111 protein-coding genes, 3 tRNA genes, 1 other RNA gene and 2 other annotated features (1 of these 117 running past the window's edge) are annotated in these 115,343 nt (G+C 37.5%); of the genes, 36 read left to right on the top strand and 79 right to left on the bottom strand.

Annotation, left to right across the window (positions count from 1 at the left end):
• Positions 1-391: 391 nt before the first annotated feature.
• The 14 genes from lysS to spoIIE form a co-directional block, all read right to left on the bottom strand.
• Positions 392-1,873 carry a lysine--tRNA ligase gene (gene lysS, locus D8M04_RS16415; protein ID WP_121524501.1) on the bottom strand — a complete coding sequence of 494 codons (1,482 nt, stop codon included), beginning with the start codon at positions 1,871-1,873 and terminating at the stop codon, positions 392-394.
• 469 nt (positions 1,874-2,342) lie between these two features.
• The gene (gene folK / locus D8M04_RS16420; RefSeq protein ID WP_121524502.1) at positions 2,343-2,858 is read right to left on the bottom strand and encodes a 2-amino-4-hydroxy-6-hydroxymethyldihydropteridine diphosphokinase; all 516 of its coding nucleotides are present in this window, start codon (positions 2,856-2,858) and stop codon (positions 2,343-2,345) included.
• Positions 2,855-3,220 (bottom strand): dihydroneopterin aldolase, encoded by a 366-nt coding sequence (gene folB / locus D8M04_RS16425; protein WP_121524503.1) that lies wholly within the window; start codon positions 3,218-3,220, stop codon positions 2,855-2,857. Before folB ends, folK begins: the two co-directional genes overlap by 4 nt.
• A complete protein-coding gene (gene folP, locus D8M04_RS16430) occupies positions 3,213-4,046 on the bottom strand; it encodes a dihydropteroate synthase (RefSeq protein ID WP_121524504.1) in 834 nt (277 codons plus the stop codon). The genes folB and folP overlap by 8 nt, the downstream gene beginning before the upstream one ends.
• Positions 4,047-4,168: 122 nt before the next feature.
• Positions 4,169-5,092: a cysteine synthase A gene (gene cysK, locus D8M04_RS16435; RefSeq protein WP_121524505.1), complete on the bottom strand. Its 924-nt coding sequence runs from the start codon at positions 5,090-5,092 to the stop codon at positions 4,169-4,171.
• Positions 5,093-5,200: 108 nt separating this feature from the next.
• A complete protein-coding gene (locus tag D8M04_RS16440) occupies positions 5,201-6,100 on the bottom strand; it encodes a peptidylprolyl isomerase (RefSeq protein WP_121524506.1) in 900 nt (299 codons plus the stop codon).
• A 16-nt stretch (positions 6,101-6,116) separates the two neighbouring features.
• Entirely contained in the window at positions 6,117-6,989 is an 873-nt protein-coding gene (gene hslO, locus D8M04_RS16445; RefSeq protein ID WP_121524507.1) for an Hsp33 family molecular chaperone HslO, read from the bottom strand.
• A complete protein-coding gene (locus D8M04_RS16450; RefSeq protein ID WP_121524508.1) occupies positions 6,986-7,777 on the bottom strand; it encodes a type III pantothenate kinase in 792 nt (263 codons plus the stop codon). Before D8M04_RS16450 ends, hslO begins: the two co-directional genes overlap by 4 nt.
• 612 nt (positions 7,778-8,389) lie before the next feature.
• Positions 8,390-10,390, bottom strand: coding sequence for an ATP-dependent zinc metalloprotease FtsH (gene ftsH, locus D8M04_RS16455; RefSeq protein ID WP_121524509.1), 2,001 nt, complete (start codon positions 10,388-10,390; stop codon positions 8,390-8,392).
• A 168-nt stretch (positions 10,391-10,558) separates the two neighbouring features.
• Positions 10,559-11,116, bottom strand: a complete 558-nt coding sequence (hpt, locus tag D8M04_RS16460) for a hypoxanthine phosphoribosyltransferase (protein ID WP_425464031.1) — start codon at positions 11,114-11,116, stop codon at positions 10,559-10,561.
• A gap of 14 nt (positions 11,117-11,130) precedes the next feature.
• The gene (gene tilS, locus D8M04_RS16465) at positions 11,131-12,528 is read right to left on the bottom strand and encodes a tRNA lysidine(34) synthetase TilS (protein ID WP_121524510.1); all 1,398 of its coding nucleotides are present in this window, start codon (positions 12,526-12,528) and stop codon (positions 11,131-11,133) included.
• Positions 12,529-12,616: 88 nt separating this feature from the next.
• The gene (locus D8M04_RS16470; RefSeq protein ID WP_121524511.1) at positions 12,617-13,552 is read right to left on the bottom strand and encodes a protein kinase domain-containing protein; all 936 of its coding nucleotides are present in this window, start codon (positions 13,550-13,552) and stop codon (positions 12,617-12,619) included.
• Positions 13,524-14,255 (bottom strand): vWA domain-containing protein, encoded by a 732-nt coding sequence (locus D8M04_RS16475; RefSeq protein ID WP_121524512.1) that lies wholly within the window; start codon positions 14,253-14,255, stop codon positions 13,524-13,526. The genes D8M04_RS16470 and D8M04_RS16475 overlap by 29 nt, the downstream gene beginning before the upstream one ends.
• 200 nt (positions 14,256-14,455) lie before the next feature.
• Complete coding sequence (spoIIE, locus tag D8M04_RS16480; protein ID WP_425464035.1) at positions 14,456-16,903, bottom strand: stage II sporulation protein E; 2,448 nt, start codon at positions 16,901-16,903, stop codon at positions 14,456-14,458.
• Between the two features lie 342 nt (positions 16,904-17,245).
• On the opposite strand from spoIIE, the gene D8M04_RS16485 reads away from it, so the two are divergent.
• Positions 17,246-17,319 (top strand) — tRNA-Met (locus D8M04_RS16485).
• A 528-nt stretch (positions 17,320-17,847) separates the two neighbouring features.
• On the opposite strand, the gene D8M04_RS16490 is transcribed toward D8M04_RS16485, so the two are convergent.
• The 43 genes from D8M04_RS16490 to tadA all read right to left on the bottom strand — a co-directional run bounded on the left by D8M04_RS16490 (position 17,848) and on the right by tadA (position 57,186).
• Complete coding sequence (locus D8M04_RS16490; RefSeq protein ID WP_121524514.1) at positions 17,848-18,252, bottom strand: S1 domain-containing RNA-binding protein; 405 nt, start codon at positions 18,250-18,252, stop codon at positions 17,848-17,850.
• Between the two features lie 69 nt (positions 18,253-18,321).
• Positions 18,322-18,702, bottom strand: a complete 381-nt coding sequence (locus D8M04_RS16495; protein WP_121524515.1) for an FtsB family cell division protein — start codon at positions 18,700-18,702, stop codon at positions 18,322-18,324.
• Positions 18,703-18,707: 5 nt separating this feature from the next.
• Positions 18,708-19,307 (bottom strand): spore cortex biosynthesis protein YabQ, encoded by a 600-nt coding sequence (gene yabQ / locus D8M04_RS16500; protein WP_121524516.1) that lies wholly within the window; start codon positions 19,305-19,307, stop codon positions 18,708-18,710.
• Positions 19,304-19,606, bottom strand: a complete 303-nt coding sequence (yabP, locus tag D8M04_RS16505; RefSeq protein ID WP_121524517.1) for a sporulation protein YabP — start codon at positions 19,604-19,606, stop codon at positions 19,304-19,306. The genes yabQ and yabP overlap by 4 nt, the downstream gene beginning before the upstream one ends.
• Positions 19,607-20,055: 449 nt before the next feature.
• Positions 20,056-20,310, bottom strand: coding sequence for an RNA-binding S4 domain-containing protein (locus tag D8M04_RS16510; protein WP_121524518.1), 255 nt, complete (start codon positions 20,308-20,310; stop codon positions 20,056-20,058).
• 6 nt (positions 20,311-20,316) lie between these two features.
• Positions 20,317-21,765, bottom strand: coding sequence for a bifunctional methyltransferase/pyrophosphohydrolase YabN (gene yabN, locus D8M04_RS16515; protein ID WP_121524519.1), 1,449 nt, complete (start codon positions 21,763-21,765; stop codon positions 20,317-20,319).
• Positions 21,758-23,353: a putative polysaccharide biosynthesis protein gene (locus D8M04_RS16520; protein WP_121524520.1), complete on the bottom strand. Its 1,596-nt coding sequence runs from the start codon at positions 23,351-23,353 to the stop codon at positions 21,758-21,760. Before D8M04_RS16520 ends, yabN begins: the two co-directional genes overlap by 8 nt.
• A 136-nt stretch (positions 23,354-23,489) precedes the next feature.
• Complete coding sequence (spoVT, locus tag D8M04_RS16525) at positions 23,490-24,026, bottom strand: stage V sporulation protein T (RefSeq protein WP_121524521.1); 537 nt, start codon at positions 24,024-24,026, stop codon at positions 23,490-23,492.
• A 134-nt stretch (positions 24,027-24,160) separates the two neighbouring features.
• Complete coding sequence (mfd, locus tag D8M04_RS16530; RefSeq protein ID WP_121524522.1) at positions 24,161-27,685, bottom strand: transcription-repair coupling factor; 3,525 nt, start codon at positions 27,683-27,685, stop codon at positions 24,161-24,163.
• Positions 27,686-27,914: 229 nt separating this feature from the next.
• Positions 27,915-28,145 carry an anti-sigma-F factor Fin gene (fin, locus tag D8M04_RS16535; RefSeq protein ID WP_121524523.1) on the bottom strand — a complete coding sequence of 77 codons (231 nt, stop codon included), beginning with the start codon at positions 28,143-28,145 and terminating at the stop codon, positions 27,915-27,917.
• Positions 28,146-28,256: 111 nt separating this feature from the next.
• Positions 28,257-28,820 (bottom strand): aminoacyl-tRNA hydrolase, encoded by a 564-nt coding sequence (gene pth / locus D8M04_RS16540; protein WP_121524655.1) that lies wholly within the window; start codon positions 28,818-28,820, stop codon positions 28,257-28,259.
• Between the two features lie 290 nt (positions 28,821-29,110).
• A complete protein-coding gene (locus D8M04_RS16545; RefSeq protein WP_121524524.1) occupies positions 29,111-29,722 on the bottom strand; it encodes a 50S ribosomal protein L25/general stress protein Ctc in 612 nt (203 codons plus the stop codon).
• 105 nt (positions 29,723-29,827) lie between these two features.
• Positions 29,828-30,781 carry a ribose-phosphate diphosphokinase gene (locus D8M04_RS16550; RefSeq protein ID WP_121524525.1) on the bottom strand — a complete coding sequence of 318 codons (954 nt, stop codon included), beginning with the start codon at positions 30,779-30,781 and terminating at the stop codon, positions 29,828-29,830.
• 22 nt (positions 30,782-30,803) lie between these two features.
• Complete coding sequence (gene glmU / locus D8M04_RS16555; protein WP_121524526.1) at positions 30,804-32,177, bottom strand: bifunctional UDP-N-acetylglucosamine diphosphorylase/glucosamine-1-phosphate N-acetyltransferase GlmU; 1,374 nt, start codon at positions 32,175-32,177, stop codon at positions 30,804-30,806.
• Between the two features lie 382 nt (positions 32,178-32,559).
• Entirely contained in the window at positions 32,560-32,850 is a 291-nt protein-coding gene (spoVG, locus tag D8M04_RS16560; RefSeq protein WP_026680175.1) for a septation regulator SpoVG, read from the bottom strand.
• Positions 32,851-33,020: 170 nt separating this feature from the next.
• The gene (purR, locus tag D8M04_RS16565) at positions 33,021-33,848 is read right to left on the bottom strand and encodes a pur operon repressor (protein WP_121524527.1); all 828 of its coding nucleotides are present in this window, start codon (positions 33,846-33,848) and stop codon (positions 33,021-33,023) included.
• Between the two features lie 67 nt (positions 33,849-33,915).
• Positions 33,916-34,767 (bottom strand): 4-(cytidine 5'-diphospho)-2-C-methyl-D-erythritol kinase, encoded by an 852-nt coding sequence (ispE, locus tag D8M04_RS16570; RefSeq protein ID WP_121524528.1) that lies wholly within the window; start codon positions 34,765-34,767, stop codon positions 33,916-33,918.
• A gap of 426 nt (positions 34,768-35,193) precedes the next feature.
• On the bottom strand, positions 35,194-35,373 hold the full coding sequence (locus tag D8M04_RS16575) for a small, acid-soluble spore protein, alpha/beta type (protein ID WP_121524529.1): 180 nt from the start codon (positions 35,371-35,373) through the stop codon (positions 35,194-35,196).
• Between the two features lie 201 nt (positions 35,374-35,574).
• Positions 35,575-35,832 carry a biofilm formation stimulator Veg gene (gene veg / locus D8M04_RS16580; RefSeq protein WP_121524530.1) on the bottom strand — a complete coding sequence of 86 codons (258 nt, stop codon included), beginning with the start codon at positions 35,830-35,832 and terminating at the stop codon, positions 35,575-35,577.
• Between the two features lie 359 nt (positions 35,833-36,191).
• Entirely contained in the window at positions 36,192-37,058 is an 867-nt protein-coding gene (yabG, locus tag D8M04_RS16585; protein ID WP_121524531.1) for a sporulation peptidase YabG, read from the bottom strand.
• Between the two features lie 342 nt (positions 37,059-37,400).
• Complete coding sequence (rsmA, locus tag D8M04_RS16590; RefSeq protein WP_121524532.1) at positions 37,401-38,276, bottom strand: 16S rRNA (adenine(1518)-N(6)/adenine(1519)-N(6))-dimethyltransferase RsmA; 876 nt, start codon at positions 38,274-38,276, stop codon at positions 37,401-37,403.
• Positions 38,269-38,835, bottom strand: coding sequence for a ribonuclease M5 (gene rnmV / locus D8M04_RS16595; RefSeq protein ID WP_121524533.1), 567 nt, complete (start codon positions 38,833-38,835; stop codon positions 38,269-38,271). Before rnmV ends, rsmA begins: the two co-directional genes overlap by 8 nt.
• Before the next feature lie 141 nt (positions 38,836-38,976).
• The gene (locus D8M04_RS16600; RefSeq protein WP_121524534.1) at positions 38,977-40,182 is read right to left on the bottom strand and encodes a resuscitation-promoting factor; all 1,206 of its coding nucleotides are present in this window, start codon (positions 40,180-40,182) and stop codon (positions 38,977-38,979) included.
• Between the two features lie 251 nt (positions 40,183-40,433).
• Positions 40,434-41,201, bottom strand: coding sequence for a TatD family hydrolase (locus D8M04_RS16605; protein ID WP_121524535.1), 768 nt, complete (start codon positions 41,199-41,201; stop codon positions 40,434-40,436).
• Between the two features lie 516 nt (positions 41,202-41,717).
• Entirely contained in the window at positions 41,718-43,736 is a 2,019-nt protein-coding gene (metG, locus tag D8M04_RS16610) for a methionine--tRNA ligase (RefSeq protein ID WP_121524536.1), read from the bottom strand.
• Between the two features lie 367 nt (positions 43,737-44,103).
• Positions 44,104-44,976, bottom strand: a complete 873-nt coding sequence (gene rsmI / locus D8M04_RS16615) for a 16S rRNA (cytidine(1402)-2'-O)-methyltransferase (protein ID WP_121524537.1) — start codon at positions 44,974-44,976, stop codon at positions 44,104-44,106.
• Entirely contained in the window at positions 44,954-45,247 is a 294-nt protein-coding gene (locus tag D8M04_RS16620; protein WP_121524538.1) for a GIY-YIG nuclease family protein, read from the bottom strand. The genes rsmI and D8M04_RS16620 overlap by 23 nt, the downstream gene beginning before the upstream one ends.
• The gene (locus tag D8M04_RS16625; RefSeq protein WP_121524539.1) at positions 45,240-45,980 is read right to left on the bottom strand and encodes a tRNA1(Val) (adenine(37)-N6)-methyltransferase; all 741 of its coding nucleotides are present in this window, start codon (positions 45,978-45,980) and stop codon (positions 45,240-45,242) included. Before D8M04_RS16625 ends, D8M04_RS16620 begins: the two co-directional genes overlap by 8 nt.
• A gap of 162 nt (positions 45,981-46,142) precedes the next feature.
• Entirely contained in the window at positions 46,143-46,493 is a 351-nt protein-coding gene (gene yabA / locus D8M04_RS16630) for a DNA replication initiation control protein YabA (RefSeq protein ID WP_121524540.1), read from the bottom strand.
• Between the two features lie 6 nt (positions 46,494-46,499).
• Complete coding sequence (locus D8M04_RS16635; RefSeq protein ID WP_121524541.1) at positions 46,500-47,336, bottom strand: PSP1 domain-containing protein; 837 nt, start codon at positions 47,334-47,336, stop codon at positions 46,500-46,502.
• 7 nt (positions 47,337-47,343) lie between these two features.
• Positions 47,344-48,333, bottom strand: a complete 990-nt coding sequence (holB, locus tag D8M04_RS16640; protein WP_121524542.1) for a DNA polymerase III subunit delta' — start codon at positions 48,331-48,333, stop codon at positions 47,344-47,346.
• 62 nt (positions 48,334-48,395) lie between these two features.
• Entirely contained in the window at positions 48,396-48,827 is a 432-nt protein-coding gene (locus D8M04_RS16645; protein WP_121524543.1) for a YaaR family protein, read from the bottom strand.
• Between the two features lie 32 nt (positions 48,828-48,859).
• Complete coding sequence (locus tag D8M04_RS16650) at positions 48,860-49,189, bottom strand: cyclic-di-AMP receptor (RefSeq protein WP_121524544.1); 330 nt, start codon at positions 49,187-49,189, stop codon at positions 48,860-48,862.
• Between the two features lie 47 nt (positions 49,190-49,236).
• Positions 49,237-49,866, bottom strand: coding sequence for a dTMP kinase (gene tmk / locus D8M04_RS16655; protein ID WP_121524545.1), 630 nt, complete (start codon positions 49,864-49,866; stop codon positions 49,237-49,239).
• Positions 49,863-51,308: an aminotransferase class I/II-fold pyridoxal phosphate-dependent enzyme gene (locus D8M04_RS16660; protein ID WP_121524546.1), complete on the bottom strand. Its 1,446-nt coding sequence runs from the start codon at positions 51,306-51,308 to the stop codon at positions 49,863-49,865. The genes tmk and D8M04_RS16660 overlap by 4 nt, the downstream gene beginning before the upstream one ends.
• Positions 51,309-51,422: 114 nt before the next feature.
• Positions 51,423-51,614 (bottom strand): sigma factor G inhibitor Gin, encoded by a 192-nt coding sequence (locus tag D8M04_RS16665; RefSeq protein ID WP_121524547.1) that lies wholly within the window; start codon positions 51,612-51,614, stop codon positions 51,423-51,425.
• Between the two features lie 647 nt (positions 51,615-52,261).
• On the bottom strand, positions 52,262-52,525 hold the full coding sequence (locus D8M04_RS16670; protein ID WP_121524548.1) for a pro-sigmaK processing inhibitor BofA family protein: 264 nt from the start codon (positions 52,523-52,525) through the stop codon (positions 52,262-52,264).
• 118 nt (positions 52,526-52,643) lie between these two features.
• Positions 52,644-52,859 (bottom strand): YaaL family protein, encoded by a 216-nt coding sequence (locus tag D8M04_RS16675; protein ID WP_121524549.1) that lies wholly within the window; start codon positions 52,857-52,859, stop codon positions 52,644-52,646.
• Positions 52,860-52,873: 14 nt separating this feature from the next.
• Positions 52,874-53,470, bottom strand: a complete 597-nt coding sequence (recR, locus tag D8M04_RS16680; RefSeq protein WP_121524550.1) for a recombination mediator RecR — start codon at positions 53,468-53,470, stop codon at positions 52,874-52,876.
• Positions 53,471-53,615: 145 nt separating this feature from the next.
• Positions 53,616-53,930: a YbaB/EbfC family nucleoid-associated protein gene (locus tag D8M04_RS16685; protein WP_121524551.1), complete on the bottom strand. Its 315-nt coding sequence runs from the start codon at positions 53,928-53,930 to the stop codon at positions 53,616-53,618.
• A gap of 70 nt (positions 53,931-54,000) precedes the next feature.
• Complete coding sequence (gene dnaX, locus D8M04_RS16690; protein WP_121524552.1) at positions 54,001-55,692, bottom strand: DNA polymerase III subunit gamma/tau; 1,692 nt, start codon at positions 55,690-55,692, stop codon at positions 54,001-54,003.
• Between the two features lie 715 nt (positions 55,693-56,407).
• Positions 56,408-56,671: signal recognition particle sRNA large type (ffs, locus tag D8M04_RS16695), an RNA gene on the bottom strand.
• A 50-nt stretch (positions 56,672-56,721) separates the two neighbouring features.
• Entirely contained in the window at positions 56,722-57,186 is a 465-nt protein-coding gene (gene tadA / locus D8M04_RS16700) for a tRNA adenosine(34) deaminase TadA (RefSeq protein WP_425464032.1), read from the bottom strand.
• Between the two features lie 133 nt (positions 57,187-57,319).
• On the opposite strand from tadA, the gene D8M04_RS16705 reads away from it, so the two are divergent.
• Complete coding sequence (locus tag D8M04_RS16705; protein ID WP_121524553.1) at positions 57,320-57,847, top strand: cysteine hydrolase family protein; 528 nt, start codon at positions 57,320-57,322, stop codon at positions 57,845-57,847.
• A gap of 97 nt (positions 57,848-57,944) precedes the next feature.
• Positions 57,945-59,237, top strand: a complete 1,293-nt coding sequence (locus tag D8M04_RS16710; RefSeq protein WP_121524554.1) for a glycoside hydrolase family 18 protein — start codon at positions 57,945-57,947, stop codon at positions 59,235-59,237.
• 87 nt (positions 59,238-59,324) lie between these two features.
• Here the strand turns inward: D8M04_RS16710 and D8M04_RS16715 are convergent, their stop codons facing one another.
• From D8M04_RS16715 to D8M04_RS16735, 5 genes are all read right to left on the bottom strand, one after another.
• Complete coding sequence (locus tag D8M04_RS16715) at positions 59,325-59,843, bottom strand: type 1 glutamine amidotransferase domain-containing protein (protein ID WP_121524555.1); 519 nt, start codon at positions 59,841-59,843, stop codon at positions 59,325-59,327.
• 166 nt (positions 59,844-60,009) lie between these two features.
• Positions 60,010-60,519 (bottom strand): hypothetical protein, encoded by a 510-nt coding sequence (locus D8M04_RS16720; RefSeq protein ID WP_121524556.1) that lies wholly within the window; start codon positions 60,517-60,519, stop codon positions 60,010-60,012.
• An 85-nt stretch (positions 60,520-60,604) separates the two neighbouring features.
• On the bottom strand, positions 60,605-62,320 hold the full coding sequence (gene acsA / locus D8M04_RS16725) for an acetate--CoA ligase (protein ID WP_121524557.1): 1,716 nt from the start codon (positions 62,318-62,320) through the stop codon (positions 60,605-60,607).
• A 169-nt stretch (positions 62,321-62,489) separates the two neighbouring features.
• Positions 62,490-63,710 carry a dicarboxylate/amino acid:cation symporter gene (locus tag D8M04_RS16730; RefSeq protein ID WP_121524558.1) on the bottom strand — a complete coding sequence of 407 codons (1,221 nt, stop codon included), beginning with the start codon at positions 63,708-63,710 and terminating at the stop codon, positions 62,490-62,492.
• Positions 63,711-63,809: 99 nt separating this feature from the next.
• Positions 63,810-63,885: transfer RNA gene (locus D8M04_RS16735), tRNA-Arg, on the bottom strand.
• 196 nt (positions 63,886-64,081) lie between these two features.
• On the opposite strand from D8M04_RS16735, the gene D8M04_RS16740 reads away from it, so the two are divergent.
• Positions 64,082-64,720, top strand: a complete 639-nt coding sequence (locus D8M04_RS16740) for a deoxynucleoside kinase (RefSeq protein ID WP_121524559.1) — start codon at positions 64,082-64,084, stop codon at positions 64,718-64,720.
• A 23-nt stretch (positions 64,721-64,743) separates the two neighbouring features.
• Positions 64,744-65,427 carry a deoxynucleoside kinase gene (locus D8M04_RS16745; RefSeq protein ID WP_121524560.1) on the top strand — a complete coding sequence of 228 codons (684 nt, stop codon included), beginning with the start codon at positions 64,744-64,746 and terminating at the stop codon, positions 65,425-65,427.
• Positions 65,428-66,003: 576 nt separating this feature from the next.
• On the opposite strand, the gene proC is transcribed toward D8M04_RS16745, so the two are convergent.
• Complete coding sequence (gene proC, locus D8M04_RS16750; RefSeq protein ID WP_121524561.1) at positions 66,004-66,813, bottom strand: pyrroline-5-carboxylate reductase; 810 nt, start codon at positions 66,811-66,813, stop codon at positions 66,004-66,006.
• 55 nt (positions 66,814-66,868) lie between these two features.
• Positions 66,869-67,083: a binding site (T-box leader), on the bottom strand.
• A gap of 140 nt (positions 67,084-67,223) precedes the next feature.
• Between proC and D8M04_RS20610 the strand changes: the two genes are divergently transcribed.
• Positions 67,224-67,355 (top strand): hypothetical protein, encoded by a 132-nt coding sequence (locus tag D8M04_RS20610; protein WP_281277139.1) that lies wholly within the window; start codon positions 67,224-67,226, stop codon positions 67,353-67,355.
• A 46-nt stretch (positions 67,356-67,401) separates the two neighbouring features.
• Here D8M04_RS20610 and D8M04_RS16755 read toward each other — a convergent pair.
• The 4 genes from D8M04_RS16755 to guaB form a co-directional block, all read right to left on the bottom strand.
• Positions 67,402-67,494: transfer RNA gene (locus D8M04_RS16755), tRNA-Ser, on the bottom strand.
• Between the two features lie 147 nt (positions 67,495-67,641).
• Positions 67,642-68,916, bottom strand: a complete 1,275-nt coding sequence (serS, locus tag D8M04_RS16760) for a serine--tRNA ligase (RefSeq protein ID WP_121524562.1) — start codon at positions 68,914-68,916, stop codon at positions 67,642-67,644.
• Between the two features lie 115 nt (positions 68,917-69,031).
• Positions 69,032-69,262: a binding site (T-box leader), on the bottom strand.
• Between the two features lie 51 nt (positions 69,263-69,313).
• The gene (locus tag D8M04_RS16765) at positions 69,314-70,645 is read right to left on the bottom strand and encodes a serine hydrolase (RefSeq protein ID WP_425464033.1); all 1,332 of its coding nucleotides are present in this window, start codon (positions 70,643-70,645) and stop codon (positions 69,314-69,316) included.
• A 142-nt stretch (positions 70,646-70,787) separates the two neighbouring features.
• On the bottom strand, positions 70,788-72,260 hold the full coding sequence (gene guaB / locus D8M04_RS16770) for an IMP dehydrogenase (RefSeq protein ID WP_121524563.1): 1,473 nt from the start codon (positions 72,258-72,260) through the stop codon (positions 70,788-70,790).
• A 178-nt stretch (positions 72,261-72,438) separates the two neighbouring features.
• On the opposite strand from guaB, the gene D8M04_RS16775 reads away from it, so the two are divergent.
• The gene (locus D8M04_RS16775; protein WP_121524564.1) at positions 72,439-73,404 is read left to right on the top strand and encodes a YaaC family protein; all 966 of its coding nucleotides are present in this window, start codon (positions 72,439-72,441) and stop codon (positions 73,402-73,404) included.
• A gap of 82 nt (positions 73,405-73,486) precedes the next feature.
• Here the strand turns inward: D8M04_RS16775 and D8M04_RS16780 are convergent, their stop codons facing one another.
• From D8M04_RS16780 to dnaA, 8 genes are all read right to left on the bottom strand, one after another.
• Positions 73,487-74,584: an HD-GYP domain-containing protein gene (locus D8M04_RS16780; RefSeq protein WP_121524565.1), complete on the bottom strand. Its 1,098-nt coding sequence runs from the start codon at positions 74,582-74,584 to the stop codon at positions 73,487-73,489.
• Positions 74,585-74,718: 134 nt separating this feature from the next.
• Entirely contained in the window at positions 74,719-77,217 is a 2,499-nt protein-coding gene (gyrA, locus tag D8M04_RS16785) for a DNA gyrase subunit A (protein WP_121524566.1), read from the bottom strand.
• Positions 77,218-77,387: 170 nt separating this feature from the next.
• Positions 77,388-79,313: a DNA topoisomerase (ATP-hydrolyzing) subunit B gene (gene gyrB, locus D8M04_RS16790; protein ID WP_121524567.1), complete on the bottom strand. Its 1,926-nt coding sequence runs from the start codon at positions 79,311-79,313 to the stop codon at positions 77,388-77,390.
• A gap of 138 nt (positions 79,314-79,451) precedes the next feature.
• A complete protein-coding gene (gene remB, locus D8M04_RS16795; protein ID WP_121524568.1) occupies positions 79,452-79,733 on the bottom strand; it encodes an extracellular matrix regulator RemB in 282 nt (93 codons plus the stop codon).
• A 26-nt stretch (positions 79,734-79,759) separates the two neighbouring features.
• The gene (gene recF, locus D8M04_RS16800) at positions 79,760-80,872 is read right to left on the bottom strand and encodes a DNA replication/repair protein RecF (RefSeq protein WP_121524569.1); all 1,113 of its coding nucleotides are present in this window, start codon (positions 80,870-80,872) and stop codon (positions 79,760-79,762) included.
• A gap of 6 nt (positions 80,873-80,878) precedes the next feature.
• Positions 80,879-81,100, bottom strand: coding sequence for a S4 domain-containing protein YaaA (gene yaaA, locus D8M04_RS16805; RefSeq protein WP_121524570.1), 222 nt, complete (start codon positions 81,098-81,100; stop codon positions 80,879-80,881).
• Positions 81,101-81,404: 304 nt separating this feature from the next.
• Entirely contained in the window at positions 81,405-82,541 is a 1,137-nt protein-coding gene (dnaN, locus tag D8M04_RS16810) for a DNA polymerase III subunit beta (RefSeq protein WP_121524571.1), read from the bottom strand.
• A 185-nt stretch (positions 82,542-82,726) separates the two neighbouring features.
• Positions 82,727-84,070: a chromosomal replication initiator protein DnaA gene (gene dnaA / locus D8M04_RS16815; protein WP_121524572.1), complete on the bottom strand. Its 1,344-nt coding sequence runs from the start codon at positions 84,068-84,070 to the stop codon at positions 82,727-82,729.
• A gap of 1,220 nt (positions 84,071-85,290) precedes the next feature.
• Here dnaA and rpmH point away from each other — a divergent pair.
• The 15 genes from rpmH to D8M04_RS16890 all read left to right on the top strand — a co-directional run bounded on the left by rpmH (position 85,291) and on the right by D8M04_RS16890 (position 97,319).
• Positions 85,291-85,425, top strand: a complete 135-nt coding sequence (gene rpmH / locus D8M04_RS16820) for a 50S ribosomal protein L34 (RefSeq protein WP_121524573.1) — start codon at positions 85,291-85,293, stop codon at positions 85,423-85,425.
• A 106-nt stretch (positions 85,426-85,531) separates the two neighbouring features.
• Complete coding sequence (gene rnpA / locus D8M04_RS16825) at positions 85,532-85,882, top strand: ribonuclease P protein component (protein ID WP_121524574.1); 351 nt, start codon at positions 85,532-85,534, stop codon at positions 85,880-85,882.
• A 94-nt stretch (positions 85,883-85,976) separates the two neighbouring features.
• Positions 85,977-86,738: a membrane protein insertase YidC gene (gene yidC, locus D8M04_RS16830; protein WP_425464036.1), complete on the top strand. Its 762-nt coding sequence runs from the start codon at positions 85,977-85,979 to the stop codon at positions 86,736-86,738.
• A complete protein-coding gene (jag, locus tag D8M04_RS16835) occupies positions 86,735-87,349 on the top strand; it encodes an RNA-binding cell elongation regulator Jag/EloR (RefSeq protein ID WP_121524576.1) in 615 nt (204 codons plus the stop codon). Before yidC ends, jag begins: the two co-directional genes overlap by 4 nt.
• A 171-nt stretch (positions 87,350-87,520) precedes the next feature.
• Positions 87,521-87,793 carry a hypothetical protein gene (locus D8M04_RS16840; protein ID WP_121524577.1) on the top strand — a complete coding sequence of 91 codons (273 nt, stop codon included), beginning with the start codon at positions 87,521-87,523 and terminating at the stop codon, positions 87,791-87,793.
• Positions 87,794-87,795: 2 nt separating this feature from the next.
• The gene (locus D8M04_RS16845) at positions 87,796-88,008 is read left to right on the top strand and encodes a YozQ family protein (protein WP_121524578.1); all 213 of its coding nucleotides are present in this window, start codon (positions 87,796-87,798) and stop codon (positions 88,006-88,008) included.
• Positions 87,995-88,246 (top strand): alpha/beta-type small acid-soluble spore protein, encoded by a 252-nt coding sequence (locus D8M04_RS16850; RefSeq protein WP_121524579.1) that lies wholly within the window; start codon positions 87,995-87,997, stop codon positions 88,244-88,246. The genes D8M04_RS16845 and D8M04_RS16850 overlap by 14 nt, the downstream gene beginning before the upstream one ends.
• Before the next feature lie 268 nt (positions 88,247-88,514).
• The gene (mnmE, locus tag D8M04_RS16855) at positions 88,515-89,891 is read left to right on the top strand and encodes a tRNA uridine-5-carboxymethylaminomethyl(34) synthesis GTPase MnmE (protein WP_121524658.1); all 1,377 of its coding nucleotides are present in this window, start codon (positions 88,515-88,517) and stop codon (positions 89,889-89,891) included.
• Between the two features lie 112 nt (positions 89,892-90,003).
• Entirely contained in the window at positions 90,004-91,890 is a 1,887-nt protein-coding gene (mnmG, locus tag D8M04_RS16860) for a tRNA uridine-5-carboxymethylaminomethyl(34) synthesis enzyme MnmG (protein ID WP_121524580.1), read from the top strand.
• 24 nt (positions 91,891-91,914) lie between these two features.
• Entirely contained in the window at positions 91,915-92,631 is a 717-nt protein-coding gene (gene rsmG, locus D8M04_RS16865) for a 16S rRNA (guanine(527)-N(7))-methyltransferase RsmG (RefSeq protein WP_121524581.1), read from the top strand.
• Positions 92,632-93,070: 439 nt separating this feature from the next.
• The gene (gene noc, locus D8M04_RS16870) at positions 93,071-93,928 is read left to right on the top strand and encodes a nucleoid occlusion protein (protein WP_121524582.1); all 858 of its coding nucleotides are present in this window, start codon (positions 93,071-93,073) and stop codon (positions 93,926-93,928) included.
• A gap of 157 nt (positions 93,929-94,085) precedes the next feature.
• Positions 94,086-94,859, top strand: a complete 774-nt coding sequence (locus D8M04_RS16875; protein WP_121524583.1) for a ParA family protein — start codon at positions 94,086-94,088, stop codon at positions 94,857-94,859.
• Positions 94,840-95,676, top strand: coding sequence for a ParB/RepB/Spo0J family partition protein (locus tag D8M04_RS16880; protein ID WP_121524584.1), 837 nt, complete (start codon positions 94,840-94,842; stop codon positions 95,674-95,676). The genes D8M04_RS16875 and D8M04_RS16880 overlap by 20 nt, the downstream gene beginning before the upstream one ends.
• Before the next feature lie 254 nt (positions 95,677-95,930).
• Positions 95,931-96,635, top strand: a complete 705-nt coding sequence (locus D8M04_RS16885) for a DUF554 domain-containing protein (RefSeq protein WP_121524585.1) — start codon at positions 95,931-95,933, stop codon at positions 96,633-96,635.
• Between the two features lie 51 nt (positions 96,636-96,686).
• Positions 96,687-97,319, top strand: a complete 633-nt coding sequence (locus D8M04_RS16890) for a transporter (RefSeq protein ID WP_121524586.1) — start codon at positions 96,687-96,689, stop codon at positions 97,317-97,319.
• Between the two features lie 85 nt (positions 97,320-97,404).
• Here D8M04_RS16890 and yyaC read toward each other — a convergent pair whose 3' ends face one another.
• Positions 97,405-98,022, bottom strand: coding sequence for a spore protease YyaC (gene yyaC, locus D8M04_RS16895; RefSeq protein WP_121524587.1), 618 nt, complete (start codon positions 98,020-98,022; stop codon positions 97,405-97,407).
• A gap of 87 nt (positions 98,023-98,109) precedes the next feature.
• Here yyaC and D8M04_RS16900 point away from each other — a divergent pair, with 87 nt between their 5' ends.
• From D8M04_RS16900 to rpsR, 6 genes are all read left to right on the top strand, one after another.
• Entirely contained in the window at positions 98,110-99,126 is a 1,017-nt protein-coding gene (locus tag D8M04_RS16900) for a YkvI family membrane protein (protein ID WP_121524588.1), read from the top strand.
• A gap of 109 nt (positions 99,127-99,235) precedes the next feature.
• Entirely contained in the window at positions 99,236-99,433 is a 198-nt protein-coding gene (locus D8M04_RS16905) for a DUF951 domain-containing protein (RefSeq protein ID WP_187695462.1), read from the top strand.
• 224 nt (positions 99,434-99,657) lie between these two features.
• The gene (gene ychF, locus D8M04_RS16910) at positions 99,658-100,758 is read left to right on the top strand and encodes a redox-regulated ATPase YchF (RefSeq protein WP_121524590.1); all 1,101 of its coding nucleotides are present in this window, start codon (positions 99,658-99,660) and stop codon (positions 100,756-100,758) included.
• A 171-nt stretch (positions 100,759-100,929) separates the two neighbouring features.
• The gene (gene rpsF / locus D8M04_RS16915; protein WP_121524591.1) at positions 100,930-101,220 is read left to right on the top strand and encodes a 30S ribosomal protein S6; all 291 of its coding nucleotides are present in this window, start codon (positions 100,930-100,932) and stop codon (positions 101,218-101,220) included.
• A gap of 15 nt (positions 101,221-101,235) precedes the next feature.
• Entirely contained in the window at positions 101,236-101,727 is a 492-nt protein-coding gene (gene ssb / locus D8M04_RS16920; protein ID WP_121524592.1) for a single-stranded DNA-binding protein, read from the top strand.
• Positions 101,728-101,753: 26 nt separating this feature from the next.
• Positions 101,754-101,984 (top strand): 30S ribosomal protein S18, encoded by a 231-nt coding sequence (gene rpsR, locus D8M04_RS16925; protein WP_121524593.1) that lies wholly within the window; start codon positions 101,754-101,756, stop codon positions 101,982-101,984.
• A gap of 581 nt (positions 101,985-102,565) precedes the next feature.
• On the opposite strand, the gene D8M04_RS16930 is transcribed toward rpsR, so the two are convergent.
• A complete protein-coding gene (locus D8M04_RS16930; protein WP_121524594.1) occupies positions 102,566-103,054 on the bottom strand; it encodes a DUF1189 family protein in 489 nt (162 codons plus the stop codon).
• A gap of 258 nt (positions 103,055-103,312) precedes the next feature.
• Here D8M04_RS16930 and D8M04_RS16935 point away from each other — a divergent pair, with 258 nt between their 5' ends.
• From D8M04_RS16935 to dnaB, 4 genes are all read left to right on the top strand, one after another.
• Positions 103,313-104,257: a YybS family protein gene (locus D8M04_RS16935; protein ID WP_121524595.1), complete on the top strand. Its 945-nt coding sequence runs from the start codon at positions 103,313-103,315 to the stop codon at positions 104,255-104,257.
• Between the two features lie 57 nt (positions 104,258-104,314).
• Positions 104,315-106,282, top strand: a complete 1,968-nt coding sequence (locus D8M04_RS16940) for a DHH family phosphoesterase (protein ID WP_121524596.1) — start codon at positions 104,315-104,317, stop codon at positions 106,280-106,282.
• The gene (gene rplI, locus D8M04_RS16945; RefSeq protein ID WP_121524597.1) at positions 106,283-106,729 is read left to right on the top strand and encodes a 50S ribosomal protein L9; all 447 of its coding nucleotides are present in this window, start codon (positions 106,283-106,285) and stop codon (positions 106,727-106,729) included.
• A gap of 667 nt (positions 106,730-107,396) precedes the next feature.
• A complete protein-coding gene (dnaB, locus tag D8M04_RS16950; RefSeq protein WP_121524598.1) occupies positions 107,397-108,767 on the top strand; it encodes a replicative DNA helicase in 1,371 nt (456 codons plus the stop codon).
• 611 nt (positions 108,768-109,378) lie between these two features.
• Here dnaB and D8M04_RS16955 read toward each other — a convergent pair.
• Positions 109,379-109,852, bottom strand: a complete 474-nt coding sequence (locus D8M04_RS16955; protein ID WP_121524599.1) for an RDD family protein — start codon at positions 109,850-109,852, stop codon at positions 109,379-109,381.
• 12 nt (positions 109,853-109,864) lie between these two features.
• The gene (gene sppA / locus D8M04_RS16960) at positions 109,865-110,857 is read right to left on the bottom strand and encodes a signal peptide peptidase SppA (RefSeq protein ID WP_121524600.1); all 993 of its coding nucleotides are present in this window, start codon (positions 110,855-110,857) and stop codon (positions 109,865-109,867) included.
• 371 nt (positions 110,858-111,228) lie between these two features.
• On the opposite strand from sppA, the gene yycF reads away from it, so the two are divergent.
• The 4 genes in view from yycF to D8M04_RS16980 are tightly spaced (at most 6 nt apart) and all read left to right on the top strand, a layout consistent with a single transcriptional unit that may run on beyond the window.
• Positions 111,229-111,930 carry a response regulator YycF gene (gene yycF / locus D8M04_RS16965; RefSeq protein WP_121524601.1) on the top strand — a complete coding sequence of 234 codons (702 nt, stop codon included), beginning with the start codon at positions 111,229-111,231 and terminating at the stop codon, positions 111,928-111,930.
• 6 nt (positions 111,931-111,936) lie between these two features.
• Positions 111,937-113,781: a cell wall metabolism sensor histidine kinase WalK gene (walK, locus tag D8M04_RS16970; protein WP_121524602.1), complete on the top strand. Its 1,845-nt coding sequence runs from the start codon at positions 111,937-111,939 to the stop codon at positions 113,779-113,781.
• Positions 113,778-115,124, top strand: a complete 1,347-nt coding sequence (locus D8M04_RS16975; RefSeq protein ID WP_121524603.1) for a YycH family regulatory protein — start codon at positions 113,778-113,780, stop codon at positions 115,122-115,124. Before walK ends, D8M04_RS16975 begins: the two co-directional genes overlap by 4 nt.
• 3 nt (positions 115,125-115,127) lie before the next feature.
• Positions 115,128-115,343, top strand: partial view of a two-component system regulatory protein YycI gene (locus tag D8M04_RS16980; RefSeq protein WP_121524604.1) — the beginning only. It continues 711 nt past the right edge of the window; 216 of the gene's 927 nt are visible here — the first part of the coding sequence; it begins with the start codon at positions 115,128-115,130; its stop codon lies off the right edge, out of view.

Below are 115,343 nucleotides of genomic sequence, written 5' to 3' on the forward strand. Positions count from 1 at the left end.
CCAATCAATTCTATGTCTTAGCTTTTAGAAGTGTTACCTTCTATTTAAAAGAAAAAACGAGTTTTCTTTTTGTCCTAACATACTGGTTGTTTTGTTCAGTTTTCAAAGAGCAAATTTTGTTTTGGCTGTTTCGCAACAGCGACTTTATTAATATAACATATCGCTAATAGTGAGTCAACCTTTTTTATAAATCTTTTTTTTGAGCTTTTCTCACTGCTGCTCCGTCAGAAGCAACGTTAATAAATTTACCACGTTAAGTATGTAAAATCAAGTAGATTTTTGTGGAAATAAATGTAAATACAAATGATTTAGCACACTATTATATAGAATACCTCAACTTAGGAGAATATACATAAAGAAAACCTCAATAGAAAGTCTATTGAGGTTTTTCTCATTTACTTCGCATTTGCGGAAATAACAATACATCTCGGATAGAAGGTGAATTAGTTAATAACATAACCAAACGATCAATTCCAATTCCTAGTCCTCCTGTTGGCGGCATACCATATTCCAGTGCCTCTAGGAAGTCTTCATCTAACAGATGTGCTTCATCATTTCCTTCTGCTCTTTCTTTCATTTGTGCTTCGAATCGCTCTCTTTGGTCGATTGGATCATTTAATTCACTAAATGCATTTGCATGTTCACGTCCAACAATAAATAATTCAAAACGGTCCGTAAATCTTTCATCTTCACTATTCTTCTTAGCAAGTGGTGAGATCTCCACTGGATGGCCATAAATGAATGTAGGTTGAATTAAAGTTTCCTCTACTTTTTGTTCAAAAAATTCGTTTACAACATGGCCATATGTCATGTTCTCTTTAATCGCTACGTTATGTTCCTTAGCAAGACTGCGTGCTTCTTCATCTGTCATCGATTTCCAAAAATCTACACCTGTTTGCTCTTTGACAGCATCAACCATATGAGTTCTCTTCCATTTAGGTTCCAGATTAATTTCATAATCGCCATAAGTAATAGAAGTTGTTCCTAATACTTCTTTGGCAATATGTGCAACCATATTTTCCGTCAGTTCCATAATATCGTTAAAATCGGCATACGCCTCATATAACTCAATCATAGTGAACTCTGGATTATGTCTGGTGGATACTCCTTCATTACGAAATACTCGCCCTATTTCATAGACCTTCTCTAACCCACCAACAATTAGCCTTTTTAGATGCAATTCAATTGCAATACGCATATAAAGTGGAATATCTAGTGCATTATGATGTGTAACAAAAGGTCTCGCCGAAGCTCCACCAGGAATACTATGCATCATTGGCGTTTCCACTTCCAAATAACCATTTTCATTTAAATACTTACGCATGGATTGAATAATCTTACTCCGTTGGATAAACGTTTGCTTGCTTTCCATATTGGTTATTAAATCTAAATAACGTTGGCGATAGCGTTGTTCAACATCCTTTAAGCCATGATATTTCTCTGGCAGAGGGCGCAAGGATTTGGTTAACAACGTGAATTCTTCTACTTTTATAGATAATTCACCCATATTCGTACGGAAAATATCACCAGTTACCCCCACGATATCTCCTAGGTCAATAGTTTTAAAGATATCGTATGCTTCTTCACCAATTGTATCTTTACGGACATAGATTTGAATTTGGCCGCTCTGGTCCTGAATGTGAGCAAAGCCAGCTTTCCCTTTCCCACGCTTTGTCATAATCCGTCCAGCAATAGTTGCTTTCTCATTCTTATCATCTAATTCTTCTTTCGAAAGAGCATCATATTGGTCAAATATCTCTTGTGCCAAATGAGTACGTTCGAATTTCCCACCAAACGGGGAAATACCAGTTTCTAGGTATCCATTTAATTTTTCACGTCTTACAAGCATTTGCTCATTCATTTCTTCAGACATTTATAGCCCTCCAGTCGTTTATCCTCAATTATCGGCCGCCATGCTTATACACTATATAGTAACAACCATTAACCACACGATTCAAGTTGCGCATACCTACCTATGTTTATATAGAAGTAAGTATACTCGAAAAAATAATGAATTTCACGCATATAGCATAATAGCATTCCGAAAATCCCAATTGCTGATCCTCTGTCAGCCTGTTATTTATTTACCCTTAAAATTTTAGGGTGAAAAAGCCCATATTATGTAGTAGTGTTCATAAAAATTTGCCAGAAATATACTAGCAGATTTATCTCATCAAACTTATAGCATACAGCTTATATTTTCATCACATGTATATAGTATATCCAATAGCTGCTTTCTAACAAACCCATTGGATGATTTAAATACCAGTCTATTCATTGGCTTACTGGTCTTACAACTTAAACGATGCCGTCTGCAGGTCGAAAAACATAGAGCAGTGAGTTCATCCCTCTTCCTGTCCGTTTGGCATCCATCTCCTAACTCCCTTTATGTCAGACTCCAGTAGTTCACTTCGCAATTCACTGACTGTCTTGTTCCATTTAGGCACCATTATATCTGGAGAGATTTCATATAAGGGAATGACCACAAACGCTCTTTCATGCATTCTTGGATGCGGAAGTATTAATCTTTCTACTGAACTATTTTCTTGGTTATAAATCAAAATGTCAAGGTCTATTGTTCTTGGGCCAAAACGAATATTCCTTTCTCTTCCTAATTGGTATTCAATGCGTTGACAGAAATCCAACAAGCTTATGGATGAAAGGGAAGTCTCGATCTCAATAACAATATTCAAAAAGTCAGCTTGATCTAAATAGCCCACCGGTTCTGTTTCATAGATAGATGATTTCTTAATAATAGTAATATCTTTATGACTTTCCAGTATCTCCATAGCCTTTTCAAGGTATTGGTACCTTGGCTCGATGTTTGTTCCTAACGAAAGAAAAGCGTAGCTCCTCATACGGTTTTCTCCCGGTAAATTTCGACCGCTACCGATTTATAATGGCCAACGATAGGAGGATTCGGCTTAGTAACACGTACTAAACAAGCCTCTAACTGATCGAAAGATTCTAGGAGCGTGTCGGCAATAGAATGCGCTACAGCTTCAATAAGTTTCTTTATATCTCCCTCTACAATGCTTCTCACCTTTTCATATACCTCTCCATAATGAATTGAATCGTTCATATCATCTGTCTTACCTGCCTTTTCTAAATCAACATACAATTCCAAGTCGACGTTAAATCGCTGTCCAAGTTTATTTTCCTCAGGCAATAACCCATGGAATCCGTAAAATTCTAATTCATTCAAAATGATTTTATCCAATTGCAGCTCCTCCTTTTCCTAGCATGGTGTCAGTCATTACAGCCAGTTGTTTATGAAGCGCAACATTATGGACACGTACCATGTGTGCCCCCTTCACAATACCAAGGCAGGTAGTTGCACCTGTACCAATATCTCTTTCTTTCGGTTCCTTAATTTGCAGCACACTTCCAATAAACCTTTTTCTTGATGTTGCAAGCAGAAATGGATAACCCATGTTAACAAATTCTTCTAAACGATTCATTACCATCATGTTCTCCTCAGCTGATTTGGCAAATCCTACTCCTGGGTCCAGAATAATATGCTCTTTCGGCACCCCAGCGCGTATTGCAATCTCAATACTTTCCTCTAGATCCTGTTTCATATCATTAATCAATGAGTGATAATCTGTACTTTCTCGATTGTGCATCAAAATAATTGGCACGTTTAATTCTGCTGCAACACTCGCGATACCAGGGTCCTTCTTGGCACCCCAAATATCATTAATAATATCAGCTCCAGCTTCAACAGCTGCCTTTGCAGTATCTGCTTTAAAGGTATCTATGGAGATAGGGATATCAATATGTTCTTTTAATGCTTTAATAACGGGAACGACACGCTGGATTTCTTCCTCTGCCGATACGGGAATATGTCCAGGCCGTGTTGACTCCCCACCAATATCAATAACATCAGCACCTTCAGCTACCATGCGCTTTGCTTGTATGATGGCATTATCAAGTGTCGTATAACTCCCACCATCTGAAAAAGAATCTGGAGTTACGTTTAATATCCCCATAATATGTGTACGTTCATTTAAATCAAGCGTTTTTGTCCGTGTTTTAAGTAACATGATTTACAAACCTTCTTCCTGTCTCATTTCTATTATTATCCTATCATAAAGCAATCCTTCATTCAGGATATTTTTTCATAAAAAAAGGACTAGCTATTAACGCTAATCCTTTAAAAATCTAATTAATCTTCAAACTGATAAAGTGGAGTAGATAAGTATCTTTCACCGTTGTCTGGGAATATCGCTAATACCTTTTTACCTTTACCTAATTGTTTCGCTACTTTCTTAGCAGCCGCTATTGCTGCACCAGCAGATACCCCACCAAGAATACCATTTGTTCTAGCCACTTCACGAGATGCTTCATATGCTTCTTCGTTCTCAATTTTAATAACTTCTTCGTAGATGTCTGTATCCAAGATTTTCGGCACAAAACCAGCACCTATTCCTTGAATTTTGTGCGGGCCTGGTTGCCCTCCAGATAATACTGGGGAGTTTGATGGTTCTACAGCATAGATTTTAATACCGTCAAAATGTTCTTTTAGTACTTGACCTGCACCTGTAATTGTCCCACCAGTTCCAATACCAGATACAAACGCATCTAAACCATCATCCATTTGCTTCACAATTTCAGCTCCAGTTGTGCGTGCGTGTACTTCTGGATTCGCTTCATTATTAAATTGCTGCGGCATAAAATAACCATGTTCTTTTTGTAATTCTTCCGCTTTTTTAATCGCGCCCTTCATTGCTTCAGCACCAGGAGTCAAAACAAGCTCTGCACCGTATGCACGCAATAAGTTTCGACGCTCTAAACTCATCGTGTCCGGCATAACAAAAATTGCTTTATACCCCTTAGCAGCGGCAACCATTGCAAGACCAATACCAGTGTTTCCACTTGTTGGTTCAATGATCGTATCCCCTTCTTTTAATGAACCTTCCTTTTCCGCAGCTTCTACCATCGCTAATGCAATACGGTCTTTTACTGAACTTCCCGGATTGAAGAACTCCAATTTCACGTAAATATCAGCACTATTTTCGTCCGCAATATGATTAAGTTTTACAATTGGTGTTTCCCCAATTAATCCTGTGATTGAATTCGCTACTCTCATCATTATCCCCCTTTTTAAAATTCCAACCATTCTTATATGATTAATTTATATTTTTTTTAGGTTTTTGTCAACTATAAGTTAAGCTTTTATTCTGTACATTACCTATTTCTATTCTTCAAAAATCCAATCTATTTCCAACTCTCCCCATAATCGTGAAGCGGATAGTGATTCATCTGTTTTTTGCATTGCCAGTTCACTTTTAATATATGGTTTCAATTCGTCATAGGTAAAAGTGATGGAGGGAAGCTTTCGATGTAAATAAATAATAGCAATTCCAGTATCGGCTCTAAATGGCTCACTATAGGTACCCTCTTCCATATCATGAGCTACCTCTTCATAGCCATTAGGGAAAAACTGACTGTTTGTGTGAAGAAAACCGATATAACCACCATTATTTTCAGATTCTTCATCCATTGTATATTCCTCCGCTAATAAAGGAAAAGACGCTCCCTGTTTTAATTCTCCTATCACTTTCTCTGCAGTTTGCATATCTGGTACTAAAATATGCGATAGTTGCATTGCGGCAGTGAAATTGTATTGGTTCCCATGAAGGTCATAGAAGTTCTTAATCTCCTCCTCGGGAATCTGAGTATCCATTGTTAAAAGCTGTTCTAACTGATAACGATAAATGATATCTCTTCTCCAACCATCTTTAAGAAGTGCATATTCCTCCTTAGAAGTTATCCCCTGCATTGTTGCTAGCAAAGAAATTTCTCGGCTTATGACCTTCTCATCCACTTCAATTTTGTTTTCCTCTGCTAATTTTTCTACTACTTCTCTATCTATCATCGTTTTCAGCTGATCCTTGCCATACGTATTAGTTAGAGAATTTATCCAAGCTTCGGATGTTATAGTCTCTCCGTCTACAGTAGCAACCGTATCTCTCGCACTTAATTTCTGGTTGTCCTCATCTAGGGTAACCATTTCCCCTCTGCTAAAAATAAGAACAGATGCAATGTTAGTAATAAGCAGAACTATAATCACAGCTAGCAATAATTTCTTAGACATTACCAGATACTTCCCTTCACTGCTGTTTCAAGTCTTCTAGTTCTTCTCTTGTAAAGGTGTATGTCTCATTGCAGAAATGACAACTCGCTTCCGCACCATTATCTTCTTCAATCATATTCTGAATTTCTTCTTTTCCTAATCCAATAATAGCATTCGCAATTCGCTCTTTTGAACACTTACAACGGAATTCAATAGGCATTTTCTCATGGATTTTTACTTCTTCCCCTACAAATAATCGCTGTAAAATTTGCTCTGGAGTATTTCCTTCTTGAATTAATTTTGATATTGCAGGTAATTCATTGATTTGATTTTCCAGCTTTGTGATAATCTCTTCATCTGCACCAGGCATTACTTGGACAATAAAACCTCCGGCAGCCAAAATCGTATGATCAGGATTCACCAGCACTCCTGCACCAACTGCGGATGGAATCTGTTCCGATGTAACAAAATAATACGTAAAGTCCTCACTTATTTCCCCAGAAATAATTGGAACCTCACCAGTGAAATAATCTCTTAAACCTAAATCTTTGATAACACTTACCTTGCCTTGGCGTCCAACTGCACGAGCCACATCTAACTTTCCTTTTTCATTTAAATCAAAATCAACATGGGGATTGATGACATAGCCTCTAACATGGCCCTTAGCATTACCGTCCGTCACAATTGCACCAATTGGACCATCACCTTCTACTTTAACAGTAATAGAATCATTTCCCTTAAGCATAGCTCCCATCATAGTGGTGATGGTTAAAGTACGCCCTAACGCAGCAGAAGCAGTTGCCCATGTATCTTGACGTCTTCTAGCTTCTTCCACCAATTCTGTAGAGGTTGCAGCATAAGCACGAATCATTCCATTATATGTAGTAGCTTTAATTAAGTAGTCTTTCATGAAGTCATCTCCTTATTATTTCTTACAGATTTTTCGTATATAGAGTAAAGTCCTTTTAATGTTAAGTATGGATCAACCACATCTATCGTTTGTGAATCACCTGCAATAAGTTTAGCTAAGCCACCTGTTGCAATAACTTTTGGCTTTACATCTTCTTGTTGCATCATCCGAGTAACTAAACCATCTATCATCCCAACTGTACCATAGTATACACCTGATTGCATTGCCTCAACCGTAGAGGAACCAATGACATGTTCCGGTGCTTCTATTTCTATTTTTGGTAACTTAGAAGCATAGCGATATAATGCATCAATCGATATATTTATCCCTGGAGTGATAATACCTCCACAATATTCCTTTTTATCATTAATATAGCAATAAGTGGTTGCTGTCCCTAAGTCGATAATAATTAATGGTGCACCATATTCTTCAATGGCCGCAACCGCATTGACCACCCGATCTGCACCAATTTCTTTAGGATGCTTATAATTCATTTTCAAATACGGTGAATAATCTTGCTTTCCGATAATAACTGGTTCAAGATTAAAATACTTTTGGCACATTTTCTCAAGCGCAAACATAATTGGAGGTACAACAGATGAAATAATGACACCTTCAAAATCTGAAAAAGTAATCCCTCTAAAATCAAATAAAGACTTAATAAGCATTCCAAATTCATCTTCAGTCTTATGTCGATCTGTTTTTATTCTCCATTCATATTTCAATTCTCCTTGGTCGAATACCCCTAATACCATATTCGTATTCCCTATATCAAGAACAAATAGCATCCTTTTCCCGCCTTTCTAAATCTATATAATCAAGGATAATTATTGTAACTGTATTATTTTTTTAATATACCACAATTTAAAAGCAGCACCAAAAACTAACAACCACCTAAGCAAATTCGTCAGTGATCTATCATAACTTTTTCAGAATAGTCGGTAGCATCGCTACGAAAATACACTACGCTTTCCGCGGGCGCTGTTGAGCCTCCTCGAGACTGACGTCTATGCGGGGTCTCAACTAGGCTTTTCATCCCGCACGAGTCTCCGTGTATTTCCTCCGCTAATTTGTGCTATTAATCTTTAAACAATTTATAGAGGAAACACCACCCCACTATACATGAAGTGATTGTAGCGGAGGGCAGTCGACTCCTGCGGGAAAAGCAACAAGCGAAGACCCCGCAGGAAGTGGTCTTCTTCCGAGGAGGCTGAGACGTTGCCCGCGGAAAGCGTACTGCCTGTAGCGGAAATCACGAGCGCATATTTCTAATGTGTTTCCAGATGTTTTTGCAGCAATATACTGAATTAAACTAATCAGAAGCCTATCCATTTTGTCATTAACAATAACTATAAAAAAGGAGTAACCGCCATATGGCAATTACTCCTTTATCAATTCACTTACTTCTTATCTTTATCAGAAGAGTCTTTATCCTTCATAATAGGATCGTTAATATAACTTTTCTCTTCTTTTTTATTCTCATCAGCAGCTTCTTTTGCTTCTTCAAAAGAAGTACCTTCGTCTTCTTTTGTTTGGATATTTACCTTCACATCATCTTTAGATAGATCTGATTCAGGTAACTTTCCATCTTCAAACAAGGATTTAATCTGTTTCGCATCTAATGTTTCCACTTCAAGCAATGTTTGCGCGATTAATTCCAGTTGTTCACGATGTTCAGTAAGAATTTTCTTGGCTCTTTCATAGCAGTAATTAATAAAGTTTTGCATTTCTTTATCAATCTCATAAGCGATTGTATCACTGTATGTTTGTTCATTTTGCAGGTCGCGGCCCAAGAATACATTACCGCCCCCACCACTTGAAAACTGAATTGGCCCGATCTTATCACTCATGCCGTATTCTGTAATCATCTTATTAGCAATATTAGTTGCACGTTGGAAGTCATTGTGAGCACCTGTACTTACTTCTCCAAAGATAATCTCTTCAGCTACTCGACCACCTAATAAGCCAGTGATTTTATCAAAGAGCTCTGGTTTAGTCATAAAGTAACGATCTTCTTTAGGAAGCATAACTGCATATCCTCCAGCTTGGCCACGTGGCACTATCGTAACTTTATGTACCACATCAGCATCGTCTAGAACCATACCAATAACTGTGTGTCCACTTTCATGATACGCAACAATATTTCGCTCTTTTTGTGAAATAACCCTGCTCTTCTTAGCAGGACCTGCGATAACACGGTCTGTAGCTTCATCGATATCATGTTTATTAATTGTTTTTCGATCGTCCCTGGCTGCAACAAGCGCTGCTTCATTTAGCAGGTTTTCTAAATCAGCACCAGAGAAACCTGGTGTACGCATCGCAATTGTTTTTAGATCCACAGATTCGTCTAATGGTTTGTTTCTTGCATGTACACGTAATACCGCTTCACGACCATTGACATCTGGACGATCTACTGTGATTTGACGGTCGAAACGTCCTGGACGTAATAACGCCGGGTCTAGAATATCAGCACGGTTTGTTGCAGCAATAATAATAATTCCTTCATTTGCAGCAAAACCATCCATCTCAACCAATAATTGGTTCAATGTCTGCTCACGTTCATCATGGCCACCACCAAGACCAGCGCCACGTTGACGACCTACCGCATCAATCTCATCGATAAAGATAATACATGGTGCATTTTTCTTTGCGTTTTCAAATAGGTCACGCACACGAGATGCACCGACCCCCACAAACATCTCTACAAAGTCCGAACCACTTATAGAGAAGAATGGCACACCTGCTTCACCAGCAACCGCTCTTGCCAGCAAGGTTTTACCAGTACCAGGAGGACCTACTAAAAGTACCCCTTTTGGAATACGTGCACCAACTGCAGAGAATTTACGCGGGTCTTTCAAGAACTCTACTACTTCCACTAGCTCTTGTTTCTCTTCATCCGCTCCCGCTACATCTTTAAAACGCACTTTTTTCTTTTCTTCTGTATACATTTTAGCCTTGCTTTTTCCAAAGTTCATGACACGGCCACCACCGCCGCCACCTTGAGCTTGACTAAATATAAATAAGATAAATAAACCGATTAGTAAAAATGGAAGAATTCCAGTTAAGAAAGTGAGCCAAGGACTTGGTTGCTCTTCCTCTACTACATTTAAGACACTTTGCTCTGTTGCAGTTTCTGTAACCTGAGCAATGATATTCGGATTATCTGGTAATTGTGCTATAAATGGTGTATCTCCATCTGATAGTTGCCCTGTTACCCGATAAATACCATGGGAGGGCTGCAAAACCATTTCATTGATCTCACCATTATTTAATGCGCTCATAAACTCTTGCACATCAAGCTGTTCTCTTTCTTCACCTTGTCCATTGAACACTCCAATTACGCCGATAACGACAAAGAAGATGAGCATCCAAAAGAACACGTTCCGGAAAATCTGATTCATTACGTACCTCCTCCCTGACGGGGAAAACTATAGTTCATCGTACCATAGGAAAAACTTTAAATACAACTAATTTAGCTTGAAAACCTTTAATATTTTGAATGATTTACAATTATTAAAAATGAGGCAGAAGAGCATGAGAAATTATATCAATTTGTCAGCCCATAGCGTTTATTCTCCGCTGTATACTTCTGGTTTAAGCACACCAATATATGGCAGATTACGATACATTTCTTTATAATCTAAACCATATCCAACAACAAATTCATTAGGAACATTAAAACCAACTAAGTCCGCTTTAATATCTGTTGTTCTACCTTCAGGCTTATCTAATAGAGTCACAATTTTTATTGATTTTGCTTTTCTATATTTAAAGAGATCTACAAGATAACTTAATGTTAATCCACTATCAATGATGTCTTCAATAATCAGCAAATCTCTTCCTTCAACTTGTGTGTTTAAATCCTTAACGATTTTAACTTCACCAGATGAACGCATTTCATTTCCATAGCTTGAAACATCCATGAAATCCATCTCAACATGACAATCCATATAACGTAAGATGTCAGACATGAATGGCATTGCCCCTTTTAGGACTCCAACTGCAAGAGGAAACTTGCCATCATATTCAGCTGCTAGCGTTGCCCCTAATTCTTTACACTTATTTAAAATTTCTTCTTCTGAAACTAAAACGCGTTCAATATCATTTTGTATATTGTCTTTATGCATATTTTATCCTCCTGTTAGCTACCTTTTTCATACTGTAATTTAATCCACGGGCCTTCATTCTCTTCCTCTCCCTTAGGGAGCACTTGTCCTTTTTTTAGCCCAATTAACCACAGAACCTGATCCTTATTATCTACAACAATAGGCCATTTACCTCTTTCGTCATTTGCCACTTTGTAATCAATAAATATATCCTTCACTTTCTTTGTTCCATTTAACCCTTTCCATGTCATTCTATCTCCAGGTTTTCTAGTCCTGACACGCAATGGAAGTTCTATGCTCTTGAGGTTACAGTAATAAGTAAAGACATCATTTGTCCTTATTTCATCTGCAAACACTGCAGTCAAAGAATCACCGTCAGGTAATATAACTTTACCCGGAACTGGTAATAATTCTTGAAAGGCATGATTTTTGGGGTTTTCAGGAAGGAAACGAAGTGTGATCGTATTGTATGACTTCTCTACTTTTAATTGTAATGGAAAATCAATCTTAATATTCCCACTATGTTTCAATAATGACAAAAATTGTTCTTCATGAACATAAGATAAGTACTTTGGTAAATTCTTGTATAGATAGTTTAATATTAGATGAAAGGCACGTCTTTGTAAAGCTTGGTCGTGTTCTAAAAACGTATTTATATCAAACGTTGCAGCCCGCTGTCCAGCCTCAAATTTGACGACATTTTCAACAAGCTTTCTTGCTTCTTTTTGTAAAAAAGCCTCATCCTCATTCAATGTTTCACTTAACTGTTGGATTGTTTGATGTAAATTAGAATTTTTACGCTTTAAGAGTGGCAATACATGCTGTCTGAAGTAGTTCCTTGTATATCTCGTATCAAAATTACTCTCATCTGTCCTCGCCTTAATTTGATAAGATTGGCAATATGTTAGTATCTCATCCTTCGTAATACAAAGAAAAGGTCTAATAATTTCCCCTGTATGAAATTCCCTTCTTACTGGAATACCAGAAAGATTGCTTGATGAAGCAGAGCGAGTAAGTCTCATTAACATCGTCTCAATCTGATCATCCCCATGGTGCCCTAATACGAGCTTATCTCCTTTATAGACCTCCATCTGCTTACCGAAAAACTGATACCTTAACTCTCTTGCCGCCACTTCTGTACCTAACTGATTCTCCTCCATATACAAAGGCACATCCAGCGATTGCCCAATAAAGGGAATATTCCATTCCCCACAAATCTCTTTAACATAGCGAAGATCTTCTTTAGAGCTTTCCCCTCTCAATTGATGATCAATCGATAAAGCAATAATGCTTAAGTTAAAGCTTTGCCTTATAGAATTAAAAAAGTGCAAAAGCGCCATCGAATCAGGACCACCGGAAACGCCGATTAGTACCCTATCATCCATAGACAATAGTTGATGGTGTTGTATAAATTCTAGTACTCGTTGTTTCATGTAAGCATCTCCAACCACTTAGCAAACTATTATTTCTTTTTATTATATAAAAAAACAGGGCAATAACCTAACAATAGCCATTATTTCTTCATCCAATGAGAACAGATAGAAGATAATATCCACCGGCGATAAAAGAGATACTGGTTAATTCAATATACAATGAAACGGCTGTCATATTTTTCTTTGTCTTATTTTGTCTGCGCGTTTTCCTATCTCTATTATGGAGAATTTTTGCAAGCTCTTTTTTCATTTCTGTGCTGTTACGATATTTCCCCGTTAGAGCCCCTCTTAAAACCTCTCGATAAGGTGCTAGGGGTTTAACCAGATCCAGCTTCTTAAATAATATTTTCTCTGGGTGTGGCCCTCTAACAAATCTCTTAGGATAATAAATATGCAGCATAATCATTGCTAAACAAAATAAATCATAGCTAGGTTCAGCACGTCTTGTTCCCATTCCCCAGTAACCTCTATCATAAAACTCCGTGAATTCCTTTATCCCTCTACCTAATTGTGTGGTTCCACCGACATCGACAAAACGCACCCTTGGTTGGCCAGAGGAAACGATAAGATTATCCAGCTTAAGGTCTCCAAATACCCAACCGGATTGGTGTAATCTCTCTAAGTCTTCCAATAACTGCATTAATAAGATTCCTATCCACCCTGAACCATGCTTTTTTAGAAAATCAGTAATCGTTTCTCCTTTTACATATTCCATTACATAAAAGGAATAAAGCTTTCCACTCGGAGACTTCCAGTCATCTACATCTAATAAATAAGGTCCAAGACGACTTCCTTGGACCTGTTGTAATGACTTTAAGACGTTTACTTCAAGCGTCATTGATGTGCCTTTATCACTTATTTTCAGTGCTGCTAGTTTTCCATTTACATCACACAAGTATACTGTACCAATAGCACCTTCTCCGAGCTTCTTATGAATCCGATAGTTTTTTTGATGCCATTTTCCACGAATAATTGTGCCTGTTTTCAATTTAGATTCAAGCTTCGAATGCGCCTGGGTCTTCATTTTTAAAGCTCCTTAATAGCGTCTTTTTACTAAATTGATTGATTGCTTCACGTATTGCTGGACCCGTTGGTGTAATTCCTCCGCTCGTTAGCTTTGGAAAGACTGAAGAAATAGAGTCTAACTTAGGTGACCAATCGAGAATTTTTTGTATATCTTTTCGCTTACCAGGGAAACTATAAACACAGAAAAGATTTTTTCCAATGCGTGAATTAAGACTTATAGATAAATCAATTAACGATTCTTTTACGGTAGGGAGCTTATCATGCATACTAGCACTTGTATCTACCAGAACAAGTACTTCTAAATTGCTTGTTTCACTAATATCTTCTACAACTTCTATAATTTCGCCGCGCTTTTCGGGAGCAACATCATCTAATGTTTGCTCTCGCCCTAATATTTGCTTTAATTCCTGGTTAACGAACCCTTGTATAGTTTGTGTCATGGCTTGCCTAGTAACCATTTGAATGGTTTGGGAAAGTGACTCTGGATAAACAATCTGGCTAACACCACCACCGGCCGTGGCAATATCCTCCACTTCTCTTAAACCTTCGACATCTTCATCATATCCCTCATCCAAAATCCCTATTACATTAACAGCTATTCCTTGCTCAAAAGCTAATGCTGCTACCTCAGAAGGATCTTCACCCTTATTAGAGCAACCATCTGTAATCAATAAAATCTGTTTCAACGTCCCTTTTTTCAATGTATATACCTCCCTTGTTAACCACTAGCATCATCCCCAGAAAAATAAGAGAATATACATAAAAAAGGTGTTGTGGATTACAGAGAGTCAGGAAGAATAAGACAGATTAGTTGAGATCGATAATAGCAGACATTAAAAAAGGCTACTATTCATAAACGAACATTAGCCACTGTAAAGAAATACTCTATTGTTCTAACAAACTAGGCATTTTTCCCATACAATGGAATGGATGCCCACTTTGGCTTATTTTTCTGAACCTTCGCTACTACAACTGTCATATCATCATCTATTTCCCCTGACTTGGTTCGAATAACTTCCTCGAGCAATATATCTGCAATCTCTTGTGGATCTGTAGTAGTCATTTCACGGAGCTTTCTCTTCATCCAGAGGTCTGTATTCTCAACATGCATGGGTCCATCGAAAATACCATCACTCATCATAATTAGCAGGTCCTCTGAAAGTAATTGTTCACTCACTATTTCTACATCTACATCTTGGATGATACCAATTGGCAAGTTACTCGCTTCTATCTTCAAGATATTATCTCCACGTTTAATAAAACTAGGGGTGGAGCCAGTTTTCAAAAACTGTACAAATGCATCGTGCAAATCAATTACTGCCAAATCTAATGTAGCAAACATCTCATCGGTTGTTCTTAGAGATAGAATGGAATTAATTGATTTAATTGCAACCTTTTCTGGTATTCCTGTTTGTAAAATTTGCTGAAGTAATCGCAGTGTCTCCATGCTTTCCTCTCTAGCCCTCTTTCCATTCCCCATCCCATCACTGATTGCCATTGCATATTTTCCAGCACCTAATTCTATGGTGGTATAGCTATCACCTGAAATAATCCCTCCACCCTTAGCTGCATTTGCAGCACCCGTTACCACGATAAATTCTTTTGCGGAGCTAAATGCTAAATAACTTGTCCCATTCGGAAATGGAGAGATCTCCTCCTGCTTCACTACAACCATTTCATTCAATATATCAGACAGAATCGGTGCAATTAATTTTGCTCCTTCTCCATGATAATTATAGAAAGAGGCTGTTAATTCTATATCGACATTCCCCTTCTCCAGAGAAAAAATATCTAACTTCTCAATTTCAATACCTATATGCTTCAAGGATTCAATAATCTGATTTTCCTGTAACTCATGATTTTGCCTTTCTTTAAGTATTTCCTTAGCAAAGTCCTCCATTACTTCGGAAACTCCTTGTAACTGGTCTGCAACCAGTCGCTTACTCTCTAATACTTGCTGTTTTAGTTTTCGATTCGCATCAAATAAGGTCATCTCTTCCTTCATAATCTCTACTACTTTTTTGGATTTAACACAATGATTCTCAAATTCCCTCAGTGTTTTAATGTTTAGAAGGCCCTCTCCTTCCATATCCTCCTTCATATCTGCCATTAAAGAATAAGTAGAGTCAAATTCTTTTTGCCAACACCGATCTTTCATAAAGCAAGTCTGACATGACCTTTCCGTAACCTGAGAGAGAAAGTAATCGGTTTCCTTCCTTTTCTCACTTTCATCCAGGCTTACTGAGTCCATTGTATCGAAGCTTTTTGCCAAGGCGCCAAACACGTCAGAGAACTGTTCTACCCGTTTAGCTGTTACATTACGGATTTTCTGCAAATATCGATCTTGCTCATTCTTGTATTCTTCTGTCCCTGGAATATATCTGGATATTTGAAGTATCCAAGCTGCAGGTGTTAGAAAGAATAGTAAAATGGCTACTGATGATTCTATTATGGACGGAATTAAGTTATCAGAACTTCCATAAATTCCAATTAAAAATGTTCCTACAAGTAACCCGACTCCAACCCCAACCTTTCTCCCTTCCTTCAGCAAGCCCCCTAATAAGCCTGAGAAGGCAAGTAAACTCATTTGATATAGATTAGCAACATTCGCTAATGATAAGATCAAACCGGCAACAACCCCTACCGTAGAACCGATAGATGCACCACCAACAAAGGCAAATAATAAAACAAAGTAACGAGATAAAGTTTGTTCAACCGACGCCCCATAGAAATCCCAACCGATTGTTCCAGTCAGGATAGACGCTATAAGAATTATCATACAGACGATCTCTTCATTTTTCAGAGTGGGTTTATAACGTTTTGGTGATATTAATGGAATACTTTGCATAAATATTAAAACAAGAACAGATCCCAAAACACCTTCTACTACCATTAGCATCCATTCGTAGGAAGAAAGCGGCCCATGAAACGAATAGATCCCAAGCCGGGCTAATGCCATCGAAAGAAATACAAAAATGGGGATAAGCACTTGTTGATTTCGCTTATTCTTAAACAGAGCTGCAATAAAAATAAACACCGTTATCGAGAGCAAAATAAAAATACTATGAGTAACCGAATAAGTCAAAGCACCGAGCAGAATAGCAACCATTGTTTTGAAGGTCATCTCCCGTTGGACAAACCATATCGTTGCAATAAATGCTACAGAAAAGGGGGAAACATCTGTTAAGATGATAGCCCGTCCAAGTAAAAACCCGACAATAAGAAATAAAAGTCCTTTTTCATACAGCAGGGCCTTTATATTTACTCCAAGCTTTTTCTTAAACTTCCCCGCCTGATCAATCTTCTCCATTCCAAACTCTCTCGCATTCGCCTTTGGTAGAGTTTCCATCATTACAACCACTCCCGTTATCTTTTCCATTAAGTAAAACATAAGTTGTCTTCATTTTTTGTCAAAAGAACAGAACTTGATTTATAAATCGTTCGACGGTATTCTATTTTCCTTAAGAATGTCTATAAGTATGGAATATTTCTTGCTTTAGAATAGTGGGAGGAAAGGAATTTAATACGCTTGTTTTAAAACAGACACATTTAATTTGGCGAAATAAAGATTCATATGTGGAAGGAAAGGATTTGTTCGCTTTCAGGGAAATCTACTAAATTTAAAAAAATATGTAATTACCTATTGACACTTTGAGCTACATGCTGTAATATATTTTTTGTTGGCAATTTTGGCGGCGTAGCTCAGCTGGCGAGAGCGTACGGTTCATACCCGTGAGGTCGTGGGTTCGATCCCCTCCGCCGCTATCATATGAAAAAACCAGTTATCAAATGATAACTGGTTTTTTTTGCTTTTTTTAAATTATGTTAAGAGTAAAGATAACTACAGTATAGTGCATAAAAACGCTCCGGAAAGTTTGAGCTTCTCGACTTTCATATTTATCACTGCAAAAAGACATTCAACAGTAGATTTGTGAAACGTTATTTATAGAACCTACTCCACACTTAAAGAGAAAATCTCAATAAGCGTAGGCAGAATACGTAGACTCCTACGGGAATAGCACGTGTCCGAAGACCCCGCAGCGGTGGTTTTTCCGCGAGGAGGCTGAGGCCGTGCCCGTGGAAAGCGGAGTATTCTGCCGAAGCGGCTTCTAGCACTAACCACCATTAGAGCGAGCGAGATTATGATCAGAAAATATCATTCTCACTACGTCGGATTTTCTATCAACTTCAAAACAATAAAAAAAACAGATGCTTGTATTTAATCATACAAGCATCTGTTTATTATATATTCAAGAGTCTAGAGCATTAGCTTTGAATTATAGACAGCAACTGCTACCCTCTTCTAGCACCTCGACCTCCACGTTTGGATTCTGTATGCTTCTTCAAAGAGGCTAAACGATCTTCAGAATCTTTCAGAAAGCGATTCATCTTTGCTTCAAAATTCTCTTGACGTTCTTTTGGATTTTTTTGACGTACTTGTCGCACGGGTCTTGGATTAGCATTAGCTTTCGCTTTCTTAATGGAAAGACCGATCTTCCCATCCTTTTCGACATTAATGACTTTTACCTCTACTTCGTCACCGACTTTGAGGTGGTCGTTAATATCTTTAACATAGTTTTCAGCAACTTCACTAATATGAACCAAGCCTGTTTTGCCTTTCTCAAGCTCTACAAAAGCCCCAAAATTAGTGATACCAGTTACCTTTCCTTGCAGCTTGCTGCCTACTTCAATTGACATAAAAAAAATGCTCCTCCTTAAAAGATTAGATAAAGTTCAATTATAGTATATTAATCAAATGGAAAAGTGTCAATATGACGGCTCTTCTTCAGGGATTTTAAAAATTAGTTCTCCTTCTTTAGAGAGGAAATAATTGGTTCTTGCAATATCCAGAACATAATCCTCATTTTGAAGTAATTCTATTTCTTCCCTAAGCATTTTCTCTTCTTTCTCTAAATCTGCTAACTCTCTCTCGAGTTGTTCATACTGCTCTAATTGCTCCGCATGTACGGTACGCTGCTTTATATGATATCCGGCTATACAACCAAAAGCGAAGAGCATGATAAGTGAGAATAAGACCAAGCGACGAATAATTCTTTGTTTTTTTCGTTTTTGTCTTATTATATATGCGTCATATTGGTGCATGTAATTCGATTCGATTCGAGCCACGGATTTTCTTTGAGAGGCCAATGCGCCTACCTCCTCTTTTGATACACTTTTTTTAGCCAGTTATTAATTATATTCTTCATTTTACTATAAAATCCTGCTATTTGTATTAAATAATTTTGAATTTTTTTAGGAAGTAGTTTATAAAGGCCCTTTAACAACCACAGAAATGGAGTAAAAACAATCTTCAGCACAAACCAGAGAACTTTGCTAATCACACTGACAATCCCTACAATAACAGTAAAAATAGCAATGATTATCCATTTAATTGGCTTAATGAATAAAGCTTGTACCAATCTCTCGAAAAAACGATAAACCGCTGTAATCATTCTAATTATCTGCTCTAATAAGCGTTTATACAATGCAGCTGCGAGAGCTTGGTACATAGAGAACCCTAATAGGCATGCAATAATCACATAGAAGCGAATTTCTCCAGCATTTACTCGAAATAAAACGTAGAAAACAATCAGTGTTTGAGATAACCAGAAGAGAATCTCCATCGTATACGTAAGGATTACGTGTTTTTTCCAATAAATTGAAAGTCTACGGTAGGTTTCTAATATGAGTCCCAAATAGAAACCACTCGACACCATCGCAAACATGGTTAAAAATTGCACGCTTAAGGTCATCTAAACAGCTTGCTAAAGAATCCTTTAGCTTTCTCCTGTCCTTGATCATCGACATAAGAAAATTCATAGATTTTACCTTTAATTGTTACAACGCCTTCCCCTACGTCTAAATTTTTTAATTGTAAATTCTGACCGCGAATGATTAAATAACCCATCACTGTTTCTAACAAGAATTCTTCGTTATCAAAGCTATCTACTTCCTTAACCCCAGTAATTTCCAGTTCCTTACGATTATTTAATTTGACAGAGTGGTCCGTTTGTACTCTTGTAACATGCTCATTATTCTCATAAAAGTTCATAAAAACGCCCTCCTTATCTCATAAAATATTTTATGAGTGGAGGGACAAGGATAGAACTTTATTATAGAGGTTGTTCATAAAGTCCGGTAAAAATGACACTTCGATCAGGAGATCTTCTGTGCCTGCGTTTACTCGGCACAAAAAAGATTGCTAAAAACCGCCCACGTCCTGTGGGCAACGCAGAAGTCACCACATCCTGTGGAAGCTCGTTGGCTTGCTTCCCCGTTCCTTGGAAAAGAAAAACGCTTTTCCTGCGTGCAAGAACTTCTGCTCATGTATTAAAAGCATACAGAAAAAGCATCTGCACCTGCGTCTACGAGGTTATTCAAGAAGTTAATTCCTCGGTGCAAGCCCACGGAGAAGTAATTTCGTCGAGGTAGGGCTCGCTACTCAAAGCTTCACCGCCTCGAAATTCTCGGTCCTTTTTATCCTCCTTTTTGAACAAGTATTTATACTCTTTCTTCTTTCACTATTGTATACAATGTTTCCGCTTCATCTTTTCGAACGGTTTCTCTTAAATCATTAACTTGAACTGTCACTATTTTTTGGCCGAAGCGAATGGAAAGCTCATCTCCCTTAGATACGTCGGAAGAAGCCTTTGCTACGTTTCCGTTTATCGTAATTCTCCCTTGGTCAGCAACTTCCTTTGCTAATGTTCTCCTTTTAATAAGACGGGATATTTTTAGAAACTTATCTAATCTCAAAGACCATCACTCTCTTTCCTTTGCTTGATTCCAATAATGATCCATCTCTTTTAATGTAGTCTTATGGATGTCCTTACCATTTTTCTTTAATTGTTCCTCAATATATTGGAAACGTGTCGTAAATTTATTATTGGAACGCATCAATGCTATCTCTGGATTAATATTATAGTACCTTGTTAAATTAGCAAGGACAAATAATACATCACCAAACTCTTTTTCTATCTCTTCTTGCTGTTCGGCAGTAATTGCTTCTTTTACCTCGGTAATTTCCTCATCTAACTTGTCCCAAATGTCATGAACATCGTCCCAATCAAATCCTGTTTTTGCTGCCTTTTTCTGTAATTTAAAGGCTTTAGCAAGAGCTGGCAGTCCTTGAGGCACTCCATCTAGTATCGATTGGCGTTTTTCCCCTTTCTCCTTTTGCTTTAATAGTTCCCAATTCTTCGTTACTTCCTCCGTACTTTGGACATGAACATCTGCAAACACGTGTGGATGACGATAAATCATCTTATCTGTAATTCCCTTTATCACATCATCGACAGTGAAATATCCATTGTCCTCTCCAATTTGACTATGCAGGACAACATGCATGAGAATATCTCCCAATTCCTCAACAATCCCCTCGTCATCCTCTTGATCAATGGCTTCTATCAATTCATAAATCTCTTCTATTGAATGCTCCTTTAATGATTCATGTGTCTGCTCCTGGTCCCAAGGACAGCCTTCTGGCGAACGCAGCACTTTCATTACTTCACGTAAATTAGTAAAAGTATGATTTAATAACTCATTAGGCACTGGTGGAACATAAACACTGGTTAAATTATTTACTTCCAGCTGACGGTCCAAATCTTCCAGTGGAACGTATTCTATTCGCTCACCTGAACTTCCTGCTGCTTCTACAATTACTACCTGGTAATCCGGCGGTAAATCCTCTAATAGAGTTAATTTCACACGTGATGCAATAAATTGATCGTAAACTTGGCAAAAGATTAAATGCCCACGATAATTAAGCTCCTTACGTGAAAAAGACGTTGCATCTACAAATTGAAATCCTTCTATTGGATCAATCTTTATAGACGTAAAAAGATCATCCAGATAACTTTGCCCACCCAATATCTCTACCTCTACATCGGACTCTTCCAATAGCAGTTTCACGGTTCTTTCCGCTAGCATCGGATGCCCAGGGACAGTATAGATAATGGCAGACTCTTCTCTTGCCTTTTCTAACAGAAGGGAAACAATTCGCTTGTACACCTTTTCGAAATCATTTTCATCCTCATAGATTTGATCAAAGGACTCAAACTGGATCCCTTCTTCCTGTAATGCTTTTATCACAGGATGGTCAAGCGTTCTAGTGAAAATAACATGCTCTGCATTCGTTAAGCGTTTGTATATACCAACAGGTAACTGATTAATATCCCCTGCTCCTAGCCCGATAATTTCAATCTTACTCATTTATTTTCCTCCCCTTATGAATACGGATTAAGGTTTCTGCCATTGGCAGTAATCTTAACTCTGTTTCGGTAAACGCTCTGCCCCTAATTAAAGTTAGAATAAAAATAATTCCTCCCGAAAAAACAATAAATAAAACATAAAGAAGTAATGCCATTCGAGAAATGGAAAGGGCACCTGGCAATATATATTTCATGAAACCAATATAGGTGAGCATGAAAATGGAGGCTAGACATACCGCTGCAGGATTTATCTGTCTAACTAATTTTAACCCTGGTAACTTCCTCTTTAATTCAACCATAACAAGGATGAATAGCAACATTAAGCTAATTACCGTTGCCAGCACACTGCCCATCATGCCAAACATTGGGATGAGGGAAATATTTAGCAAAATCTTCATCAAGAATGTTATAAAAATAAACCCAGCAGTTCGCTTGATATACCCTAATCCCTGAAGGATAGAGGAGGCAGTAATTGCCAATGAACTAAAAAAGATGGAAAGAACAAGCACACTTAAAGGCAGTGTACCCTTCGAATCCTGAAACAGCAATATATTCGTTTCTTTAAAAATCCCAATTAATCCGAGAGTAGCACCCAATGCAAGATAGAAACTAAACAAAAATGCACTCCTTATATATTGATAAAAGGCCGCTCTATTTTCGTTTAGCTTCTTTCTTGATATCGATGGTATAAGAGCTAATGCAAATGAAGAGCCCAATACAATTCCTAATTGTATTAATGGCTGTCCTCGGTCAAAAACACCCTTCGCCTCCATCGCCTCCAAACGAGTTAATCCATAATCCATTAAGCTTGGAACAAATGTAAATGTATCAGCAAATTGGATAACTAATAAGACAGTATGGTTAAGTGTTGCCACCATACCCAATACAAATAGGTTATAAAAATAGTATTTCCATGGAATAGGCTCAGATCGACTCCAATTGATTGGCTTTCGTCTTATAAAATACAGGATCAATATGGTAAAAGCGATTAGTCCTCCAGCTAGCGAGGCATAGCTTGCTGCCTCTCCAATATAATACAGACTTTTCCCTTGAATACTTATAATGAGTGCTGCTGCGATAATAATAGAAACCCGAATAATCTGCTCCCCAACCTGAGAAAATGCAGTTGGTTTCATCTCATAATTCCCTTGAAATACTCCTCTTAACAGCGAGAGAAATGGAACCATTAAAAATATGTATGCAGAAAGCTGATACGTTTGTATTAAATTCAAGTCTCCTACTAAAGAAGCCAACCAGCCTGCGTTTAGTAGGAGTAATAGAAAAAACGCACCATTTATAATTAATAAAATAAGTAAAATGGGGAGATAAAAGGTTTGTAAAGAATGTTTTTTTCCACTGGCATCTAAGTCAACCACCATTTTTGATATAGCGGAAGGAAACCCATATAAAGCCAGCATCATAGACATTCCAATAATAGGGTACACCTGCTGATAAACATAAAATCCTATGTCGCCCGTTAAATTCTGCAAGGGAATACGATATCCCGCACTTAACACTTTACTGAGGAGGCCTGCTAAGGTTAATAGAAGTGCCCCTTTCACCAGTTTGTTTGTTTCATTTCCATCCATGCTAAACGTCCTTTTCATTATTCAACTAAATTATAGCATAGACAATTAGGTCACTGCTCTTATTTGTTGAGTACAACTGTTTTAAAAAAGCAAAAATCAGCATATCTGATTTTTGCCTTTTACCGTTTAACAAGGACTATTCCATCTGTTTTGCTAGAAATACGGAAGCAGTTTGCGCTGCCTTTTGCTCTGCATTACTAAGCTTATTGCCCTCTTTAGCAAAAATCATGACACAGCCAATCGGATCACCACTAGCAATAATCGGACTAATACAATAAGATGATATCTCTTGTTCTGCTCCCTCAATAATTTCTATTGTACTGGGCTCAGCTTGAATTTCTAATGTTCGATTCTCAATAGTCTTTGTTATTTTTTCACTTATGTTTTTATTTAGGTAGTCTTTCTTTGACTCACCTGAAACTGCAATCACTTCATCACGGTCACAGATTAGTACTGGAAAATGAAGCGAATCAAACAATGCCTCTGCATATTCTTTAGCAAAGTGGCCCAATTCATTTATTGGTGAGTATTTCTTTAGAATAACTTCGCCTTCCCTATCTACAAAAATCTCTAGAGGATCCCCTTCACGTATACGTAAAGTCCTCCTAATTTCTTTAGGAATAACTACCCTTCCTAAATCATCAATTCGACGTACAATGCCTGTAGCCTTCATCCTGAGTTTCCTCACTTTCTATGATGATTACTGCTTTTGCCTTTTTTCCAAATATCTTCTCGAGCGTGTAATAATCACCAGGTGTGGTTTTAGTATAATTCAACTCTAAAGGAATATACATTGTACGTGAATTTTTACTGATTTCTATTTACTGTATGGAGCTGTTTGATAAATTGCTCCACTATTTCATAACGGTTCGGATGCGTCTCAGTAGATGAAGTGAAAATGACTTTCAATTTATCATTCTCTGTTCCTAATTGAACACCCCTGCCAAATGTATTTGCTAATTCAAATAACTTCGAGCCATCGACTTGCTGGCTCCTTTCTCTGTCTAATAAAAGGGTAATCTTTTTATTCCGTTCTGTGACAGACTCCACTTTCTCCTTCTTCGCATGCATTTTTAAAGAAGATACTGTAAACAAATTATCTACCTCTGTCGGATAATTACCAAATCGGTCTATTAAGGCATCTTTTAAATCAACAATTTCCTCATCTGATTCTAAGGAACGGAATTCTTTATATATCTCGATTTTCTGTTTTTCATCCTTAATGTAGTCATCGGGTATATACGCATCCAGATTCAATGCTAATTCTGGCTCAAACGGAGTATAGTCATCCACTTCTTTTCCGGCTTTCCTTGCCTCTATCGCGTCTTTAAGCATTTGAGAGTACATATCAAATCCAACAGAGTCGATAAATCCATGCTGTTGTGACCCTAATAGATTTCCAGCTCCACGAATGGATAAATCACGCATTGCGATTTTAAACCCTGAACCTAGCTCTGTAAATTCTTTAATAGCTTGAAGGCGCTTTTCAGCTACTTCATTTAACACCTTATCTTTCTTATAAGTAAAGTAAGCATAGGCAACACGGTTTGAACGCCCAACACGGCCTCTTAATTGATATAACTGACTTAATCCCATATGATCAGCATTACTGACTATTAGTGTATTTACATTTGGAATATCTACACCTGTTTCAATAATGGTGGTGCTAACTAGTACATCAGATTCGCCTTCTAAGAAGCTAACGATCACATTTTCAAGCTCCGTCTCTGTCATTTTCCCGTGCGCAACTGCTACTCTTGCTTCTGGTACAAGCATTCCTAAATCTCTGGCAACCTTATCAATATTCTCTACCCGGTTGTAAAGGAAAAACGTTTGGCCTCCACGAGACATTTCTCGCTCAATTGCTTCTCTGACGATAATTGGATTATATTCCATAACATAGGTCTGAATAGGGAAGCGGTTCTCAGGAGGGGTCTCAATGACAGATAAGTCACGGACTCCTAGCATGGACATATGCAGGGTTCTTGGAATCGGAGTTGCTGTTAAGGTCAAAACATCCACATTGGTTTTCAGCTGTTTAATCTTTTCTTTATGTTTGACACCAAAACGTTGCTCTTCGTCCACAATAAGTAGCCCTAGATCACGGAACTCGACATCTTTGGATAAAACACGATGGGTTCCAATTACAACATCGATAACCCCTTTTTTCAACCCGTTAATTGTTTCGGTTTGTTGCTTTTTCGTTCTAAACCTGCTTAGTAAGCCTATTTCAATAGGGTAATCTTGAAATCGTTCTCGAATCGTTTCATAATGTTGCTGAGCTAAGATAGTGGTCGGCACTAATAATGCAACCTGCTTCCCATCCATAACTGCCTTAAATGCAGCACGGATAGCAACCTCTGTTTTTCCGTATCCAACATCACCACATAATAGGCGGTCCATTGGTCTTTCTCTCTCCATATCCTCTTTTATCTCTGCGATACATCTTAATTGGTCTTCTGTTTCTTGATACAGGAAGGATGCTTCAAATTCCCGCTGCATTTCCGTATCCTTGGAGAAGGCATAGCCCTTTCTTGCCTCCCTCTCCGCATATAGCTTGATGAGATCATCCGCTATATCTTCTACACTCGATTGGACTTTCCTTTTTACTTTTGTCCATTCTGTGCCACCCAGCTTGTATAGCTTCGGCTCTTTTCCTTCTGCACCCACAAATTTCTGAACTTGGTCAATTTGGTCAATTGGCACATAGAGCTTATCATCACCAGAATAGCGAATAAGCAAATAATCCTTATGCAATTGATTTACTTCCAGTGTTTCTATCCCTAAATACTTCCCGACACCATGGTTAGCATGTACAACATAGTCTCCAACCTTAAGCTCCTGATAACTTTGGATCCGTTCTGCATTGGAGATTTTATTCCTTTTTCTTTGCCGTTTAACTTGTTTTTTGAAAAGCTCATTCTCCGTTATAATAACAAGCTTGTGCATCGGCAACTCTACGCCGCCACTAATATTGCCGACTGCTATTGTTGGCTTTTCAACCGGTAACGTCAGCCCTTTTGTTATATTTGCTTCTATATCATAATCGTTAAAGATAGAATGGACCTTTTCTGCTCTTTCTTCATTTGGTGCTAGAACAACTACGGAATAATCTCCTTTTTCCCAACGTTTCAACTCATTTTTTAACAAGTGCATTTGACCATGGAACTCTTGCATAGTTCGAGAGGAGAGGTTAATGATGTTTTCAGGGCTGGTATTTGGTATATGCCGCAAGAATACAGACAAATACAAGCGGGGCTGTATCATTCTATCCAACACCGTTTGCCAATCATAAGAGAATCTGCTATTTTGGACCATCTTCCCTGCTTCAAGTAAATTGCTGTACCATTCGGCCTCCTCTGTATCTAAGCTAGATGCAGTCTCTTGAATTCGGCTCATTTCATCAAGAACAACTATACCATCGTCCTTTAAGTAATCTAATAAACTAGCAGGTTCCTCATACAGATATCCGATATATTTATATATTTCCTGGAATCGCTCTCCATTTTTTAAACGGGAGATTTCATGCTCAATCACTTCCACTAATGTTTCTTTTGTTTCTGACTTCTTCATTTTCTTTAGGGTGTAAGCTAAAGCATCCTCGATACGGTTTGCTGCTGCAAGCATGTCTTCTTGTGTCATCAATATTTCCGATGCAGGTCCAATGATAATATCATCGATCGTCTCTAAAGAACGTTGTGTTTCTGCATCAAAATAACGCACAGAGTCAATTTCTTCATCAAATAATTCAATTCGTATCGGGTTTTCCTCTGTAATTGGATAAATATCGATAATCCCGCCACGTATAGAGAATTCACCTGGTGTAGCTACCATAGAAGTTCGCTCATACCCCATGTCAACTAAGGAAGACAAATATTGGTCAATTTTGATTTCTTCTCCAAGCTTAAATCGCAGCTGATATTGAAGAAAATAACTTGGTGGAGGCAAAATGCGTTTTAATGCAGCGACTGGGGCGACTAAAATACCAGATTTATCTTTTACCCACTTTGTTAATGCCTCAATTCGCTGACTTCTTAACTCCGGACTTGCAATAGCAATTTCAGATGCAATCAGCTCGTTTACCGGATATAGATGTACATGATTCTCACCTGCAAGCTCAACCAAATCATCGTAAAGTTGTTGTGCATGTACTAATTGATGTGTTACTAGTAAAACCGGCTTATCAATGGATTGATTAATTGCCGCAACTAGTATTCCTCTTGCAGCACCTGAAAGGCCAGCTACAAGCTGTTCACGCATTCCAGTATTTAAACCATTGATAATGGATTGTATATCCTCTTTTGTTTGTAAATAATGACTAATTTCTTTCATTGTAAAACCCCCACCTATTACTACATATATGTACAAAGGCGCAAGCGCCGTTTAGCAACTTACAAACTGCGCCCCACAGGAGGAGAAGTTTGTAAGTTGCTGGACGTTGGAGCCGGACATGACTTTTCATGTATAAAACAGAATTTATGCAAAATTTTTATATTTTATTTTTCATGTACATAAGCGCAAAAATGCCTTGGTCAACTACCAAAGCCCGCACGCATTTATTCTATTGTATAAAAAAATCTAATTCATGATACTCAGGGTATCTTCCTAGTGATTCCTCACAACTTTCACAAATGGATTTTACGAGAATATTTCCATTATCTTGGTAATGTATCATTTCTTCTTTTTCCTTTACGGATAATTGATTAAAACCTAATATGGACGTATCTACTACCTTTTGATCTAGTTTTCCAATTTGTTGCCCACAATGTCTACAGCTATAGACAATTGACACGTGAATTCCTCCTCAGGTAAACAATGAAATATTATTTAAAAGTTTATCCGAAAAGAAATATAATATACATGTCCCTTCCTCTTGATTGCTAGGACCTACTCTTTTATATTATTACTGGTTGAATTCATTCATTACTTCTACAAATGGCTGACCTGAAATCCAAGCCTCACAAGCATCTGCTGCTTTCTCGATACTTAATTTTACATCTTTGTGAACTTCTTTTGGAAAATCCCCTAAGACATAATCAATAACAGTCATATTCGTAATAGGTCTGCCAATGCCAATTCGTATACGCTGAAATTCCTTAGTACCCAAATGGTCTATTGTATTACGTACACCGTTATGACCACCATGACCGCCTTTTTGGCGTAAACGAATCTTTCCTGTTGGTAAATCCATATCATCATAAATAACAAGAAAATCCTCTAATTCTAGTTGGTAAAATTCCTTAATCGCTTTTATTGATTCACCTGAAAGATTCATATAGGTCTGTGGTTTCAATAGGATTACTTTCTCACCTTGATAATGCTCTAAGGCGTATAACCCTTTAAATTTAGATTTAGTCACACTCCAGTTATTTCGCTTAGCAAGCTCATCTATGGCCATAAATCCGATATTATGTCTGGTGTTTTCGTATTTTTTACCTGGATTTCCTAAACCTACAATACATTTCATTTTCTGTTTACTTCCTTCTTTTAATTTTCTTTTAAATAACATTATATTTCCTCCCATATAAGAATGGAAAAAAGCAAATCTTCAATTATTTAAAGCAGGGAGAATATGTATCCTTACCTGAAAGATAAACAATTACAAGAAATACATTTATTTGTACCGAGTTAGTGCTGGTGGAAGATAGAAATGGTTCGATAACTATGTTTTATTATGATGACATACAACAATCCCTCCTCTAAGAATATGAACTTCTCAGGAGGAGGGTATGTTTAAATATGTTTTATGTTCATAGATTACTCTTTATCGTTTTCTTCAGAAGATTCAGCTTCAGCATCTTCTTCAGGTAATTGTTCCGGCTCTTTAAACGCATCTGGTTGAAGTATCGTTACAATGGTTTTTTCTTGGTCATCTAATATCTCATACTTATCATCAGCTGTTAAATCTGCGATTGTCAGACTCTCACCTAAGTTAAGATTAGAAACATCGATAGAAACTTCTTCAGGGATATCTCCAGGTTTTGCCCTTAATTGAACTTCAAATAGTGGTTGCTGAAGAATCCCCTCTTTAGGCTCACCGACTACCTTAAGAGGCACGGAAACATCCATTGCTTCTGACATGTTTGCTTTATAAAAATCAGCATGGAGTAACTCATTCTTAATAGGGTCCATTTGATAATCATGAAACATGACATCCACTTTTTGGTCATCTGCTATTTCCAAAGTAAGGATAGCATTTTTCCCTTGATCACGAATCGTCTTTAATAATTCAATGCTATCCACAGCAATTGGCTGTGGATCCTGATCTTTTCCGTAAAGAACACCAGGAACTTGTCCGCTTTCCCTTAATTGCTTTGTATTTGATTTTGTTAAATCCTCTCGCTTAGATACCTTTAATGAAATCGACATATAAATCCTCCTAATTAAACAAAAGTTTTATATTAAGTAAAACAGTTATTGATGGAGATTAGGGTCAATTACATTTATTCCCTTTAATGACAAGAGTTAAACATTTTAATCAAATAGAACACTAACAGACTGCAGTTCATGTACACGTACAATTGCTTCTCCTATTAACGGAGCAACAGAAAGTACGGTTGTTTTATCATTATGTTTTTCTTCAGGTAGCGGGATACTATCAGTTACAACTAACTCTTTAATGTTAGAATTCTTTAGACGCTCAATCGCTGGCCCAGACAAAACAGGATGCGTACAGCATGCATATACCTCTTTCGCACCACTTTCTATTAGCGCATTTGCCGCTAGTGTAATAGTTCCAGCTGTATCAATTATATCATCAATTAATATTGCTGTCTTTCCTTCTACATTCCCAATAATATTCATTACCTCTGCTACATTTGGACGAGGTCTGCGTTTGTCAATTATCCCAATTGGTGCTTTTAGACGATCAGCCATTCTTCTTGCTCGAACAACACCACCGTGATCAGGTGAAACAACAATAATATCCTCTAAGTTCTTTCGTTCAAAATGGTCCGATAAGATAGGGACACCTTGTAAATGATCAATTGGAATATTGAAAAACCCTTGAATTTGCGGTGCATGTAAATCTAATGTAATAACACGGTTTGCTCCAGCAGTTTCAATTAAATCAGCTACTAATTTGGCTGCAATTGGCTCACGGGAACGGGCCTTACGATCTTGTCTTGCGTAACCATAGTAAGGCATGACAATATTTATGGACTTTGCTGATGCACGCTTTAATGCATCAATCATAATAAGCAGTTCCATTAAATGTTGGTTTACAGGAGCACATGTAGACTGAACGACATAAACGTCACTTCCACGTACACTTTCCTCAATATTAATTTGTACTTCACCATCGCTAAAACGAGACACCGTACATTTTCCTAGCTTTGTCCCAATATGCGTTGCTATATCCTCAGCTAATTTTCGATTTGAGTTTAACGAGAACACCTTTAAGGACGCATCGTTGTAATTAGATGACATGGAATTATACCCTCCGTTAATGTTATTTCCTATTCTTTCTGTTTGCTGCGTAACCTTCTTTATTTGTCTGTCTTGCTCTAGCGATGGATAAGGATTCATTTGGCACATCATCCGTGATAGTAGAACCAGCTGCAACATATGCACCTTTACCAACTGTTACCGGGGCAACTAAATTGGAGTTACATCCAATGAACGCATCGTCTTCGATTTTCGTCAAATATTTATTCTTTCCGTCATAATTCACTGTAATAGAACCACAACCTACATTGACATTGCTGCCAATCTCTGCATCACCAAGATAAGATAAATGAGAGGCTTTGCTTCCATCCCCCATATTTGCTTTCTTAATTTCTACAAAATTACCGATCTTAACATCGTTGCCAATATTAGAAGCAGGACGTATGTGGGCAAACGGTCCAATATTAACATTATTACCAATCTTGCTGTCACTCGCTACACTATGTCTTATAATAGTCCCTTCACCAACATAACAATTTGATAATTCGCTATTCGGCCCAATTTCTACGTCCCGTTTTATTACTGTTTCTCCTTTAATAATTGTACCGGGATGAATTACTACATCAGCTTCAATTTCTACATCCCGTTCAATATAAGTATTATTCGGATCTATAATAGTTACTCCGTTACGCATATGTTTTTCATTAACTTTTTTCTTCATAATGCCTTCTGCTTTCGCTAGTGCCACTCGGTCATTTACACCAAGTGTCTCTTCAAAGTCAGGCGTCATAAATGCACTTACTTTTTCTTGTTTATTTTTAAGTATTTCAATAACATCAGGTAAGTAATATTCACCTTGCGCATTATCGTTAGATACTTCTTTTAAAGCTTGGAAGAGAGATTGATTATCAAAGCAATATGTACCCGTATTAATCTCTGCTACCTTAAGTTCCTCGTCATTTGCATCTTTATGTTCTACAATTCGCTCTACTTGACCATCATTATTTCGAATAACTCTGCCATATCCACTAGGGTCGTCTGCTTTGGCAGTTAATACCGTCGCACTTGCCCCTTCTTTCTCATGATGTTCAAATAGGGCTTCATATGTTTCTTTTGAAATTAAAGGAGTGTCACCACAAACGACGATGGTAGTTCCTTTTTTATCTTTTAATAAATTTTCTGCTTGTATAACAGCATGTCCAGTACCCAGCTGTTCTTCTTGAATCACGAACTTGCTTTGATTGCCTAATGTTTCCTTTACTTTTTCCGCACCAAAACCAACGATAGTAACCAATTCTTCTAATTGTAAAGGCTTCAACTCATTTATAACATGTTGAACCATTGGTGTCCCCATTACTGGATGGAGCACCTTGTAAAGCTTCGATTTCATCCTTGTTCCTTGCCCTGCCGCCAATATCACAGCATATCTATTTGTCATTAAGGAAACCTCCAATAAATACTTTTATCCTTTATAAAATATATCTTAAGTTGTTTATGATTTCAACATCTAACGTTTAGGGAGATAATGGTATATAAGGTAACTTGAAGTCATATAATAGCAGGGGAATAAGAGGGAGGTTGCCAGACACTAGCAAAAGTCGCATAAACAAAAGACTAAAAGAAAACACTTTTTACTTTAAAGTACATCACTATGTGTTCTGATAAAAGAAGTTTCCCACCGAATATTCTGGAGCACTGTCTTCTTTATTCTTAAACCGGTTCACTGCTTAGCTAGTAGATTAATTTATGATAGAATACTTTTCTTAAACAAAAAAGAAGGCCAAATCCCTAGCGAATTGACCCCTTTGTTCATCATGATTTTAAGAAGCGCCTGCTTCTTCGTATTCAACCTCAGCTTCACCTGCGCGGTGATATTCTTCTAATACGGCATCTTGAATCTTTGCACGTGTTCCGGAATTAATCGGATGTGCTATATCCCGGAATTCTCCGTCTGGAGTTCGTTTGGATGGCATGGCTACAAATAGACCATTGTTACCATCAATAACTCGGATATCGTGAACCACAAACTCCTGGTCCAATGTAATAGATGCAATTGCACGCATTCTGCCCTCTGTATTAACGCGGCGTAATCTTACGTCTGTCACTTCCATGATGTCTCACCACCTTTTCCCTTTGAACTTACTTTAAATAGTTCAACATAATTATTTAAATTCCTGCTTAAAATAGAAAAAAAATATATATTTTTATAAAAATATTAATATTTCACTAAGTATTGGTGATTTTGAGAAGAAAAAAGGAGCAAAAAAGCCGCTTGGCCTTTCTACTCCTCTACATTGGTATTAAAATAATTGCCCGTTTCAATTCCAATTTGTTTATTTGCCATATCTAATTTTGTAATTTTTATTAATGAGGTGTATGTATCTACTACACGATCTTCTTCCTCATCATCCGCTTCTGCTAAAACACCAATAGCCTTTACCTTCGCATCAAATTCTGCTAATAGGTTAACCATACCATTAATTGTTCCACCAGCCTTCATGAAATCGTCAATGATACACACATTACTTCCTTCTTTGAAGCTTCGTTTTGGAAGTACCATTGTTTGTATTTTCCGTGAGGATCCAGATACATAATTTATACTTACGGAAGAACCTTCTGTTACTTTTGGATCTCTTCTTACGATGACAACAGGGACATTTAAGAATGATGCTACAGCATATGCCAGAGGAATTCCTTTTGTTGCCACTGTTACAATGACATCGATATCAAGATCCGCAAAACGTGAAGCAAAAATACGGCCAATCTCTCTAATCATCTTTGGATCACCTAATATATCTGTCATATAAAGATATCCACCAGGGAGAATACGACTCGGATCCTCTAAGGTTGCAATAAGCTCATCAATAAATTTATTACTGATCTCTTCCTTGGCCTTTGGAATGAATTTCACTCCACCACCGGCTCCTGTAGTACGTTCTAAATAACCGATTCCTTGGCTTTGGAGCACGCTATCAATAATATCTAAATCTTCACTTATAGATGATTTTGTTGTTTGGCATAATTCTACAAAGTATGGCAGTTGTGTATGTTTTCTAGGATTTTCTATGAAAAATTCAGATAAAACAACTAAACGATTGCTTCTTTTCATCATCACACCTCTAAACCCGTATGTTTATTTCATAATATAACATCAATATACGCGTTTTAGCAAATAATTATCCGATTAATCTTACTAAATATACTTCATCGCAAAAACCACGTATCCCATTGTAAACTCTTTTTGCTTTATTCTCGTGTTCAACTAGCCCAAAGACGGTCGGTCCGCTCCCGCTCATCATCACCCCGGTTGCTCCAATACTTTTCATCGCCTGCTTAATTTGAATAACCTCAGGATGTAATGAACCGGTTATTGCTTCTAATGAGTTTCCCATATTCGCACACAACTTGTAAAGGTCCTTCTCATAAAGGGCTTTTATCACTTCATTTGTATTAGGGTGATATATGGTGTCCAAGCTCACTCTTTCAAAGATTGTACGAGTAGAGACACCAATATCCGGCTTCGCTAATACAACCCAGCACGGAGGGGGGGAAGTTAAGGTTTCGATCTTCTCACCAAATCCTCTTGCAATTGCCGTATTGCCATACACACAAAAGGAAATGTCTGCACCTAATTTCGAGCCCAATGCTGCCAATTCCTGTAAGGGAATGTCCATTCCCCACAGTCGATTGAGTCCCCTTAAAACCGCCGCTGCATCAGCACTTCCTCCGCCGAGCCCAGCAGAAACTGGAATATTTTTCTCAATTTTAATATGAACACCTTTATTTATACCATACGTCCTTTTAAACAAAGCAGCAGCTCTATATGCCAAGTTCCGTTCATCATTCGGCACATACCTGCTTTCCAGTGAGATTTTAATGGTATCTTGTCCAATAGAGGAAAGTTCAATACGATCCGACAAGTCTATGGTAGTCATAATCATTTCTACATTATGCAACCCATCTTCCCTTTTGCTTAACACATCCAGGGATAAATTAATTTTAGCTGGTGCCTTTTCAAACAGCGCCACTACCCTCACCTACTTGTTCCATCAAAAGATAAACAAATTGTAACATATTATAAAAGCGGAGGCGACTGCTTAGAGGTGAACGCATAAGCAAGGGGCTGGAGAGTGCTCGCTCTTTAGCACTCGGAGTGCCCATTGCTTATGACGGTAACCTCTAGGAGCAGGAGCTGGATAAAGAAAGGTGGAGGCGACTGGTTTGGGATGACAGCATAAGCAAAGGGTCGGAAAACGCGTGATCTTTCGCGTTTGGAGTGCCCGTTGCTTATGTCACGAGTCCCAAGGAGCCGGAACCAGACAAATAAAAGCGGAGGCGACTGCTTAGAGGTGAACGTATAAGCAAGGGGCTGGAGAGTGCTCGCTCTTTAGCACTCGGAGTGTCCATTGCTTATCACGGTAACCTCTAGCTCTAAAAAAACAAGGCAAACCCGATTAGGATTTACCTTGAATTATATTTTCCTCTGCTAATTCGATTGCTCGCTTAACCAAATTACCAGCATCACGTGACTTAATGCCACCCCAGCCTTCCTTTTGAACCGTGTCGTAAAATCCTAATTCTTTGGCAATCTCTTCTTTCAATTGGTCTGACATAATCCCTCTTCGTCTCCCCAAGAAAGAACAACCCCTTTCAGATAACTTTTACGACAGTTTTAGGATATGCCTTAAAAATAAACTAACTCCCGTTAGATGTTTGCATTACTGGAATTTTTTATTAGAGAACTAAATATTTACCTTAGAGGCTATTTGCCCCTTTTTGGAAAGCAGGCTTTTGCTCAAAAAAAAACAGCAAACTAAATGTCTGCTGTACACGAACTATATAATTGATTGATTTCTCTCTTCTAGAAAATCAATCTCTACTGTTTCGGTTAATACGTCTGCATAGCTGTACGAAACACGCTCGAAAGCATTTTCGTCTTGATCTAGCTCAATAATGAACACAGAAGGATACGTTTCCGCCAATACACCTGAACGTATAATTGTCTTCCTTCTTCCACCATTAGCCTTTAGTTTTAATCTTCTTCCAACCTGACACTCAAGACCCTGCTTAATTTCGATTAATGTTTTAGCCAATACACTCCACCTCACTAAGTAATAGTATATCACATGCTTGTTTAATAGTCAAAAATTTATATTATAACAAGAGGTGATTTTTTATGTCAACAATAAGTTTTGTCTACTTTTCGTATTATTTGTAAATGTTAACAATTTATGTATTAAAATTGTTGTATTTCCTTATATATTTTCTATCTAAATTCTAGCGAAAATATTATTCCCTTCTTTAACTAAACCTCATATTTTTTTTAATTTTACTTTTTTGTATGAGAGTCAGTCGATAATAAGTTCCTGCCAATGTTTTGCCAGCTTTTTTATCTGAGGTTAAAAAGCCAAATAAAAATACCCTATCCGCTCCATTCGGATAAGGTTATTATTTAATCCTCGGAATCATCAAGGTATGGCATTCCCGTTCGAAATAAACCTCTAGTTTCCACTCCACCCATACCTTTTTCCCCAGTCATGGTATTTTTTAATACATCCCATACATTAACACTCTCCATAAATGGAGTATAAGCAATTTTAGCTGCAATATATACCGGATCTAATGCATGGATATTAATTCTGGATGGAGAACTGGCAAAGTTTGAACCAGCTCGAATTAGGGATTCAAAATGAGATTGGCATGCACCTGCAAAAATAACCAAATGATCTAGACTAGGGTAGATTCTTCTTATCTCTCTCACTGTCTCTGCAAAATGCTTGGAATGCCGGTAGGCACGTAAATCATTCTTAGACCCTTTGCTTTTAGAATAAGAATCGTGACCGGTAATAACAATAATATTCGGCTGAATTCTTTCCACTAATCCCATTATCTCATTTGGCATTTCCTTTTCATTCAAATGTACGCCATGTACTTGAAGGCCTAATCGCTGATAGAGAGAGATACACTTCCTTAAATACATTTGATCGCCATCTAAATGCAAGACCTTTGCAGGTATTTGAAAATATTTTTCATAGGTATTATATCCACCGGAATATTGATACTCTCGTTTATCCTTCATCAGTTGATAATCTTGTCTAAATAAACGAAAGGAGAATTCTTCTTTTTCCTTTTCCTTTTGTCTTCTTTTTTCTATGTCCCTTTGTTCCATTATTTTTAAATCATGTAATGGTGCATCTGCTTCTAGACGATATTCATCTCCTACTAAATTAGCAATGTCTTTTTTTATGGATACGATTCGAAAAAGAAGATCATGTTGATAAGATTTTCGCGTTACTAAATTTCCAATTGAAAATTCCATACATTCACCTCAGCCTCCAGGTGTCATAAAGCATTCCTTCTACAGTCTATGAGGCTAATGCTAATCTGTGCTTAAACCCAGTCTTTAACGAATTGGAAAACCAATGTTTAGAGGTGCTCCTATCTCTATTTATGTCAATTGGGGCTTATTGGAGAACTTTATCCTTTAGAGGGTGTTATTAATATTAATTAGGTTAATTTTAATAAGGAGGCATGTATAGGGTTTGGAGCATTAACTCTGCTAAATAGCATAGGAGCAAGCGCGCCCGATTAGCAACGTCAAACTTTTACTGCCGCAATGATATCGAGAAAACAAAAAAGCTATTACCATAATAGCAATAGCTTAATTTCTTGCTCTCCAAAATGTATTTGCTAAGCGTGCAAATTCATCCATACTTAAAGATTCTCCACGCCGTTTCCCATCAATATTGGCTTTATCCAACAGATCGAGAATGAGTTCTTTATCGTATGCATCCTGAAGAAAGCTCTTTAAGTTATTTAGTAACGTTTTTCTACGTTGTGCAAAGCTTGCCTTAACGATCCTAAAGAAGAACTCCTCGTCATCTACTCCCACTGGTGGCGTCTCTCGCATGGTTAACTTTAAAATAGCAGAGTCCACGTTTGGCTGTGGCATAAATACCGTCTTTGGAACTGTCATTACAACTTCTGCCGTTGTATAATACTGTAGGGCGATGGTTAAAGACCCATAGTTCTTTGTATTTGGCTTTGCTGCCATTCGGTCAGCCACTTCCTTTTGAATCATGACGGTAATACTTTCAACAGGCAGTTTATCACGTACGAGCTTCATTAATATTGGTGTGGTAATGTAATACGGAAGATTTGCAACCACATGGATCGGATGATTTGACCCAAAATGTTCTTCAATCGCCTGCACCACATCTGCTTTTAAAATATCCTGGTGAATCAATGAAACATTATCATACCCGGCAAGTGTATCATTTAAAATGGGAAACAATCGTTGGTCAATCTCAAAGGCAACGACCTTATTAGCATGTATTGCTAACTGTTCTGTTAATGCTCCAATACCTGGTCCAATTTCAATTACACCAGTTTCCTTATTAATTCCCGCATGTCTTATAATATTTTCTAAGATATTTACATCAACTAGAAAGTTTTGCCCAAGGCTCTTCTTAAAAGCAAAACGATACTTATTTAAAATTGATTTCGTCCGCGTTGGGGTAGCTATAAAGTTACTCATTCTTCTCCTCCTGCTCTATTCTTTCCATTGCTTGCTCAAACTCTTGTTTGTTGATTTGGAACAATTTTAATCGCTTCAATAGCTGTTTACCATTTGTATGGCCAATTTGCAGTAATTCACCGAGACGTTCTCTTCTATAGCTTGCTTTATTTCCTCCAATTAAACCATATCTTAATAAGTCTGATTGCTGCAACTCGCTTTCTTCCATCTCAGTAAGTTCATATACCCCTTTTAGTGCCTCTTGAATAGCTTTATTGCTTGCATGTTCGATTCCTAAGCTTTTATTGTTTGGATGCTTTGCACGCGCATCCTCCTTGTTTAAAAATGCATGCTTACACCCAGGAACAGCCTGATCAATGATATGGCGAATTCTTTCTCCAGGATAATCTGGATCTGTGAAGATAATCACACCACGTTTTTCTTTAGCAAGCTTTATTCGCGCTAATATTTCCTTATTTATCGCAGATCCATTCGTTTCGATCGTATCTGCTCGTACTGCCTGTTGAATCCTGGTGGTATCATCCCTACCCTCCACCACTATAACCTCTTTTACCTTCAAGTTTGTATCCTCCATATTTTAAATCATTTCAATTCTAAAAAGGAGCTAGTCGCGCGTTAATGCGGAATAACCTATTATTTTCTAAAATAAATAATGCCCTTACCATTTAGCATGGTAAGAGCATATATCTTACATACGTCTTTAATCAAGTATTTTCACTTTAACTTTTCTTACGCCCCAGCCGTAAGCATCTGATTTGGATGGTACATGAACATCAATACGATTTCCTTTAATACTTCCACCTGTGTCACCAGCAATTGCTTCACCATAGCCTTCCACCCATACTTTTGTACCTAGTGGAATAACACTTGGATCAACTGCAATTACTTTTGCATTCGGATTTGCTTGCAGGTTAATACCGGTTGCTGTATAACCAGAACAGCCATCGCAGCCTGATGTAAAGGCACTTGCCGTCATTGTAATCGTCTTACCGCCAGTTTGCACCTTTTCACCATTAGAGTGAGATAATGTTACAAGGCCTGCTTCTGGCTCTTTTGTTCCAACAGCTACGACTTTATTGACACTTTCTTCCTTCACTTCTTCATTCAATAATTCCCGACTTACTTCTCTCCCGTTTTCCATTACTACTTTATAGGTCTTAGTTACCTTGCCATCTTTCCCATCAGTAACTACTTTTTCTTTCCCTTTTTCCAGAGAGTGGTCTTGTTTAGTTTCAGTTTGGAAAGCAATTGTATCTACAACTTCTTCCTCTTGCTCCTCTACACGAACAATAGTAATGGCATTGCCTTCTTTTATATCTTGTTCTAGTCCGGGTTCTACTCTATCTAATTCATTTAATTTAATATTATTCTCTGTCAAGATATCTTGTACCTTACTTGTGGTAGTGGCTATTTTCTTTTCTTTACCACCATCATCTATGATCACTTCAAATGCACTAACAACTGTGATACTCCCACCATTGATGATTTCATCACTATTCTCATGAGATATATCATCGTTTGCAGCAAAGGATAAACCTTGTTCTTCAAAAAAAGCACCCACTGTATCTTCCGTTGTATAATATGTATAATGATTGCCGTCCACGGTTACAGTGACTTCCTTTGCCGTTTTGTACTCAACATTCATGTTATTTTCTATGTTTGCGCTCAAATCATGTGAAAGCTCGTCATGTTCTCCAACTACAATCTCTAATTCATTAAGCAGTTCTTCTACCGTATTCGCATGTGTTTTCACTGGTTGTTGTTCGCCATTATCTGTTACTACTACTTCCGCCTTCGTGGCTTCAAATAATACAATACTGGTGAATAAAATCAATGCTAAAACACCGATACTTGAGATAACCAGCTTCCATTTCGATGCCGGCAATAGCTTTGAAATAATTCGCATGCATCTTGCCCTCCTTTAATAGCACTGATTATATCGACTAAAATTTGGAAAGACAAGGCGATTACGTTTACGGTTATTTTACAATTCTATTACATCCATTAATATAATTTTCGATCAATAGTTGTAAACGTTGATTTACAACGGTTTTTGGATGCCTTTCAAACGTAAAAGAGAGACTAGTATTTGCATACTGATCTCTCCTAACTTCCTACTTTGTTTAAGTTTTATTACACTATGTTACAATTGTAGCTTTATTTTAATCCAAACAACTGGAACGCATTTTTTGTCGTTTTTTCCGCTATTTCCTCCAAGGAGACTCCCCTTAATTCGGCAATCTTCTCCGCAACTAACTTGACGTATGCTGGCTCATTTCGCTTCCCACGGTTAGGATGTGGTGCTAGATAAGGTGCATCTGTCTCAATTAATAATCGATCGATAGGCACTTGTTTAGCTACCTCTTTAGGAAGTGGTGCATTCTTAAATGTGACAGGTCCACCTAGTGAAATATAGAAATTCATATCTAAGCAAGCCTGTACGTAATCGACGGAATCATTGTAGCAATGCATAATTCCGCCTACTTCTTTTGCGTTTTCTTCTTGCAGGATTTGAATAATATCTTCTGTAGCCTCACGGTTATGAATGATAATTGGCATGTTGACCTCTTTCGCTAGCTGAATTTGCTTGCGAAACACTTCCTTCTGTACTTCTTTAGGAGATTTATCCCAATGATAGTCTAATCCCATTTCTCCTATTGCAACTACTTTCTCATGCTTGGATAGTTCCTTAATCCATTCTAGCTCTTTATCCGTCATATCTACTGCATCAACAGGATGCCATCCGACTGCTGCATAGATATTCTTATATTCCTCTGCAATTTCGATTGCAAGTGGGATTGTTTCGTGGTCAAACCCAACAACAGTCATATATTCCACACCTGCGTCAAATGCACGCTTAATCGTCTCTTCCCGATCTTCGGCAAATTGTCTCGCATTTAAATGGACATGTGTATCAAATAGCATTTTATTCATCCTTTATTCATAGTTGATAAAATTGTGGATTAACTTAATTCAAAATAGTGGGTAACACCGCTACGGAAATACACTACGCTTTCCGCGGACGCTGCTGAGCCTCCTCGTGCTGACGCACTGCGGGGTCTCACCTAGGCTTTTCATCCCGCAGGAGTCTCCGTGTATTTCCTCCGCTAAGTTATGCTGTCAATCTCTAAACAATGTATAGAGGAAACACCACCCTACTATACATGAAGTGATTGTAGCGGAGGGCAGTCGACTCCTGCGGGAAAAGCAACAAGCGAAGACCCCGTAGGAAGCGATCTTCTTCCGAGGAGGCTGAGACGTTGCCCGCGGAAAGCGTACTGCCCGCAGCGGAAATCACGAGCGTATATTTCCAGTGTGTTTTCTAGTGTTTACACGATATACTGAATTAAACAAGTCCACAGTTTATCTATTATCCGTTATAACCAAAACTAAAACTATGTGCAAATACCCCGCTAGAACCTAGCAGGGTATTTGGTGTTTTTAAGAAACGGAAGATCCGTTCTCTGCATCTTTTGGTGCTTCGATCACTTGCAGCTGTCCATCTTTTTCGGCAGAAAGAATCATTCCTTGGCTGATTTCGCCACGCATTTTACGTGCTTTCAGATTCGCTACAATGACTAGCTTTTTGCCTACAAGCTCTTCAGGATTTGGATAATATTCTGCGATTCCAGAAAGAATTTGACGATGTCCTTTATCTCCTGCATCAAGACGAAATTTCAATAACTTATCTGCACCTTCCACCTTACCGCATTGTATAACTTCCGCTACTTTTAATTCCACTTTATCAAATACATCAAATTTGATTTCCTTTTCCTTTGCAGAAACAAGCTCGGTTTCATTTGGATCCCAATCTTTATTATCTTCACTAGAAGAAGGAGTGCCCTTTGTCATTTGCTCTTTAATGTAAGCTACTTCCTCCTCGATATCAAGACGAGGGAAAATAGGGGTTCCTTTTTCTACTACTTTTGCCCCTTCAGGGAAGCGGCCAAAATGAACCATTTCCCATTTGCCTGCAGCTTCACCTTCAACACCTAGCTGTGCAAAAATTTCCTTAGGCGCACGTGTTAAGAATGGCTGAATTAAAATCGCAGTGATGCGTAAGCTTTCTGCTAAATGAGCCATCACACTTGCTAATTCTGTTTCTTTTCCTTCTTCTTTTGCAAGATTCCATGGTGTAGTTTCATCAATATATTTATTTGCACGGGAGATAAGAGCCCATACGTGGCTTAGCGCCGAGCTAAACTGCATATTGTCCATTTCTTTTTGATAGTCTGCAATTACCTGCTCTGCGGTTTGTTTTAGATCTTCATCATATGCTGTGACATTGCCATTATATGAAGGTACCTGTCCACCAAAGTATTTATTAATCATCGCAACGGTACGATTTAATAAGTTTCCAAGATCATTTGCAAGATCATAGTTTACACGGGAAACAAAGTCCTCTGGAGTGAAGACACCATCACTGCCAAAAGGTACCTCACGCATTAAATAGTAGCGTAACGCATCTAATCCATAACGTTCTACGAGCATTTCAGGATAAACGACATTTCCTTTGGATTTCGACATTTTTCCATCTTTCATAAGTAACCAGCCATGGCCAAATACTTTCTTCGGCAATGGTAAATCAAGCGCCATAAGCATGATTGGCCAATAAATGGTGTGGAAGCGAACGATTTCTTTTCCTACCATATGAACATCAGCAGGCCAGAACTTTTCATAAAGACTAGGGTCTTCTGTTCCGTAACCAAGTGCTGTAATGTAGTTTGCTAGTGCATCGATCCATACATATACGACATGCTTCGGATTACTTGGTACTTGAATTCCCCAGGTAAATGTTGTACGAGATACCGCAAGATCCTCTAAGCCTGGTTTAATAAAGTTATTAATCATCTCATTCTTACGAGACTCTGGTTGGATAAAGTCTGGGTGATCTTCGTAATATTTTAATAGACGATCTGCATATTTACTCATTCTGAAGAAGTAAGATTCTTCTTTAATTAGCTCACAAGGATGACCACTGTCTGGTGATTTCCCACTAATTACATTACCTTCTGCATCACGTTCTACATCGACAAGCTGTGTTTCAGTATAAAATGTTTCATCAGGGACCGAATACCAGCCTTCGTATTCATCAAGATAGATATCGCCCTGCTCCAAGAAACGCTCAAAAATAGCAGCAACAACCTTTTTATGTGTATCATCCGTCGTCCGAATAAATTTGTCGTTGCTAATATCCAGCATTTTCCACAACTTTTGCATACCTTCTGCCATGTTATCAACGTATTGCTGTGGAGAGATATTCAATTCTTTTGCTTTGTTTTCTATCTTTTGCCCGTGCTCATCACTACCAGTTAAGTAGAAAACATCAAAACCTAACATTCTTTTGTAACGTGCTACCACATCACAAGCAATGGTAGAATAAGCATTTCCTATATGTAACTTGCCGCTTGGATAATAGATTGGTGTAGTTATATAAAATGTATTCTTTTCTTCTGGCATCTTGTTACCTCCTCCGAGTCCAGTACAAATATATTATCAATATTTCTATTGTAGCTATTATAACGTAATTTGCCAAATACTGTACAAATAATTATAGACGAGAATGTGTAATGGTAACCATGTCAATTATCAGAGATTAGACGTTATTGTGTGTTTCAATTTGATTTATGTAAGAATAATCAATCGAAGGAATTTTATTATCCAATAAATGGGTAAATCAATTAAATATTAAATTTTATTTAAAATTTCTATTTACAGTAATTTAATTTATCTGTTAGAATAAGATAACATTAATAAAAGTCATAAAGGGAGCTGACGCTTGCATAGGCACGTCAGCCCCCTTTTAATTTGGGCTCGTCATTAGCTATTACTTAATATGATAAGCTTGGTATACTTCCCTCTTAGGTAAATTACGATCCGTCGCAACCTTCTTGATAGCATCTTTACTCGATAACTGCTCTTCTTCCATATAATGTTCAATATGTTCAATCACGTTTAAATCATTCCACCAAATGGAATGATTTGGTTCCTCATTAGAAGTATTTCCTTCTACGACGATACAGAACTCACCCTTTGGTTCATGCTGGTTTAAGAAGTCGACTATTTCTTCCAATGTCCCCCTCGTATATTCCTCAAACCGTTTCGTCAATTCGCGTGCCACAGCTACTTTTCGATTACCTAACACATCTTTCATACTGGATAGTGTATCTTTTACCCTATATGGTGATTCATAAAAAAGGATCGTAGCTTTAAGGAATTTAAGTTGAGTTAACGCGTCGGCTTTTTCCTTTTTCTTTCTTGGCAAAAACCCATAGAAATAAAATTCATTAGTGGGTAATCCTGAACCCACTAATGCACACAATGCAGCATTTGCTCCTGGAAGAACTACAACTTTTAAGTCACGCTCTGTCGCAGCTCGAACAATTTCATAACCTGGGTCAGAAATAGCTGGCATTCCAGCATCACTTACAATCGCAATGGATTCGCCTTTCGCCACCCGCTCCAGCAGCTGTTCTTCTCTTTCTTTATTGCTATATTCGTGATAACTGATCAGTGGTGTATCGATATCAAAATGATTAAATAATTTCCTTGTATTTCTTGTATCTTCTGCTGCTACAATCGCGGCATCCTTTAATACTTGTAACGCTCGAAAGGTAATATCCTCTAAGTTCCCAATCGGTGTCGGCACTACATAGAGTAAACCTGATGATTCATCTTCAAAGCTTTTCTGATTGTTCATTCTTCATCACTTCTTTCAACCAGTTACGGATAAGCAATAACTTTCCTTTTTTCTTTAATTGCTTGATTTGGTATTCCTTTTTCATCGCTTCTTCTTTGGTTGGGAATTTTTCAATATACACTACTTGGAAAGGTCCCCTTCCTTTCGTGTACTTTGCTCCCTTTCCTTCTCTATGCATTTTCAAACGATGGTCTAGGTCATTGGTATATCCTGTATACAGAGAATTATCACCACATTTTAGGATATACACCATATGCTCATTTTCATCCATAAATAATTTCCTCCGCTTCCTTTGTATATGTACCATCTTCATTGTAAATATACAATGGCGGCATTATTTTCAAATCTGCCTTCCCGTCTCGTATTCCTTCAATTAACAACATATTGGCTTCTCTGCCAGGTTTAGGATAGACAAGCTGCAATCGTTTAGGCTCCAATTTATATGCTCTGAATAACGCTACGATATCGATTAGCCTACCTGGACGATGGACCATGGCCACCTTACCACCTGGTTTCACATGCAGTTTACAAGCCTTTACCACATCTTCTAATGTGCAATATACCTCATGTCTTGCTATTGTTAAATATTCATTATGATTCTGTTCCTTGCTAGAAGGAGTTTGGAAGTATGGAGGATTGCAGGTAACCACATCAAAATTACTATGGCCCAGTATCGGCTTCATTTCTTTTAAATCCCCATGAATCATAGATAGCTGCTCAGATAATTCATTTAATGTAACATTACGTTCTGCCATATGGAAGATACGCTCTTGAATTTCTACCCCAGTTATGGATGCCTCTGTCCTTCTGCTTAGCAGCAAAGGTACAACACCATTACCTGTACATAAATCCAAAATCCTCCCTCTTTTTTTAGGGATCGATGCAAAATGTGCAAGCATGACAGCATCTAATGAGAACGCAAATGCTGTAGGACTTTGAATAATACGCATGCTCTCGTCCGCTAATAAAAAGTCGATTCTTTCATCATCATATAACTTTACCATGATTATCTCCTGCTTTAACTAGTAATATCCTTTAAATTTATATTCAAAAGGAGGATAAAAAGACGGAGGTCGGCTAAGTTCTCTGGCGTTCTCTGGCGTCCTCTGGCCTCTTTAAACATCCTGTAAAAGAAGCTGTCTCAAGCGAGACAGCTTCACTATTTGCTATTTTGTTTTGTCAAAAAACTCTAAACAGAACATGCAATCCTCATTTCTCCTTGGACTGCCAAATTCTAAATTACATATATGAAATCCTTCTTCGTATAATCTCGCTAGATTATCATAGCCTTCACTAGGAATTTTAACTTTTTTCCCCATTTTTGTATCTGTTTCGGCTTTTTTTGGTTCTTCTAGTTGATTCAAGTGATTTCTGAGGTTGTGATTTTCCATTGCAAGCCGATGATTTTCTTCGAGTAAAGAGCTTAATTTCTGTTTTAAATCTCCGAGTTGCTCATACAATTCACCGATTTGCTTCTCCATATCAGATACTTGATCAAAGATCTGCCTATTATTCACGCCCACTCACCTCGTTATATTATGTGGCCCCTGAGCTAAAATTCCTTCTTCTATAAGTTCGTCCAATGTATATTCAATTACCCGCTCTTTTTCAGGTATTTCAATCTGAATGAGTCTCTCTAACATATTCAGGCCAACCACTTTCCCTTTACCATATGGTGTGTTAATAGCCTCCCCAATATCCGGTAATTCACGCTTTGCTGTTTCATAATCATCATTTTCATATTTTAAACAGCACATTAATCGACCACATAATCCAGATATTTTAGCTGGGTTTAAAGAAAGGTTCTGGTCTTTTGCCATTTTAATAGAGACAGGCTCAAAATCACCTAAGAACGTAGAGCAACATAGCATTCTACCACAAGGGCCAATACCACCTAGCATTTTGGCTTCATCACGAACGCCAATTTGTCTTAACTCAATTCTTGTTTTAAACATGGCAGCTAAATCTTTTACCAACTCACGGAAATCCACTCGACCGTCTGCTGTGAAATAAAAGATAATTTTATTACGATCAAACGTATATTCTACCTCTACTAGATTCATATCCAGTTGATGTTCTTTAATCTTCTCACCACATATATCAAAAGCCTTCTTTGCTTGCTCCTGATTCTCGACAACTGTTAGCTTGTCCTTCTCATCTGCAACACGAATGACTTTCTTTAAAGGGAGTACAACATCTTCCTCATCCACTTTTTTATTCGTGATAACCACTTTGCCAAATTCAATCCCACGAATGGTTTCTACTATGACATAGCTGTTTAAGGAAATGTTCTCCTCACCTGGATCAAAATAATATATTTTACCCGCTTTTTTAAAACGGACTCCAATTACTTCTATCATTTTAGTCTCACCTCTTTATTTGAAGCATAAGCTGTTCAAACACTAACATGGGTTGTACATTCTGCTTCAATTTTCTCTTTGCTTGCAAGATGGCGTTTAGAATTTCGATTAATTTCTCTTGAGAAAACTCCATCGCTAACCTTTCCACTATTTCCTCTTGTGAATCAAAGAAAACAAGTCCTTCTTCGTTTCCAATAGAGAAATAGAGAATATCTCTAAATGCCAACAACAATAAATCAAGTCCTCGCTCTTGATTATCTCTATCCTTTAAATGAGGCAACAAATGACTATGAATAAATAGATAAACGTCTTCTGGTTTGGAAGAAAACATTTCTATTAATTGTACCATTAATTTTCTGGACTCTGCAAACCACTCTTCTTCGCTCCAATGCTTTGCTTCATCGAGATTATTCGTTAATACACTGAACAGACTAGCATTTCTGTTATCCATACCTTCTTCTTTTAACTTGTCCCTAAAAGAGGCAGGATTTAAAGGCTTTAGATCTATAACCTGACAACGGGACCGGATAGTAGTTAAAATAGCTCGACTATTTTCTGTTAGCATGATTGCTGTCGTTTGCTGACTGGGTTCCTCAAGAAACTTCAAAATCCGATTGGAGGCGTTAGTTGTTAATGTATCAGCATCTTTCACAACGTACACCTTCTGATTCGACTCAAGACCAGAATAAGTAAATTCCTTTTGCAGGTTTTCTACTTGTTCCTTTTTAATGGATTTTCCCTCTGGTTCAATCCAATGGACATCGGGGTGGTTACCAGACGTAATACGTTTACAATTCACACATTCATTACAAGGCTCTATCCCACGCTTTTCCTCACAGAATAAACCTTTCGCTATTAAACGTGCGATCGCTTCTTTCCCCGTCCCTCTCTCTCCTTGGATTAAATACGCATGAGAAATACGGTCTTTTTTAATACTATTCGTTATGATTCGGCTCGCAAGTGGTTGTATCTTTTCTACTTCAGCCCATGTTTTCATTTATATAACCATCCTAAACCTTTTATGAATGATAAAGAATCGGTAAGGAAACCGATTCCTCATCATGTGTATAGGTTAATTAATAATCCTTTAATTTCACCAATAAGCCCCAAAATATGAACTGTCTTTTCCTCTTGATTCATAATCTCTTCTGTTAACTGCAGTAATTTCTCATCAATCTCTTTTACAATAGTCAATTTCCGACTACCGTTAAACCCGAATTGATGCTCTTTATGCAGTTTGTATCCGTTCGTCACTGCTTCTTGCAGAAAATCCTTTATCATCCTTTTAAACCTGGCAAGATCACGAAAATTCCTCGACCTCGCAAGAATATTACCTTGTACCGTAATATTCTTTATTAGTTTCTCAAATTCCTGCTGTTTCAGTTGAATAGTTTGAGCCTGTAAGGAATTACTAAATGAACGTGCATCAACGGAAGGTTGGCGTACATATTTTTTTTCTGCTTGTGTTTGTATATCGTTGGTGATTTTCAAGTGCAACCACCCCTTCCTTGTTTAGCTAATAACTAAAATTGATAGAATGATTCAATCGGCAGCACGAATACCGTAGCACCGCCAACCTCTACTTTCACTGGTTTCGGAATATAGGAATCTGCATTTCCACCCATTGGAGATATAGGGGCAACCATTTGTTCACGATGCGAACAATTATCCTTAATTACTCCCAAAACATCATCTAATCTTTCATCATTACAACCAATCATTAAAGTTGTATTTCCTTCCTTTAAGAATCCACCAGTTGAGGCAAGCTTCGTAACCTGAAAATTCTTATCTCCCAATGCATTTATAAGCCGATTTGAGTCTTTATCCTGTACGACAGCCATTATTAGCTTCATCATACTTCCTCCCTTCATGATTAATAAATCTATACCCTAATTACATTTTATTTATTTAAGTGCTCGATGACACAATCATAGGCATCTTTCTCAACTGCTTCTATTGGTTGATCGGCATTAACAACCTTTATACGTGCTGGGAATTTATCTAAAAGAATTTGATATCCCTGATATACACGTTCATGGAAAAGAATATTCTCCAGATCCAATCGGTTTCTTTCTCTTTCTTTATTCGACTCAATACGCGCTAAACCCTTTTTCGGTTCGATGTCAAAGAAGAGTGTAAGATGAGGCATTTGCTCCTTAATGGCAAACTGATTAATAGCATATACCTCCTCAATCCCCAAGCCTCTTGCATAACCTTGATAGGCTAGACTGCTGTCAATAAATCGATCGCATAAGATGATCTTTCCTTGCTCGAGAGCAGGTAATACCTTCTCCACTAAATGCTGTCTACGTGCAGCTGCATATAATAATGCCTCTGTCCGTTCCTCCATAGCCGTATTCTTAGGATCAAGTATTATCCTTCTAATCTGTTCAGCGATTTCAATGCCCCCTGGTTCTCTTGTTTTCAGTACATCATATCCCTGTTCGAGGAGAGTATAATATACTCTGTCAAGAACCGAGGTTTTCCCGGCACCTTCTCCACCTTCAAAAGTAATAAAATATCCGTTCACGAAAGCTGGTCTCCTTTATGTCTGTAAATCTTAATTCGTTCCCTGTTTCTTTGTTGCAGCCTTATACCTTGTTCTGTCATCTCTGCTAAGGCTTTGAAATGTGCCTCTGTTATTCTCTCTCCTTTAAGAAGAAAAGGAATACCAGGGGGATACGGAATAATCGACTCCGCTGAAATATGACCTATCCCTTCTTCATAAGGGACTTCTATTATTTTTAGTTTATTCATAGTTGTATAAGACAAATCCAATTCCTGTATTTTTTTCGGAAATTGTTTGGATATATCTATTGTAGCATGGTTTTCGTTATTTTTTAATTGTTCGTTTACGCTTTTTATAGCATTCTTTAAACGTCTATCTTCATTAAATGGTGCTAGTCCATGGATAAACAGGATTTGATTATGGGTAGTTAATTCTGGATAAATTTGATTCTCCTCAAAAATCCTCGTCACTTCATTCGCTGCATACTGATGTTTCACGTGTAACGTAATTTTTAAAAAGTCATCCTTTTCAGATATTGGGAGTACATTCCAAATGTCTGATCGCTCAAATATATCTCTGACATAAGCCACACTTTCTTTTATTTCCTCGAGCTCCTCCTTCGTTATATTCGCCAAGAAATACCTTGCTATATCTAAAGAAGCCATTAACGGGTATGAGGGGCTGCTGGACTGGAGTATTTGTAAATAATGAGCAATTTTATCCTCTGATACGAGCATGGAATTTACATGAAGATAAGAAGACATTGTCATAGCTGGAGCCATTTTATGAGCAGAATGAACAACTACATCAGCTCCAAGCTCCAGTGCGGAAGGTGGAAAAGGACTTCCTAAAGAAAAATGGACTCCATGCGCTTCATCTACTAATACAGGAATCTCATATGAATGGATTAAATCTATCATTTCTTTGATAGAATACGTTCTGCCGAAATAATCTGGGTAAGTTAACACCACTGCCTTCGCATCTGGATATCGATGTAGCGCCTCTTGAAGGGTAGCTACACTTGGACTTGTATATCGTTCTAATGCTTCCTCATATTCGGGAGTGATAAAAATAGGCTTTGCCCCACACAATTCTAAGCCATTCACAATCGACTTATGGCAATTCCGCTGGACAATAATGTGGTCTCCTCCTTGGCAGGTTGCAAGTAACATAGCTAGGTTACCAACAGTACTCCCCCCCACAAGAAAGAAAGTGTGTTTACTATTAAAGTAATCCTGCGCTAATTCCTCCGCTTCTTTAATTACTTCGCTAGGTGCGTGCAAATCATCTAGTCCATTTAATTCCGTCATATCATACTTAAGTATAGATTGAAAGGTTCCTTTCGCCTGATGAGGGAAAACAGAGCCGTTTTTATGGCCAGGGACATGGAAAGATATGGGGTTTTTATCTTGGAAGGTCTGTAACTTTGTAAAAAGAGGTAATTCTAGTTGTTTATGATTCATTGGTATCCCCCGTTCTATCATTTACTTCATAGTAAACAAAAAAGCCTTTGCTAGCAAAGACTTTATAACGGATTTCAAATATTCGTATTGAGCTTATTAAATTGGTTTTAAATCCTATGAATATAATTTGGATTCCTTTATATTTTTTAGTTTATGCAAATAATACTTATATTTCTCTTCTCTTGGCTCGGTATGGATAATATTATGCTCACATTCTCGACAAAGAAACAAATTGTATAAATGAATACCTTCTTCCTTTTCTTCTTCACATATTCCGCATTTTTCAAATAGTTGGAATGACTCCATTTCCTCACCTCCGTTAAATATAGTATCTCCTAATCTAACGGAATCTATACAGGTAATCTTTGAAACTTATTATTGAAGATATGTTGGATCTGCAATTTTAGATAAGCCCCTGACTTATTTAATTCAGTATAGTGAATAAAAACCGCTCCGGAAATACACTGCGCTTTCCGCGGGCGCTGCTGAGCCTCCTCGAGACTGTCGTCTCTGTGGGGTCTCACCTAGGTTTTTCATCCCGCAGGAGTCTCCGTGTATTTCCTCCACTTAGTTTGAGCTTCTCTAATTTTCTATTTATTACTGTAATAAGCATTCGAATGTAGTTCTTTGAAACGTTATTTACTGTACTTCCACAACTTATAAAACAGAAAGTCTAATTAGCGTAGGCAGAATACGGAGACTCCTACGGGAATAGCACGTGTCCGAAGACCCCGCAGCGATGGTTTTTCCGCGAGGAGGCTGAGGCCGTGCCCGTGGAAAGCGGAGTATTCTGCCGAAGCGACTTCTAGCACAAACCATCATTAGAACAAGCGAGAGTATGATCAAGAAATTCTATTTTAACTACGTCGGATTTTCTATCAACTGTAATTATATGAAAGGGAATTGCATTCCAATAAAGGAACATTTACTTTGGGATAAATTAAAATAATATTTTATATAATAAACCAATGAATTGCAGCGAGGGAGGCTACTCCGAATAAACCTAAGAATCCAGATACGATGGTTGTATAAATATTAATAGGTATATGCAGACCAAAGGCACCACCAAAAACATTGAAGAAAAATAAGAACAATATTCCTATTCCCAGTTTAATGGTAGCTTGTCCAATAAAACGCATTGGCTTAACTGGTGCCCCAACAAGGAGCAAAATAACAACTAGAGAAACCATAATGGTGATTACAAGTGTAGAATCCATTTCAATCATCTCCTTCTTTTCCTTATTAGTACATATGAAAAAAAGGAGGGAAAAAGAACAAAAGACAAGGACTAAGCTAATAATCCTTGTCTAACTATTATTCTGTTAATCTAGCATATTAACGAATCGCACGTAAGTTACGACGCCTCGCCTCACGAAAAGCGAACATATACTTTGCCTCTGCTAAAGCTAAATGCATTCCGACAACCTGGGATGATTCAATACTTTTATTCATAATCATTCGAATTTGCTTCCATTCTTTTTCAAGCTCGACAATTGTTTCGAGCAATTCACGATCGATGTCCATTCGCTTTCTTTTTTTCCCTTTGCCCATTGCCTCACCTTTTTCTAGACTTCTCTTCTTCCCTCTAGTGCTTTAGATAATGTTACCTCATCTGCATATTCCAGGTCGCCGCCGACAGGTAATCCATGAGCAATACGTGTTGTCCTTATACCTGAAGGTTTCACTAATCTAGATATATACATTGCTGTAGCTTCTCCTTCAATGTTCGGATTTGTTGCAAGGATAATTTCTTCCACTTCTTCATCCTTTAAGCGATTTAAAAGATCTGGAATATTAATATCCTCTGGACCAATCCCGTCCATTGGTGATATTGCCCCATGGAGGACATGATACTTCCCTCTAAATTCTCTCATTTTCTCCATGGCGATAACATCTTTCGGATCTTGCACTACACAAATAACGGAATTATCACGAGAAGTATCGGAGCAAATTGCACAAGGATCTTGATCGGTTATATGACCACAGACAGAACAGTGTGTTAATTCACGCTTGGCACTAATTAACGAGTTAGCAAAATTCATGACATCGTCATCGTTCATATTAATAACAAAAAAAGCTAGGCGTACAGCGGTTTTTGGACCTATGCCTGGCAATTTTGTAAAACTGTCAATCAGTTTGGAAATTGGTTCTGGATAATACATTTGTTTGCCTCCTAATTCGAAAACGAAAGCACTTAGATACAGAGGGCATGTTGATATATCCCTCCACCTAAATGCTCCCAGTTTCAAAGTCACATATTCACTAATGTGACGTCATTCTTTCGCTTTTGTGTTTGCTTGCAAACCATTAGAACATCCCAGGCATATTTAGTCCTTTTGTAAATTGTCCCATTGTATCGTTTGTTTTTTCATCAATTTGCTTTAATACATCATTCGTAGCTGCAAGGATTAAGTCTTGAAGCATTTCAATATCATCCGGATCTACTACTTCTTCCTTTATTTGTACATCTGTAATCTCTTTCTTACCATTAGCTTGAACAGTAACCATTCCACCACCTGCAGAAGCTTCGAAAGTCATTTCAAATAACTCATCTTGTGCCTTCATCATTTTCTTCTGCATTTTTTGCATTTGTTTCATCATATTGTTCATATTTCCCTTCATGGAAATACCTCCTTCTTATTCTCCAATTTATTTTACTACTCATTCGAGTAAAAATATGACATCCTATATCTTAGTCGTGAATTTCCACCAAATCATCTCCAAAGAGCTTTTTGGCCTCATCCACAAGTGGATCAGTTTTTTCTGCAGATTTTTCAGATGGATTATTTTCCTGCTTCTGCAAATAATCTGCTCTTAGTTCTTTCCAATCTTTATCAGGTATCGGAATAATAGTTATATTTTTCCCGATAACAGTAGTTAAAATAGATTCAACCGTGCTTTGATGTTCTAAGAATAGAGAGCAATGTATTTCATATCTAAATGCAACAACTACCGCTTGATCAGAAGCTGCTGCAGGTTTACTATCCTGAATCGTAGCATGTGCTGGAGCGTTTGTACCTTTTAATTTAGCCAAAAAGTTTGGCCATGCAGATTGTACTTGCTTTAAGGCAGGCTTCTCAGCTTGCCCAAGCACTTCTCGGATCCGTTCGATTGGGATTTTAAAACTGTTTTTTGAAGTCCTTGCTGGTCTTCGTTTTTCAGGTGTAGCTTGGCCTGCACCACTTATAGCCTGAGGGTTTTGCTTTATCTGCTTTAACTCTTTTTCAAGCCGTTCTAATTTCTGTGTTAATTGGATAACAGCATCAGAATCGACGTTACTCTCAGTCTGTGGTGAATCTTGGACACGATTTGTTAAAGAAAGGATGGCGATTTCAATAAAAATCTTTGGACTATTTGTCCATTTCATCTCTTGTTGACATTGATTTAATTGAATTATCGCTTGCTCCACCCATTTATTGGAGAGCTTTTCAGCTAATTCACGGAATTCATCATTAGCTCTTGCTCTTTCTAATAATCCATCGAGATTTGGAGCACTTTTAAATAAAAGCAGGTCACGCATAAAATAAATCATATCATAAACAAATCGGCCAGGGTCTTTTCCGTTTTGAATCATCTTATCTAGCAATTGTAATGCTTCTTGAATATTTTGATCATACATGGCACTCACCATGGTAGTCATTACGCCTTGTGAAACCCCACCAGTGACTGCTAGTACATCATCCAGTTGTACACTATCCTCGCTATAGGAGATAGCTTGGTCCAAAATACTTAAAGCATCACGCATTCCGCCCTCCGCAGCTAAAGCGATAGCATCTAAAGCATCTTCTGAAGCATCAATTTTTTCAGCAGCAATAATCGTATGCATACGATTAACAATTGCTTCATTGGAGATCGGTTTAAAATCAAATCGTTGACATCTTGACAAGATAGTCAGCGGGATCTTGTGTGGTTCCGTTGTTGCCAGTATAAATACAACATGCTTCGGTGGCTCTTCTAATGTCTTTAACAATGCATTAAATGCATTGTTAGAAATCATATGAACCTCATCAATAATGTACACTTTATAAGGAACAGCAGTAGAAGCGTATTTTACATTTTCTCTTATTTCACGAATATCATCTACACTAGTATTGGAAGCAGCATCAATTTCAATTACATCAGAAATGGAACCATCTTGAATGCCACGACATGCCGCACATTCATTACATGGCTCTTCCACTGGGGCATGCTCACAGTTAATCGCTTTGGCAAATATTTTTGCTGCACTCGTTTTCCCTGTTCCTCGAGGGCCAGAGAAAATATAGGCATGCGAAAATTTTTGCTGCGCAATAGCATTTTGCAATGTTCTCGTGATATGAGTTTGCCCTGCTACATCACTAAATTTTCTTGGACGCCAAACGCGGTATAAAGCTTGATAACTCATAGACAGATTCCCCTCTACATTCTAATTTTCATTATAACCGATTTAAGGGGAGAATGTGAACTAGAGAGATAAATTTAGGAAGTTTTTTGTTTCCTTAGTTGCTTTAATAGAATATTACTTAATGCATAATATGAGTAGACTTCTGATTAGTTTAATTCAAGATAGTGCATGAATTCCGCTCCGGAAATACACTGCGCTTTCCGCGGGCGCTGCTGAGCCTCCTCGAGACTGTCGTCTCTGCGGGGTCTCACCTAGGCTTTTCCTCCCGCAGGAGTCTCCGTGTATTTCCTCCGCTAGATTGTGCGTTAAAAACAATGGATAAGGAAGCATTATTAAACAGGAAGTGATTGGAGCGGAGGGCAGTCGACTCCTGCGGGAAAAGCAACAAGCGAAGACCCCGCAGGAAGTGCGAAGGAACAAAGGCTAAGAACGCCACGTCCTGTGGCAACGCCTTTATGACCAACATCCTGTTGGCCCGAGGCTGAGACGTTGCCCGTGGAAAGCGTACTGCCCGGAGCGGAAATCACGAGCGCATATTACCGATGTGTTTTCGTTGTATACAACGGACAATCTTGAATAAGTTAATCAACATTTTCTATCAAAGTAACAGCAGCAAAGCATGCCCCTGCGAATAATCATTTAATCCTTCCATTTCTACCATAGAAAAAAGCTAGAGATCAAAATTCCTGACCTCTAGCTTTGATATTATATGTAGCCGTGCACCCACCGTCGATGTACGACTATATGCGTTACTTAAGTTCATGGCTCAGCCTAGGCTTCCCTGCGGCACACAGAAATGACCACTTACTGCTGCTTCCTTCCGGACCTGACAGGGTTCATGGGTTTCTGTTGCGCAGGACCCGAGCGTCAACACCAATTCCTTAAGGCAGACCATACAGTCGTACACCTCGGATGGGGATTCAGCCTCGCTATAGCGGATTGCGAGTACAGGGCACCGCTGCCTCCCCGCCTAGCACGGTAAGTATCATTATATCTACTTTCGACGTATTTTGCAATGGTAAATACAGGTTACTGTCTTTTTTTTCTTTCACGCAACTCTCGGAAAAAGTTCTTTAAAAGATTTGCACACTCTTCCTCTAAAACACCACGGCTAAGCTCTACTTGGTGATTAAACCTTGGTTCACTTAGTAAATTCATTAAAGTGCCTGCACAGCCGGCTTTTGGATCAGTTGCACCATAGACAACCCGCTTGATACGTGACTGTACAATGGCTCCTGCACACATAGGACATGGCTCAAGTGTGACATAAAGTGTACAATCCTCCAGGCGCCAGCTTCCAATTTTACGGTTCGCCTCTTCCATTGCAATTAGCTCAGCATGGGAAAGTGTCCTTTGCGAAGTTTCTCTAAGATTATGTCCTTTAGCGATAATTTTATCATCATAGACAATAACGGCCCCAATTGGGACTTCATGGATAGCGCGTGCTTTTTCTGCCTCTTTTATGGCATAAGACATATACATTTCATCCATCATTTTTTTCACAACACTTTTTAAAATTTTATTTTAGGGTATTTAATAACTAATATAATGGTTAGTTTGAATTACAGGATAAAATGTCTAACACTTTTCCTATTCAGTTAACACTAACTTATAAAGGAGCATTGTTATGGATTTATCTAAAACAGCAGTATTGTTTGTCGATTTAATTAATGACTTTGATTTTGAGGGTAGTGAAAAACTGCTAAAAAGCACAAAAGAAATTTTACCAAACTTAATAAAGTTAAAGCAATATGCAAGAGATAACAATCTGCCCACTATCTATATTAATGACCATTTTAATTTATGGCAAGCAGATGTAAATCTTATCCTGGATCACTGCACAAATGATAGGAGCAAACCTATTATTGATGCTATGAAACCAACACAAGAGGATTACTTTCTAATTAAACCCCAGCATTCTGCCTTTTTCCAGACTCCTTTACAATCTTTGCTGACAGAGCTTGAAAAGACACATCTTATTATTGCTGGTATTGCCGGTGACATTTGCATATTATTCACGGCTAAAGATGCCTATATGCATAAGTTCACTTTGCATATTCCAAGTAACTGCATGGTATCAGAAGAAAAGGAAAGCAATGATTATGCGCTATATTTAATGAATTCTGTAATGAAAGCAAATATAAATCCTATCTAAATGCATAGCTTCCCCTCCTTTAACATAAAGTGTATTAAATTGGAATTCTAGCGTTAGCTGACAAATGAGCCAGCTAACGCAAAAAGGAGGAAGATTATTGCAAATTCACGTTGTACAACAAGGAGATACTATTTCTTCCATAGCCAGTACATATCAATCTTCTGCAACAGCTATTATAGATGCAAATGAATTGGAAGCTCCGAATAACCTTGTAATAGGCCAAACCATCGTCATTCCAATAGTTGGTCAATTCTACTTTGTACAGCCAGGTGATACCCTATATTCCATCGCTCAGCAATTCGGAACTACCTATCAAGAACTTGCCCAGATTAATAACTTCCCAGTAACCAGCACACTTCCAGTTGGATTTAGGCTGTACATTCCACCACCACCCAAACGGTCTATTACGTCGAATGCCTACATTGAACCCACGGGCGAAACAGTCTCAGAAACGTTAGAGAATGCAGCTGAAAAAACCTCACCATATCTAACATATTTAGCACATTTTAGTTTTCGCGTGAACCGAGACGGAACACTTAATCCCCCTCCAGCAGGAAATCTAAGACGAATAGCTGAAGCCAATAAAACGGCTCTGATGCTCGTTGTCTCAAATTTAGAGGCAGGGGGCTTTAGCAGTGAGCTCGGACATATCATAGTAACCGTCCAGGCAGTACAAAATACCCTTTTGGACAATATCGTGAATACAGCTACTTCTGGGGGTTATTCAGATGTCCATTTTGATTTCGAATTTATACCACCTGAAGATAGGGAAGCGTATAATACTTTTTTACGTAAAGCAAAGGACAGACTCTCTCAGGCCGGTTTATTGATGTCTACTGCCCTTGCACCGAAGACAAGTGCTACTCAACAAGGAGTATTGTATGAGGCACATGACTATCGAGCCCATGGGGAAATTGCCGACTTTGTGGTTTTAATGACATATGAATGGGGGTATAGCTATGGACCACCATTAGCTGTTTCTCCAATTAATGAGGTACGAAAAGTAGTGGAATATGCTCTAACGGAAATGCCAGCTGAAAAAATCCTCTTAGGCCAAAATCTGTATGGCTATGATTGGACCCTTCCATTTGTTCAAGGTGGTCCAGCAGCTCGTGCCGTCAGTCCGCAGCAAGCAATCGCGATTGCTAGAGAAAATAACGTGTCAATACAGTATGATACAACGGCACAGGCACCATTCTTCACCTATACGGATAGTGAGGGGAAAGAACACGAGGTATGGTTTGAGGATGCTCGTTCCATTCAAGCTAAATTTGATCTTATACGGGAGTTAAACTTACTCGGAATCGCTTATTGGAAGCTGGGATTAGCCTTCCCACAAAACTGGCTCTTATTAAACGACCAGTTTAATATCACAAAGTTAAAAAAATAAAAAAGTCGCGTAAAGTTTATCCTTTACGCGACTTCCTTTAATTGGGGAGAGTAATTAAAGAAACAAAATGCAAGTCCGACTAATTTATTATCGTTCTAATAATTTTAATGACTCGCGATTAAATGCCGGAATATCATCTGGCATACGGCTTGTTACGAGCTGATTTTGGCAAACAAATACTTCGTCATCATGAACGTTTGCGCCCGCGTACTCTAAGTCAACTTGAATGGATTTCCATCCTGTTGCGTCACGACCTTCCAATGTCTTCGCGGTAATTAATAATTGTGGGCCGTGGCAAATAGCAAATACAGGCTTCTTCTCATCCATAAATTGCTTCACAAATGAAACAAATCGATCATCCGCACGTAAAATATCAGGTGAGAATCCACCTGGGATGAATAATGCATCAAAATCTTCAGGGTTTACATCATCAATGCCATAATCAATCTCGACCGTTGCATCGTTATTTTTCCCAGTAACTTTCTTTCCTTTTTCCTTCTCAATGGTGACAACTTCATGGCCTGCCTCTTTAAATGCTTTTGCAGGATCAGTAAATTCTACATCCTCAAACATGTCAGTAATAACAGTTGCAATTCTTTTACCCATATTATCTACTCCTTTTTGAAGTTGTTACTAGGAGTTTTCCCTTTCTGCATTTCCTTCAAACATCTATCCCCATTAAAGTCCTTATTTCCTATTCATTAGAGTTTTTGAGTTAAAGCTTAAACGTTCCAATTCTAGCTATAATCTGCAACAAAATTTAAAACCAGATTTATCTATTTCTAAAGCTTCCAATAACCTCTAAATTACGATACAACTGTATTGGCGTTATATATGCTTTTTCCTTATACCTCGATATACTTCCATGTAAATCAACCTCGCAATTACTACCACAGTAAAACGCCTGCCATATAAATTTAGAACAGTAGTTATTTGCAATATTAGCCACTTCCCGGTTAAAGGTATATGTTTTTACCTTCCCGATGGACCCCCTTGCCCATATTGCAGCCTTTCTAGCTATAGTGGGATCAGGGTACCTCAAAATAGTTAGCTTCTCTTTTTTGCGATGCCTGCTCAAATAAATGGGCATGCTATCAGAATGGCCAATACTTCCCCAGCGATTCACATGGTAGATCCGATAGTCCTCCCCGATAATTGCTTCGTGTGCGACAATGAAAGAAGAGAAGGCTAGTTTATGAGAATAGAGAATATCCCCTGGTACCATTTTAATCGAGGTACCGGGATAATAATGGATGGGATCATCCTGCAGCTTTATATCCATGTTCATTCCTCCATTCAAAAACACTTCTATCATAATAAAAAAATTGCCCTTCGCCAAGCAGCAAAGGACAACTCTTTTACTGTCTCTATTCTTCTAACGTAGAAGTATCTCCAGTTGGTAATCCAAGCTCCCATGATTTTAGTAAGCGACGCATAATCTTCCCACTGCGTGTTTTTGGAATACTATCCCTTACTTCAATTTCACGTGGAGCGGCATGTGCACTCAATCCTGTTTTTACAAACTGCCGGATTTCTTCTAAAAGCTCCTCCGACTCCTCGTATTCCGCATTTAATGTAATAAACGCTTTAATAATTTCCCCGCGCTCCGGATGCGGTTTTCCGATTACGCCCGCTTCGGCAACGGCTGGATGCTCAATCAATTTACTTTCTACTTCAAATGGACCAACACGCTCTCCAGATGTATTAATCACATCATCTAATCGACCTTGGAACCAGAAGTATCCATCCTCATCTCGATATGCACTATCTCCAGAAACATACCAGCCATTAATAAAGTAGCTTTCATACTTGCTTGGATTGTTCCATATCGCCCGCATCATGGATGGCCAGCCCGCCTTAATCGCTAAGTTCCCCATTTGATTCGGCGGTAATTCATTACCTTCATTATCCACGATTGAAGCCTCCACTCCTGGGATAGGTTTGCCCATGGAACCAGGACGTACTTCTAACGCTGGAATGTTTACAATTAATTGTGCGCCTGTCTCTGTCATCCACCACGTATCATGTATCCGGAGATTAAATGCTTTTATTCCCCAGGTAATAACTTCTGGATTGAGCGGCTCACCGACACTCATAATATGGCGTAAGGAGGATAAATCGTAATTCTTTACTTTATCTTCCCCATGACTTACTAGCATACGCAGTGCAGTTGGTGCGGTATACCATACAGTTACTCCGTATTTCTCTAACGTTTGGTACCAGTCGTCTGGCGTAAACCTTCCACCACGGATGACATTAGTAACGCCATGTAACCACGGTGCGAAAATCCCATAACTTGTTCCAGTTACCCATCCTGGATCTGCGGTACACCAATATATGTCGTCCTCTTTCAAATCTAATACCCATTCCCCTGTAGCATAATGTTGTATCATAGCATTGTGTACATGATAAACACCTTTAGGTTTCCCAGTAGATCCTGAGGTATAATGAAGCAGCATACCGTCCTCTAAATCGACCCATTCGATTTCAAATTCATCTGATGCTGCTTCCATTTCCTTTTTAAAATCAATATATTTATCCGATTCGTCCTTTAGGTCTCCAACAATAATAATATTTTCTAAATCTGGGAGGTCTTCTTGTGGAACCCGCTCAAGTAATTCTGGAGTTGTAATCAATACCCTAGCTTCACTATCCTGCAAACGATCACGTACCGCTTGCTCCATAAACGCTTCGAATAAGGGACCAGCAACTGCTCCAATCTTTAAAATCCCAAAGAACGCTTTATAGAATTCTGGACTTCTCGGCATAAAAAGGAATACACGATCTCCTTTTACAATGCCGTAATTCTTAAGTATATTAGCAAACTTATTGCTTTCTTTACTTAACTCACCGAAAGTTACTTTTTCTTCACGATCTGGAGCAGAGTACAATAATGCAATTTTATCCTTCTTATTTGGATCCTCTGCATGTCGATCCAAAGCTTCATAGGCCATATTAACTTTCCCTGTATGATTCCATGTGAAATACTGTTTCATATCATCCCAAGAAAAAGTCTCTCGCATACGGTCGTAATCCTTTAGATTAAAATCTCCTTTTTTTACTGGTATTACTTGCATATCCATTTCACTCACCTCTCCCAATATTGAAATCGATTACATCCCTAATTATAGCAAATAATTAGAAATTTTTAGTAACTAATTTTAGTTTAGAACATTCTGTTATATTTTTAAAGTATTTTAATCCATAAATTTAAAAGCAGCTTCCATGGATGGAAAGCCGCTTTCTGAAAAACTATATTGCAGATTTTTCTTTTCTCTTTTCAGATTCAGAAATAATATAGGCACAAGCTGCATCACCTGTAATATTTAATGCTGTACGTAACATATCTAGAATACGGTCAATACCAATAATTAATGCAATACCTTCTACAGGTAATCCCACTTGGCCTAATACCATTGCAAGCATAATGAGCCCAACACCGGGTACTCCTGCCGTTCCTATACTTGCTAATGTCGCTGTTAGAACAACTAAAAGCAAATCTGTTGCACTTAGTGGGAGTGCGTATACCTGAGAAATAAACACAGTCGCAACAGCTTGCATAATCGCTGTTCCATCCATATTAATTGTCGCACCTAATGGTTGGACAAAACTACTAATCTCTTTTCTCACTCCAAGATTTTCTTGGGCAGCTTTCATTGAAACTGGTAATGTTGCATTCGAGCTCGATGTACTAAATGCAACAGTCATAGCTGGGAAGAATCCCTTATAAAATGTGATTGGATTTGCTCTTCCAAGCCACCAGATTGCCAAGCTATATACAACAGCTGCGTGGACGATTAAACCTAGTATTACCGTAATCATATACATTGCCATAGAACCTACCGCATCTAAACCGGCATTACCTATCGCAGAGGCAATAAGCGCGAATGCTCCATAAGGTGCGGCTTTCATAACCAACATAACTAACCAATTTAAAATTTCATTTGCTTGCTCAAATAAACGGTGGATTCCAGCTGTCTTTTCTCCCAGGAAAGCTAAGGCAATTCCTATGAAAATGGCAAATGCTATAATTTGTAGCATATCACCAGAGGCCATTGCTGCGATTGGATTTTCAGGAATAATATTAATAATTGTATCCATAATTGGTGGTGGCTCAGTAGCTTCATACTCTTCTTCTACACTGAATACACCCTCTTTTCCGGGTTGGAGTAAATATCCAAGTCCAAGTCCAATGGAGATGGCAATAGCCGTCGTAATTAGGAAAAAACTTACCGTATACGTACCAATTTTCCCCAATTTTGCAGGATCGCCTAAACCTGCTGTTCCTAATGTAATCGAAACAAACACGAGTGGAACAACCAGCATCATAATTAAATTAATAAAAATTTGGCCAACTGGGGTTAGAAGATATGTATCTAGTATTGAAAACGTATCATTAGGAACAAAGGTTAAGCCGATCCCAACTATTACCCCTAATATGAGAGCAATCAAAATCTTTTTCGTTAAGCTCATATAGTTCGTCCTTTCTATTTTATTTTTTATTTTGACTGACTATGTTGGGCAATTTGGACAGATGGAGATAAAAAACTTTAAAAATGCAGGGTTTGAAAGTGGTGGCCCCGGCAGGATTCGAACCTGCGACACATGGTTTAGGAAACCAATGCTCTATCCCCTGAGCTACGAGGCCAATATTTTGATTAGCACTTTTAATTATACCAAAAACAGTTTGCTTGTAAAAGAGTAAGTTAAAAGTATATACCCCAAATAATACCATAGTATGCGTTTATTAATGACAATTCTTTCTAATCATAAGTAGTATCCACTTCATCTTTTCTATGTTAAAATTAAAAAATGTGAATGAAGAGCGAATTGGAGGATGAGGCATGGCGAGAGTCCCTTTTATTGCCATCGAAGGCCCAATTGGAGTTGGAAAAACATCTCTTGCGAAGAAACTGGCAAATCAATTAGATTTTCATTTATTAAAGGAAATCGTAGAAGAAAACCCATTCCTGGGTAAATTCTATGACGATATAGCAGCTTGGAGCTTCCAAACAGAAATGTTCTTTCTATGCAATCGATTTAAGCAATTAGAAGATATTAATAAAGATTACTTAAACCAAAAAAAACCGGTAATTGCCGATTATCATATACTTAAAAATATGATTTTTGCAAAACGTACGTTAGAAGCGGACAAATACGATAAGTATGAAAAGATATATCATATTCTTACCGAAGATATGCCGGAACCTAATATAATGATTTACCTAACTGCAAGTCTAGATACGATACTAAAACGAATTGAAATGCGTAATCGCGAAGTAGAGAAGAATATAAAAGCCTCTTACCTTTCTCAGCTTATATCAGATTACGAAATATATATGAATCAGTTTGAGGCGATGCATCCACATATTCCTGTTATTCGGATTAATGGTGATGAAACTGACTTTGTACAATATCAAGAGGATCTAAAGCAGATAACAGACCTCGTTGAAAAACATCTAGACGCATTTGCTAGCAAATGAACCATAAAGGAGTATTTACCAAAATGAATCTTAGAGAGAAATACAACATCCCTAATGATAGTGTGATTACCATCGCTGGTACTGTTGGTGTAGGGAAATCAACGATGACAAAGGCTTTAGCAGAAGCATTAGGATTTAAGACATCCTATGAAAAAGTAGATACTAATCCATACCTAGAATCATTTTATAAGGATTTCGAACGTTGGAGCTTCCATCTGCAAATTTATTTCCTTGCAGAACGTTTTAAAGAGCAGAAGAAAATCTTTGAATATGGTGGCGGGTTTGTCCAAGATCGTTCTATCTATGAAGATACAGGTATATTTGCTAAAATGCATTACGAAAACGGAAATATGTCCAAAACCGATTATGAAACATACAGTAATTTGTTCGAAGCAATGGTGATGACCCCTTATTTTCCGCATCCGGACTTATTAATTTATTTAGAGGGTTCATTAGATGATGTCTTAGAAAGAGTGAAAGTACGTGGACGCGAAATGGAGAAACAAACTCCTATTTCCTATTGGGAAGAGATGCATCAGCGTTACGAAAATTGGATTAATAACTTTAATTCTTGTCCTATTTTACGATTGAATATTTCTGATTACGATTTAGTCACAAATGAAAATTCAATCGAGCCAATTTTGGAGAAGATTGGTCATTTCATACAGCAAACACGCGGTAACCGTTCCAGATTACTTGCTAAATAACCATAAGAGGGTATAACATAAAGTCTAACTTTTATGTTATACCCTCTTTTATTTTGTACTTTAGATAAACTTTTGACTGGTTTAATTCAAGATAGTGCATAGAAATCGCTCCGGAAATACACTGCGCTTTCCACGGGCGGCTGCTGAGCCTCCTCGAGACTAACGTCTCTGCGGGGTCTCACCTAGGCTTTTCATCCCGCAGGAGTCTCCGCGTATTTCCTCCGCTCAGTTTGAGCTTCTCGACTTTCGTATTTATTACTGCAATAAAACATTCAAATATAGATCTGTGAAACGCTATTACTTACACCACACATAAAGCAGAAAGTCTCAATTAGTGTAGGCAGAATACGTAGACTCCTACGGGAATAGCACGTGTCCGAAGACCCCGCAGCGGTAGTTTTTCCGCGAGGAGGCTGAGGCCGTGCCCGTGGAAAGCGGAGTATTCTGCCGAAGCGGCTTCTAGCACATACAATCATTAGAACCAGCGAGAGTATATCAGGAAATATCATTTTGACCACATCGAATTTCCTATCAACTACGAAGTAATTTATAGAAACAGAAGTGACTTAAATAATCTTATTTCCCTAACTCCTCTGATCGTTCCTTCGCACTTTTCACACATTCCATCATAATTCGTTGCACATGATGTTTTTCTAATATTTCAATCCCCGCCTCTGTTGTTCCTTTTGGACTGGTGATTTTTTTTCTCAGAATATCTGGCTCTTCTCCAGATAACTTCAACATATTGCCAGCACCAATAACCGTTTGTGTAATCAATTCTTTTGCGATATTGGAATCCAGGCCTGCTTCTATTGCAGCTTTCTCCATGGCTTCAACGATATAGTAAATATACGCTGGGCCACTTCCAGATATGGCTGTAATGGTGTGCATATCTTTTTCTGGTACGAGTACTGTGGTACCAACCGTTTGGAAAAGTTGTTCCGCTTGAAGGAGATGTTCCTCTTTAGCAAATTTCCCTTTCGATAAGGCGGTAGCAGAAAAACCGATGAATGCAGAGGTATTCGGCATCACTCGTACTACTGGTATATTTATCCCAGCTAACTCTGTTATTCTTTCAGTTGAAACACCTGCAAGAATAGAGATAATAAACTGATCTTCTTTTAAATACCCTTTAATCGCTGACAATGATTGTTCCAAGTCATATGGCTTCATTGCCAATACTACGATATCAGCATTAGAAATTACTTCCTCTCTATCACTAAGCGCGTTAACCTGATATCGTGCACTTAATTCCTCTAGTCGTTGTGTATTTTCCCGATTAGTAACAAACAAATTACTAGCCGGTACTACCTTTGCATTAATAATTCCAGAAACAATCGCTTCCGCTATAGAACCAGCACCAACAAATGCAATTTTTTTATTCATTCAATAACCTTCTTTCTAATGACGAAAAATTAAATAAGCTCATTCCATCCTAAATAAATAGGACGGAATGAGCTCCGCGGTACCACCTAAATTGACATGATATCTGACATGTCCTTCTTCTTTTGATAACACAGTAACCTGTGATTAGTAATTACACTAATGACTCCTAGATAGGTTCATACAAGAGACAATCGCTAGAATCTTCCAGCCCTATGGATTCTATTCTCTTTCGATGCTCGTTTGTATTACTGATCTAATCAACATCTTTTCTATTAAATTATACCTGAATTTCAATGTTACTAATTTCTTATTTTCTGTACTATATGCTCTAAATGGAATTTTGTCAAGACTTTATTTATTAGGAGTTGCTATAATGACAATTGCATATTAATGAAGGGGAGAGGAATGAAATGGAACTTGAAGATGAACCAAATTCCCTGGAGCTAGACGTAGAAAACTTATCTTCCAAAATATTTATCAGGACTTTTATAAGCAATGAGAGTAAAAATGGAATAGAAAAACACAACACCGCTACTTCATAGAAGTAACGGTGTTTTATCTCCAATATTTTGTGCGCTTATGTTTAAATGGAGGAGGTAGAGGGATTCGAACCCCCGCGCGGTTTGACCCGCCTGTCGGTTTTCAAGACCGATCCCTTCAGCCAGACTTGGGTATACCTCCGTGACGACAAGAACTAATATAACATGTTCAATTTACAATGTCAATGTTTTTTCGACATTTTCTTTACCTTAGTACTGGTAAATGCATGATAAATTCCAAATTATAAAACAGAAAAGGAAGAGAACTGGTCTCTCCCTTATACTATCCTTATTTGATCACTTCTATTCCACCCATATATGGACGTAACACTTCTGGAACGATTACACTGCCATCTGCTTGCTGATAATTTTCTAAAATAGCAGTAACCGTTCTTCCAACTGCAAGACCAGAACCATTTAACGTATGCACATATTCTGGTTTTCCATTTACCTCACGGCGGAAACGAATACCAGCACGTCTTGCTTGGAACGCTTCAAAGTTAGAGCAAGAAGAAATTTCACGATAGGTATTTTGATTTGGGATCCAAACTTCAATATCATATTTCTTCGCTGCGGTAAATCCTAAATCTCCTGTACACATACTCATTACTCGGTATGGAAGCTGTAAAAGCTGCAATACTTTTTCTGCATGGCCAGTAAGTGTTTCTAATGCTTCATAAGATTCTTCTGGTTTCACAAATTGCACAAGTTCCACTTTATTAAATTGATGCTGTCTAATGAGACCACGTGTATCACGGCCAGCAGATCCTGCCTCGGAGCGGAAATTGGCACTATAAGCAACATACTTCTTAGGCAGGTCTTCCACTGTTAAGATTTCTTCACGGTGATAGTTAGTAACTGGAACTTCTGCTGTTGGAACCATAAAGTAATCCCAGCCTTCCACTTTAAAGGCATCTTCTTCAAATTTAGGTAGTTGCCCTGTACCAGTCATGCTTGCTCGATTCACCATGTATGGAGGGAGCATTTCCACATAGCCGTGTTTATCTGCATGCAAATCCATCATAAAGCTAATTAATGCGCGCTCTAATCGTGCTCCTAGTCCTTTGTAGAATACAAAGCGGCTTCCTGTTACTTTTCCAGCCCGTTCGAAATCTAGGATATCAAGATTTGTTGCAATATCCCAGTGGGGCTGTGCCTCAAAATCAAATGAAGGAATTTCTCCCCATTTACGGACTTCCACATTATTATCTTCATCCTCACCAACGGGAACACTTTCATGTGGAATATTTGGAATGGAGAACATGATTTGCTGCAGGCTTGCTTCAATATCTTTTAATTCCTTATCAAGCTCTGCAATTTTGTCTCCTACTTCTCGCATTTCTTTGATTGCAGGCTCCGCATCCTTTTTCTCTCTTTTTAGAATAGAAATTTGCTTGGTTGCTTCATTTCTTTTTGCTTTTAAGCTTTCTGTTTCTGTAATTAATTCTCTTCTTCTTTCATCCAATTCACCAAAATGATCTAACTCCGATAAATCCTCACCACGGTGGCTCAATTTCACTTTTACTTCTTCAAAATTATTACGCAAATACTTCATATCTAGCATAGTAAAACCTCCTTAATGTTTTTATGAGAATGACCCTTATTCGCTCATCTTTTAGCGAATGTGATTCCTTGCTTATTGTTTTATGGAGAAAACAAAAAACCCCCATCCCTAAATAGATAGGGACGAGAGTATATTTCCCGCGTTGCCACCCTTGTTGAAGAATAAATTCTTCCGGCTTCAGCGTTTTAACGGTACCTAACCGGGTTTACTTACTTTATCCATTAGCTATGGATGTTCCATAAACCAGTTCAAGGATGGATTCACAGCACTCTACCATCGATTCCCACCAGCCATCGACTCTCTTTAGGTTAGTGTCACTGCTACTATCTCCTATCAACACTTTTCATTATTCAATATCATAATCAATTTTAATTCCAATTGCAAGAGGATCAATGAATTAACTAAATAATCCTTTAACCCAATCCACTGCGGTAGTAAATATATTAGCGAAGAAATCACCAATGGCACCTAATGTTAGCATGAACCAATTCGCCTTTTCTACACCTGTTTCTGCAACAAGATCAACAGAATTATTTCCTGGAGTGATATAACCATAATCTGCTTCTCCATCATAAACTAATGTCGCTTTTCCAATCACTTCGCCTTGCTTTACAGGGGCAATAATTTCCCCATCTTCATTTAGCCTGTCTTTATTTATTTCATATTCTATATGATAAAGTTCCTCATCTCCAGCTTTAATAGGAAGAGTGAATCCTTCACTTATAGAAATAGCAACTTCATCTTCTTTCCCTTTTGTTACTGGAAGAGTTTGTTGATCTTCAACTTGATATCCCGCTGGGAACAGTTCCTTTGTTTGGAATTGATTAAATCCATAATCCATTAAAGTAGCTGTTTGTTCAAAGCGAGCTTCCTTGCTATCCGTTCTCATTACAACAGAGATGAGACGCTTACCGTTACGTTCTGCTGTTCCCGTGAACGTATTACCCGCTAACTCTGTAAATCCGGTTTTCAGGCCATCAATTCCCTCGTAATAAAAGTCTCTAAAGTTATCTCCCTCATGCGGAAGCATCCAGTTTAAGTTAACATCATAATGGCCTTCAAAATTAATATCTAACTGGCTTGATACTTCTAAAGCCTGTGGGTAATCATTAATTAAGTGATAAGCTAATAATGCTGATGATCTAGCAGATAATAAGTTCACACCATCTGGGTCTGTCCCTTCTGGGTGGTTACCTCCTAAATGCGCATTATCTAAACCTGTTGAATTAACAAATTTATAATCCGGCAATCCCATTTCCTCAGCTTTTTGGTTCATTAATTTTACAAATTCGCCTTCAGATCCAGCTACCAGTTCAGCTAAAGCAATCGTTGCACCATTATCAGAGATAATAGCCATGGATTCATACAATTCACGAACTGTATAATCCTTTCCTTGCGTTAAACCTATTCCAGAATATTCGGGGTTTGCAGAGATTTCATAAGCATAATCACTAACTTGCGTCGTTGTTTCTGGAGTAATCTTTCCTTCTTCAATTGCCTCCATTACAAGATACTCTGACATCATTTTTGTCATACTTGCTGGTGGAAGTGCAATATCTGCATTTTTTGCAAACAATACCTTTCCAGTTTCTGCATCTACTAGAATAGCAGATTCAGCAGGTATATCTACTTCTGCTGCTGAAATATCTCTTGGTTGAATCATAAAAGAAACAAGCAATACTGCTATCATAAGCAGTAATGGGAACCTTTTTATCATGTTGTGTTTCAACTTTCTGTACCTCCACAAAAATCTTTTTCTATCTATTTTTTCTTGCATTACTTTCAAAACAAGCACTCAATTATTTTACCATAGATTGCAATAAAAAAATAGATGAGGTTTCCCTACATCTATTTTTTTAAATAGTCATTTTTTACTGTATAGAATAGTTTGGTGCTTCCTTTGTTATTTGAACGTCATGTGGGTGGCTTTCACGTAAGCCTGCACCGGTAATTCGGATAAATTGGGCATTATTTCGTAAATCATTGACAGTAGCAGTACCGCAATATCCCATCCCGGAACGTAATCCACCTACTAATTGATGAATGGTGTCCGCTAAAGAGCCTTTATAAGCAACTCGCCCTTCAATCCCTTCTGGAACAAGCTTTTTATTATCTTGTTCGGACTGGAAGTAACGGTCTTTTGAACCTGCTTTCATGGCACCTACAGAACCCATTCCACGATATACCTTGTATTTTCTTCCTTGGTAAATTTCCGTTTCTCCAGGGCTTTCATCCGTTCCAGCAAACATGCTGCCCAGCATAACTGCATGTCCTCCTGCAGCAAGTGCTTTAACAACATCTCCAGAGAACTTAATACCTCCATCAGCGATGATTGGTACACCATATTCTTCAGCTGCTTCCGCACAATCATGTATCGCAGTAATTTGCGGTACACCGATACCTGCTACGACACGAGTTGTACAAATAGATCCAGGTCCAATCCCTACTTTAACAACGGTAGCTCCCGCTTCAATAAGCGCTCTAGTACCTTCTGCTGTAGCAACATTACCCGCTATAATATCGAGATTTGGAAAAGCTTCACGGATACTCTTCAATTGACGAAGAACGCCTTTTGAGTGACCGTGTGCAGTGTCAATAACAATGGCATCAACACCCGCTTCCACTAGTTTCTCAATTCGCTTTGTGGCATCTCTCGTTATACCAACTGCAGCAGCAACAAGTAGTCTCCCTTGTGAATCCTTTGCAGCATTTGGAAACTCAATCACCTTTTCAATATCTTTAATTGTGATTAAACCTTTTAGTGTATTATCCTCATCTACTAATGGAAGCTTCTCAATCTTGTATCTTTGTAAGATTTCTTCCGCTTCTTTCAACGTTGTGCCTACTGGCGCCGTAATTAAATTCTCACTGGTCATCACTTCCGAAATGGAAATGGAGTAATCTTGAATAAAACGTAAGTCACGATTCGTTAATATACCAACTAACTTCTGCTCCTCAATGGTATTAACAATCGGAACACCAGAAATACGGAATTTGCTCATTAAATGCTCTGCATCAAATACTTGATGCTCAGGCGTTAGGTAGAAAGGGTTTGTTATAACGCCACTTTCTGAACGTTTCACGCGATCAACCTGTTCTGCTTGCTCTTCGATAGACATGTTTTTATGAATAACACCAAATCCACCTTGACGAGCCATAGCAATCGCCATCTCTGCTTCCGTTACCGTATCCATTCCAGCACTTATGAAAGGTGTTTTGAGCTTTAAGTTAGGGGATAGCTCAATACCTAATTGCACTTCATTCGGCAACACCTCTGATTCTGCTGGTAACAAGAGGACATCATCAAACGTTAATCCTTCTTTTGTAAACTTATCTTTACGCAAAATTACTCCTCCTTTTTATTAATAAGTATGTTTAAGTTGAAATTAGATTAGACTAGTAGATAACTCTATTTTTATATACGATACGCTATCTATCGATGATTTTCAATAAGCGAATAAAAGTAAATAGATTCTGAATCTTCCTTTCCTTGAAGATTTATTTGATAATGGGGGTTCCTTCATGAGTGACTATCCTTTATTAGCTTTTCTGCATTCTCAACAAACTGCACAAACTTACTTGCAGAATAGTTATCAAAAACTGAAGATAGAAAACCCGGAGTTAAAGGGATTTGAAAATAGTAATCCATTTATGTATTACCTTGACCATGGCCTGCAGTTCTATCAAATTGGAAAGGAAACGCCATTACTTGCAAAACCTGTTCTTTTATTCTATGGGATGACTCATTTGTTAAAGGCCTGCCTTTTAACAAAAAGACCAGAGTATCCAGAATCAACTGCATTGCTATCACATGGGGTTACAACTCGTAAACGTAAGAAAAAGAATTATACCTTTTTAGAAGATGAGGTAAAAATACAAAAAACAGGATTGTTTCCTTATTTTGCGGAGCATTTATACCAGCATCAAAATATTCCATTCGAGAAGATACGTATGGAGGATTTATTTTCATTAATCCCAGAAATGTCATCGATATTTTCATTTCAAAGGGAAACCAGCTTAATACCAGTTGGCTCATTGAATTCAAATGTTCTAACCTTTCCAAACTCTATTTTGGATTCATTCCATGTTACGGAGAAGGCATTTATAAATAAAATAAAGCTTTACTTACCAGAGATTGATGATATGGATATAGACCAGCACTCCATTCAATTAAAATTGACAAAGAGCATAAATAAGACCCATGGGCTCTTTTTTATCCATATGGAAAATAATAAGATTTACTTTCCAAAAGTTAGAGAGCTATTCTCACCCATTTCAGAAGTTATGGTGCATTATTTACTGCTTTATAACTTAAGTATGATCTGTCGTTATGAAACCGAATGGTGGGGGGAATTACTTGCTACAAAATTTGATTTAGATTATCCATTGATTGTCCATTTTTTATCGATTACTTCAAAAAAAATACCATTAATTCTAGAAAGTGAATTAATGGCGATATTTAATGAAAAAGGACAGGGACATGACTAGAAAGGCGAACCATACGAAATACATTATGTTTTGGTATTCCTCTGCTAACCATGGTTCTGATACGTTTGTCCCAGCCTATTCTTCAGTAGCTTATAATTTCTTGTATATGTAATTTCGGTTCATCTTTTAACGAAATAATTTCCCCACTTTCATTCAGTCGGACCATTGGTCTCGTTAACTCCTTCGGTTCGATAAATACAATTTCGCCAATCGCCTCATTCGATAACATAACCCTTGTACCGACCGAAAAATTTGCGAGACTCTGAATAAATGTATGGACAATCTTTGTATCGTATTTTGTAAATCTATTATTTTTAATCTCTTCAATTACCTTAAACGGAGATTGTTTTTCTTTATACAAACGTTCACTTGTCATCGCATGGTAGGTATCAGCTACGGCCAGAATTCGAGCAAAAATATGAGTTTTATCCTTCCGTATGCCGAGTGGATACCCCGAGCCATCACTGCGTTCATGATGCTGCAGGATTGCTAATTTTACACCTTGAGTAATAGACGGAGTATTTTCAACCATCCTGTAAGAGTAGGTTGGGTGATTGATAATTTGTTCTCTTTCTTTTTCTGTTAAAGAGCCTTGTTTAAATACGATATTGGAATCTATTTTTGCCATTCCTGCATCACTTAATAAACCCGCTAACCCTAATTGGATCCACTCCCCTTGACTAAGGCGGAGTTTTCTTCCTAAATAAGAGGCCAAAATACTAACCGCGACGCTATGCGAGAAGATATATTCTTCCTTGGATGTATAATGATGCAGCAAATAAACGGACTTATCTATATCCTCTGTTCTTCTAAGCAAAGGAATAATAAACTCCCTTACCTTATGTATATCGATTTGCAGCCCATTCTGCCAAGATATAAATAGAGATTTATATTCTTTTACTGCCTGGTGGAAATGTGCCTCAAACGAGAGCTTTTTTGCTTTTTGCTGCTGTTTTTCTACCGGAGTACGAATGATTTTACCTGGTTCCTTCGGCTTAAATTGCTCCCCGTTTTTTAATTTAGTAGAAACATCAACATAATCGACTAAAAACAGTTGCAGCACCTCAATATGTTCTTCCGTTAATACGGTATGGACTGGAATAATAGGCTTGCTTGTTTTGCCCTTAACTTCCTTCAGTAAGACACTCCCTGGTACAAGCTGTGAAGGTTTTACTCTCATCATGATTCCCCCTGATGGCATACATTTTATGTATAAAAGAAGAGGTGGCATAAATAGGCCACCCCTTTATCCTGCAAAGAACTTGCTGTGTTAACAAGTAAGAGGGATTATAGCCCCGTTTTGCAAAGTTTATTTTATGCTTCTGAATCTTCGTTATCTTGGGTATCTGCCATTTCTTCTGTATCTGCTTCAACTTCTTCTTCCTCATGTTCAATACGCGTTACCGTAGCAACTTCTTCTTCCTCTTGCAGACGAATAAGTCTTACACCCATTGTACTTCGACCTGTCTCTGAGATATCCGCAACAGGTATTCGTATAAGAACGCCTGCTATCGTAATTAACATGAGATCCTCTTTACCATTTACTGCTTTTACTGCTACAACATGGCCAGTTTTGTCGGTAAGCTTACATGTGAAGACCCCTTTACCGCCACGATTAATTTGACGATATTCATCTTCAGGTGTTTGTTTACCAAAACCTTTATTCGTAACATGGAGAATGTTGGAGCCCGGTTCTAGAATCTCCATGGAGACAACATAGTCATCTTCTCTTAAGGAAATCCCTTTTACCCCTGAAGCCGTTCTGCCCATTGCACGAATTTGTGTTTCCTCAAAGCGAATGAGATAACCATTCTTAGTTGCAATCATAATATCCTTTGTTCCGTCAGTTAATCGAACAGAGATTAATTCATCATCTTCCCGAAGACCTACCGCAATTAATCCACCCTTGCGGATATTGGCGAACATGGATAAGGATGTACGTTTTGCAATACCATGTTTCGTGGTAAAGAATAAGAAGTTATCCTCCCGGTACTCATCTACTGAGATAACCGCATTTACCCATTCACCGGATTCCACTTGAAGCAGGTTAATAATTGGGATTCCCTTTGCTGTCCTGGAAAATTCAGGAATCTCATAACCTTTAATCTTATAAACCTTCCCTTTGTTGGTGAAGAAGAGGATCGTATCATGAGTAGAAGTAGAAACTAAATGCTCTACGAAATCATCCTCATTGGTCCCCATTCCTTGAATTCCTCTCCCGCCACGCTTTTGAGCGCGATAAGTGGAGGTAGGAAGGCGTTTAATATATCCTTTGTGTGTCAAGGTAATCACAATATTTTCTTCCGGAATTAAATCTTCATCCTCGAAGAAATCAGCTCCGCCTACCGTAATTTCAGTTCGGCGCTCGTCTCCATATTTTTCTTTAATTTCATTAAGTTCTTCACGAATAATATCCAATACTTTTTGTTCATCCGCTAAAATAGCTTTCAATTCAGCAATAAGCTTCATGAGATCATTATACTCGTTCTCGATCTTCTCACGTTCTAAGCCTGTTAATCGCTGTAAACGCATATCCAAGATAGCTTGTGCTTGTTTTTCGGATAAATCGAAACTCTCCATTAAGCCATTACGTGCAATTTCCGTTGTTTTGGAATTACGAATAAGCGTAATAACTTGGTCCAGATGATCCAACGCAATTCGTAAACCTTCTAAGATATGAGCACGAGCTTCTGCCTTATTTAATTCAAAGGCTGTACGGCGCCTGATTACTACCTTCTGGTGCTCTAAATAATGATGCAAGCATTCTTTAATGGATAAGACCTTAGGTTGTCCATCCACTAGTGCTAGCATATTAACGCCAAATGTCGTCTGTAAGGCAGTATGTTTATATAGATTATTTAAAATCACATTCGCATTCGCATCTTTACGGATTTCCATAACAACACGCATACCTTCGCGATCCGACTCATCACGTAAATCCGTTATTCCTTCTATACGTTTATCACGAACAAGCTCTGCGATTTTTTCAACTAATCTAGCTTTGTTCACTTGATATGGTAATTCCGTAACAATAATCTTTGATTTACCGTTTTCATGCTCCTCAATATTCACTTTTGCACGAATGGTCAAAGAACCTTTTCCGGTTTCATAAGCCTTACGAATACCACTTCTGCCCATAATAATTCCCGCAGTTGGAAAGTCTGGCCCGTGGATATAATCTTCCATCAGGTCATCTACAGTAATCTCAGGGTTTTCACTAAGTGCGAGAATTGCATCAATTGTTTCACCTAGATTATGCGGTGGAATATTAGTTGCCATACCTACAGCAATTCCAGATGTTCCGTTAACTAATAAGTTTGGGAAGCGAGCCGGGAAAACGACAGGCTCTTGTTCTGATCCGTCATAATTATCACGGAAGTCAATCGTATCTTTGTTGATATCGCGTACTAATTCCATCGAGATCTTTGACATTCTTGCTTCGGTATAACGCATTGCTGCAGCTTGGTCTCCGTCAACCGATCCAAAGTTACCATGACCATCCACAAGCATGTAACGATAACTAAAATCTTGTGCCATACGTACCATGGTTTCATAAACTGCAGAGTCCCCATGTGGATGGTATTTACCAATAACTTCACCAACGATACGAGCCGATTTTTTATGCGCCTTATCCGAATGCATTCCTAAATCATTCATTGCATAGAGAATCCGGCGGTGTACAGGTTTCATCCCATCCCGTACATCTGGTAAAGCTCTCGAAACAATAACACTCATCGAATAATCAAGAAAAGATGTGCGCATTTCATGGTTTATATTTACTTCTTGTACATTTTTACGTATTTCATCTGCCATATTCTTTACCTCCTATCAAGGAAAGTTAAGTTAACATTCCTTGTACTCAGATATAAGGGAAGGATAGTACTAACCTAACAGCTTACAAGCTTTTCCTTTCCGCTTGGCGCTTATCCATCTTACTGTGAAAAATCTTGTCAGCCATTTTGCAGTTCTTATTGTCCTTTGTATTAAATATCTAAGTTTTTAACGTACTGTGCATTTTCTTCAATGTAGTTCCTTCTTGGCTCTACCTTGTCACCCATTAACATATCAAAAGTCTGGTCCGCTTCTACTGCATCTGTTAATTCAACTTGAAGCAGTGTACGCTGCTCTGGGTCCATTGTTGTATCCCATAGCTGTTCGGCATCCATTTCTCCTAGACCTTTATAACGTTGAATACTAGGCTTTGGTGTTTCTGGGATAGAAGAAAGCACTTTTTCCAGCTCTTTATCATTATATACGTATTGCACATTTTTCCCTTGCTTCACTTGGAATAATGGCGGCTGCGCAATATAAATATAACCATGATCGATTAAAGGACGCATATAACGGAAGAAAAAGGTTAATAGTAAGGTACGAATATGTGCACCATCTACATCGGCGTCCGTCATAATAACGACCTTATGGTAACGAGCTTTGGAGATATCAAAATCGTCTCCAATACCTGTACCGAGTGCTGTAATCATTGAACGAATTTCAGCATTAGATAAAATACGGTCCAAGCGTGCTTTTTCAACGTTTAGTATTTTACCTCGTAATGGTAGAATAGCTTGGAAATGGCGATCTCGCCCTGCCTTTGCTGAGCCACCCGCGGAGTTCCCCTCTACGATATATAATTCACTGATAGCAGCATCCTTCGATGAACAATCAGCAAGCTTACCAGGTAAGTTCGATATTTCTAATGCACTCTTTCTTCTCGTTAGTTCTCTTGCTTTTTTCGCTGCTACACGAGCACGAGAAGCCATCATCCCTTTTTCCACAATTGTTTTAGCTATAGAAGGATTCTCAAATAGAAAGGCAGAGAATGCCTCACTGAAAACAGAATCAGTAACGGTTCGCACTTCACTATTTCCTAATTTCGTTTTTGTTTGTCCTTCGAATTGTGGGTTTGGATGTTTAATGGAAACAATTGCTGTGATTCCTTCCCGAACGTCTTCACCAGTTAAGTTACTATCATTGTCTTTAAATAATCCGCTCTTTCTAGCGTAATCATTAATCACACGTGTTAGACCAGTACGGAAGCCAACCTCGTGTGTCCCACCTTCATACGTATGAATGTTATTCGCAAAAGAAAAGATATTACTTGCAAAGCCATCGTTATACTGAAGTGAAATTTCTACTTCTACACCTTTATCCTCTCCTTCAGAATAGAAGGGTTCGTGTAATACTTCTTTTGTACTGTTAATATACTCAACATATGACTTAATACCACCTTCATAGTGGAAAACAGCAGGTTCTCTATCCGTACGTTTATCTTCCAGCGTTAACTTTAGTCCTTTATTTAAAAAGGCTAATTCACGTACACGGTTTACTAATGTATCAAAATCATATTCAAGTGTTTCAGTAAAAATTTCCGGATCTGGAGTGAAGTGCGTCACTGTTCCGGTAATATCTGTTTCGCCAATAACTTTAATGTCCTCTGTTGGAACACCTTTTTTGTAGCCTTGGAAATGAATCTTACCATCACGATGTACATAGACCTCCAGCCCACTTGATAAAGCATTTACAACGGAAGCACCAACACCGTGCAGGCCGCCAGAAACCTTATAACCTCCACCGCCAAACTTACCGCCGGCATGCAACACGGTCATAATAACTTCTAATGCAGGACGCCCCGTTTTCTTCTGAATATCAACGGGGATACCTCGCCCATTATCTTGAACGGTAATGCTATTGTCTTCTTCTATTGTAATTTCAATGTGGTCACAAAAACCGGCTAATGCTTCATCTATACTATTATCAACAATTTCCCAAACAAGATGGTGTAGTCCTCTTCCACTCGTGGAACCGATATACATACCAGGGCGTTTACGTACGGCTTCCAATCCTTCTAGAACTTGTATCTGTTCTGCATCATATGCTTGTTCTGTTGATATTTTTTCGTCCATTGACATTTACTCACACTCATTTCTAATTAGAAAACTTGATATTCGCTTAATTGATTAGCGAATGCGTTATTTACGTTGTTATAAAATATATAAAATATTTCTCCTTTGTTAGAGAAAGGCTTTGTCTATATTGCTTTCATAGATTTACGGAGCAATTTCTGTCGAGAAATCATCTAGATTACTAATGGTGGAAATCATACTTGCACGTTTTTTCAAAGTGGATACCGATACGGTCGTATAATATAATCTGTCATTGGTAATGAGTAAAGACTTTGCTCCACTTTCTGGACCAATCACTTGTTTTTTTTCCTTACAAGCATGAATTAATTCTTCCATAATGGAGGAAGATTCTAATATATGAATATCAATAATCGAAATAACTTCTGAGGAGCGAATGACATTACCGTTTCCAATATGAATAAACAATTTCACACATCCTTCAGATTCAGAGATTACCTATCTACTTTTCCATCTTTAACAGGGAAAAGTTCGGCGTTCTTTAATGTCTCATGATGAATCCCATCTACACTTGTAGTAGATACAAAGGTCTGTACTTTACCTTGTATCGTATTTAATAAATGGGATTGCCTATAATCGTCTAATTCACTTAGCACATCATCTAGAAGTAGAATAGGATACTCTCCAATCTCCTTATTTATCAACTCTATTTCTGCAAGTTTAAGGGATAGAGCAGTTGTTCTTTGCTGACCTTGTGATCCAAAGGTTTGGACATTTTTATTATTTACATAGAACAGTAGGTCATCGCGGTGAGGGCCAATTAGCGTTGTCCCTCTTTCGATTTCTTTCCCCTGTATTTCTTGAAATTTCTCATAATAAATATTATCTATTTTCTCCTTATTTTCCGATTCTGATACGTCAATTGTAGGACTATACTTAATATCTAAGTCCTCCATATTCCTGCTAATACCATGATGAATCGGAACTGCCCAGTTTTTTAGCAATTCTAAGAAGATAAATCGTTTCTCTATAATAATACTAGCATGCTGAATTAATTGCGTTGTCAACACTTCAAGCAGATTTATGTCACTTTTTGCCTTTTTCTGTAATTGTTTCAGTAAGAAGTTACGCTGCTTTAAGATCTTTTGGTATTGTGCCAGGTGATAAAGATAGGTCGGTTGAATCTGTCCCAGCTCCATATCTATAAACCGTCTTCTAATTTGTGGTGATCCCTTTACTAGAGTTAAATCCTCTGGTGCAAACATCACAACATTAATAGAGCCAATATAATCACTTAATCTTCTCTGTTCAAGCCGATTCAATTTTGCCTTTTTCCCTTTAGTGGAAATGATAATTTCAAGAGGAATCTTTTGATTTCGCTTCACTACTCTACCTTCTATTTTAGCATATTCTTTCTCCCATTGGATAAGTTCTTTTTCATGGGAAGTTCGATGTGACTTTGTAAAAGCCAGAACATAAATAGCTTCCATAAGGTTTGTTTTACCTTGAGCATTGTCGCCGATTATGACGTTTACTTTATCATCAAAAGATATATTTAAATTTTCGTAATTACGATAATTTCTCAAGTCTAACTGTTCGATATGCATGTATACTTAAGCCTCTTTTTTTACAATATAGGATCCTATCCCCTCAATTTCTACTACATCATTCTCATACAGCTTTCTGCCTCGGCGATGTTCACGTTCCCCATTTACAAGAGCACCTTCATCTTGAAGAAATGCTTTAACCATGCCACCTGAGTCTAAGACATTTAATAATTTAATAAACTGGCCCAACGTAATGAATTCTGTTTTAATCATTATTTCTTCCTGCAATGTTATCACCAAATCCTATTTTTAGATTACGTACTATCGTTTAAAACCATATACACCTATTTTACTAAAGTTTTCGCATTAAGGAAAGGTACGGCCTAGGAAAGTTAAAAAAAACGCTTATTTGGCCTTTATTTTTGTTTTTTTGAATAGTTAAAAGAAAAACTCTTACCAAAAATTAGATAAGAGCTAGTTTATTTATACATGAGGAACTGGATGGAAGACCTATTTTGACTCATCTGTGTCTAAATCCATCCAGTTTGATCTATGGGCGATCTATTTGTTTGGAACAAAATTAAATTTGTTATTAATACGTACGTACAGGCAGAATCAGCTGCAAGATGGAATCATCATCCACAGGGCGCATAATAAATGGACGCATTGCACCAGTAAAGGAGATGATTACTTCATCATATTCAATGGCTTTCAAGGCATCGATCATATATTTAGAGCTGAAGGAAATCTTTAACTCTTCACCTTCAATAGAGTGAACGGTAATATCTTCCGTTACATTTCCTACTTCTGGAGAATTACTTGTTATTTCAATTAGATTATCCCCTTGTGTTGTTAAGCGTACAACATTATTTCTTTCTTCTCTTGCTAAAAGGGAAGCACGATCGATCGTGCTAAGTAATTCCTTCGTTTTTACTTGTATTTTTGTTTTGCTTTGTTCTGGTATTAATCTTGAAGTCTCAGGATAATTCCCATCAAGCAAACGTGAAAGGAAGTATAGATGTTTTGTTCTGAAAAGGATTTGATTATTCGTTACACTAATCTCTACCTTTTCTTCTGCATCATCCAGGATTTTATTTAATTCATTTAAGCTTTTTCCTGGTACAACTACGTTCTTAAACTCAATGTTTGTATCTGAAATAGGAACTTCCCTAGAAGCTAATCGATGACTGTCTGTAGCTACCAGGCTTAGTGTATTATTCGTTAAATTCACATTAACTCCAGTTAAGATTGGTCGGGTTTCCATGGTAGATACTGCAAAGACAGTTTGTTTGATCATACTTTTTAATAGATCAATTGGCATTTCAAAGCTGTTATCTGTTTGAATTTTTGGCAGCTGTGGATATTCTTCCGCATCTTGTCCATTTAAATTAAACTCTGCTTTTCCAGAACGAATGGTTACTTTAAGTGATTCGTCACATTCAATCTCAACTGTTTTTTCTGGTAATTTCTTTACAATATCGGGAAAGTATTTGGCTTGTAATACGATACTTCCTTCTTCAATTTGTTCAACATTAACTACATCATCTTCTTCTGCAGGGATATAAGATTCTATTGAAATATCAGAATCACTACCTGTCAGGGAAATTCCATGTTTTTTTGCCTCGATTTTTATCCCAGTTAATATTGGAATTACTGTTCGAGATGAAATAGCCTTCATTACATCTTGTACACTGGAAATTAACTGATCACGTTGAATAATAAATTTCATGAAAAAAAATCCTCCTATTGGAAGTTCTATTTATATTATTTTTTTATAAAAAGATAGTAATAACAGTAATAATACCTGTGATTATGTGGATAAGCGAATTTTTCCTAGTTTATCTAAAGTTTTCCACATGTGGATAACCTGTTCATAAGAGAGAGGAATGATTCACACTATGCACATGTTGATAATTAGATAGATTTTACTTTTTCTTTAATTTCTTCTATTTCTCTATTAAATTCCATATCTGAATCTAATAATTTTGAGATCTTTTCATGAGCATGGATTACCGTTGTATGATCCCGTCCGCCAAATTCCTCTCCAATCTTTGGTAAAGAGAGGTCAGTTAACTCCCGGGACAAATACATAGCAATTTGTCTTGGAAATGCAATAGATTTCGTACGTTTTTTTGCAGCAAAATCTTCTAAACGCACATTGTACTTCTCACCAACAATTTCCTGGATTCCTTGTACTGTAATTATCTTAGGCTTGCTGCTTGGAATGATGTCTTTAAGAGCATCTGCAGCAAGTGACGCATCAATATCTTGATTTACTAGAGAGGAATAAGCGACTACTCTGATTAACGCTCCCTCAAGCTCACGAATATTGGTATCAATTTGATTTGCAATATAGAGCATAACTTCGTTTGGAATATCAAGACCTTCCGCTTTCGCTTTCTTATTTAAAATGGCGATTCTTGTTTCTAAATCTGGGGGAGTTATATCTGTAATTAGTCCCCATTCAAAACGAGAACGCAGGCGATCCTCTAATGTTGGAATCTCTTTAGGTGGCCTGTCACTAGAGATAATTATTTGTTTACTTTCTTCATGCAATGTATTGAAAGTATGGAAAAATTCCTCCTGGGTTGATTCTTTTCCAGCAATAAACTGAATATCATCTATTAAAAGAACATCTACGGTTCGATATTTATTGCGGAAATTTGTCGTTTTATTATCCATGATGGCATTAATAAATTCATTGGTAAATTTCTCAGAAGTAATGTAAACGACCTTAGCATTTGGCTTGTTCTCAAGTACATAGTGGCCAATTGCGTGCATTAAATGCGTTTTACCCAGCCCAACACCACCATAAATAAATAATGGATTGTATGCTTTAGCCGGAGCCTCTGCAACAGCTAGGGAAGCTGCGTGGGCAAAACGGTTTCCGGCACCAATAACAAATGTATCAAACGTGTATTTGGAATTTAGCATTGATTTTGGAAAATCATTGTTTTCCTTTGCTTCTTTCGGTTTAGGAACGGGATTTACTTCCTCTACTTCTGGTGACACATCAGGAATAATAAATTTGGTATGAAGACGTGAACCAGTTATCTCTTCAATGATATCGGAAATTAAATCTGTATATTGTGTTTCTAACCAATCACGCGCAAATTCATTTGGTGCTGAGATAACTAATGTATTTTTTTCAAGGGCTTCAGCTCTTGTGTTTTTTAGCCATGTCTCAAAGCTAGGTTTGCTTACTCTTTCTTCGATCTTTTCTAGTGTAGCAACCCATAGCTCATTTATGTTTTCCAATCGAGAGTTCACTCCTTTCAAAAAATAACAGAAAAAGCCTTCCTAACGTCTTTCTAAAAATGGAAAGGCATAAAATGTAAGCTTGTCTAATAAAATTTTAATATCAGGGGAAATAATATTTAGTAGTGTAATGTGGATGTATATTAGATGATAACTTTTGCTTATACCATACTTATTACCGCTATCCACAAGCTTGTTGAAAAAGTTATAAAAAGGATGTGAACAACTATCCACAGGTTATCCACATTCTGTGTATAAGTTTATATTCAATTTTGTTTTCCACAAGTGAAACATAAATATAATACCAAAAAAAAACCAATAAAGCAATGGAATTTCGACACTTATCCACAAAATCAACCTATTGTAGATAAAAAGCATCCACACTACTATATTTTGTGATTTACTTGTCAATAAGTGATGTGGATAGAAAAAAATGTCGAAAAAGGGCTGTGAAGACTTTGTGGATAAATAAGTAGTTTAATCACATTTTTTTAGGATCCGATGAAGGTAATTCTGCAGTTGATAGAAAATGTAGATTAACTGAATTTAAATTAATAATGTTTTACACACCGAAAACAAAATATGCGCTCGTGATTTTCGCTGCGGGCAGTTGCTTTCCGCGGGCAACGTCTCAGCCTCCTCGGAAGAAGGACACTTCCTGCGGGGTCTTCGCTTGTTGCTTTTCCCGCAGGACAAGGAAGGTTTCGACAGCGAAACATCGCACGAGGAAAAAGTGCCTTTCTTTTTCGAGGAGTCTACTGCCCTCCGCTACAATCACTTCATTTTTAATAGTTTCTTCTTATATAATGTTTAAAAGCACAAACCAGCGGAGGAAATACACGAAGACTCCTGCGGGAGGAAAAGCCTAGTTGAGACCCCGCAGTGCGTTAGCACGAGGAGGCTCAACAGCGCCCGCGGAAAGCGTAGTGTATTTCCGGAGCGGTTTTTATGCACTATATTGAATTAAACTAATCAGAAGTCTATCTATTTCGTTAAAAAATACATAAAGATGAAAGAACAAATAAAAAAAAAGATCAAATTTCAAAATTTACTATTGATTTTTGGTCATTTTTTCTGTTTAATTAATGAGGTAATCTCTTAAGAATGATGCTGTTGACAAATACAGTATAAATTCCGTATAATTACAAAGACTGTCTAATCGATAAGTTTAAGATATTATTTTAGATATTGAAGATTCCCTTAGGGAGGTGCAAGATACTATGAAAAGAACATTTCAACCAAATAATCGTAAACGTAAAAAAGTACACGGTTTCCGCGCACGTATGAGTACAGCTAACGGACGTAAAGTTTTAGCTCGTCGTCGTCGTAAAGGAAGAAAAGTATTATCTGCTTAGACCACTGAAAAAGTCAGTGGTCTTTTTCTCATTAAAAAAGACAATAATATGAATGATTTTATATACATAATGAAAAAAACAGGCCTGTAAGTGTTAGGTGGTAAAAATGAAGAAACAATATCGAATTAAAAAAAATAGCGAATTTCAACAAGTGTTTAATAAAGGAAAGTCTTTTGCTAACCGACAGCTTGTTATATACTATTTAGAGAGAACGGATCAAGTGCATTTTCGTATTGGATTATCAGTAGGAAAGAAAATAGGAAATGCAGTGACTAGAAATAGAATAAAGCGGTATCTTCGTCAAGCTTTTCAGGAGCTGGAGGAAAATATTAAATTTCCTTACGACATTGTTATTATTGCTAGAAATCAAACGAAAAATATGGAGTACGAAGAGATAAAGAAGAGTTTAATACATCTACTATATAAAGAAAAACTGTTAAAAAAGACGAACGACTAGTTTAGGATAGTATCCATAGTTGTTTTATTATAGAATAGCAATAGATATTATAGTGTCTCTATTTAAGGAGGAAAAGAATTTGCGTAAGAAGTATATGTTACTTCTGGTTATGATTGGACTTGTTGTCTTTCTATCCGGCTGTATGGAAGTTGACCAACCAATTACACCAGAAAGTGAAGGTATTTGGAATGAGATTTTTGTTTATCCGCTTTCATGGGTAATTATAAAAATCGCTGAGATTTTCAATAATAGCTATGGTTTATCCATTATTATTGTTACAATATTTGTCCGTTTAGTTATTATGCCTTTAAATATTAAACAAATTAAGAGTTCTAGGGCTATGCAAGAGGTTCAACCGAAGCTTCAAGAACTGCAAAAGAAATACAGTTCCAAGGATGCTAACACCCAGCAGAAATTACAACAGGAAACAATGAAAGTAATGCAAGAAAACAATGTTAATCCGCTTGCAGGATGTTTGCCGATTTTTGTACAAATGCCGATCTTTATTGCAATGTACCATGCCATTGTTCGTACAGAAGAAATCAGTAATTATAGTTTCCTTTGGTTCCAATTAGGTGAGCCGGATTATATTTTGCCAATATTAACTGCTGGATTTACATTTTTGCAACAAAAGTTGATGATGTCAACGAGTTCATCAGCTAATGCGAATCCGCAAATAGCAATGCAAATGAAGATGATGTTATATATCATGCCTATTATGATTGGGGTTATGGCCTTCTTCTTCCCGGCAGCGCTAGCATTGTATTGGGTAACTGGTAATATCTTTATGGTTGTTCAAACACTTTTAATCAACAAACCAATGATGGCTAAGGATAATGGGGGAGCTAAAAAGTGAAAGAACTAACTGCGCGTGGACAAACGGTGGAAGAGGCGGTCCAGTCAGCATTGAAGCAGTTAAACACCACGAGGGACCAGGTAGAAATTCAAATTATTGATGAAGGAAAAAAGGGATTATTAGGAGTTTTTGGTTCGAAGCCTGCGATTGTTAAGGTTTCGATTATAAAAAATCCAATAATTGAGGCAGAAAACTATATTAGAGAAGTAACAAGCAATATGAATGTAACAGTTAATATGCAGACATTGGTTGAAGCTAATCATGTTACTTTCAATCTTAGTGGAGAGAATATTGCACTGTTAATAGGGAAGCGCGGTCAAACTCTAAATGCACTGCAAAATTTACTGCAGCTTGTCATAAATAAAGAAAGTAAAGTATATTATACAGTAACGCTTGACGCTGAAGGATATCGTAGTCGAAGAAAAGAAACATTAGAAGCATTGGCATTACGAATGGCTGATAAAGCGATTCGTACGAAAAGAAAGGTTGCTTTAGAACCTATGCCTGCTTTTGAACGTAAGATTATTCATAACGCTTTGCAAAATAATCGTGAAGTCTCTACCTATTCAGATGGAGATGATCCGCATCGACATATTGTGATAAAACCATAGAAGTGAAAGGGTCTTGGAGGGTATTCCAAGATCCTTTCCTTTTTTTTATTGTCTGCGTGTTTTAAATCTATCGTGTCGGGTATCATTTTTATAAGAATTTCCTTTAAACACGTGCATGTTTTTAGAACTATAAATGAATACTAACGTTAATGTGCTGGAAAGGAGATTGTGATGTCGCATTTTACTGGAGAAATTGTTAGCGGAGAATTTGATCATACTAATGAATGTTTTTATTTAACGCAAGTCAAAAATTTGTATACACAGTCTAATATTTCAGAAAAGCAGCTAACAAATCTCTATCAATATTTAATGAAACAGGATGATAATTGTACTTTAACCATTAACGATCAGTTGCCAATCTTGCTGCAGGTGGAAGAAATAAACGATTTACTAAAGGATTTAAAAGCAATTATGAATGCAAAAGAATGGAAGGGAGTAAATTAAAAATGGCAAATAAAAGTCATAAAGATAAATCTATAGCAAATAGAACCTACCAGTACTCTGATTATTACAGTGATGATGATCTATCAAAAGGAATGGCAAAAACACATGAACAAGTGTCGGATGCTTATATGGAGGGAACTCTTGATCAAGATGTAACGGAAAATCGTACAGAGGAGTCCTTCCCGAGAAAAGGAAATCCAAATGGCAAGAAATAAAATACTAGTACCAGAAGCTAGGGAAGGGTTAAACCAGCTTAAAGCCAAAGTGAGTAACGCTGCAAGTCCGGAACAAGCTAAATATGAAGTAGCAAAAGAACAAGGTATCTCTTTAGAGAAGGGATACAATGGAAATATAAGAGCGAAAGATGCTGGGAAAGTTGGCGGTACGATCGGTGGGAGAATGGTAAAATCTTTAATTGAACAAGCAAAAACAGAATTAAATAAGAAGCACTGAGGACTTACAAATTAGTAAGTTCTCTTTTTATATTGTCTGTATTTCATGTTTTGTACCGGCATTTTCTTATCAAAAGCTGTTGATAATTTTTATATTGGCGTTATAATTAATTGTCCACATGTTGATAACTAATATTAAATAGAGTTAGAAATTGGTGTGTGTGGATAAGTTTATTTTTATCTAATTTTATGTTATCCTGTTTAGTTAGTGATGTTATTAAAAAATATGTTGATATAGATGAAAAATATTGTTGGAGGTGAACGGTATGATGGAAACAGATACAATTGCAGCAATTTCCACGCCGATTGGAGAAGGTGCAATAGCGATTGTTAGATTAACAGGGGAAGATGCTATACAGATTACATCAAAGGTGTTTAAAGGGAAAAATCTGCTTGAAGTGGATTCGCATACGATGAATTACGGAAAGATTATGGAACCAGAGACGCAGGAAATTGCTGATGAGGTCATGGTTTCTGTTATGCGTGCGCCGAAGACATTTACACGTGAAGATGTAGTGGAAATAAATTGTCATGGCGGAATGGTTGCTGTCAATCGTGTTTTGGAAATTGTGTTAAGTGAAGGAGCACGACTAGCAGAACCTGGTGAATTTACAAAACGTGCCTTTTTAAATGGGCGTATCGATCTGTCACAGGCAGAAGCTGTGATGGACTTAATACGTGCAAAAACAGATAAAGCCATGAATGTCGCCTTAAAGCAAATGGATGGGCGTTTGTCTGGATTGATTCAGCGCCTCAGACAAGATTTATTAGAAACGGTTGCCCATGTTGAGGTGAATATCGACTACCCAGAATATGATGATGTAGAAGAAATGTCACACGATATGATGCGCACGAAGACAAAAGAAGTACATGGAGAAATTGAAGAACTTCTTTCTGTAGCAAAACAAGGGAAAATTCTGCGTGAGGGTCTTGCTACCGCTATTATTGGAAGACCAAATGTAGGGAAATCTTCCTTAATGAATACATTAGTACAAGAAAACAAAGCGATTGTAACCGAAATCCCTGGAACGACACGCGATATAATTGAAGAATATGTCAATGTTAGGGGAGTGCCGTTACGCTTAGTAGATACAGCGGGGATTCGCGAAACAGAGGATATCGTGGAGCGTATCGGGGTAGAGCGATCCAGACAGGTGTTAAAAGAATCTGATCTTATACTATTTGTCCTAAACAATAATGAACCTTTAATAGACGAAGATTTAAAGCTATTTGAAGCAATTCAAGGGCTTGAATATATTGTCATTATTAATAAAACCGATCTAGAGCAAAAGCTGGATTTAGATAAAGTGAAGGAATTAGCAGGAGAACGATCCATAGTAGCTACTTCTCTTTTAAAAGAAGAGGGTGTAGACGAGTTGGAAAAGGCAATTGCGGATACTTTCTTTGCTGGTGAAATTGATACGGGTGATTTAACGTATGTTTCAAATGTAAGGCATATTCAACTCCTTAAGAAAGCCAAAAAGGCATTAGAAGATGCGATGGAAGGTTTAGAGCTTGGAATGCCATTAGATATTGTACAAATTGACGTAACAAGAACATGGGAATTTTTAGGAGAGATTATTGGAGATACGGCAAGTGATAGTCTTATCGATCAGTTATTCTCGCAATTCTGTTTAGGAAAATAAAATTAAACTTCGCTCATGGGAAATTCACTGAGTGGTATTATATAAAGAGACCCGCAGGCCCTTAGCAGGTTAACCTGCGATAAAAATAAAATGAAAGAAAGGAAGAATGTCCATGACTTACAATGCAGGTAATTATGATGTTATAGTCATAGGAGCCGGTCATGCAGGTGTGGAAGCTGGTGTGGCTGCAGCAAGAATGGGAGCTAAAACGTTAATGCTCACATTAAATCTAGATATGGTTGCTTTTATGCCATGTAATCCGTCAATCGGTGGACCTGCTAAGGGGATTGTTGTGCGTGAAATCGATGCCCTTGGTGGTGTAATGGGGAAGGTAATTGATAAGACTTATATCCAAATGCGTATGTTGAATACAGGAAAAGGACCTGCCGTACAAGCATTACGTGCACAAGCGGATAAGGCGCTTTACAGTATAGAAATGAAAAAATTAATTGAAAACGAAAAAAATCTAACGATTCGCCAAGGAATGGTGGAAAAACTAATAGTTGAAGATGGCGTATGTAAAGGTGTTATGACGGAAACGAATGCTGCGTATTATGCAAAAGCGGTTGTCGTAACAACAGGAACTTATATGCGCGGTAAAGTATTGATGGGGGATTTGGAATATGAAAGTGGACCAAATAATCAACGTCCTTCTGTTAAATTATCCGAAAATCTTCAAGAACTTGGTTTAGAACTTGTTCGTTTTAAAACAGGTACACCACCACGTGTGAATAGCCATACGATTGACTATTCAAAAACAGAAATTCAACCTGGTGATGATAAACCACAAGGATTTTCTTATGAAACAACAGAATTTATTACCGATCAAATTCCTTGTTGGCTTACCTATACTAATGAATTTACTCATGAAGTGATCAATAATAATTTAGGGCTTTCAGCGATGTACTCAGGTGCTAAACGTGGAACAGGCCCGCGTTATTGCCCATCAATCGAGGATAAAATTGTTCGTTTTAATGATAAGCCACGCCACCAAATCTTCCTTGAGCCAGAAGGAAGAGATACGGAAGAAGTATACGTTCAAGGATTATCTACCTCCTTACCAGAATCTGTACAGCATGAAATGGTCCATTCCATTCCAGGCCTGGAGAATGCAGAGATTATGCGTGCTGGCTATGCAATTGAGTATGATTCCATTGTTCCAACACAATTATGGCCAACACTTGAAACGAAGACAATATCAGGTTTGTTTACAGCTGGCCAAATTAATGGTACATCCGGATATGAAGAAGCGGCAGGCCAAGGAATTATGGCAGGAATTAATGCTGCACAAAAAGTGTTTGGTAAAGAACAAGTTATCTTAGATCGTTCTCAAGGTTATATTGGTGTACTAATTGACGATCTTGTGACAAAAGGTACGAACGAGCCATATCGTTTACTAACTTCTCGTGCGGAATATCGACTTTTATTACGTCATGATAATGCAGATCTGCGTCTAACAGAAATTGGTCGCCAAATTGGTTTAATTACAGATGAGCGCTATGAAAACTTCCAAGTGAAACAACAGGCAGTAGAAGAAGAGAAGAAACGCTTGAAGAAATTGACAATCAAACCAAGTGAAGCTGTAAATAAAATAATGGAGGAAGCGGGAGCAACTCCATTAAAAGAAGCAATTAAAGCTTATGATTTATTAAAACGACCTGAACTTGAGTACTATGATATCGAGCGCATGATTGACAAGAATACAGAAATCTCAAATGAAGTGAAAGATCAAGTAGGCATTCAAGTGAAATATGAAGGGTATATTAAGAAAGCAAATGAGCAAGTAGAACGCATGTTAAAGATGGAAGATAAAAAAGTACCAGACGATATTGATTATGATGCAATTAGTGGTTTAGCAACAGAAGCTCGACAAAAGCTAAAGAAAATTCGTCCATTATCGTTAGGGCAAGCTTCCAGAATCTCGGGAGTTAACCCAGCAGATATATCTATCCTGCTCGTTTATATTGAACAAGGTCACATTGCAAAAATTGCAAACTAAGGCCTAAAATAAGGGAGAACAAACATGAATCCAGAACAGTTTAAAGAGGCGTTAAAAGAAAAGGGAATAGAATTAAATGAAAAGCAGCTGAACCAATTTGAAACGTATTATAAGTTACTTGTTGAATGGAATGAAAAAATAAATCTAACTGCAATTACAGATAAAGAAGAGGTTTATTTAAAGCATTTCTATGATTCCATTACTGCTGCGTTTTATTATGATTTTTCTAATGAATGGGAGCTTTGCGATGTGGGTGCTGGAGCTGGATTCCCAAGCATCCCACTCAAAATTTGCTTTCCTCAGTTAAAAGTAACAATTGTAGATTCTTTGCAAAAGAGAATTGGTTTTTTAAATCATTTAGCTGCGGAATTAGGTCTAGAAAATGTTGCTTTCTATCATGATCGTGCAGAAAACTTTGGGAAAAATACTGAAACAAGAGAGAAATTTGACATCGTTACCGCTAGAGCAGTGGCACGTATGTCAGTATTAAGTGAACTTTGTCTTCCAATAACGAAGAAAAATGGTATGTTTATTGCGATGAAAGGTGCACAAGCATCTGAAGAATTAAACAATGCAAAACAAGCCATTGAATTGTTAGGTGGAGAATTACAAGATTCATTTTCATTTACTTTACCTAAAGAAGACAGTGAACGTCATATCATTTTAATTAGCAAGAAAAGAAAAACGCCAAAAAAATATCCTAGAAAAGCTGGTGTACCAAATAAAACTCCAATAGAGTAAAGGCGCACCAGCCTTTTTTAATTGGGCAAAATAATTAATAATTCTTTTCTGTGAGTAAATATGGTAAAATAAGATTACATATCGAGAATAACGGCATAGTATGATGCATAATATAATAGATTGGGTAGCTATATTTTTAACTGCTACCTTAATAAACGCACTAATAAGAGATCCGTTTTATCGCAAGTTTACTTCTGTAAAACTCTCTATTTCCAGAATTCGAGAGTAACAAGAATAGTAAGTCGGGAGTGATTCTGGTCAAAAGACGGATTCGTTCACCATACTCATACCCTTTTGGTGCTAACACTCAGTAGGGGAGAAAGGGATTCTCCACTGAGTGAAGTTTTACTTTAAATATTATTCTTTCAATTGTTTCACGTGAAACAATTTCATACATAGATAGGAACTACGTATTTTAAGATCATAAAGGTGGTGTCAAGTGGTGCATCCTTTTAATCGTATTTTTGGATTAGGTGATAAATCAACTGAAAAAGTTGAAGAAGTCTCCTATAATCCTGATGAAGTTGTCAAAATTCCTGTAAAAAATATTATTCCAAACCAGTATCAACCGAGGACTTTGTTTGATGAAGAGAAAATAAAGGAATTAGCCCAAACAATTCATACACATGGGATGATTCAACCAATTGTCGTTAGAAAAACGCAAGAAGATAAATATGAAATAATCGCTGGGGAGCGGAGATGGCGTGCTGTTCAGTCCTTAGGATGGGATCATATCTCCGCTATTATAAGAGAGATGACAGACACAGAAACCGCATCGGTTGCTTTGATTGAAAATCTCCAGCGGGAAGAATTAACAGTTATAGAAGAAGCGTATGCTTATGCCAAGCTATTGGAAATGCATTCATTAACGCAGGAAGCACTTGCACAGAGGCTGGGCAAGAATCAATCTACCATCGCTAATAAGCTGCGTCTATTAAAGTTGCCAGAAGAAGTACATGGAGCTTTAATGAATAAATCTATTACAGAGCGACATGCACGTTCATTAATAAAATTGAAAGATAAAGAAAAGCAGTTAGAAATACTGGAGCTTATTATAGAAAACGATTTAAATGTAAAACAAACAGAAGAACGAGTTGCAAAATTATTAGAACCAAAAGAAGAAACGAAAAAACGTCCAAGGTTAAAAGGGATTAATAAGGATATACGAATTGCCATGAATACAATACGCCAGTCATTAAGTATGGTAACGAAAACTGGGGTAGAAGTAGAGTCTGATGAAAAAGAATTTGATGAATACTATCAAATAACTGTAAAGATACCAAAGAAGAAATCATAAATATATTTTCATTTAGTGTAGTTAACCCATCTTTAATAAAAGGTGGGTATTTTAATATGAAGAAGATTAATAAAGTGAAGATAAAAGTTAAATTAGAATATCAAGTTTTGTGAAAAAATGCTAAAATAAAGTGTATATCAATTAGGAAGGTGTCTACATGGGGAAAATAATGTCCATCGCAAACCAAAAGGGAGGCGTTGGAAAAACGACCTCGTCAGTAAATTTAAGTGCTTGTTTGGCTTATTTGGGAAATAGGGTATTGCTTGTGGATACAGATCCTCAAGGTAATGCAACCAGTGGAGTAGGTGTAAATAAAGCTGACGTCAGTAAATGTATCTATAACATACTAGTTGATGATTTGCCAGCTGAGGATGTTGTTATTTCTACAAACATAGAAAATCTGGATATAATTCCGGCGACAATCCAATTGGCTGGTGCAGAAATTGAATTAGTTCCAGTTATCTCTAGAGAAATTCGATTAAAGAAAGCACTAGACAGTATGCAAGATTCATATGATTATATTATCATTGACTGTCCTCCATCATTAGGGTTATTGACGCTAAATGCTCTAACAGCTTCTAATACAGTTATTATTCCTGTTCAATGTGAATACTATGCTTTAGAAGGACTTAGTCAGCTATTAAATACGATCCGTCTTGTGCAAAAGCATTTAAACAAATCGTTAATGATTGAAGGAGTATTATTAACGATGCTTGATGCAAGAACAAATTTAGGAATACAAGTTATTGATGAAGTGAAGAAATACTTCCAAGACAAAGTATATCGTTCTATTATTCCAAGAAATGTTAGATTAGGCGAAGCTCCAAGTCATGGGCAACCAATCATTACATATGACCCTAAGTCTAAAGGGGCAGAAGTATACCTAGAATTTGCAAAGGAAGTGATGGCTAATGGCGAAAGGGTTGGGTAAAGGTATTAATGCTTTTTTTCCAGAGCTAGAAAAGGTAGATAATGATTCCGTCCAAGAACTTGCTATCACAGAGTGCAGGCCAAATCCATATCAGCCTAGAAAGACCTTTCATGCGGATACAATAGAGGAATTGAAAGAATCTATTTTAGAATATGGAATCCTTCAGCCTCTTATTGCTAGGAAAAGTATTAAAGGTTATGAAATTGTAGTTGGGGAGAGGCGTTTTCGAGCAGCGAAAGAGGCAGGATTGAAAACAGTTCCTGTTATTGTGAAGGAATTGTCAGACGAAAAAATGATGGAATTAGCGTTGTTAGAGAACCTTCAGCGAGAAGATTTAACGCCTATCGAAGAAGCTCATGCATATGCAAATCTAATTCAAGAATTAAAAATCACCCAAGAAGAACTATCAAAGCGCTTAGGGAAGAGCCGATCCCACATTGCGAATATGATTCGATTGTTATCCTTGCCGGAAAAAGTTGTTGCCTTTATTAATAATGGCGAATTATCTATGGGGCATGGAAGAGCACTTCTTGGGTTAAAGGATAAAGAACGATTACTTCCATTAGTTAATAAAATAAGAAATGAAAAGTTAAACGTTCGACAAGTCGAGAAATTAATTCATGCACTAAATCAAACTCCTGAAAAGAAGAAAGAAAAGCCGAAAAAGGATGTTTTTATTACAGAAAGAGAATCCGTTCTTCGCGATAGACTAGGGACGGCAGTTACCATTCAACGTGGGAAGAGAAAAGGCAAGATTGAAATTGAATTCTATAACGATGATGATCTAGAGAGAATTATTGATTTATTAAATGAATAGATGCTACAGAGTGTATGAAAAATCATGCGCTCTTTTTTAATACCATAAGGTGAAAGTTCACTCAGTGGGGGAGAGAGTACATCTAGTTTAACTGCGATAAACTTTTATTGCTTGCTGCAATAGAATTGGGATAGAATAAAGAAGTAATGATTTATCTAATTTAGATGGAAGATAAAATTGGCGTAGAAGTACTTTATGTTCCACGTGAAACATTAAAATAAAAAACGAATATACATAATATGGAGTTGTGGCGAGTGGCTTTAACAGGAACCTTAATAAATGGTTTATTAATTGTAATTGGTAGTTTGCTTGGTCTGTTTTTCACTAGAATTCCTGAACGATATAAAGAAACTGTGATGCATGGAATCGGATTAGCTGTATTTCTAATTGGTTTACAGATGGCGATGAAATCAGGGGAAATCATTATCGTATTATTAAGCTTGCTTTCTGGAGCAGTTGTCGGAGAGTTGCTTCGTATTGAAGAAGCACTGAATCGTTTCGGAACATGGATAGGAAGTAAATTTAGAAATTCAAATGATAATATTAGTGTTTCCCAAGGATTTGTCACTGCGACATTAATTTTCTGTATTGGTGCAATGGCCATTATTGGGGCGCTAGATAGTGGAATTAGAGGGGACCATAGTGTTCTAATCACAAAAGGAGTCATAGATGGTTTTACTGCTCTCGTACTCACTACAACATTAGGGATAGGGGTAATTCTTTCTATTATTCCACTTATCATATATCAAGGAGCTATCGCACTTTTTGCAACTCAAATAGATAGATGGATTCCAGAAACGTTGTTAAATGGCATAATTAACGAAGTGACCGCTGTTGGTGGATTACTCATTATAGCGATTGCTTTAAATATGTTAAAAATAACAAAGATAAGAATTGGTAATCTATTACCTTCGATTATCACTGTGGTTATCATCTATTATCTTTATACCTTATTATAATCAAATAGATTAATAGAATAAGAAAGAAACAAACGATTAGAGGGTAAAAGAATGAAAAGTGTACTGAAATTTCTATATGAGGGAATCATGCTTCTTCTTGTTATGTTGACGATTGTTTCAATTTGGTCTGAAGATAATATTAGTGATAATATTAATTGGATAATTTGGGCCATCTTTACCACTGACTTTGCCATCCGTATGTATTTCACGAAAAATCGCTGGAAGTTTTTAAAAGAGAACCCTTTTTTAGTGTTAGCCATTATTCCGTTAGATCAGTTCTTCCAGCTATCACGTATTGTCAGGGTTATTTATCTGTTTCGTATTAAGACAATTACGAAATACTATGTTTCACCCTATATAGAAAGATTGACGTACAAATCGAAGACTATGGTATTCACCCTTGTAAATGCCTTTTTAGTCGTAGAGGCGCTCTATATTTGGTATAAAGAACAATCGGTATCGAACTTCTTTGAAGGGCTGTATGTTACTTATGGAAATTTATTGTTTTTTGGGCGAGAGATATTTGAAATAAATGATACCATTTCAGTTTGGAGTTTAACGGCAACATCCATTATTGGAGTCATTGTACAAGGACTTGCCTTACAGTGGCTATTTACAAAACTAGAAGTCTATTATAAAGATGCAAAACAAAAGTATAAGGAAATAAGACAAAAAAGGGCTTAGATATTTAAGAGTTGGACAATAATTGAAAGAGGGTATTATTAAAGAAAAGCAGCTGTTAAAAATGACAGGCTGCTTTTTCCCACTTCTATATAAATCGTTTTTCTTCATGTTTAGAAACGATAGCTGACATAGCATAATTATATTTCAGACATTGATCTAATTGTTCGATCACCAGACTAATCTGTTTAGCCATATCCATTACGATGGATAGCCTTGTGTTTTGCAAGACTGAATACTCCATAAATCCGCCTATATTGACTACTCCTGTAATATGGATATCCCCAACTTCAGGCAGCGGTTTATTTAAAGCAGCACCTGGTTTTAAAGGGCCTTTTGCAGCAATAATATGGCCAATTGAGCTATTCTTTCCTAAACAAGCATCAATAGCAATAATAAAAGGTTTCCGATGGTTTGAGTCAATATCTATTAGTGTTTCTTTTAAATTGGTTGCATGGACGGGCTGATGTACAGTGCCATACACAGTTAGATGCTTTGGTTTCATTTCAGTCAAGAAGGTTCCTGTTAAAGGTCCAAGTGCATCTCCTGTAGAACGATCCGTCCCAACACAGACGATAATATATTCACGCGGGAATTCTGGAAGCCATGAAATAATTTTTTCACTCATTGACTGATATAAGGCTGGGTCTTTGTAGAGCATACGAAATTGATCATTAAAATTACTAAATCTATTCTTTAGATTCATAGCTTATCCTCCAAAATCATATTGGTATAGTATACGGATTTTTTGAAACATATATACATCAATTCTGAAAATATTGGAGGATAAGTAATGTGGAGAGCGGGATTTAAATGGATGTTTTTAATCATAGGAACAACTATTGGTGCTGGTTATGCCTCGGGGAGGGAATTATGGCAATTTTTCGGGCATGAAAGTGGACTGGCTATTCTATTATTTTCTATCTTTTTCACGATATCCTGTATCGTCATTATGTTGATTAGCCGCAGAAGGAAATCGACACACTATTTGCCAGTATTAAGGGAGATTGTTGGGGAAAGATTGGCCAAGTTTTATGATGTCATCATATTTTTCTACCTTTATACAACCACAGCGATAATGATTGCTGGAAGTGGTGCGACAGGGCAGGCCTTTAATTTTTCAAAATGGTGGGGAATAGCTGTTATTATTCTAGCTTTATTTTTTTTGTTTATAAAGGGCATAGATGGGCTGTTATCTATCAATCAAATCATTCTTCCATTGTTAATTGGAGGACTTCTTTTCATCTTGCTGCTCTTTACGATGGATCAAGAATTGCATTTATTCTCCCACATCCATGAGCAAAGAAACTGGACAGCTGCATTTCCATTTACTGCTCTAAATTTATTATCGATTATTGCTGTATTGGGTGCGATAGGGGACAAAATAAAAACAAAGCAGGAAATTATCATTGCATGTGTAGGAAGCGGAGTCATTTTAGGGGTTATTTCTTATATCTATAATAATAGCTTAATTCAAATTGCAGATGAAATCCTATTATACGAAATTCCTTTATTCGCCATTTTAAAGGATTATCCTTTTGAAATTCTTATTTTTATGTCCATCATGCTTTGGTTTGCGATTTTTACTACATCTGCAACTGGGCTATTAGGAATTGTTAGTAGAATTCAGGATAAAATGAACAAGCCGTTTATTTGGATTGTAATGATTACACTAATAACGATGATCCCTTTTACCTTAATTAGTTTTTCCACATTAATTAATTATCTTTATCCTGCATATGGAATATTAAATTTATATGTGTTAACACGTCTTCTGCTGCTTCCTTTTTCCAAAGACGTTTATAGATGATTGGTAATAAAGTACTTGCTTCGTTAATAATCCAATTATATAAGGATAAAAAGAAGATTTAGACAAAAATATCGGTTATAATAGAAGCAAAAAGGAAGGAGATGACATTTTGGTAGATAAGGAATTTGGGTTAAATGATATCGTGTTAATGAAAAAGCCTCATCCCTGTGGAGAGAATCGCTGGAAAATCATACGAATGGGGATGGACATTCGTATAAAATGCTTAGGCTGTGACCATAGTGTTATGCTCCCAAGACGTGAGTTTACAAAGAAAATGAAGAAGGTGCTTGAAAAGGCACCGAATTAATCTTGTTTTTCCGGTTTGTCATAGACGAATAAGTAATAGAAATGATAAAATAAGTTATATTAGACAATGGGAAATTAATAAACGATAAGCAGAAAATGCAAAAATAGGTAGTTTTGTATTACCTATTTTTGTTTTTTATGTGTTTGTCTTTTTATTTCATACTATCTATAATTAGATTAATGAACGCGTTCTAATGAAAGAATCCTTAAGGAGTGGAAATACACATGGCGTTAACAGCAGGAATTGTTGGATTACCAAACGTTGGGAAATCAACCCTTTTTAATGCAATTACACAGGCTGGGGCAGAAGCAGCAAACTATCCATTTGCCACGATCGATCCGAATGTTGGTATTGTAGAAGTTCCAGACGAGCGTTTAAATAAATTAACAGAATTAGTAAAGCCGAAAAAAACAGTACCTACTACCTTTGAATTTACAGATATTGCTGGAATTGTAAAAGGAGCAAGTAAAGGGGAAGGACTTGGTAATCAATTTCTATCACATATCCGTCAAGTAGATGCGATTTGCCAAGTTGTTCGTTGCTTTGTTGATGAGAATATTACACATGTTTCAGGTAAGGTTGATCCCATTGAAGATATTGAAGTTATTAATTTGGAATTAATCTTAGCTGATTTAGAGACGGTAAACAAGCGTATTCAGCGAGTAGAAAAACTTGCAAGACAAAAAGATAAAGAAGCTGTAGCGGAGTTCAGTGTTCTTTCCATTCTTAGGGACGGATTAGAAGAGGAAAAGCCTGCTCGTGCATTAGAATTTTCCGAGGAACAATGGAAAGTTGTCAAAGGGTTGCATCTACTAACAAGTAAGCCAATATTATATGTTGCCAATGTTGGAGAAGATGAGGTTCAAGATGCCGATTCGAATGAAAATGTACAGAAAGTTAGAGAATACGCAGCAAAAGAAGATGCGGAAGTAATTGTTATCTGTGCTAAAATAGAAGAAGAAATATCTGAACTAGATACAGATGAAAAAGCAATGTTTCTAGAGGAATTAGGGATTGAAGAATCAGGGTTGGATAAGTTAATTAAGGCCTCTTACAGCTTACTTGGACTTGCTACATACTTTACTGCAGGGGAACAAGAAGTACGAGCTTGGACGTTCCGTAAAGGAATAAAAGCACCACAAGCGGCTGGTATTATTCATTCTGATTTTGAAAGAGGCTTTATTCGTGCAGAAACAGTATCTTATAAGGATTTGGTGGAAGCTGGTTCAATGGTTCATGCACGCGAAAAAGGGAAGGTTCGATTAGAAGGTAAAGAATATCTTGTTCAAGATGGTGACGTCATACATTTCCGATTTAATGTGTAGGTTGAGTGAAAAGGTAACTATTCCAGGTGTATAAATGATTAATGGATCTCTCGAATGCTTGTTTTTTTAAAAAAGATTTGGTATAATACTACATTGTGAGTAATTAGTTTATCAATTGCTCCTTGCTCTTATGAAAATAAGGGCCGCTAAGACCAAAAGGAGGTGTAACGGATGAGAAAATACGAAATCATGTATATCATCCGCCCAGACATGGAAGAGGAAGCTCAAACAGCTTTGATTGAGCGTTTCAACGGAATTTTAACTGACAACGGGGCGGAGATTGAAAAAGTTGAAGAAGTAGGTAAAAAACGCCTAGCTTATGAAATCAACGACTATCGTGATGGATATTACGTTTTGATTAACTTCAGCGGAGACGAAAAATCAGTAAATGAGTTTGACCGTCTAGCTAAGTTCAGCGACGATATTATTCGTCATATTGCAGTTCGAGAAGATGATAAATAATAAGGAGTGGTTCTGATGTTAAATCGTGTCGTATTGGTAGGCAGATTAACGAGGGATCCTGAATTACGTTATACACCAAACGGAGTAGCAGTAGCTAATTTTAATATAGCTGTAAATAGACCTTTCACGAATCAACAAGGAAATCGGGAAGCTGATTTCATAAATGGTGTGGTTTGGCGCAGACAGGCAGAAAATCTAGCAAATTACATGAAAAAGGGTAATTTGATTGGAGTCGATGGCCGTGTACAGACGCGTAACTACGAAGGACAAGATGGGAAAATGGTTTATGTGACAGAAATTGTTGCAGAAAGCATCCAATTCCTTGAATCAAAAGGCTCTTCTGGTGGTGGAAACAACACATCAGGATATCAACAAAACCAGAATCAGAACCAGAACCAATTTAATCAAAATAACCAATTCCAACCAAATCAAAATCAACCAATGGAGGACCCATTTAAAGATAATGGGGAACCTATTGATATATCAGATGATGATTTACCATTCTAATTCTCTAAGTAAAGGAGGGTATTCAAATGGCAGCTCGTCGTGGACGCGCAAAGCGTCGTAAGGTGTGTTTCTTCACAGCGAACGGAATTACACACATTGACTACAAAGATGTTGATTTGCTAAGACGTTTCATTTCTGAACGTGGAAAGATTCTTCCTCGTCGTGTAACTGGAACTTCTGCAAAATACCAACGTAAGCTTACTAAAGCAATCAAACGCGCTCGTCAAATGGCTTTATTGCCATACGTAGCAGACTGATTTAAAAAAAGCCCCAAAATCAAACCTGTTTCAGGAGATTTTGGGGCTTTTCTTTTACTGTTTATATGTATGATTTATTGCTTTTTTAGTCTTTAGCAATTGATAGAAAATGTTGATTAACTTAATCCAAAATAGTAGGTAACTCCGCTACGGAAATACACTACGCTTTCCGCGGGCGCTGTTGAGCCTCCTCGAGACTAACGTCCCTCCGGGGTCTCAACTAGGCTTTTCCTCCCGCAGGAGTCTCCGTGTATTTCCTCCGCTGGTATGGTGCCACAGAGGGAAACACAACTCTACATATCAAGTGATTGTAGCGGAGGGCAGTCGACTCCTCGAAAAAGAAAACCACTTTTTCTTCGTGCGATGTATCGCTGCCGAAGCCTTCCTTGTCCTGCGGGAAAAGCAACAAGCGAAGACCCCACAGGAAGTGTAAAGGAACAAAGGCTAAGAACGCCACGTCCTGTGGCAACGCCTTTATGACCAACATCCTGTTGGCCCGAGGCTGAGACGTTGCCCGCGGAAAGCGTACTGCCCGCAGCGGAAATCAGGCGCATTATTCCATGGTGTTTCCGGAGAATGCACTATTTCCGTTCTCTTCTCTTTGGATAAATTGATATCATTCTAACAAGTAAAATAATAGTGTAGAGGAAAGCGGCAAATAAATAAATATCATTTACTGGAAAAGCTAGTGAAAGAACGATATATAAGAGAAATGGTATAGTAGTTGTAAAAGAGCACATCTTCCATAAAAGCGAATAATGCAGTTTACGTTTCATGATTTTCGCAATCAAGGATCCTATGTATGCGATAAGGGATAAAGTAATAAATATAATTACGGTTAATGGGAGATAATAAAACATAAAAAAGTAAATGAACGTAAAAGCAACGTTCATTTCAGAACCAAACCCATTTGATATCGTTAATCTTTCAATTAATGAGGGAATAGAAATAATAAAGATGAGAATAAAGTTATAAACAACAGCAATATCCAAACCTACTCTATTTAATTGAAACATTGCATCTTTTTTAGGTAATTTAATACTATTTACTAATACACGCCAAAATATCATGTAGTTCATTCCTTCATGCTTTTCTATATTATTATTATAGTAGAAATACTATATAAATGCTTTAAAAAAGTAGAATGCCTAGTTGCTGTGAATTAGTAAAAAGTAACAACGAATTTCGGAACACGATGCGTTATAATGGAAAAAGTGATACTGGATATTGGGCCTCGAGAAAGGTCTTTTATAACAACATAATACATCGAATTCATGTTATGATTGTATAATGAAGAAATGAACTGTAATAATTGGACGAGGTGTTTTATGAATCAATCAAAGAAATTAACGGATGGTGCATTACTTTTAGCAATTTTTATAGTACTGCTCTTTATTACTATATTTATTACGCCTATAGCGATATTTAGTGCGTTCTTCTTACCGTTGCCTTTTATTATGTATGCATCCAGACATGGTTTTAAGCCATCCATCATTTTTTTAATAGCAGCTGTTGCTTTAACGGCGTTATTTTTCTCTATTTTTTCCATTTTTACGCCTATATTAATGGGGCTTGGTGGAATAATGATAGGTACTGCCATACGTAAAGATTTCTCGGCATATGAAGCATTGGCTAGAGGAACGTTTGGATTTATTATTGGATTATTATTCTTATATGCAGGTTCACAAGTACTATTTGGGGTGAACTGGATTGGGGAATTTAGAACAATCTTTACAGAGTCTGTAGAAATGAGTACGGAGTTAGCAGGACAATTCACTACAGAAGAACAAATCGATCAATTTGAAAGCACGATTCAAACGTATATTACCTATATGACAAACTTAATTCCTGTCTTTTTAATTATGGCTGGATTTATTTTGGCACTTATTAGTCAATGGATTGGCTTTAAGTTTCTTAATCGTCTAGATAAAAGGGAACTAAGGTTTCCTCCATTTCGTACATTGCGTTTTCCAAAAACGATTATTTGGGTTTACTTTATAGCACTTTTATTATCCTTTTTTGTCACAGATACGTCGAGTATGTTTTTTGTTATTATTCAGAACGCACAAGTACTCCTAGGCGCCGTATTAGTTATCCAGGGTTTTTCATTGATTTTCTTTTATACGCACCATAAAAAAATTTCGAAGGCTATCCCTGTTTTATTTATTATCCTAACTATACTATTTCCACCATTTCTTCTTCCTTTCATAAGGATATTAGGTATAATTGATATAGGAATGAATCTGAGGGATACCATCGTAAAGAAAAGATAAACAGAGTAAAACACTAGGGTAAATTGGCAAGATGGTGCTTTATAGGAGCTGAGAAAAATGCCAGATATTCAGAGAAAACCTAAACTTAGCAGACACTTATGGGTGATTTATTCATTATCCATAATCCTGCTTGCATTTCTATGGTATTTTGAATGGGTGCTAGGGCTCATCATGACCTTATTCTTAGCTGCCTCCTTTTATTATACGATTCTTACAGAAAAAACACTGTTGGATGAAACAGAAGCATATATTTCTGCTATTTCCCATCGTATAAAAAGAGTTGGAGAAGAAGCCTTATTAGAAATGCCTTTTGGAATTATTCTCTATAATGAAGATTACAAAATTGATTGGGCAAATCCTTATATGAATAAGTTTAGTGAGGATGATACGTTAGTCGGAGAGTCGCTTCAAGTTTTATCCGATAACATGATTCCTTTGATTAAAGAAAACAAAGAGGAAATTTGGATAGAAATAGAAGGATTTAAGTTTTTAACGTTGATAAAAAAAGATGAACGACTTATCTATTTCTTAGACCGAACCAAACAAGCTGAAATTGAAAATTTATACCAAAGTGAACAAACGGTACTTGCTTTTATTTTCCTCGATAATTACGAAGAAATAACACAAAACATGGATGATACTGCAAAAAGCCAATTAAATTCAGAAGTAACATCTGTACTTAATAATTGGGCTCATGAGTATGGCTTATATTTGAAACGGACCTCTCAAGAACGGTTTCTAGCTGTTGGTACTAAGCAAATACTTGAGCAGCTGGAAAAAGCCAAATTTGACATCTTAGATGAAGTAAGAGAGCTTAGGGAACAAAATAATCCTGTTACTCTTAGTATTGGAATTGGAACGGGTGAAGTAGACTTACCAGAACTAGGGGAGCTTGCTCAGTCGAGCCTGGACTTAGCACTTGGCCGCGGTGGTGACCAAGTGGCAATTAAGCAGGAGAATGGTAAAGTTAGATTCTATGGCGGGAAAACAAACCCAATGGAAAAACGCACAAGAGTACGAGCACGAGTGATTTCCCATGCGCTAACTGAACTTATTAAAGTAAGTGATAATGTTATTATAATGGGGCATAAATCACCGGATATGGACTCTGTCGGTTCTGCTATAGGTGTGTTAAATATTGCCAAAACGAATAATATCAATGGCTATATTGTCCTTGATTCAGATGATATAGACACTGGGGTTTATAGACTAGTGGATGCCTTAAAAGCGGATAATGAGATATGGCAACACTTCATTGAGCCGTCAGAAGCGGATGAATTGATGACCAATCGAAGTTTATTAGTCATTGTAGATACACATAAACCTGCCATGGTCGCTGATTCTGGTCTGCTTAGCAATACGGATTATAAAGTAGTAATTGATCATCACCGCAGAGGAGAAGATTTTATTGATAATCCGACGCTAGTTTACATGGAGCCATATGCTTCTTCTACAGCAGAGTTAGTAACAGAGCTTCTGGAATATCAACCAAAAGGGATGAAGCTAAAAATGCTGGAGGCTACTGCACTTCTTGCTGGTATTATAGTAGATACGAAGAGCTTTACCCTCAGAACAGGGTCAAGAACATTCGATGCTGCGTCCTATTTGCGCTCTAAGGGCGCTGATACCGTTTTAGTACAGCAATTTATGAAGGAAGACCTTTCTTTATATGTGAAGCGCAGTAAGCTTATTGAACGCGCAGAAGTATATCGTGACGCCGTAGCTATTTCCAAAGCTGAAACTGGCTTAACCTATGGTCCTGTTCTAATTGCCCAAGCAGCAGATACGCTGCTCACTATGACTGGAATAGATGCTTCCTTTGTTATTTCTGAAAGAGAAGATGGGAGAGTTGGGATTAGTGCCAGGTCCTTAGGAAATGTAAATGTCCAGCTTATTATGGAAAAAATGGGCGGAGGCGGCCATTTAACGAATGCAGCAACGCAAATAGAAGAAACAACTATAGAAGATGCTGCCACATTATTAAAAGAAATCTTAGATGAGTACTTCGAAGGGAGAGAAACATAGATGAAAGTTATTTTTCTGAAAGATGTTAAAGGTAAAGGAAAAAAGGGAGAAGTAAAAAACGTTTCTGATGGGTATGCTCGTAATTATCTCCTGAAGAATAATTTAGCAGAGGAAGCTACTCCTGGAAGTTTAAAGGTACTAGATGCCAAGAAACGCAAAAATGCAGAATTAGAGCAACAAGAAAAAGATGAAGCAATTGCTTTAAAAGAAAAATTTGAGAAAATCAATGTAGAGATAAAAGCAAAAGCTGGCGACGGTGGCAGACTGTTTGGTTCTATTACCAGCAAGCAAATTGCAGAAGCTCTGAAGAAACAACATGGATATAAAATAGATAAACGCAAGATGGATTTAGACCAGCCAATCCGAGCACTCGGATTGACAAATGTACCGGTGAAATTACATCCGGACGTTACTGGAACGATTAAAGTACATGTAGTGGAACAATAAGAATGAAGGAAGTGAGAGAAATCGGTTCATAGCCGATTTCTTCTATTCTTGCAACAATTAATCTATTATTATTGGTGTGCAATTTAGATAGACTTCTGATTAGTTTGATTCAGTATATTTCTGCATAAACATCTGGAAACACACTGAAAATATGCGCTCGTGATTTCCGCTGCGGGCAGTACGCTTTCCGCGGGCAACATCTCAGCCTCGGGCCACCAGGATGTTGGTCATAAAGGCGTTGCCACAGGACGTGGCGTTCTTAGCCTTTGTTCCTTTACACTTCCTGCGGGGTCTTCGCTTGTTGCTTTTCCCGCAGGAGTCGACTGCCCTCCACTACAATCACTTTATATAATTGGGAGGTGTTTCCACTTTCCAATGTTTAAAGATTAGAAAGCACAATTCAGCGGAGGAAATACACGAAGACTCCTGCGGGATGAAAAGCCTAGGTGAGACCCCGCTGTGCGTCAGCACGAGGAGGCTCAGCAGCGCCCGCGGAAAGCGTAGTGTATTTCCGTAGCGGTGTTATCTACTATTCTTTTATATCGACTGTAAAATTATGGCTGAAATTACCCGAAAAGAGCTTTAGGAAAGATTACTTCTAGTAAACAAATTCTTCTTATAACCTTCAAATACTAACTTCTCAATAACATAAAGGGGAGAATAAGAGATGAGCCAAGGATGGAATGATCGTGTACCACCACATAATATGGAAGCTGAGCAGTCTGTTATCGGTGCAATATTTTTAGAGGCGGAAGCTTTTACTACCGCTTCAGAAGTTCTTGTTGCCGAAGATTTTTACAGGGCTAGTCATCAACGAATTTTTGCTGCTATGATGAAGCTATCCGACCGCGGAGAGCCAATTGACGTAGTAACGGTTACTTCCTATTTAAATGATGTAAAGCAGTTAGATGAAGCGGGAGGGGTTGGGTATCTTACCCAGCTAGCAGAAAGTGTACCTACCGCTGCAAATATAGAGTATTATTGTAGAATCGTAGAAGAGAAAGCCTTGCTTCGCCGTTTGATACGCACAGCTACAGATATTGTTACAGCTGGATTTGAGCGAGAAGATGAAGTAGAAGATGTATTAAATGATGCAGAGAAAGGTATTTTAGAAGTTTCAGGACAGAAAAATTCTGGAACATTTAAGTCGATTAAGGATGTTTTGATGAATGTTTACGATAATATCGAACAGCTTCATCAACAAAAGGGAGATGTAACGGGGGTACCTACAGGGTTCCGTGATTTGGACAAAATTACATCTGGTTTTCAACCAAATGATTTAATCATCATCGCTGCCCGTCCATCGGTGGGGAAAACGGCCTTTGCCTTAAATATAGCACAGAGTGTTGCTGTTAATACGGATACAAATGTTGCTATATTCAGTCTGGAAATGGGCGCCGAGCAGCTTGTGCAACGTATGCTTTGTGCAGAAGGGAATATAGATGCGCAACGCCTGCGAAATGGAATGCTTGAAACGGAGGACTGGAGCCGTTTAACCATGGCAATGGGATCCCTATCTAATGCCGGTATTTATATCGATGATACGCCAGGGGTACGAGTTAGTGAAATCCGCTCTAAATGCCGCCGCTTGAAGCAGGAACATGGTTTAGGTATGATTCTTATTGATTATTTGCAGTTGATTCAAGGAAGCGGTAATTCTCGTGAAAACCGTCAGCAGGAAGTTTCTGAGATTTCCCGTTCCTTAAAAGCATTAGCAAGAGAATTACAGGTGCCACTTATTGCTTTATCACAGCTTTCCCGTGGAGTAGAATCACGCCAAGATAAGCGACCAATGATGTCTGACATCCGTGAATCAGGAAGTATCGAGCAGGACGCTGATATTGTAGGTTTCCTATACCGTGATGATTACTATGATAAAGAAACAGAAAACCAAAATATCATCGAAATCATCATAGCAAAACAACGTAACGGTCCAACAGGTACAGTCGAACTAGCATTTGTAAAAGAATATAATAAGTTCGTAGATTTAGACCACCGTTATCAAGATAGTGATGTTCCGCCTCCTGTTCCGGTGTAATAAATAATGATGGCTTAAAACGTTATTTCAATTTGAAATAGCGTTTTTTTAATACTGGATATTTATTCTAAAAAGGGGCTTACTTACTGAGCAAGAGAAAGAACATAGTAAAAAGATTGCTCATACAGGTGATAAGTGACCAAACAAGAGCAAAAACCAACAAAAATGTTGCTCATACAGGTGATGAGTGGCCAAACAAGAGAAGAAATCAACAAAAAGGTCGTTCATACAGGTGATGAGAGACCAAACAAGAGGAAAAACTAACAAAAATGTTGCTCATACAGGTGATGAGTGACCAAACAAGAGGAAGAACCAACAAAAAGGTCGTTCATACAGGTGATGAGTGACCAAACAAGAGAAAGAACCAACAAAAAGGTCGTTCATACAGGTGATGAGTGACCAAACAAGAGAAGAAATCAACAAAAAGGTCGTTCATACAGGTGATGAGTAGTAACCAAACAAGAGGAAGAACCAACAAAAAGGTCGCTCATACAAGCTATGAGCGACCTTTTTGTTGATAAGAGCTGTAGTTGTTCGTAGTAATTCTTAGATACCGCTACAGATAGAATACTAGCAGCAAGTACATTATTCTAGATAGACTTCCTAACATGTTACCGATCAAAAATCACTCTTGTGTCGGCAATTAGGTCATGAATTCCTTCTTTTTCTGAGGTGAATCCAACAACTAGATAAAGAACAATACAGATGAAAAATACGCGATGTAAAAATCTCCCTACGACTTCGCGGAAAATGACATTTCCCCATTCAAGGGATTCTCCATCGGTTCTAATTACTTTTAGTCCAAAAATCATTTTCCCTAACGTTTGCTGAAAATACTTTGTCATCAATACAAAATATAAGTAGAATACAAGGGTACTAAGGATGCCAGTCACAGTCCATAAGCCTATTTTATATGTGGCCATATCGCCAAATAAATGGAAGGGACTGAGAATAAGCCCATTAATGCTAAAGACAATAATTAAATCTGCTAAATATGCCCAGAAACGCATCCAGAACCCAGCATATTTTTTATTATTATTCTCGCTGATTGCAACCGGGGCTGTTAAAGAAGTGTCTTCGCTCATTTTATTCCCTCCTTACTCTGAGTATAAGTACATGGCTCGTGGAGATTTTGATTGCTGTAACATTTCGACCATTCCGTCTAGGTCAGATCCTGAACCAAAGACATTTTGGAATTGGACCCCTAAGAATTGATTAATCCCAAATCCTTGAGTATATTCGACAATCTGTGGGTTATTTAATTCAAAGTCAGTTTCCATCATGTCAATCGTGTCATCGAGTGTTCCGAGCTCATCCACTAATCCTAACTCTTGTGCTTGTGCGCCAGTATAGACTCGACCATCCCCTATTTCACGCACCGTACTTTCTTCCATTTCTCTTCCGTCCGCAATCACTTGTACAAAGTTCCCATATAATTCATCAATCATGGCTTGCAAAATGGAATGTTCTTCTTCTGTCATATTTCGATAAGGCGACATGATATCCTTAAATTCTCCACTCTTAATCGTATTCACATCAACTCCAATTTGGTCTGCAAGCTCTGAAAAATTATAGCTTTGCATGATTACACCAATGGACCCAGTAAGTGTCGAAGGATGTGCGATGACCTTATCTGCTGGAGCAGCGATATAATAACCACCAGATGCAGCCGTATTACCCATCGATACGTAGACTGGCTTTTCATTCTCCTGTTGGACTTCTATGATCTTATCGTGAATCTCATCACTTTCAACTACTCCGCCACCAGGTGAATTGACTCGAACAATAATTCCAGCTACAGAAGGATCCTTTCCTGCTTCATCAATCATTTCAAGAAAAGCATTATGATTGTAACCAGAGGTATTGAATGCACCAGTCATAGTATCTTGAATAACTCCGTTTAATCGTAATACTACAATTTTTTCTGCCCCCGAACCTGTCTCTAATACTTTTTCATTGAATTTCCCATTTCCTAAGTTTACTACCTCTTCCAAGTTGGCCATTCGAAATGCTGTTGTTGCTTGAAATCCAAGTGACACAAATAATAAAACAACGGCAATAACGAGCGCTATCCAGCGTTTTTTACTCATGCTTCAGTACACTCCCTTTTTAAGATAACTTTCGCTACTACTACTGTAACCGATTTAAAAACAAATTTAAATTAATTAATAAATAGCTTATAAATATTTAAAAGTTATCCTAGATTTCCGATTGCCTGTATCTAATAGAATACCGAACAATATTATATCTGTTATTAAAAAATATCCGTGTAGAGGGTCTTGAATAACCAGCCCATTTTCTTATATCATAGGATTGTTAGGCAGGATTTACAGGATACTGTAGCGAAATAATGGAAAGAAAGACAGAATGGTGAATTTGCGATAAAATAGATAAAGGCGATTAAAAAAATAATATTAGATAACATAAATAAAAAGCAATGGTGAAAAGGAAGTGACATGACTTGAGTCAAAAAATATTAGTAGTGGATGACGAACAACCGATTGCAGATATATTAAAATTCAACTTAGAAAAAGAAGGCTATGAGGTCATTTGTGCATATGACGGAGATGAAGCCGTAAAATTAGCAGAAAATGAAAAGCCGGATTTGATCTTATTAGATATAATGCTACCAAATCGAGATGGAAATGAAGTACTTCGAGAAGTAAGAAAAACCCAAAGCATGCCTGTTATTATGCTAACAGCAAAAGATTCTGAAATAGACAAGGTTTTAGGATTAGAGCTTGGGGCCGATGATTACGTAACAAAACCATTTAGTAATCGTGAATTAATTGCAAGGGTTAAAGCAAACCTTCGCAGACAGCAGGTTCCAGATGAGCCGGTTAAGGAAACTAAGGATATTGTCATTGGGAATTTAACCATCCATCCAGATGCCTATGTCGTATCAAGAGATGGGGTTCAAATCGAATTAACACATCGTGAGTTTGAGCTCCTTCATTACCTGGCCCGTCATATAGGACAAGTAATGACACGTGAACATTTACTAGAAACCGTTTGGGGATATGATTATTTTGGTGATGTCAGAACGGTGGATGTTACTGTCAGGAGATTAAGAGAGAAGATTGAAGAGAATCCGAGCAGCCCGACTTGGATTGTGACAAGACGGGGTGTTGGGTATTATTTACGTAACCCTGAACAGGAGTAGTTTTTCATGAAAAAAGTTGGTTTTTTCCGTTCCATTCAACTAAAGTTCAGCATCATTTATATTCTCCTATTGCTATTAGCAATGCAGGTGATTGGTTCTTTTTTTATGACAGAATTACGAAAAGAATTGGAAGAGAATTTTACAAAGTCAATTACCGATCGAATGGAACTGCTTAGTTATAATTTAGAGCAAGCATTTAATAGAGATGATACAGTTGATGATAATGAGGGCCTCTCCTTGGAGGAAGAAGTCCAGCAAATTGTTAATGAAATTAATATTAATAATGCAGAAACGAGTATTCAGGTGATTAGCAATCAAGGTAAGATTCTTGGAACAAATGATCCTGACAAATTAGGTGAGGTGGGAAATCGAACAGCTAATTTAATCGTTGAAAATGCCTTGAATGTTAACTCATTTGAACCAAAACCAATGATTGATAAAAAAACAGGAGAGCGAATTTATGTTCAGGCCGTTCCATTGTATGATGACACTGGAGAATCTTTAGTCGGTGTTATTTATGTCGAGGCACTTATTCAGAGTGTTTATGATCAATTGGCAGAAATCAATCAGATCTTTATTAGAGGTTCTATTCTAGCCATTAGTGTCTCTGCTATTATTGGAATACTCGTAGCGAGAACGATAACGAAGCCAATTAAAGAAATGCGCAAACAAGCTTTAACCATGGCAAAAGGTGATTTTACGCAAAAGGTAAATATATATGGCAAAGATGAAATCGGCCAGCTTGCAGAATCGTTTAATGACTTAAATGGCCGTTTGAAGCATTCATATGCCACCATCGAGGAGGAGCGAAGGAAACTAAGCTCTGTTCTATCCAATATGTCAGATGGAGTTATTGCCGTCGACAATGTTGGATCCATTACCTTGATGAACGAGGCTGCTGGGAGATTAATGAAACAAAATCCGGACGATTTAATCGGAGACATGATTATTGATGTTCTTCAATTAGAAGATCGCATTGTGGATATTACTGAGCTTCAGGACAGTGGCTCGATTATTATCGATTTTAGTGAAGATGATGAGCCATTTTTATTGCGGGCTAATTTTTCTACTGTATCTGATGACGAAGAAGAAATTACAGGATTTATAGCTGTTCTAAGTGATGTAACCGAGCAAGAAAGAGTCGAACAGGAACGACGTGATTTTGTCTCCAATGTTTCACATGAACTGCGAACCCCGCTTACAACAATGAAAAGTTATTTAGAGGCGTTATCTGATGGGGCATGGCAGGATAAAGAAATTGCACCTAAGTTCTTAAGTGTTACACAGAATGAGACAGATCGGATGATTCGAATGGTTAATGATTTACTGCAGTTATCCAAGATGGATTCAGATGAATACCCACTTATGAAGGAGCGGACGGAGTTTATTTCTTTCTTCCATCACGTGATAGATAGACTTGAAATGAACATACCAGAGCATATTGCATTTATTAGAGATTTGCCAAAGCGCGGTGGGTACTATGTCTGGATAGATAAGGATAAAATAACACAGGTGTTGGATAATATTATATCTAATGCCATTAAGTACTCACCAGAAGGTGGACAAATTCGGTTGAAGGTGGAAAATAAACGTCATTATCTTTTAATTAGTGTGCAGGACCAAGGAATTGGAATTGCTTATGATAAATTGGAAAAAATCTTTGAACGTTTCTATCGGGCCGATAGAGCAAGAACTAGAAAGCTTGGTGGTACAGGGTTAGGTCTTGCAATTACAAAGGAACTAATAGAAGTACACCACGGCAAGATATGGGCGAAAAGTAAAGAAGGTAAAGGGACAACCATTTCCTTTACGCTTCCGCTGATGAATCAGAAGCGGAGGGAAAGAAAATGAAGCTAGAAACAGTTAAATCCATCATATTAGTTTTATTAATTATTATCAGCTTTGTTCTTGCTTTTGGAATATGGACCTATCAGCCAACAAATAACAAAGATCTCTTAAGCAGCAACAATTCCCGGGAAAGTTTAGATATTGGTGGAACAGAAGAGTCGAAACGAACATTAATTAAGCCGACAAATATTATCTTTCATCAAGGGGCTTCTCATTATGGTTTTAATAACATGGGAGATCAGGAGGACTTATATCGAGAAATAGGACAGTGGGCCATGCATAGCTTTTCTGCTGAGGAGATAAATGGCTACTCTAATCCTCATTATGATGTGGAAATTATTTTTCCCGTTTCTCTCCCGATGGAAATTGTACCCAGTCTATTTACAGTGAAAAATGAACTGGAGGAATGGCCAAACTGGTCATTTCAACGTATGTATATTACGTTTGATTCCGTTAATAAAACGTTATTGGTTTCCTTTCCGTCCATCGATGGGAGGAATCTTGGAACAGCTGTCATTAACGATTTAGAATACTATGAATCCCTATTGACCTATATGGAAGAAAACGAACAATTAACAGAGTATGTGATATGGAACGAGGAACAATCAAATAAATATATACCAAAAGAGCCGATTGTGTTGGGTCGAAATACACATATCTCAACCAAGTTTGAAGATTCCCTAGTGCTTGTTAACATTCTATTTAACGATCCATCAATCGTGAATCAATCTTCTTCTCCATTCCGAGGGTTATCTTATTTTTCCGATAGCAGCCAGCTGCGTATCGTCCAGGATGGTACTAGAATGGAGTTTGTCAGTCCAACTTCTGATGATACTTCCGGAGTATCCACGGTTTCTTCCATTTCTTTATTAAACCGCAGTGTGGAAGATATCAATGGCCATAATGGCTGGACAGGTAATTACAATTTAGTTGAAATAGATAATAGCCAAAACTTAGTTCGTTACCAAATGAATTATCAAGGCTATCCAGTATTTAGCTCTGGAGATCTGAATATGATTGAGCAACGATGGAATAATCAGCAAAGACTTATCGAATATAGTCGTCCATTAGTATACGTTAGTGACCCGTACCGATATGATCATTCAGAGGTGGAGCTTCCATCTGCTGAAGAACTAATGGACGAGCTAGCGAAAAATAAAGATAAGAATAATAATAATCCTAAATTGGAAGAAGTGGTAGATATCCAAATAGGATATAAGTTAACATATAATGATGTAGAAGAATTGCTTATCTTTAATCCGGGCTGGTTTGTAAAAAATAAACAGGGTTCATGGAATCAAGTCAATTTTGGCTTTGTAGCAGAAGAACGTAAAGGAGGGAGCTAAAGGATGCAGTGGGGACATATAAAAACACTATTTATCCTTAGCTTTCTTATATTGAATATCTATCTGCTTATCCAATTTATGAATAAGCAAGAGGAAGCAGATATAGGTGTTTTGCAAAATCCAGAAACTACATTAGAAGAAAGGCTACAAGCAGAGAATATTTCCATTCCTAATTTAGATGAATTTAATGTGGAAGAAGGAACCTATATTTTATCTTCT

Source organism: Oceanobacillus piezotolerans (assembly GCF_003665065.1).
In the GTDB taxonomy this organism is placed as follows: Bacteria; Bacillota; Bacilli; order Bacillales; family Amphibacillaceae; genus Oceanobacillus; species Oceanobacillus piezotolerans.

Excerpts from the sequence above, each read along its gene's own strand:
- D8M04_RS16780 (WP_121524565.1), bottom strand. The coding sequence starts at position 74,584 with ATGAGAGTAAAACCTTCACAGCTTGTACCAGGGAGTGTCTTACTGAAG.
- D8M04_RS16650 (WP_121524544.1), bottom strand. The coding sequence starts at position 49,189 with ATGAAGCTAATAATGGCTGTCGTACAGGATAAAGACTCAAATCGGCTT.
- D8M04_RS16930 (WP_121524594.1), bottom strand. The coding sequence starts at position 103,054 with ATGATATTTTGGCGTGTATTAGTAAATAGTATTAAATTACCTAAAAAA.
- D8M04_RS16550 (WP_121524525.1), bottom strand. The coding sequence starts at position 30,781 with ATGTCATCTAATTACAACGATGCGTCCTTAAAGGTGTTCTCGTTAAAC.
- spoVG (WP_026680175.1), bottom strand. The coding sequence starts at position 32,850 with ATGGAAGTGACAGACGTAAGATTACGCCGCGTTAATACAGAGGGCAGA.
- hslO (WP_121524507.1), bottom strand. The coding sequence starts at position 6,989 with ATGAAAGACTACTTAATTAAAGCTACTACATATAATGGAATGATTCGT.
- D8M04_RS16450 (WP_121524508.1), bottom strand. The coding sequence starts at position 7,777 with ATGCTATTTGTTCTTGATATAGGGAATACGAATATGGTATTAGGGGTA.
- D8M04_RS16705 (WP_121524553.1), top strand. The coding sequence starts at position 57,320 with ATGGATTTATCTAAAACAGCAGTATTGTTTGTCGATTTAATTAATGAC.
- mnmE (WP_121524658.1), top strand. The coding sequence starts at position 88,515 with ATGGAAACAGATACAATTGCAGCAATTTCCACGCCGATTGGAGAAGGT.
- recR (WP_121524550.1), bottom strand. The coding sequence starts at position 53,470 with ATGTATTATCCAGAACCAATTTCCAAACTGATTGACAGTTTTACAAAA.
- folP (WP_121524504.1), bottom strand. The coding sequence starts at position 4,046 with ATGTTACTTAAAACACGGACAAAAACGCTTGATTTAAATGAACGTACA.
- dnaX (WP_121524552.1), bottom strand. The coding sequence starts at position 55,692 with ATGAGTTATCAAGCTTTATACCGCGTTTGGCGTCCAAGAAAATTTAGT.
- D8M04_RS16520 (WP_121524520.1), bottom strand. The coding sequence starts at position 23,353 with ATGGATGGAAATGAAACAAACAAACTGGTGAAAGGGGCACTTCTATTA.
- glmU (WP_121524526.1), bottom strand. The coding sequence starts at position 32,177 with ATGACAAATAGATATGCTGTGATATTGGCGGCAGGGCAAGGAACAAGG.
- rnpA (WP_121524574.1), top strand. The coding sequence starts at position 85,532 with ATGAAGAAACAATATCGAATTAAAAAAAATAGCGAATTTCAACAAGTG.
- sppA (WP_121524600.1), bottom strand. The coding sequence starts at position 110,857 with ATGAGTAAAAAACGCTGGATAGCGCTCGTTATTGCCGTTGTTTTATTA.
- yyaC (WP_121524587.1), bottom strand. The coding sequence starts at position 98,022 with ATGAATCTAAAGAATAGATTTAGTAATTTTAATGATCAATTTCGTATG.
- D8M04_RS16740 (WP_121524559.1), top strand. The coding sequence starts at position 64,082 with ATGGCGAGAGTCCCTTTTATTGCCATCGAAGGCCCAATTGGAGTTGGA.
- ychF (WP_121524590.1), top strand. The coding sequence starts at position 99,658 with ATGGCGTTAACAGCAGGAATTGTTGGATTACCAAACGTTGGGAAATCA.
- hpt (WP_425464031.1), bottom strand. The coding sequence starts at position 11,116 with ATGCATAAAGACAATATACAAAATGATATTGAACGCGTTTTAGTTTCA.
- D8M04_RS16675 (WP_121524549.1), bottom strand. The coding sequence starts at position 52,859 with ATGGGCAAAGGGAAAAAAAGAAAGCGAATGGACATCGATCGTGAATTG.
- dnaB (WP_121524598.1), top strand. The coding sequence starts at position 107,397 with ATGAGCCAAGGATGGAATGATCGTGTACCACCACATAATATGGAAGCT.
- D8M04_RS16600 (WP_121524534.1), bottom strand. The coding sequence starts at position 40,182 with ATGCGAATTATTTCAAAGCTATTGCCGGCATCGAAATGGAAGCTGGTT.
- yabG (WP_121524531.1), bottom strand. The coding sequence starts at position 37,058 with ATGGAATTTTCAATTGGAAATTTAGTAACGCGAAAATCTTATCAACAT.
- yabN (WP_121524519.1), bottom strand. The coding sequence starts at position 21,765 with ATGAGTAAGATTGAAATTATCGGGCTAGGAGCAGGGGATATTAATCAG.
- D8M04_RS16955 (WP_121524599.1), bottom strand. The coding sequence starts at position 109,852 with ATGAGCGAAGACACTTCTTTAACAGCCCCGGTTGCAATCAGCGAGAAT.
- D8M04_RS16620 (WP_121524538.1), bottom strand. The coding sequence starts at position 45,247 with ATGGATGAAAATGAGCATATGGTGTATATCCTAAAATGTGGTGATAAT.
- D8M04_RS20610 (WP_281277139.1), top strand. The coding sequence starts at position 67,224 with ATGGAACTTGAAGATGAACCAAATTCCCTGGAGCTAGACGTAGAAAAC.
- rpsF (WP_121524591.1), top strand. The coding sequence starts at position 100,930 with ATGAGAAAATACGAAATCATGTATATCATCCGCCCAGACATGGAAGAG.
- holB (WP_121524542.1), bottom strand. The coding sequence starts at position 48,333 with ATGAAAACATGGGCTGAAGTAGAAAAGATACAACCACTTGCGAGCCGA.
- rplI (WP_121524597.1), top strand. The coding sequence starts at position 106,283 with ATGAAAGTTATTTTTCTGAAAGATGTTAAAGGTAAAGGAAAAAAGGGA.
- ssb (WP_121524592.1), top strand. The coding sequence starts at position 101,236 with ATGTTAAATCGTGTCGTATTGGTAGGCAGATTAACGAGGGATCCTGAA.
- acsA (WP_121524557.1), bottom strand. The coding sequence starts at position 62,320 with ATGGATATGCAAGTAATACCAGTAAAAAAAGGAGATTTTAATCTAAAG.
- D8M04_RS16890 (WP_121524586.1), top strand. The coding sequence starts at position 96,687 with ATGAAAAGTGTACTGAAATTTCTATATGAGGGAATCATGCTTCTTCTT.
- D8M04_RS16440 (WP_121524506.1), bottom strand. The coding sequence starts at position 6,100 with ATGTCTAAGAAATTATTGCTAGCTGTGATTATAGTTCTGCTTATTACT.
- D8M04_RS16730 (WP_121524558.1), bottom strand. The coding sequence starts at position 63,710 with ATGAGCTTAACGAAAAAGATTTTGATTGCTCTCATATTAGGGGTAATA.
- proC (WP_121524561.1), bottom strand. The coding sequence starts at position 66,813 with ATGAATAAAAAAATTGCATTTGTTGGTGCTGGTTCTATAGCGGAAGCG.
- D8M04_RS16605 (WP_121524535.1), bottom strand. The coding sequence starts at position 41,201 with ATGCTATTTGATACACATGTCCATTTAAATGCGAGACAATTTGCCGAA.
- D8M04_RS16685 (WP_121524551.1), bottom strand. The coding sequence starts at position 53,930 with ATGAAGGGAAATATGAACAATATGATGAAACAAATGCAAAAAATGCAG.
- D8M04_RS16745 (WP_121524560.1), top strand. The coding sequence starts at position 64,744 with ATGAATCTTAGAGAGAAATACAACATCCCTAATGATAGTGTGATTACC.
- cysK (WP_121524505.1), bottom strand. The coding sequence starts at position 5,092 with ATGAGAGTAGCGAATTCAATCACAGGATTAATTGGGGAAACACCAATT.
- walK (WP_121524602.1), top strand. The coding sequence starts at position 111,937 with ATGAAAAAAGTTGGTTTTTTCCGTTCCATTCAACTAAAGTTCAGCATC.
- dnaN (WP_121524571.1), bottom strand. The coding sequence starts at position 82,541 with ATGAAATTTATTATTCAACGTGATCAGTTAATTTCCAGTGTACAAGAT.
- D8M04_RS16470 (WP_121524511.1), bottom strand. The coding sequence starts at position 13,552 with ATGAAGACCCAGGCGCATTCGAAGCTTGAATCTAAATTGAAAACAGGC.
- mfd (WP_121524522.1), bottom strand. The coding sequence starts at position 27,685 with ATGAAAGAAATTAGTCATTATTTACAAACAAAAGAGGATATACAATCC.
- rsmI (WP_121524537.1), bottom strand. The coding sequence starts at position 44,976 with ATGAACAATCAGAAAAGCTTTGAAGATGAATCATCAGGTTTACTCTAT.
- yabP (WP_121524517.1), bottom strand. The coding sequence starts at position 19,606 with ATGAACTTTTATGAGAATAATGAGCATGTTACAAGAGTACAAACGGAC.
- D8M04_RS16545 (WP_121524524.1), bottom strand. The coding sequence starts at position 29,722 with ATGTCGATTTCATTAAAGGTATCTAAGCGAGAGGATTTAACAAAATCA.
- rsmG (WP_121524581.1), top strand. The coding sequence starts at position 91,915 with ATGAATCCAGAACAGTTTAAAGAGGCGTTAAAAGAAAAGGGAATAGAA.
- D8M04_RS16670 (WP_121524548.1), bottom strand. The coding sequence starts at position 52,525 with ATGGATTCTACACTTGTAATCACCATTATGGTTTCTCTAGTTGTTATT.
- D8M04_RS16850 (WP_121524579.1), top strand. The coding sequence starts at position 87,995 with ATGGCAAGAAATAAAATACTAGTACCAGAAGCTAGGGAAGGGTTAAAC.
- yidC (WP_425464036.1), top strand. The coding sequence starts at position 85,977 with ATGTTACTTCTGGTTATGATTGGACTTGTTGTCTTTCTATCCGGCTGT.
- D8M04_RS16775 (WP_121524564.1), top strand. The coding sequence starts at position 72,439 with ATGAGTGACTATCCTTTATTAGCTTTTCTGCATTCTCAACAAACTGCA.
- recF (WP_121524569.1), bottom strand. The coding sequence starts at position 80,872 with ATGCATATCGAACAGTTAGACTTGAGAAATTATCGTAATTACGAAAAT.
- spoVT (WP_121524521.1), bottom strand. The coding sequence starts at position 24,026 with ATGAAGGCTACAGGCATTGTACGTCGAATTGATGATTTAGGAAGGGTA.
- pth (WP_121524655.1), bottom strand. The coding sequence starts at position 28,820 with ATGAAATGTATTGTAGGTTTAGGAAATCCAGGTAAAAAATACGAAAAC.
- yabQ (WP_121524516.1), bottom strand. The coding sequence starts at position 19,307 with ATGACCTTAAGCGTGCAATTTTTAACCATGTTTGCGATGGTGTCGAGT.
- D8M04_RS16880 (WP_121524584.1), top strand. The coding sequence starts at position 94,840 with ATGGCGAAAGGGTTGGGTAAAGGTATTAATGCTTTTTTTCCAGAGCTA.
- spoIIE (WP_425464035.1), bottom strand. The coding sequence starts at position 16,903 with ATGGAAACTCTACCAAAGGCGAATGCGAGAGAGTTTGGAATGGAGAAG.
- D8M04_RS16660 (WP_121524546.1), bottom strand. The coding sequence starts at position 51,308 with ATGAATCATAAACAACTAGAATTACCTCTTTTTACAAAGTTACAGACC.
- gyrB (WP_121524567.1), bottom strand. The coding sequence starts at position 79,313 with ATGTCAATGGACGAAAAAATATCAACAGAACAAGCATATGATGCAGAA.
- D8M04_RS16490 (WP_121524514.1), bottom strand. The coding sequence starts at position 18,252 with ATGTCAATTGAAGTAGGCAGCAAGCTGCAAGGAAAGGTAACTGGTATC.
- mnmG (WP_121524580.1), top strand. The coding sequence starts at position 90,004 with ATGACTTACAATGCAGGTAATTATGATGTTATAGTCATAGGAGCCGGT.
- purR (WP_121524527.1), bottom strand. The coding sequence starts at position 33,848 with ATGAAAAGAAGCAATCGTTTAGTTGTTTTATCTGAATTTTTCATAGAA.
- D8M04_RS16635 (WP_121524541.1), bottom strand. The coding sequence starts at position 47,336 with ATGATAGAAGTAATTGGAGTCCGTTTTAAAAAAGCGGGTAAAATATAT.
- D8M04_RS16665 (WP_121524547.1), bottom strand. The coding sequence starts at position 51,614 with ATGGAGTCATTCCAACTATTTGAAAAATGCGGAATATGTGAAGAAGAA.
- D8M04_RS16720 (WP_121524556.1), bottom strand. The coding sequence starts at position 60,519 with ATGGATATAAAGCTGCAGGATGATCCCATCCATTATTATCCCGGTACC.
- D8M04_RS16840 (WP_121524577.1), top strand. The coding sequence starts at position 87,521 with ATGTCGCATTTTACTGGAGAAATTGTTAGCGGAGAATTTGATCATACT.
- D8M04_RS16940 (WP_121524596.1), top strand. The coding sequence starts at position 104,315 with ATGCCAGATATTCAGAGAAAACCTAAACTTAGCAGACACTTATGGGTG.
- rpsR (WP_121524593.1), top strand. The coding sequence starts at position 101,754 with ATGGCAGCTCGTCGTGGACGCGCAAAGCGTCGTAAGGTGTGTTTCTTC.
- rsmA (WP_121524532.1), bottom strand. The coding sequence starts at position 38,276 with ATGAGTAACTTTATAGCTACCCCAACGCGGACGAAATCAATTTTAAAT.
- D8M04_RS16715 (WP_121524555.1), bottom strand. The coding sequence starts at position 59,843 with ATGGGTAAAAGAATTGCAACTGTTATTACTGACATGTTTGAGGATGTA.
- D8M04_RS16975 (WP_121524603.1), top strand. The coding sequence starts at position 113,778 with ATGAAGCTAGAAACAGTTAAATCCATCATATTAGTTTTATTAATTATT.
- tilS (WP_121524510.1), bottom strand. The coding sequence starts at position 12,528 with ATGAAACAACGAGTACTAGAATTTATACAACACCATCAACTATTGTCT.
- D8M04_RS16900 (WP_121524588.1), top strand. The coding sequence starts at position 98,110 with ATGTGGAGAGCGGGATTTAAATGGATGTTTTTAATCATAGGAACAACT.
- gyrA (WP_121524566.1), bottom strand. The coding sequence starts at position 77,217 with ATGGCAGATGAAATACGTAAAAATGTACAAGAAGTAAATATAAACCAT.
- lysS (WP_121524501.1), bottom strand. The coding sequence starts at position 1,873 with ATGTCTGAAGAAATGAATGAGCAAATGCTTGTAAGACGTGAAAAATTA.
- tadA (WP_425464032.1), bottom strand. The coding sequence starts at position 57,186 with ATGATGGATGAAATGTATATGTCTTATGCCATAAAAGAGGCAGAAAAA.
- metG (WP_121524536.1), bottom strand. The coding sequence starts at position 43,736 with ATGCCAGAAGAAAAGAATACATTTTATATAACTACACCAATCTATTAT.
- ftsH (WP_121524509.1), bottom strand. The coding sequence starts at position 10,390 with ATGAATCAGATTTTCCGGAACGTGTTCTTTTGGATGCTCATCTTCTTT.
- D8M04_RS16625 (WP_121524539.1), bottom strand. The coding sequence starts at position 45,980 with ATGGTAAAGTTATATGATGATGAAAGAATCGACTTTTTATTAGCGGAC.
- D8M04_RS16875 (WP_121524583.1), top strand. The coding sequence starts at position 94,086 with ATGGGGAAAATAATGTCCATCGCAAACCAAAAGGGAGGCGTTGGAAAA.
- serS (WP_121524562.1), bottom strand. The coding sequence starts at position 68,916 with ATGCTAGATATGAAGTATTTGCGTAATAATTTTGAAGAAGTAAAAGTG.
- D8M04_RS16845 (WP_121524578.1), top strand. The coding sequence starts at position 87,796 with ATGGCAAATAAAAGTCATAAAGATAAATCTATAGCAAATAGAACCTAC.
- D8M04_RS16935 (WP_121524595.1), top strand. The coding sequence starts at position 103,313 with ATGAATCAATCAAAGAAATTAACGGATGGTGCATTACTTTTAGCAATT.
- folK (WP_121524502.1), bottom strand. The coding sequence starts at position 2,858 with ATGAGGAGCTACGCTTTTCTTTCGTTAGGAACAAACATCGAGCCAAGG.
- rpmH (WP_121524573.1), top strand. The coding sequence starts at position 85,291 with ATGAAAAGAACATTTCAACCAAATAATCGTAAACGTAAAAAAGTACAC.